We start from the raw sequence: 114,461 nt of genomic DNA, 5'->3' as shown, positions 1-114,461 counted from the left end.
CTCTCCACTATAATGTTGGGTTGCGAAAGCTTCCCGTTGGGGCTCCACCCAATAGGTCGTTACCAAAACCCGGCATTATTTTTTTCTCGGGGTGTAGCGTAGCCCGGTATCGCGCCTGGTTTGGGACCAGGAGGTCGTAGGTTCGAATCCTGCCACCCCGACATTTGATTGCCCCGGTTTCGACCCCGTAGCTCAGTTGGATAGAGCAACTACCTTCTAAGTAGTCGGTCTTTGGTTCGAATCCAAACGGGGCCACAAAAAAGCCTCTCACGGTAGCGTGAGAGGCTTTTTTGTGTTTATAGGGGTAGCAATATGCACGCATACTTCAGCAAGATGCTCTGCTTCGCCCCAGCATAGAAATAGTGGCGAAGCAGGATTTTCAGCGTCTCCGGGCCGATTTTCGGTGCGCCAGGGTAATAGGGCATGTAGAAAAAAATGTAGGGAACGAGGTTGTGCTTGCCTGCAATTACTGCCGCTTTTGTGCAGAAGTTTGAGCTGAGCATTTACCTTTAAGTTGCTAGCGGCGGAATGGCAAGGTATTGGCCCGCGTGCACCTAGGCTTTGGCTGTTATTTATCTCCTCACTTTCTCCCTCCGATTGTTCCATGAAAAAAACGCTACTCTTTTTGGGCTTGCTTTGGTTTGCCGGGCCGTCCTATGCGCAGGTCACGGGGCTTGGCCCGTGGGTGGAGGTCAATACCGTCAACTTTTCTACCAAGCCTCCCGGCTACGTTGTGCGCGACATAAAGACGGTAGCTCCCAACGTGGCTTGGGCGGTTACCGAAGAGGACTCGCAGACGGGCATCGCCAATACATTTATCAAAACCAAAAACGCGGCCGGCACCGAGTTTAGCTTCGGCAACCTCATGGCCGTCGGGGCTTCGGCAGGCTTTGAGGCCAGCAACATTTCCAGCGTCGACGCTGCCGGCCTGGTCGCAGTGGCCGCCACTTACCCATCCGAACCGGGCGAGGCGGGCGGCGAGCTGCTGCGCACCACCAATGGGGGTGCCACCTGGACCAGAGTGACCACGGCGGCGCAATTTGCCCCTGCCGCAAATGGGTTCTGCAACTGGGTACATATGTTCAACGCCACCGAGGGCGTGGCCCTGGGCGACCCCACCAACAACTCATTTGAAATCCTGCGCACCACCGACGGCGGTGTTACCTGGACGCGCCTCACCACCAATATTCCTGCTCCGTTGGCGGGCGAGTTTGGTTGGGCGCGCTCGTTCTTTGCCCGCGGCAACACCATCTGGGCGGGTACCGGGGCAAATTCTGCCAGCAAAGCCGTGCGGGTACTGAAATCAACCGATAAGGGCCTGACCTGGACGGCCAGCGCGCCTACGCCTTTGCTTGGTTACATCAACCGCCTGGCGTTTAAAGACGACCTGAACGGCATTGCCTACAACGTGCAGGTGAACGCGGCCCAAACGGCCATTGCGGCGGTCAACCTCATCCGAACCGCTGACGGTGGAGCCACCTGGGCTCCCATCACGCAGGTGAATTCAAACAAAGGCAGTTTTTTCTATCAGGACATTGATGCCGTGGATGGCCGGTACTACAGCGCGGGCACGCGCTTTCCTTCGGGAGCGCCGTTGCAGGCCGTGGACCTCGGCACTTCCTTCAGCATCGACGGTGTCAGCTGGACCCAAATCAGCTCTGACTTTGGCTTCACCGCCCTTGACGTTATTACTGGTTCCAGTTCGAGCGTGACGACTGGCTACGCGGGCTTTGTCACCGAATCCTCCGGAGCGGGGGGCATTTTTAAAGCTTCCAGTGTGATTGCTGCCACCCGCGACGCTGCTTTGCAGGGCGCGTTGCGCGCGTACCCCAACCCGAGCCACTCGGGCGTGTTTCGGGTAGAAACGGGGGCTTTCCTCAATGGCAGCGCCACCCTTACCGTAGTGGACGCGCTGGGGCGGCAGGTGCGCGCACAGGCGCTGACCCCGGCGGCTGTGGCATCGAAGGGCTTTAGCCTGGATTTGAGCAATGAGCCTCCGGGCATCTACACGCTGCAAATCAGCACGGCCACCGGCATTGCCACCCAGAAGCTGGTGACAGAGTAAGCGGCGTTGCGCAGTGGTGTAAAAAGGCCTTTCCCAGCTGGGGGAGGCCTTTTTTGCGCGCGCATTATTTGTGGCAGAGACCGAGGGTTTTGGGGTTTTGGCCGCCAGTGTAAAATAAAAAAATCCGAGGATTAAAACCGCAAAAATTCCTAAAAATGGGATTAAATAAGTACTTTTGATTGTTCAGTACCTAGCAACCCGAAGGGCTGTTTTACGACCTGATTTAATCCCGCCCACATGAGCGAAACGAAAGAGAAAATGGCGCAGTCGGATTATTCCGCCGACAGCATTCAAGTATTGGAAGGGTTGGAGGCTGTGCGCAAGCGGCCCAGCATGTACATCGGCGATACTGGCATGAAAGGCCTGCACCACTTGGTGTGGGAAGTAGTCGACAACTCGATTGACGAAGCCCTCGCCGGGCATTGCGACCTGATTAACGTTACCATCAACGAGAACAACTCCGTGACGGTGCGCGACAACGGCCGCGGCATTCCCGTGGACTGGCACGCCAAGGAAGGCCGCTCGGCCCTGGAAGTGGTGCTCACGGTGCTGCACGCCGGGGGCAAGTTCGACAAAGGCTCCTACAAAGTGTCCGGCGGCCTGCACGGCGTGGGCGTGAGCTGCGTGAACGCGCTGAGCACCGACCTGAAAGTGACCGTGCGCCGCAACGGCCACATGTACGAGCAGGAGTACAAAATCGGCTTCCCGCAGTACCCGGTGAAGGAAGTAGGCGACACCGAGGAGCACGGCACCGAAGTACAGTTCCTGCCCGATGCCAGCATCTTCACTGAAACCGAATACCGCTACGACACCGTGGCCGGCCGCCTGCGCGACCTGTCTTACCTGAACAAGGGCATCCGCATTACGCTTACCGACCGCCGCGAGACGCTGGAAGGCGGCGAGTTCCGTGGCGAAGAGTTTTATTCGACCGGCGGCCTGCGCGACTTCGTGCAGTACCTCGACGGCGAGCAGCGGCCTTCGCTGCTCTCGGAGCCCATTTACGTGGAGAGCGAGAAGGGCGGCACGCCCGTTGAAGTGGCCCTGCAGTACAATACCTCGTACCAGGAAAACGTCTATTCCTACGTCAATAACATCAACACCATTGAGGGTGGCACGCACGTAGCAGGCTTCCGCTCGGCGGTGACGCGGGTGCTCAAAACTTACGGCGATAAGAACAAGCTGTTCGAAAAAGCCAAGGTGGAAATCACCGGCGATGACTTCCGCGAAGGCCTCACGGCCGTGATTTCGGTGAAGGTGATGGAGCCGCAGTTTGAAGGCCAGACCAAAACCAAGCTGGGCAACTCTGAAGTGAGCGGCGCGGTGAACTCGGTGGTGGGTGAAATCCTCACGCAGTACCTGGACGAGAACCCCAACCAGGCCAACCGCATTATGGAGAAGGTGATTCTGGCCGCCAAGGCCCGCATTGCCGCCCGCAAGGCCAAAGACATGGTGCAGCGCAAAGGCGTGCTGAGCAGCAACAGCCTGCCGGGTAAGCTGGCTGACTGCTCGGAGTCGGACCCCGAAATCTGCGAGCTCTACCTCGTCGAAGGCGACTCGGCTGGTGGTACTGCCAAGCAGGGGCGTAACCGCGCGTTTCAGGCCATTCTGCCGCTACGCGGTAAAATCCTGAACGTGGAGAAAGCCCAGGAGCACCGCATTCTGGAGAACGAGGAAATCAAGAACATGATTACCGCGCTGGGCGTGAGCTTCAACGAGCGGAAGTCGCTGGCGTTCACCACCGACGATGACGGCACGGAATCGGGCCCGCTGAACTTCAGCAAGCTGCGCTACCACAAGGTCATCATCATGACCGACGCCGACATCGACGGCTCGCACATCCGGACCCTGATTCTGACTTTCTTCTTCCGCTACATGCGCGAGCTGGTGGATCGGGGCTTCATCTACATTGCCCTGCCGCCGCTCTACCTCGTGAAGCGCGGCAAAGAGGAGCGCTACTGCTGGACTGAGGAAGAGCGCCAGCAGGCCCAGGAAGACCTCGGCCGCGGCAAGCCCGAAACCGTGAACGTGCAGCGCTACAAAGGCTTGGGCGAGATGAACGCCGAGCAGCTCTGGACCACCACTATGCAGCCTATGACCCGCACCCTGAAGCGGGTAACGGTAGAGTCGGCCGCCGAGGCCGACCACCTGTTTTCGATGCTGATGGGCGATGAAGTAGCCCCGCGGCGCGACTTTATCGAACGCAACGCCAAGTACGCTAAGCTGGACGTGTAAGCATCCCGCTACTGCAAAGGCCCGCTGCAAAGCGGGCCTTTTCTTTTTACCCGTATTGTAACAACCGAATGTGGGAATGCACCTTGCCGCTTTGCTACAATTCGAATGTGTGCTTTCGCTGCCTATTGAGGACTAATGATTATAAACGAATATGGCAGATGTTAAGGCCCTGATTGACCCGCGGTTGCTGACGGAAATAGTAGCCATTGCCATTATTTCTACCTGAAATAGCCTGACGAGGGTCGTTTCCCCGTATTTTGCTCTGTCTTTCTATACCACTATGAAGCTCTTCAAATCTGCCGACCTTATTCGCAAAAGCAAGTACATCAGCCGTGACCTGAGCTGGTTGCGCTTCAACTACCGCGTGCTCGACCAGGTACAGGACACCAGCCGGGGCATCTTTGATAAGCTTAAATTCTTGGCTATCACCAGTTCTAACCTCGACGAATTCTTCATGATTCGGGTTGGGTCGCTGTATAATTACCTGGATTACGGCAAGGAGCGGATTGATTACTCGGGCCTGCGGGAGCTGCCGTTTCGGCGCAAGCTGCTGGACTTTGCTCACCGATTCGTGAACGACCAAAGCCTGACCTACCTCAATGAGCTGAAGCCCAACTTCGAAAAAAATGGCTTCAACATCCTGAAGATGTCGGACCTGACGGAACTGGAAGTGAAGAAGGCCGACGGCTATTTCAAAAACACGGTGTTTCCGCTGCTCACGCCGATGGTGTACGACGCCTACCACGGCTTCCCGCTGATGATGAACCAGATGCTCATCTTCGGCGTGGTCACGCGCATCGGCAACAGCCTGGGTTTGGATGCCGATTCCGATAAAGGGCAGGAGCGGCTCACCTTCGTGCAGATTCCCCAGAACCTGACCCGTTTTTTTGAGCTCACGCGCAAGGACAAGGTCATCTTCGTGCCCATCGAAGAAGTGGTGCGCGAGTTTCTGCCCCGGCTGTTTCGCAACGTCGAAATCGTGGCGGCCAACCTGTTCCGCATTACCCGCAACGGCGACTTTACGCTAGAAGAGTCGGACGACATCGACAACGACTTCATCAAGGAAATTCAGGTAGGCCTGAAAACCCGCAAGCGCGGCCGGGTAGTGCGTGTGGAGGTGGAGCCCAACGCCTCGCCGGTGCTCATGAACGTGCTGCGCGAGCGGTGGAACATCGACAACGGCAACGTATTTGTCATCAACTCGTTGATTGACCTGAAAGGGCTGTGGCAGATTGTGCGCCACCCCAATTTTCGGAGCCGGTCGGCCAAGCTGCCCGCCACGGTGGCCCCGCTGAGCCTGCCCGAAGGTGCCGACGAAAACCTGTTTGAGTACCTCAAGCACCACGACGTGCTGCTGCACCACCCCTACAACAGCATCGAGCCCATGGTGCGGCTGCTGGAGCAGGCCGCCGTGGACCCGCACGTGCTGGGCATCAAGCAAACCATCTACCGCCTGGCCGACGACTCCCGCGTGAGCGCCGCGCTGCTGAAAGCGGCCGAAAACGGCAAGCACGTCTCGGTGCTGTTTGAAGTGAAAGCGCGGTTTGACGAGGAGAAGAACATCCGCGAAGGGGCCCGGCTGGAAAAGGCCGGCTGTTTCGTAATTTACGGCGTGAGCAAGTACAAGACGCACACCAAGCTGCTCATGATTATCCGCAAGGAAGGGGAGAAGGTGACGCGCTACGTGCACATCGGCTCGGGCAACTACAACGAGCAGACCTCGCGCCTCTACACCGACGTGAGCCTGCTCACGACCAACGACGTGTACGGCCACGACGTGTCGGAATTCTTCAACGTCATCACCGGGCACTCGCAGCCCGACGACTACGAATACCTCATCACGGCGCCCAAGGACATGCGCCAGCAACTCATTCACCTCATCCGGGAGGAAGTGAAGCACGCCAAGAAAGGGCAGCAGAGCGGCATTGTGATGAAGATGAATTCGCTCGAAGACAAGGAGATTATCGACGAGTTTTACAAAGCGGCGAAGGCGGGTGTGCCTATTCGGTTCATCGTGCGCGGCATCTGCTGCCTGCGGCCGGGCCGGCCGGGCCTGAGCGAAAACATTGAAGTGCGTAGCATTGTGGGCGAGCATCTGGAGCACACGCGCCTATTCTATTTCCACCACGGCGGCGAGGCGCGGGTGTACGCCGGCTCGGCCGACATCATGGTGCGCTCCTTCGACCGGCGCATCGAAGCACTGTTTCTGATTGTTAATCCGCAGCTTAAACGGGAGGCCATCAATATTCTGATGATGAATATGATGGATAACCAAAACAGCTACGTGATGCGCGAAGACGGCGCCTACATCCGGCAGCATCCCGCGCCCGGCGAGCCAGTGGTAAACGTTCATCGGGACTTCTTCAAGCGCGACGAAGCGCAACTCGCAACTGCGTCGCCCGAGGGTATGCTGGCATTGCTCGACGTGCAGGCCCAGCGCCGCCTTGATGTGGCCACGGCCCTCGTTGCAGCCGAAGAAGCCGCGGTGCTCGCCGCCAGCGAGGAGGCTGAGGCCAGCGCCGATGATGCCTTCGGGGAGGGCGAGCCCGAGGACACTTGCGAAGACGATGCAACGCCGGTGGGCCATATCGACGAGGAAAGCGTGGGCGTGGACACCACACTGGCTTAACCCAACTTCGGGCCCCAACGGCGCACACTGCTTTAAGCTGAGTTTCCGTTTATAAAAAGAAGAGCCCGCTGTTAATGCAGCGGGCTCTTCTTGTATTTTCTGGTGGGAGTACTACTCCATCTCGGCGGGCTGGTTTTGGACGTCGGGCACGGGCAGGTGCGCCGGGTGCCCGGCTTCTGGGTTGGAGTTCAGCTCGTCGAAGAAGTCTTCGAAAAGGGACTGCAGCATGCCGTCTTTCAGGCCGATGTCGGGCACAATCATGCTGCTGATGCCGGCCCATTCCATGGCCGAGAGGTAGATGTGGCCGGCGGGCACGATGACATCGGCCCGGTCGGGGTTGAGCATGGCCACGTTTACGCGCTGCTCCATGGTTAGGCCCGAGAGGCGCGTGAGGATGCTGTCGATGCTGCGCTTGGTGATGGGCTTGTTGGGCGCGGCGGGCGAGAGGCTGTAGATTTTGTTGATGTTGCCGCCCGTGCCAATGGCGCGCGTGACGTGGTGCTTGCGGGCGTGCTCGCGCACCCAGGCTTCCATTCGGGCCCAGAGCTCGGCCTGGGCTTCGGTGTTGGCGTCGCCGCTTTCTTCCTGTTGCATGCGGCGTATGGACCCGATTTCGAACGACTGCGCGGCCACTTTGCGGCGGTCGTGGTAGATGTTGAATTCGGTGCTGCCCCCGCCCACGTCGATGTGCAGGTAGTGCTTGTTGTCTTCCAGCAGGTGCTCGATGACGCGGTTGATGTAGAAGGCTTCGTCCTGGCCGTCAATTACCTTGATTTCCATGCCCAACTCCTGCTGCACGCGGGCCGCAATGGCCGCGCCGTTGGATGCCGAACGCATGGCCGAGGTAGCGCATATCAGGTAGTGGCACACCTCGTGCACCTCCATGAGCAGCTTCAGCGAATGCAGGAACTTGACAAACTTCTCTTCTTTAGCCGGCGAAATCTGGCCGGAGGCGAACACGTCTTCGCCCAGGCGCATGGGGAAACGCACGTACTCCACGCGTTTCAGCCGGTAGCGTCCTTCGTAATAAAGCACTGCTGATATCTGGCACCGAACGGCATTGGACCCAATATCAATGGCGGCAATTTTGCGAAGGGGATAATTCATGGGCACGAAATTACAGTAGAATAGCTCGGGAAGTAGCTAAAAGGCCGTCGTACTGGGCGCAACATCGCTATCGCATTAGCAGGCTTCATTAAGTGAGTAGGCCGTCATGCTTCGACAAGCTCAGCATGACGTTTTAAGCTTAATGCGGTTGCTGCTGCCCGACTACTTATCAATGCGGAAGCCCAGGCCAAACTGAACCAAGTTATTCTCTTCGGACATCTGATAGGAGATGGTGAAGGCCAAGGTTTCGGCCACTGGCGCGATGTAAAAGCCACCGCCGTACCCGGAGTGCCAGCCACCGGGCGAATTGCTCTGGAAGTACACGCGGCCCTGGTCATAAAACCCAAACACGCCGTAGTAAAACGGCAGAAAACCATTTTTGACCTGGCCCAGCGCCAGACGCAGCTCGGAGTTGAAATATAAGCTGGCATCGCCGGAGAAGCGGTTGCGGTAGTAGCCGCGTAGCCCCTCGCGCAAGCCCAGCGAAGTGAATTTGTAGAACGGAATGTCGGCGTCGCGGCCGTAGTTTTTAGCGCCGCCGCCTTTCACTACAAGGGTAACGGGAAGGCCCAGCCGGGCCGTGCCGTAGTACTCGGCAAAGCCCTGCGTGAGCCCGAAAGTGCTTTCTGCGCCCGAGAGTTGGCGGTAGGTATCGTGCTGGGCCCGCAGGCGCACGCCACGCCGGGCAAAAGCCTGGCGGTCGCGCAGGTCCAGGTCGAACACAGCAGCGAGGCCCAGCAGGCGCTGGGTGCTGGAGTTGGGGCGAATGTCTGCTCCGCCGGGCGTGGTATCAAGGAGGCCGAGGTAGCTGGTGGGCGCAAAATCGGTGACGAGGTACTCATAAGTCGGGCCTACCCGCACCACGCTGCGCTGCAGGAACACCCGTTCCAGAAACGCATTGAAGGTGACGCCACGGTAGCGCGCGCGGTAAAACCGGTCATCGAACTGGTCCGCGTTGAAACTGGTGTTATTACCCAGGCCGAAGAAGTTGTAGTAGGGGAAGTAGTTGCCGTAGCTCACTTCCCCGCCGGCGTCAACCTTGCCGATGGCGTAGCGGTGGCGCGTGCTGGCCGTGAGCTGGCGCTGGCCGCCGGTGCTGCCCTCGGCCAGGAACGAATACATGTTTTTGAAGCCCGGCTTGCGGAAGCCCTGGCGCAGAAACGTGACGCCGGCGCTGGCCCGGAATCCGTCGTTGCCGTTGTAGCCGAGGCCAATGCTGGGCCGGTAGGAATTGTACTCAAACTGCTCCCGGTCGTAGTCGTTGACGCTGGGCCGGAGGCTGGTGTGGTTGTCGGATTCGGAGCCCAGCTGCAGGTCGGTGTCCGGCACGTCGTACACTTTGGTGAGGTTGCGCAGGCCGCTGGCAGTCGAGCTGTCGAGGATGCGGTCCTTGCCATCGCCGCCAATCACGCGCACCAGAATGCTATGGCTGCCACCCTCGCCCGTCACTGTGAAAATGTCCCGGCCATCGAGGCCGTAGAGGCACACTTCATCGGTTTCCCGGGGCTTAAAAGTGCGGTCAAACAAGGCCGGACCGTTGGGCGCCTCGCCCTCTTTTGCCCGGTCAAACATCTGCACGCGAACCTGGCCATCGGGCAGCCGGTTTACCAAAAACACCTCTCCTTTGTTGCTGCCCACTACGTCCACACGCTTAGCCAGCAGCAGGTAATAATCATCGAGTGCCTTGGGCAGGGTCTGAATGCGGGACTTCAATTTTCGATTGAGGTCGTTGCCCGATATAGCCTGAATTTCAGTGGGTAACTTGCCAACTGCTGCGTCGATGGCCGCGGGCGTGAGGCGTGACTGCAAGTATTTGCCCGCCTCCTGCCACTGCTCGCGGCTGAGGCTCTGCAGCAGGAAGCGGTCGAGGTGACGGGCGGGCCAGTTCAGGCTTTTCAGGTCGTTGAAATCCTCGCCAAAATCCTCGATGCTGGGCACGGCCCATTCACGGTTGGCCACGTAGGTGAGCAAGCCATTCCAAAGGGTGAAGCTCTGGTCGCGGTCGCGCGGGATGGGGCGGTACAGGGTGGTGCCGTTGGCCTGCTTATAGCCGGCCCATTTCCAGTTGTCCTCGTGCTTGCCAAAGTCGGCCACCAGCATGTCGAAGGCGCGGGCGCGGGCTAGGGCCGGCGCGTCGATGCGGTTGTCGTTGTCCTTGTACAGCTTCCGAAAAAAACTGAAGCTGCGGCTGATTTCATCGGCCCCGCCAAAGCCGGCCAAGTTGGGCTTGGGGTCTTTCGGGCTGTCTTCAAGGGTGCCGAGCAGGCCCGCGTATTGCTCGCGGTAGGGGCCCAGCTGCTGGTTGTCGGGCAGGCGAAACAGCCGCGGCCGGGCGTGCAGAATATCCGTCTGGTCGAGCAAAGAGCCCGTGACCAGCGCTGAGTAAGGGTGCGCCGTGGCCGTGATGTCGCGCAGGACGTCGGCCGCGAAAGAGCCGCGCAGCTCAGGCGGCAGAATTTTGGTCACGTCCTTGTCAACCGAGCGGAACACGTACGCGGAACTGTCGGCAGCGATGAGCTTGAGCGAAGTTGTTTGGCGCCCGCCGCCCTTACCGTAGGGGCGCAGGCCGCCTTTTTCGGTACTCAGGTTCAGAGTAGGTACTGCCACCGGCTGCAGCCAGGAGGACCGGTAGACATCGCCGATAAAAAAACGTTTGCTGCCGGTGCCCTTGTATTCGGGACCCGGCACCACCGTGGTCACGGCCTGAAATGGAGCGTCAGGCCGGGCCTCGCCCGCGGCCTGGGCGCTGCCGGGGCAGTCGGACAGGAAGGGGTTGAGCGGTTCATTGCCGGCAGTGCCTGGTTTGCCCGAAACGGGCCCGGCGCAGGCCGAGCGAAACAGCGCGGCTGCATAGGCTTTCCGAACGGGCTGGCCCTGGCCGCCGAAGGTGTAAAAATGCGTCGTGACCTTGCCATCAGCGAAGTATTCAATGGTAGAATACCCCTCTTCCTTCTGGCTGTAGAGGGCGCTGCCTTTGGGCCCCACGTGCTGGCTTCCGGCAAAGCTGCCGCTTATTAAGTGGTAGTTGCCCTGAAATGGCGTGAGCTGCAGGCTGAAGTCGTGGGCCGCGGCGTACACCACGCCGGGGTTGCTTTGCAGGGTGTTGAGCATCTCCCGGCGCAGCTCCTGGTAGCGCGGGTTGGCGAGGTCGCGGGGGGAACCCACGTTTTGGCGGTAGGCGGCGTAGATGGTGCCCAGCACCGGCGGGCTCAGGTGCCGCGACAGGGGCTGGCTGCCGCCGTACACGCCGTTGCTCAGCACGGGGTGGTGGCCCACCAACAGCACGTTTTTGCCCTTGGTATCGTCGATGATGTCCTGCAGCTGCTCGCGGAATTCTTCTTTGGTGAGGGTTTTGCAGTCAGTATCCGGCGCCTCGGGGCGGTCGAACGGGTGCGTGAACCACGGCGTGTTGATGGCCACCAAACGCACCAGTGGAGCCACGTCAACCACCTCCGGGCCGGGGCAGCCGTTGGTGGGCACAAAGGCGTTTTGGCCGGGCAACTGCTTCTCGATGTACTTCTCGAGACGCCGCACGGCTTTCAGGCCCGCCGGCCCGGAATTAGACCAGTCTTTATCGCCGGGCAAAAAATAAATCTTCCCCTGGGGCAGGCCCTTCACCAGCGCAACGAAGGCATCAGCGCGGCTGCGCTCAGTGGCAGCCAAGGCAGTATCGGTCTTGGCAGACAGGCCTTCATTGCCCACAATATCGCCCAGGTGCACTACGGTAAATGGCCCGGTTTGCTGCTCAAGCGTTTGCCGCAACAGCCGCAGCCGTTCGGTGGGAACGGGGCCCTGCGCGGTGTTGCCGAGGAGGAAAACGGTGTGGGCCGGGGAAGGTGTTTGCGCGTGGGCGCCACTTATTAGCATCAGGGCCGATGCTAGCAAGAGGGTAGTGGTGCGATGCATAAGGTCAGGTTATTCTCCCTCTTACGACCAATAGCGCAAAAAGTAACGGCAAACCTGCTCATCTACGGTTCGCTCCGCCCGCAAGCTCCACGCCTACTTTTCACTCCGCTGCCAGCTCCCGTAGCACCTTGGGCACGCCCGTGCTGGCGGGTTCGACCACGTAGCGCACACCGGCCCGGCCGGCGGCGGGCTGGTGCGGGTCGATGACGTAGACCGGGCAGCCGGCGGGGGCGTAGTGCAGCAGGCCGGCGGCGGGGTACACTTGCAGCGAGGTGCCCACTACCAGCAGTACATCGGCGGTGGCGGCCACTTCGGCGGCATCTTCAATGAGCGGCACCATCTCCCCAAACCAAACGATGTGGGGACGCAGCTGGCCGCCGTCGGGCGCGAGGTTGCCCACCTCAATATCGCCCGGGCAGTCGTACACCTCCGTCTCGCTTTTCACGGAGCGCATCCGGTTGAGCATGCCGTGCAGGTGTATCACCTCACTGGAACCGGCCCGCTCGTGCAGGTCGTCCACGTTTTGGGTGATGACGGTGACGCGCCAGCCGGGCACTTCCTCAAACCCTGCCAAGGCTAGGTGGGCCGCATTGGGCGCAACCTCGCGGGCCTGGCGGCGGCGCTGATTATAGAAATCCAGGACCAGCGCCGGGTTGCGGGCAAAGCCTTCGAGCGAGGCTACGTCTTCCACGCGGTGGTTTTCCCAGAGCCCGTTGCTGTCGCGGAAGGTGCGGATGCCGGACTCGGCCGAGACGCCGGCTCCGGTGAGAACAACGAGGTGTTTCATAGGGAACAAAGTTAGGGGTGCTGCGCTGCGCTCAGCATGACAAGGACAGCTGCTTAAAAACGAGCCAACTCTTGGCTCCCAAAATCCCATTCCGGCGTGCTCACCACTTCGGCTGCGGGTCCAGGGTAAACCAGGCGCCCAGTCGGGGCTTATCGAGGTTTTTAAGCACATGAATACTCTGCGCCGGCATGTAGCTCTGGGCCAACAGCAGCCACGGATGGCTGAGGCCTGTGGGCGGGCCGGGGGCCGGGTGTAGTGCTGCTTGCCTAGCCCACGAAAAACATAGCCAGAAGGAGGGAAGCACGCATCAGCAGCGACAGAGGGGCAAAAAAAAGCCCGCATTGTTGCGGGCTTTTGCATTTCAGTGCCTGGGCCATTCAACGGCGCCGGACGGTGTTTATTTTGCTTTGGCTGCTGCTTTCTTCGCCGCTGGCTTGGTGGCGCTTTTGGCAGCGGGTTTTTTCTTGGCCGCCGGTTTTTTGGCGGCTGGCTTTTTCTTGGCGGGGGTGTCGGTTTTGTCCTCCTTGGCAGCGGGCGCGGCTTTCTTGCCAAAGCGGCCGCCTTTGGCGGGTTTGTCGGGCGTGGCATCGGCCAGCTCCTGGCAGCGTTCCAGGGTCAGTTCGGTGGGCTCCTCGCCTTTGGGGATTTTCACGTTCTTCTTGCCCGCCACAATGTAGGGGCCGAAGCGGCCGTTCAGCACCTGAATGTCAGGGTTTTCGGGAAAAGACTTGATGAGGCGCTCGGCGTCGGTCTTGCGCTTGAGCTCAATTAGCGCCACCGCTTCTTCCGATGTGATGGTATGCGGGTCCTGCTCCTTGGTGAGGGAGAAAAACTTGCTGTCGTGCCGCACATAAGGGCCGAAGCGGCCGAGGTTAGCCGTCATATCCTTGCCCTCAAACTCGCCCACCGCGCGCGGCAGCTTAAACAAATCCAGGGCCTCTTCCAGGGTGATGCTTTCGATGAACTGGCCTTTGCGCAGGTTGGCGTAGGCGGGCTTGGTTTCGCCTTCGGTGTCCCCCAGGGCCACGTAGGGGCCGTAGCGGCCCAAGCGGGCGGTTATTTTCTCGCCCGTTTCGGGGTGCACGCCAATCTCGCGGGTGCTGCCCAGCGTGCTGCGCTCAATGTCCTGTCCGGCCTCAATGGTCGCGTGGAATTTGCCGTAGAAATCGGTCAGCATCTGCGTCCAGTCTTCCAGGCCGTTGGCAATCTGGTCGAACTCGTCTTCTACCTTAGCCGTGAAGTGGTAGTCCACAATCACGGGGAAGTGCTCCACCAAAAAGTCGTTCACCACCATGGCCGTATCCGTCGGAAACAGCTTGGCTTTTTCGGCGCCGTAATTTTCGGTTTTCACCTCGGTGTTCACCGCGGAGTCGTCCAGCGTCAGCACGTGGAACTTGCGTTCCTTGCCTTCGCGGGTGTCTTTTTCCACGTAGCCGCGCTTCTGCACCGTGCTGATGGTGGGGGCATAAGTCGAAGGCCGGCCGATGCCCATCTCCTCCAGTTTTTTTACCAGCGAGGCCTCGGTGTAGCGGGCTGGCGGCGACGAAAACCGCTCCGTGGCACTCAGGCGCAGCAGGGGCAGGGCCTGACCAACATTCAGCGGCGGCAGGCCGCGCGAGAAGCTCGACTCGCTATCCTTAGCCTCGTCATCGTCCTCATCGTCCTTGCTCTCAGCATACACTTTCAGGAAACCCTCAAAGGTAATGACCTCGCCGGTAGCCGTAAACGTGACGCCCGGCTGCGAACTGATGCCAATCACGGCCGTAGTGCGCTCAATCACTGCTTCCGCCATTTGCGAAGCCATGGCCCGCTTGCGAATCAGGTCGTACAAACGCTGTTCCGACGCGTCGGAACCGGCTTTCACCAAAGCAAAATCGGTGGGCCGAATGGCTTCGTGGGCCTCCTGGGCCGATGCCGATTTGGTTTTGAAGGTGCGCGTGTGATGGTACTCGGCGCCGTAGGCGGCCGTAATGGCATTTTGGGCGCCCGTCATGGCCTCGCCCGACAGGTTCACTGAGTCCGTCCGCATGTAGCTGATTTTACCAGCTTCGTACAGCTTCTGGGCCACGCTCATGGTTTGCGCTACCGAGAAGCCCAGCTTACGCGAAGCCTCCTGCTGCAGCGTAGACGTGGTAAACGGCGCGGCCGGGCTGCGCTTGCCGGGCTTTTTGTCGAGGCTCTCAATCTGATACGTGGCCCCGAGGCAGCGCTGCAAAAAAGCCTCCGCTTCATCCCGCACTTTGTAGCGGGTCGGCAGCTCGGCTTCCAGCACGGTACCGCGGCCGGCATCGAAGCGCGCCACAATGCGGTAGGCGCTGGCCGAAAGGTGGGAAGCCACTTCGCGCTCCCGCTCCACCACCAGGCGCACCGCCACCGACTGCACCCGGCCGGCCGACAGGCCCGGTTTTACTTTTTTCCACAACACCGGGCTCAGCTCAAAACCCACGAGGCGGTCGAGCACCCGGCGGGCCTGCTGGGCGTTCACCAAATCCTGGTTTACCGTGCGCGGCGCGGCAATGGCGGCCAGGATGGCATTTTTAGTGATTTCGCGGAATACGATGCGACGCGTCTTCGTTTCGGGCAGGTTCAGGGTTTCGGCCAGGTGCCAGCTGATGGCTTCGCCTTCGCGGTCATCGTCACTCGCCAGCCACACGGTTTCGGCCTCCTTCGAAAGTTTTTTTAGCTGCGCGATTAGCTCGCGTTTGTCGGGCGATACCACGTAGGTGGGTTTAAATCCATTGGCAATATCAATGGCGTTGTTGTCCTTCGGCAAGTCGCGAACGTGCCCGTAGCTGGAGCGCACCACGAAATCCTGTCCGAGGTAGCCTTCAATGGTTTTGGCCTTGGCCGGCGACTCGACGATAACTAAATTCTTGACCATGTGGGCGGGTAAGGGGGAACGGCAAACGAAAGAAGGCAGTGGGAAGTGAAACGGCCAGCCGTGAGGAAATGTTAAAATTGGCCGCAAAGATGTGCCAATTATTTCCAGTGGCGGCGCAACCAGCGTTTAGGCAGCTGCTCCGCGTCCTTCCGAACAGGGCAATGGCCTGGGCAAGTTCACTCCCTCATCCAATGGGTGTACCTTTGTTTATTAGGGGTTCCTCCCCGTACTTCGCCTTCGCATTGCCCTGTCCACTCATCCGTTTGATTCCTATAGTATATGGCTTCCCCCAAGACTCCGCAACCTAAGGCCCGCCGTTCGGCGGCGCCGGTTGCTACGGAAAACGTCACCGGTGGAATGCCGGATTTCGGCGCCATCTCCTCCTTGGATGTTATGCGTACCAACAACGACCTGACCCGCAAAAAAGGCGGCTCGCGTGGTTCCCTCGATACGCAGGACCCCGGTTACGTCAACGACCAGCTCAACCGGGTGCTGTACGCCCTCGACGCCTTCAAAAAAGGCGATGTATCGGTGCGCCTGACCAAGCAGAATGACGATATTTTTGCCGAAATCGCCGAAGCCTACAACTCCATGGTGGAGATGATAGGCGGGGTGGGCGGCGAAGTGTCGCGCATCTCGAAAGTGGCCGGCGTGGAAGGCAACCTGAAGGCGCGGGCATCGGCCGACGGCGCCGCGGGCTTCTGGCGCGACATGCTCAACAACATCAACGGCCTGGTGGACAGCATCGCCGTGCCGGTATTGGAAGTAGGCAAGGTATTGAAGAACATCAGCCGCGGCAATCTGGACGAAAGCTTCCAGATTCCGGTATCGGGCGACTTCAAGCTGATGGCCGAAACAATCAACAAAACGATTGACAACCTCAACATCTTCGCCAGCGAAGTAACCCGCGTGGCCCAGGAAGTGGGCACCGAGGGCAAACTGGGCGGCCAGGCCAGCGTGCCCAACGTGGGCGGTATCTGGAAAGACCTGACCGATAACGTGAACAACATGGCCTCGAACCTCACCGTGCAGGTGCGGGACATCGCCAACGTGGCCACGGCCGTAGCCAAAGGCGACCTGAGCCAGAAAATCACCGTCGATGTAAAAGGTGAATTCCTGCAGCTCAAGCAGAACCTGAACCAGATGGTGGACTCGCTCAACCTGTTTGCCGGCGAGGTAACCCGCGTGGCCCAGGAAGTAGGCACCGAAGGCAAGCTCGGCGGCCAAGCCAGCGTGCCTAACGTGGCTGGCGTGTGGAAGGAGCTAACCGACAACGTGAACAACATGGCCAGCAACCTGACTTCTCAGGTGCGGGACATTGCCAACGTAGCTACCGCTGTAGCCAAAGGCGACCTGAGCCAGAAAGTTACCGTTGATGTAAAAGGTGAGCTGCTCCAATTGAAGCAGAACCTGAACCAGATGGTGGACTCGCTCAACCTGTTTGCCGGCGAGGTAACCCGCGTGGCCCAGGAAGTGGGCACCGAAGGCCGCCTCGGCGGCCAGGCTTCGGTACCCAGCGTAGCCGGGGTGTGGAAAGACCTGACGGACAACGTAAACTACATGGCTTCGAACCTGACTTCTCAGATTCGGGACATTGCCAACGTGGCCACGGCCGTAGCCAAAGGCGACCTGACCCAGACGGTTACCGTTGATGTAAAGGGCGAATTCCTGCAGCTCAAGCAGAACATCAACCAGATGGTGGCCTCGCTCAACCTGTTTGCCGGCGAGGTGACCCGCGTGGCGCAGGAAGTGGGCACCGAGGGCAAGCTCGGCGGCCAGGCCAGCGTGCCCAACGTGGCCGGCGTGTGGAAAGCCCTCACGGATAACGTAAACGACATGGCGGCGGCCCTGACCTCGCAGGTACGAGACATTGCCAACGTGGCCACGGCCGTAGCCCGCGGCGACTTGAGCCAGAAGATGACGGTGAACGTGAAGGGTGAAATCCTGGAGTTGAAGAACATCCTCAACCAGATGGTGGACTCGCTCAACATCTTCGGCGACGAAGTAACCCGCGTGGCCCGCGAAGTAGGCACCGAGGGCAAGCTCGGCGGCCAGGCCGTGGTGCCCCGCGTAGGCGGCACCTGGAAAGAGCTGACGGACAACGTAAACACGATGGCCAGCAACCTGACGTCTCAGGTACGAGACATTGCCAACGTGGCCACGGCCGTATCGAAAGGCGACCTGAGCCAGAAGATTACGGTAGACGTGAAAGGCGAGCTGCTGGACCTGAAAGACAACCTCAACCAGATGGTGGACTCGCTCAACATCTTCGCCGGCGAAGTAACCCGCGTGGCCCGCGAAGTGGGCACCGAGGGAATCCTGGGCGGCCAGGCCAACGTGCCGCGCGTGAGCGGCACCTGGAAGGACCTCACCGACAACGTGAACACGATGGCCAGTAACCTGACCTCGCAAATGCGCGACATTGCCAACGTGGCAACCGCAGTTGCGAAAGGCGACCTGAGCCAGAAAATCACGGTGAACGTGCGCGGTGAGCTGCTGCAGCTGAAGGAAAACCTTAACGAAATGGTGGACTCGCTGAACATCTTCGGCGACGAGGTAACCCGGGTGGCCCGCGAAGTAGGCACCGAGGGCAAGCTCGGCGGCCAGGCCAAGGTGCCCAACGTGCGGGGAACGTGGAAGGACCTCACCGATAACGTGAACACCATGGCCAGCAACCTGACCAGTCAGGTGCGGGACATTGCCAACGTAGCAACGGCCGTATCGCGCGGCGACCTCAGCCAGAAGGTGTCGGTAAACGTCAACGGCGAGCTGCTCGACCTGAAAGACAACCTCAACCAGATGGTGGACTCGCTCAACATCTTCGCTGGCGAAGTAACCCGTGTGGCCCAGGAAGTGGGGACCGAGGGCAAGCTTGGGGGCCAGGCCAGCGTGCCCAACGTGGCCGGCGTGTGGAAAGACCTGACCGACAACGTGAACTACATGGCCAGCAACCTCACCACGCAGGTGCGGGGCCTGGTGAAAGTGGTAACCGCCGTATCAAAAGGCGACCTGACCCAGAAGCTGACCCTCGAAGCCAAAGGTGAAGTAGCCGAGCTGGCCGATACCATCAACAGCATGGTGGACGACCTGAACCGTCTGGCTTCCGAAGTAAGCCGTGTGGCCAAAGTGGCCGGGGTGGAGGGCAAGCTGACCGAACGCGCCACCGTGGGCGGCGTGTCGGGTTCCTGGAAAGAGCTGGTGGATACCCTCAACGGCCTCATTGAATCCATTGCCTCTCCGGTACTGGAAGTGAGCCGCGTGGTGCGGGCCATCTCGGAAGGCGACCTGACCCAGCGCGTGGAAGTGCCTACCACGGGCGACATCCTCGCCATGTCCAACGCCCTGAACCTGGCCGTAGAAAACCTCAACGAGCTGCTCGGCGAAATCAATGACTCCTCGCAGATTGTGGGTACTTCTTCGGAAGAAATGGCTGGCAAAGGCCAGGAGATGAGCCGCGTGACCGTGGACGTGGCCCTGGCCATGCAGCAAATGGCCGAAGGCGCCCAGAACCAAGCATTGAAAACCGACCAGGCCTTCAAGCTGATTGAGGAAATTATGCAGGCCACCAAGGAAACGGCCAACAAGGCTGACGTGGTGAACAAATCGGCCATCTTGGGTGAGCAGACCTCGCAGCTGGGCCTGAAAACGGTGGCCGAAGTGGTGAAAAACATGGAAGAAATATCCAGCGCTGCTTCCCAAACCTCGCGCACCATCGAAGTACTGAGCACGCGGTCGGGCGAAATCAGCAAGTCGCTGGGCGTAATTACCGACATTGCCTCGCAAACCAACCTGCTGGCCCTGAACGCCGCCATCGAAGCCGCCCGCGCCGGCGAAGCCGGCCGTGGCTTTGCCGTGGTAGCCGAGGAAATCCGCAAGCTGGCCGAAGGCTCCCGCAAATCGGCCAACGAAATTGCCACGCTGGTGGAGGACGTTCGGAAGGACACCACCTCGGCCGCCACCGCTATTTCGACCATGGAAAACCGGGTGCTGAAAGGCAAGAACGCCACGTTTGAAGCCAGCTCGGCCTTTAAGAACATTGCCACCAGCAGCGGCGAAACGCTGCGCACCTCGCGCGACATTCTCACGGCTACCGAGGTGCAGAAAGCCTCGATTGGCGACGTGGTGAAGTACGTGGAAGAAGTGGTAGCCATTGCCGAGCAAACAGCTACCGGCACCCAACAAGTAGCCGGCACTGCCAAACAGCTTTCCACGGCTATGCAGGAGCTCACCACCAGCTCGCAGCGCCTCACCGACATTGCCGACGACCTGCAGGCGGGCCTCGAAACCTTCCAGCTCAGCTCCTACGAGCCCGAGCCCGAACCGGAGCCGGTTCCCATGCGCCGCGGGGCCAGTGCCCGTGAGGCTTACCGGACCCGCGAGACGTACGCTCCAGCGCCGCAGCCGGGCATGACTGCCCGCCGGGGACAAGGCCACAACGAGCAGCAAGCGCCTGGCTACGCCGATAACAGCCGGCGCAGTGGCATGGCGCGGCGCACCAGCCGGGCCGAGGCCGCCGCCCCCGAGGCAGCTCCGGCCCACGCAAGGCCGGAACGCCGCACCCGCCCACAGCGCACCGAAGCCCAAGCGCCGGTACCTGCCGCCCGCCCGGCCACCAAGCCTGCGCCCAAAGCCGCAGCCACCAAAAACAGCAAAGCGCCCGCAAACGGCCAGGCCGAGAAACCCACCGCTCCCAAATCAAAAGCCAAAGCCAAGTAATTGATGGAATGAAGTAATGAGCAGCCGGCCATCCGGTTTTGCGTCCGGCCGGCTGTTCATTACATGTTTCTGATTACTGACCAACCACCCACCACATGGCCGAGATTGACCCCGCCTTTTCTTCCGCAAAACCCGAGCGCGCCAAAGCGGCCGAGTTGGTCCAGCTCATTGTGTTCCGGCTGGGCGACGAAGACTACGGCATTCGCATTGAGCAGGTGAAGGAAGTGACGGTGACGCCCGAAGTGGCGCGGATGCCGAAAACACCGCCCTTCATCAAAGGCATTGCCAACCTGCGCGGCGACATCATCGCCATCATCGACTTGGAGGAGCGGTTCAGGCTGCGCCCGGCGGCCGGCCCTTGCCCGAACGCAGCTACACGGTGGCGGTGGAAGCCGCTGACTACACGCTGGGCCTGATGGTGCGCGAAGTGCCCCGGCCCTTCACAATGCCGTTGAGCCAGATTGAGCCCGCCCCTGAGTTTGTGCAGGATTCCAGCACCCGCGACAAGTACCTTGAAGGCATTGCCAAGCTGCCTGAGGGCGGAATCATTATCGTGCTCGACATGCGCAAGCTGCTCACGCCAAGCGAAGTGATGCGGCTGCCGGGCAAAGTGGCATCTTCGTAGCCGCTGGCCCCGTACAAGCCGGGGCCGAGCCAGGGAGCCCGGCCACCCTTTCGAATTACAATCATGTCATCTATTACCATGAACAAGCGCATTCTCATCGTCGACGATTCATTCTACATGCGCACGATGCTCAAAAACATGCTCACCGATGCCGGCTACGAAGTAGTGGGCGAGGCTGCCAATGGCGCCCAGGCGCTGGAGATGGCTACTTCGACGGAGCCTGACCTGATTACCCTCGACGTCATTTTGCCCGATAACACCGGCTTGGACGTGCTCAAGAGCCTGCGCCAGATTCAGCCTTCAGCGAAGGTGGTGATGTGCAGCGCGGTGGGGCAGGAAGTCATTGTGAACGAAGCCATTGAAAACGGCGCTCTCGCTTACATCGTGAAGCCTTTCTCTGAGGAGAAGGTGCTGGAAATTGTAGGCGCGGCGTTGCAGAACGACGCGAGCGAGCAAACCGCGTAACGTGCGGCTGCTATCTATCCATGCACGGCCACAAGCCATCGGTAACGGTGGTGCGTGGCCGCGCGCGATAGATTTTCTACTTGCCACCGCCATGATGTCCGGCCAATGAAAACGCGCGACCAGGAATACCGGGAGCTGTTCATGGCTGAAGCCCTGGAGTATTATGACTCCATGAGTCGGCATCTGAGCGAGCTGGAACGCAACCCCAACGCCGGCCCCGCCCTTAACGAGCTGTTCCGGCTCATGCACAACCTTAAGGCCAATGCCCGGGCCATGGGCTTCACCGATTTGGGTGAGGTGGCCCACCATCTGGAAACCCTCTTTGGTCTCATTCGGGACAAAGAGAGGGAATTCAGTGGCCCATTGATTAAGGTGGTTTTTGCTGGGGTTGATGCGCTGGGCAACATGATTCGGGCAGTGGGGGCCAGCCAGCCGTTGCCGGATGCTACCGCCCTGCTCGACAACCTAGACCGCGTGGTCCGCGGCGAAGCCCCCATTCTGGACGAAGCCGAAGCGGGTGAAACCGAGGAGGAATCCAACCGCAAAATGGAGCTTTCGGACCTGGTGTACATCCAGGTCAAGAAGCTCGACAACCTGCTCAACCTCGTGGGGGAGCTGGTAATTGACCGCGACCGGATTATGACCCTGGCCCAGGAGCTCGACAATCCGGCGCTGCTGGCCACGGCCCAGCACCTGTTCCGCATCTCCGACGACCTGCAGTACAGCGTGATGGATGCCCGACTGGTGGGCGTGGGCGTGCTGCTCAATAAATTCCCCCGCGTGGTGCGCGACGTAGCCAGCGCCGAAGACAAGGAAGTAGAGCTGACCCTGAGCGGCCAGGACGTGCAGATTGACCGCAACATTCTGCAAATCATTACCGATGCCTTGCTGCACCTCGTGCGCAACGCCGTCAGCCACGGCCTCGAAACCACCGACAACCGCCTGAAAGCCGGCAAGTCCGCTGTCGGAAAACTCACGCTGTCGGCCATGACGGAGCGCGACGACGTGCTGCTGCAGGTGCGGGACGACGGCCGCGGTATTGACACCGAAGCCGTGCGCCGCAAAGCCGTGGAGCGCGGCCTGACCACGGCCAATGCCGCCGCCGGGTTGGATGAAGAAGCCGTGTGGGCTTTCCTGTTCGAGCCCGGCTTCTCCATGGCCCAAAAAGTGACCGATATTTCGGGGCGTGGCGTGGGACTTGACGTGGTCAAGCTTGCCCTGGATTCGTTGGGCGGTCAGCTACGGGTAGACTCCGAAATGGGCGTGGGTACCACATTTACGCTTGTTCTGCCCACCTCCATCGCCGTGAAGGGTGCCTTGCTGGTGGAAGTAGATGAGCGGCCCTATGCCATTCCACTCATGCACACCGACACCGTGCTGGCCCTGCAGCCCGGCCAGATTTCGGTGGTGGGGGGCGTGATGGTTACGCATCTACACGAACAAAGCGTACCGCTGGTACCGTTGCGCCAGCTTCTATACGACGAAGGCGAGGAGCCCTTGCCGTCGGCCAATAAAAGCGACATTGAGGGTACGCAGCACGTATTGGTGGTTAATTACAATAACCGCCGCCTGGGCCTGGTAGTTGACCGGTTCATGCGCCAACAGAACATCGTCATCAAGCCCCTCAGCAAGCCGCTGGACACCATTGACCTGTTCGGGGGCGTCACCCTGCTCGGCAGCGGGCAGGTCTGCCTGGTGCTGGACGTGCCCACGCTCACCCGTTTGTTTCTAGCCAGACGGCCCTAACTTTTCATTTCATTCATCTCAGTTCTCGCAGCTGCACTTCCCCTATTATCGACGTTATGGATTTATCGATGACCGACTTAGAGCGTGATATAATCCGCGAGATTTTGAACATTGGCCTGGCCCGCGCCGCCGATTCGTTCGCCGTAATTGCCCAGGAACGGGTTCTGTTGGAAGTGCCGAATATCGACTTGCTCGTAAGCGACGACATTCTGGCCCGCGTGCGCGAGTACCAGGCCAAGCACGTTCCGATTCAATCCGATATTCGGGGCGATTTCAATGGCACGACGCTGATGTTCTTTTCCGGCCAGCACATTCAGCGCCTGTCACGCGTGTGTTTGCGCATGCAAACCACCGAAACCCTGGAGGTAAATGAGCTGCAGGAATCCCTGCTGCTGGAAATCAGCAACATCATTACCGGTGCCTTGGTGACGCAGCTTGCCAATATTTTGAAGGCTAACATCTACGGCGCGCCCCCCTCAGCGCCCCATGGTGACATCTCCGAAATCATGAACGGGCTGATGCCCGAGCACCAGCTCCAGCCTCTCATCTTCTCAGTAATTACCCAGTTTTCCGATAAGGACAACATGGTGGAGCTGCCGCTGATGCTCTTTTTTGACCGCGAGACGTTCACGAAAATCCTCGAAATCATTCGCAGCTACGACTTTCTGGGAAGTCAAATGTCGGCCTAGGCTTTCATAACATTTCCCATGAGTAAGCTGGGTTCTAGCGCCATTTTTGCCGGCGCGCTTCTCCGGTGCCCTCGCTTTCTGCCCAACGCCGCCAGCGGATTTATTCCCCTTGGCGGCCTTGGTTTTTACACTCTTACTCCCAACGTAAACACCGATGTCTAACCACGAGGCCGCGCGGGCCAAAAAAATAGCTTCTTTCGACCCCAATGCGCCCGGCGATGCCGCCGGTGGCTTGTTTGGCCTGCCTTTTACGCCCGAGGAAGCCCAAGTGGTGGTGGTGCCCGTGCCGTGGGAAGTGACCGTGAGCTACCGTGCCGGCACCGCCCATGGCCCCGCCGCCATTCACGAGGCCTCGCTGCAGGTCGACTTGTACGACCCGGACCTGCCCGAAGCCTGGAAATTGGGTCTGGCCATGGAGGACGAAGACGAAACCATTGCGCAGGCCAGCCTTAAGCTCCGGCCGCAAGCCGCCGACTACATCACGTGGCTGGAAGAAGGCCAGCCCGAAGACGGCACCAGCACCCACAGCAGCGTGCCCGCCCAAGTCACAGCCGAAGGGGTGAAGATGGTGCAATGGCTGAAAGACAAAACCGGCGCCCTGCTCGACGAGGGCAAGGGCGTAGTTGTGCTCGGCGGCGACCACAGCACGCCCCTGGGTTACCTGCACGCGCTGGCCGAGCGCCATGAAGAATTTGCTATTCTGCAGTTCGACGCGCATTGCGACCTGCGCCCGGCCTACGAGGGCTTCAAGTACTCGCACGCCAGCATCATGCACAATGCCCTGGAGCTGCCGCAGGTGAAGAAGCTGGTGCAGGTGGGCATCCGCGACATGTGCCAGCAGGAGGCCGAATACATTGCCACTTCGAACGGCCGGGTGGCGCTGTTCAGCCAGCGCTTTCTGAGCGACGAAAAATTCGCTAAGAAATCCTGGAAAAAGGTTTGCGGCAAAATCATCGCCCAGCTGCCCCCCAAAGTGTACATCAGCTTTGATATCGACGGGCTGGACCCTAAACTGTGCCCCGGCACCGGCACGCCCGTGCCCGGCGGCCTGGAGTTTGAAGAAGCCACGTATCTGATTCGCTCCATTGTGCGGTCCGGCATCACCATCATCGGCTGCGACCTCAACGAGGTAGCGCCCGGCGACAGCGACTGGAATGGCATCGTAGGCGCCCGCCTGCTCTACCAACTTTGCAACTGGATGGCCGTATCCCAAGGCCGCCTCACCGCCAAGGGCATGGAGGTGGCTGATTAATTTTTTTTTATCACCTCAATTTTCTTTCGCATGCTCGGTTTTATCCTCAAATTCATCCTCACGGCCGTACTGGTATATGGCCTCAGTATGGTGCTGCCCGGCGTGGTGCTGACTGGTTTTGGGGGCGCGGCTATTTTGGTATTGGTGCTCGGCGTGCTGAACGCGGTAGTAAAGCCCGTTCTCAAAATTCTGGGCTTTCCCATCACGGTGCTCACCTTGGGCTTGTTCCTGCTGGTTATTAACGTCATCATCGTAAAGCTGGCTGACTTCCTGATGAGCAGCTTCGACGTAGACGGCCTGCTCAATGCGTTGCTGTTCAGCATTGCATTGTCTGTCGTGAATGCCGTAGTTGACCTAGTGGTGGATTAGCGCAACTTGCCTAATCAGCAATATAAAAGAGCCCCTGCTGGTAATTCAGCAGGGGCTCTTTCGCTTATTCGTGGCTTTTAGACTTCCGCTACCAGCACTCCCAATGTAGTGTCCTGCGACAAATGAGGTAGAACCCTGTTAGATTACGAGGCCGTTGCCTGCTGTCCAGATTTAACAGAAGGAAGCATAATGGCAGGCTTGAAAAGGATGAATCTACTGAATTCGTCGAATATCAGCTCCCAGCGCATTGAGCCGTTGGTCGATGAACTGGTAGCCGCGGTCAATCTGCTCCACGTTGAGGATGGTGCTGGTGCCCTCGGCCGAAAGGGCGGCGATGAGCAGGGCGACGCCGGCCCGGATGTCGGGCGAAGTCATGGTGATGCCGTTCAGGCGCTTGGTGTGGTCGAGGCCAATGACGGTGGCGCGGTGCGGGTCACAGAGAATAATCTGGGCGCCCATGTCGATGAGCTTGTCCACGAAGAACAGGCGGCTCTCGAACATTTTCTGATGAATGAGTACCGTGCCTTTAGCCTGGCAGGCCACCACCAACACGATGCTAAGCAAGTCGGGGGTGAAGCCGGGCCAGGTGTGGTCGCTCACCGTGAGAATGGAACCGTCCAGGTAGGTGGCAATTTCATAGTGCGGCTGAGCCGGAATGTGAATGTCGTCGCCCCGGAATTCGATTTTAATGCCCAGCTTGCGGAAGGTGTCCGGAATAAGGCCCAATTCGGAAATCTGGCAGTCTTTGATGGTGATTTCGGAGCCCGTCATGGCCGCGAGGCCAATGAAAGAGCCGATTTCTATCATGTCGGGGAGCATACGGTGTTCTGTGCCGCCCAGGCTTTGCACGCCCTCAATGGTGAGCAGGTTCGACCCGATGCCCTGAATATTGGCGCCCATGCGCACCAGCATGCGGCAAAGCTGCTGCAGGTAGGGCTCGCAGGCAGCGTTGTAGATGGTGGTGGTGCCTTCGGCCAGCACGGCGGCCATCAGGATGTTGGCCGTGCCGGTCACTGAGGCTTCGTCGAGCAGCATGTGCGTGCCCGTCAGTTTGCCTTCCACTTTAATGCGGTAGAAGTCCAGGCCTTCCAGCGTAAGCTTGCCGCCGAGCTTTTCCAGGCCCAAAAAGTGGGTGTCCATCGGCCGGCGGCCAATTTTATCGCCGCCCGGCTTGGGCAGTTGGCAGCGGCCGAAACGGCCCAACATAGGCCCCAGTATCATGACCGAACCCCGCAAAGAACCCGCCTGCGCCACAAAATTCGGCGTGTCCATGTAGTCGAGGTTCACGTTCTCGGCCTGGAAAATGTAGGTATCGGTGGCCAGCTTGCCCACTTTTACGCCCAAATCGCGCAACAGCTCAATGAGCTTGTTGACGTCGCGGATGTCGGGGATGTTGCTGATGGTAACCGGCTCCGACGTCAGCAATACCGCGCAGAGAATCTGGAGAGCTTCGTTTTTGGCGCCCTGGGGCGTGATTTCACCGTGCAGTGTTTTACCACCACGTACTTCAAATGCAGCCATATGATTTAAGCTTCAAGCTACAAGCTGCAAGCCGCAAGCCACCCTGTAAGGCTAGAAAAAAGCTTGCAGCTTGTAGCTGACAGCTTGCGGCTAAAATATTATTGAGGCGGCTGCTGGGGCTCCTGGCTGCGGCCTTTCTTGCGCTTCTTGCCGTTTTTATTGCCGAAGCCATTACCCCGGTTGTCGCGGTCGCGGCCTTCGCGGTTGTCGCGGCCCTCTCGCCGGTCGCGGCCTTCGCGCTGCTGGGGCTGAGGCACGATGAAGGCCTTGGTAGCGCCCGTGCCGGCCGGCATTTCAAACAAGTTATCGCTATCTACCACGGCCGGGTCGAGCTTGAGCTGACCGCCCGAGAGCTCGCTTAGATGTCGCAGAATGGTCACGTCCTTGGCGTTCTCCTTGTTGTGCTGGCGATAGAGGAACTTCATGGTCCGGCCAATTTGCACAGTGGCCTGCTCGCGCTCGGCTTCGTCTTCAAGGGTCACGGCTTTAGCGATAAGTGCCTCCACGGCAACGCCGTAGGCGCGCAGTTTCGGGCCCTGGCGGGGGTAGGGGACGCGGGCGGGCTTTTCGGTGCGCACGGTGAGGCTGCGGAGTGGCACTGGCGCCTCCAGGGTCACTTCTTCGCCGGCCAAGGCGTGCAGGTGGTTCCAGAGGCGGGTTTGCACCTCGGGCAGTTCGCGCAGCGCGGGCTGCAGGCGCAGCATCAACTGCACTATTTGCCCGGCCCGTTTGGTGCGCTCGGCCACGTCCTCAATGTCTTTGAGGCCCAGAATGAGCTGGTAAGTGCTGTGCCCGTATTCGCGCACCAGCAATTGCAGGTGGAAGGGGAGGGTGGTGAGGTCAGTCATAGAAAGCAATAAGAGAGGCCGCCGATGGCAAGGCTCAGGCCAAAGATAGGAGGACAAGCGCATGCCTGACCCGTGTCGGCGGCAGAAGATTAGTGCAGCCGCAGCTTGGCGAAACTCAGCAGCAGCACCTTTTCGCCCACTTCCTCAAACTGAATGGTGGCTTTGGTGGTACCCTGCTGGGTTTCGAGCGCACTCACCACCCCAAAGCCGAACTTGGCGTGCTCCACGCGCTGCCCGCTTTGCAGGTTCGACGTGTCGGAAGGGGTAAAGTCGGCCGGAGCTACGTAGTTGGTAGCTTGCACTTTGCGTGGCGCGGTGGGAATCAGGTTCGAGCGCCGCTCAAATACGTGCTGAAACGGCGACTCGCCCGCGCCCGGCCCGGCGGCAAACTTGAAGTTGACGAACTGTGGGTCGATTTCGTCAAGAAAGCGGCTTTTCTCGCAGCTGCGCAGGTTGCCCCACTGGTAGCGCGAGGTCGCGTAGCTCAGCGTGAGCTTTTTCTCAGCCCGCGTGATGGCCACGTAAAACAAGCGCCGCTCTTCCTCCAAATCGGCCCGCGAGGTAATCATCATCTGGCTGGGAAAGAGGTTCTCCTCCATGCCCACGATGTACACGTTGCGGAATTCCAGGCCCTTGGCCGAGTGAATGGTCATCAGCGTCACGGCTTCGCCTTCCTGCGCCGCGTCCTTCAGGTCGGAATCCGTAACCAGGGCAATGTCCTGCAGGAACGCGCCGAGGCTTTTGTCCTCACGCTCCGGGTCGTCCACGTATTCTTTAATGCCGTTGAGCAGCTCCTGCATGTTTTCATAACGGGAGAGGCCCTCAATGCTCTTATCGGCATATAGCTCCTCTAGCATGCCCGAGTTCTTGGCAATGAACTTGGCCGCTTCAAAGGCATCTTCCTTGGCCGCGACGGCAATGTAGCTCTTGATTTTTTCGGCAAATCCCACCACCGGGTTCGACACCCGCGCTGCCATAAACTGGTCGGCGTTGGCCACCACTTCCCACAGGGTGTGGTTCTGCTCGTCGGCGGTAGTAATTAGTTTGCTGATGGTGGTGTCGCCAATGCCGCGCTTCGGGTAATTAATTACCCGACGGATGGCTTGCTCGTCGTTTTGATTGACAGTGAGGCGCAGATAAGCCACCAAATCCTTGATTTCCTTGCGCTGATAAAAGCTCAGGCCTCCGACAATTTTGTATTTAATATTTAATTTCCGCAACGATTCTTCCATCGCGCGGCTCTGCGCGTTGGTGCGGTACAGAATGGCAAAATTATCGTACGACAAATGCCCGTTCATCTTGTCCTCGAAGATGGAAGCGGCCACCAATTTGCCCTCCTCGTTGTCGGAAGCAGCTTTCAGGACCTCAATCAGCGTGCCGTCTTCGTTCTCCGAAAATACGTCTTTGCGCAATTGCGCCTGGTTGTTTTTGATAACCGAATTCGCCGCCCAAACAATATTTTTCGTGGAACGGTAATTTTGCTCCAGTTTAAATACCTGCAATTCCGGGTAATCTTTCTCGAAATTGAGAATGTTGGTAATATCCGCGCCGCGGAAGGCGTAAATACTTTGCGCATCGTCGCCCACCACGCAGATATTTCGCTCTTTTGCGGCCAGTTTGCGGGTGATTAAATACTGCGAGTAGTTGGTGTCTTGGTACTCGTCCACCATCACAAACCGGAACATGTTCTGGTACTTGTTCAGTACGTCGACGTGGTCTTTAAACAGCACGTTGGTGTTGAAGAGCAGGTCGTCGAAATCCATTGCCCCGGCCTTGAAGCAGCGTTGCTGGTACTGCTGGTAGAGCACCCCGATTTTGGGCCGGAGCGCCGCCTCGTCGTCGGCCTTGATGGCCGCGTCGTTGAGGTACTGGTTCACCGAAATCAGCTTATTCTTGGCGGCCGAGATGCGGCCCAGCACCAAGCTGGATTTGTAGAGCTTATCGTCCAGTTCCAGCTCTTTCACAATCTGGCCCATCAGGGTTTTGCTGTCCTGAGAGTCGTAGATGGTAAAGCTGCGCGGGTAGCCAATCTTGTCGGCTTCGGAACGCAGGATTTTGGCAAACACCGAGTGAAAAGTGCCCATCCACAGGCTGCGGGCGGCGGGGCCCACCACCTTTTCCACGCGGGCACGCATTTCCTTGGCGGCCTTGTTGGTGAAGGTGAGGGCGAGGATGTTAAACGGGTCAACGCCCTTTTCGAGCAGGTTGGCGATGCGGTAAGTGAGTACCCGGGTTTTGCCCGAGCCGGCCCCGGCAATAATCATGCACGGGCCTTCGGTTTGCATAACCGCGGCCGCCTGCGAGCCATTCAGAAGGGATAAATAATCTAGAGCCATCAGCGAATTAAGCCGCCTTTTGGGCGGTTGACAAAGATACGGCCACCGGGTAGGGGGCGCAACGAATTTCTAGCCCCGTGGGCGGGGTTATCTTTGTTCTAATGATTATTATTCAAGAAACGGTCATCTCCGACGACATCGCCGACAACTTTTTTGTCTGCAACCTCGAAGCCTGCAAGGGCGCCTGCTGCGTGGAGGGCGACCTCGGCGCCCCCCTCGAAGAACCCGAGCTCAAGATTCTGGAGCAGGAATACGCCAACATCAAGCCCTTTCTTACCGATGCGGGCCGGGCAGCCATTGAGGCGCAGGGCCTCTATATTAAGGACTGGGAAGGTGACTTCAGCACCACCACCATTGAGGACAAGGAGTGCGCCTACGCACTCTACGACGAGCGCGGCATTCTGAAGTGTGGTATAGAGCAAGCCTACCTGGCCGGCGCTACCACGTTCAAAAAGCCCATTAGCTGCCATCTGTACCCCATTCGCATCACCAAATACGAGGGGTTTGATGCCCTGAACTACGACCGGTGGGGCATCTGTAACCCGGCTTGCTCGTTTGGTGGTTCGCTGGGGGTGAAGGTGTACCAATTTCTTAAGGACCCGCTCATCCGCAAGTACGGCGAGGGCTGGTACGGCGAGTTGGTGCGGGAAATTGAGAACCCGAGTCCAGGGAAGAAATAGAAGGAGATGTAGTAAATAGAACGTCATGCTGAGCTTGCCGAAGCATCTTTACCGCGCAACTAATTAATTTTAGTATGGCGGTAGAGATGCTTCGGCAAGCTCAGCATGGCGTTCTTCTTTGCTTTCAGGTATAAGCTTACGCCTCCTTCACCACAATCTTTTCAATTTCGTCGTTGGCCTGAATCTGGTCGATAACCTCCACGCCTTCTACAACTTTGCCGAATACGGTGTGCACACGGTCGAGGTGGGCGGTGTTCTGGCGGTCGTGCACCACGAAGAACTGAGAGCCACCGGTGTTTTTGCCGGCGTGGGCCATGCTCAGGGCGCCGCGCTCGTGGTACTGGTTGTTGCCGCTGGTTTCGCAGTCAATTTTGTAGCCGGGGCCGCCGGTGCCGGGCTGGCCCTTAGCGCCTTCACGGGTGTTGGGGCAGCCGCCCTGAATCACGAAATTGGGGATGACGCGGTGAAATTTCAGGCCGTCGTAGTAACCTTTTTCGGCCAGGTCAATAAAATTTTTAACGGTTTTCGGAGCGTCTTGCTCGTAAAATTCAACCTTCATAACACCTTTCTTGGTGTGGATTTCGGCAGTTTTCATGAATTCGCGGGTTTGGCGGAAGAAATAAATGGCAGGTCCCCAACGCGGGGCTCTAAGAACAACGAAGGTAGGAAATCGGTTGGGTCCGAAACATCCAAAGGGGTTTCGCATTTCGTAAGCTCGACGGTGAATCCCCATATTTGCAGATAACAATTTTCACAACACCCAATTCACCTCATTTTTCATGAAAAAGCAATTTGCCCCCCTGATGGCCGCTTTGGCCACTTCGCTCATGCTGGCTAGCTGCAGCACCGAAACCAAAACCGAAACCGACGTAGTGGCTACAACCGCTACTGACTCGGAGGCTACTATGGCCGGTGACTCGGCTCGTATGGCCAAGCCTGAGGGCGTAATGGTAGACGGTGTGGCTATGACAGCCGATAAGGACATCGTGGACAACGCCGCTGGTGCTTCGAGCGTGAGCACGCTGGTATCGGCCGTGAAAGCTGCTGGCTTGGTTGAAACCCTTAAAGGCGCTGGTCCTTTCACCGTGTTCGCCCCCACCAACGCTGCTTTCGACAAGCTGCCTAAGGGTGCCGTAGCCGGCCTGATGGAGCCCGCCAGCAAAGCCAAACTGGCCGGTGTGCTCACCTACCACGTTATCGCCGGCCGCCTGGTGGCCGCTGACCTGAAGGATGGTCAGGAGCTGACCACCGTGAACGGTGCGAAACTGAAAGTAACCGTAAAAGACGGCATGGTGATGGTTGGCAACGGCAAAGACGCCCCCGCTACCGTGCAAATCGCCGACGTTATCTCAAGCAATGGCGTGACCCACGTTATCGACACCGTGATTCTGCCCGCTGCTAAGTAAGGCAACTTAGTTCCTGCAAAAATCCCCGCTGGTGAGAACCAGCGGGGATTTTTTTTGGGCTTAGTGCCGGTTAATGCCGGTTGTCCTCGCCGGCCAGCATGCTCAGGTAGCTGTCGTAGCGGGGGAGGGCGATGCGGCCCTGGTCCACGGCCTCGCGCACCACGCAGCCGGGCTCGTGGGTGTGCTGGCAGTTGTGGTAGCGGCACTGGTTGAGCAGGGCGCGCATTTCGGGGAAATAGCCGGCCAGCTCCGCCGGGGGCATGTCCACAAGGCCCAGCTCTTTAATGCCTGGAGTGTCGATGATATGGGTGCCGGGGCGCACCTCCAGCATTTCGGCAAAAGTGGTGGTGTGCACGCCTTTGTCCGAAAACTCGCTGATTTCAGCCGTTTTCAGGTCCAGGTCGGGCACCAAGGCATTGATGAGCGTGCTTTTGCCCACGCCGGAGTGGCCGGCCAGCAGGCTCACTTTGCCATCCAGCAGGTGGTCGATTTCCGGGACGCCTTCGCCGGTAGTAGCCGCGCAGGTAAGGCTGGGGTAGCCCAGGCTGGCGTACATGCCCGCAATCTCGGCCTGGTACTCAAAACCCTCGGCGTCGTAGAGGTCGGTTTTGTTGAATAGCAGCGTGACGGGCACGTGGTAAGCCTCGGCCGTGACTAGGAACCGGTCGATAAAACCAAATGACGTGGCCGGCGACACCAGCGTGACGACGAGCAACGCCTGGTCCAGATTGGCGGCTACGATGTGCGAATGGCCGGTTTTGTGCACCGAGCGGCGAATGATGTAGTTGCGTCGCGTCACGATGTGCGAAATAACCGCTGCCCCTTCAGCCTGCGCTTCTACCGTGAATTCCACGTGGTCGCCCACGGCCAGGGGGTTGCTGACCTTCAGGCCTTTAATCTTGAATTTGCCCCGTAGGCGGCACCGGTACAGCTGGCCGGTTTCGAGGCCGCGCACGATGTACCAGGAGCCGGTGGACTTCACCACTGTGCCGTGCAGCAGGGGGTTGGGGGAAGCAGGAGCAGGGGGGAGGTCGGGGGTCATGAGGCGGTAAGGCCGGGCAGAGCGGCCATGATGGTGCGGGTGGCGCCGGCCTGGCCGTGCACGTAGTCAAGCATGGCGTCCTGGAGCCGCAGGCGGGCTTCCTCGTGGTGCCAGAGGTAGGTAAAAGTAGTTTCGAGCCCCGTCGCGTTTTCAACCGGAAACGCGCATTTGAGGACTACCAATTCCACGGCTTCTTGAAACTTGGCGTAGGTGGGGCCAAAAAACAGCGGCAGGCCGAACGCCGCGGCTTCCAGCGTGTTGTGCAGGCCCTTGCCAAACGCCCCGCCGATGTAGGCGTATTTACCGAAGCGGTAGAGCTGGCTGAGCAGCCCAATATTATCGAAAAGCAGGATGCGTGCCTGGCCCACGGTGGCCGCGTCGGCGTGCGAGTACCGCTGCACCAGGCCCGGAAAGGTGGCCTCAACCAGGCGTAGGTTGGTTTCGGTTATCTCGTGCGGTGCCACGAGCACCCGCAATTCGGGGCCATAGCGCCGGATGAGGGGCATCAGAACCGGCAAGTCTTCGGGCCAACTGCTGCCTACAACTAACACGGGCGCTCCATCGGCCACGAAGGCTTCCACTACGGTCAGCGAGCGGGGCGGGGCCGCCGCCGTAGCCACCACCGTATCGAACCGGGTATCGCCGGCCACGCTCACCTGGCTGATGCCCGCTGTCCGCAACAGCTGGGCCGACGCCTCGTTCTGAGTAAAAATGTGGGAAACCCGCTTCAGAATTCCCCGGAAAAACCCTCCCCAGGGTTTAAAGAAAATCTGGTCGGGGCGAAAAATGGCCGACACCACTATGGATGGAATGCCCCGCTGGTGCGCTTGGTACAGGAAATGGTACCAGAACTCATACTTTACAAACACCACGAGCCGGGGCCGGACGATGTCAAAAAAAGCCCTGGCGTTGTGCTCGGTATCGAGCGGCAGGTAGAAGATATAGTCGGCTCCGGGCCAGCTCTTCCGGATTTCGTAGCCTGATGGGGAGTAAAATGTGAGCACCAATTTGGTGCCGGGATGGGCACGGCGGTAAGCTTCGAGTAGGGGCCGGCCCTGCTCAAATTCGCCCAGTGAAGCGCAGTGAAACCAGACGCGGGGCGCCGGGTCTGGTCCAATGGTGTGGCGGATGTGGGCCAGCAGGTCCCGGCGTCCTGCCACCCAAGCAGCAGCCTTGGGCACAAAAGGTGCTACCAGGCGCAGCAGCAGGCCGTATAGACCCAGGGCGGTATTATAGAGAAACAGCAAGGCCCAAAATTACGCCACGCAACGCCAGCCCGCGCCAGCGAAGGACTTATAAGTTGCTGTCGTGGGAGTCGGCTTCCCAGTCCACGGGACATGCTTCCCCGTTTTTCTCGTAGTGCTGCAACGCATCCACCATGCGCAGGGCCTCGCTGATGCTGCGGCCCAAGGGCCGGTCGTTCACCAGCTGGTGCCGCACAATGCCGTCTTTATCGATGATAAAGAGGCCGCGATACGCCATGGGCGAACCGGTATAGGTCATCTCACCCTGCGCATTGTAGTCGTAGTGGCCGCCCAGCACGTCGTAGTTGGCCGCAATCGTTTTGGTGGCATCGGCCACCAGCGGGTACTTCACGCCGGCAATGCCGCCGGTGTCGCGCGACTTGAGCTGCCAGGCCAAATGGGCATACTGCGAATCGGTGGAGCAGCCAACCACGGCCACGCCCCGCCGCTCAAACTCCTCCAGGCGGTCCTGAAAGGCCAGAATCTCGGTGGGGCAGATGAGGCTGAAATCGGAGGGGTAGAAGTAGAACAGGACGTGTTTTTTGCCCAGATACCGGTCCAGCGAAAAATCCTCCTCGAAGGTGCCGTCAATAACGGCGGTGGCTTTGAAAGAAGGGGCGCGCTTGCCTACGAGAACTGCCATTTTAGAAGCGTTAGAGGGTTGATTGTTGCCTTGTACGGGACATGAGCCGGGCCGTTATGCTTTGCCCCACTCAACGAAGCATAACGGCCGGGCCGGGTTAGCGTCCTTTGAACTCCGGCTTGCGCTTTTCCACAAACGCCGCCATGCCTTCTTTCTGGTCTTCGGAGGCAAACGTGAGGTAGAAGTTCTTCCGCTCGAAATGCAGCCCCTCGTCCAGATGGGTTTCAAACGAGCGGTTTACCGATTCCTTGGCCAACCGGGCTGCCACCGGCGACATGGCCGCAATGCTGGCCGCCAGGCGGTAGGCTTCCTCCAGGTACTGGCCCACCGGCACCACGCGGTTTACCAACCCCACCCGGCGCGCTTCCTGCGCCGAGATGAACTCGCCGGTGAGCACCATTTCCATGGCCTTGGCCTTGCCCACGGCGCGCGTGAGGCGCTGCGTGCCCCCGGCGCCCGGCATGGTGCCGATGCGAATTTCGGGCTGCCCAAACTGCGCCGTTTCCGACGCCACCAGCATGTCGCAGGTCATGGCCAGCTCGCAGCCGCCGCCCAGCGCAAACCCCGACACGGCCCCGATGAGCGGCTTGCGGAACTTGCGAATTTGGTCCCAGGTGCTGAACTGGTCGGTGATAAGCATGTCGATGGCCGTTTTGCCGGCCATTTGCTTGATGTCGGCCCCAGCGGCAAAGGCGCGCTCGTTGCCCGTAATCACCACCACGCGCACGGCGTCGTCCTCGTCTAAGGCCTTAAGGGCATCGCGGATTTCCTGCATCAATTGCAGGTTTAGGGCGTTCAGCTCTTTGGGCCGGTTGAGCTGGATGAGGGCTACGGCCGGGCGGGCCTGGGGGGTAACGAGAATGAATTCCATGGGGGAGGTGTAGCGCGAACTCTCCGTTCGCGGGTGAATAAACAGGGATAGGCGCGAGGGTTTTAGGCCCCGCTACGCGGCGCACACAAACTGAAACGTGCTGCGCGTGCGCTGCTCCAGCAGCAGCCGCTTGCCTTCGGTGAGGCGCGCAATGCTGGCCGCATCGTAATTCTTGATGGTGAACAGCGTGAGGCCCGTGTTGTAATGCAGCGTAAATTGCTCGCGTAGCACGTCCAGCAGCTGGTGCACCCGCCGCTCCGAATAATCGACGCACACCGAGAAGCTGATGGCCGAGTTCTGCATCACGTTAATTTTGAGCTTGGCCTGCGCCAGCGCCGCGAAGATTACCGCCATGTTCTCCTCCGAGATAAACGAAAAATCCTTGCTGGCGAAGGACAGCAGCGTCTGGTCCGTCTTCCGAATAAAGGCCGGGGCCAGCGCCGGATGCTGGCAGTCGTGAATGAGCGTGCCCTCCGCCTCGGGGTCCAGAAATGACTTCACCCGCAGCGGAATGCCGCGGTCGGCCAGTGGCTTCAGCGTTTTCGGGTGAATGACCGATGCGCCGTAGTAGGCCATCTCAATGGTTTCGCGGTAGCTGATTTCCGGGTACCGCACGGTGTCCGCAAATATTTTGGGGTCGGCGTTGAGCAGGCCGGCCACGTCTTTCCAGATGGTCACGCTCTCGGCTCGCAGGCAATAGGCGAGGATGGCGGCCGTATAGTCGGAGCCCTCGCGGCCCAGGGTAGTGGTGAGGCCGACGGCGGTTCCGCCTAGGAAGCCTTCTGTTACGATGATTTTGGCATCAACTAACGCCTTATTCACAAATTCTTCCGTTTGTACTTCCGTTGCTGACCAGTTCACTTTGCCCTCGCGCCAGACTTCATCGGTTCGGAGCAGCAATTGCGCAGGGACGTGGCGCGTCGTAAATGATAAGAAGTACGTAAGCGCAGTGCTAGCCAAAAGGGTTGAAAACCTTTCACCATAAGACACTATTTGGTCGTAGCCTTGGTCGTAAGTTTCAGGCATGTGGACTAGTTGCATAAACTGCAGTTCCTCAGAAAGAGAGGCAGTAAGTTGCTGCAATTGACGCTGTAATTGTGAAAGACTTATAGTTGGAATTAAGTTAGCTAGCTCCACGCAAGCCTGCTCATGGTAGCCTTCTAGTGCTGACAGCTGCGCCGAGTAACCCTCGCCCAGATATGCCAAATCATAAATCTCCTCCAGCGCGTTGGTCGTTTTGCCCATCGCTGACACCACAATCACCAGCGGCCCTTGTGGGCCATGGTCCCGCACAATGCGGCAGAGGTTCAAAATGGCCGCTGCGTCCTTCACCGATGCCCCGCCGAACTTATACACCTGTATATTTTCCATCATCGGCAAAGGTAAGCGGGCCCTCAGGCTTCGCCGAAGGAGCTCCGAAAACTTGTTTTCAACCGCCTGCGCCTCCCTCGGCCGAACATTTGAAACCGTGGCGTGTTGGGCACGGCTCCATTCTGCCCGAAGGATTTCAGCCTTCCGCGAGTAGCTTTGTAGGGCATTCCTGCCCCTTCATATTCGATATTTCCATCCCCATGGACCATAATAAACTGGCCCTCCCCGTTGGCACTACCCTCGACCGCTTCATCATGCGCAAACAGGAGGATTTCCCCTACGCTACGGGAGAATTGTCGCAGCTGCTGCGTGACATTGCGCTGGCCGCCAAAATTGTAAACCGCGAAATCAACCGCTCCGGCCTCATCGACATCGCCGGCGCCTATGGTAGCCAGAACGTGCAGGGCGAAGACCAGCAGAAGCTCGACGTCATTGCCAACATCCGCTTCATCCGCGCCCTGCGCAACGGCGGCGAAGTATGCACCATCATCTCCGAGGAAGACGACGAGATGATTCAGACCGGCAACAACCAGGGCAAGTACGTGGTGGCCATCGACCCGCTCGACGGCTCTTCGAACATTGACGTGAACGTGAGCATCGGCACTATTTTCAGCATCTACCGCCGCGTGTCGCCCACCGGCCGCGAGGGCACCGCCGCCGACTGCCAGCAGCCCGGCACCCACCAAGTAGCCGCGGGCTACGTCATCTACGGCTCCAGCACCATGCTGGTGTATACCACCGGCAACGGCGTCAACGGCTTCACCTACGAGCATTCGCTGGGCGAATTCTTCCTCTCGCACCCCGACATCCAGACGCCCAAAACCGGCAACATCTACTCCATCAACGAAGGCAGCTCCGACTCGTTCTCGCCCGGCGTCGCGGCTTTCGTTAAACAGTGCAAAGACAACAGCTTCTCGGCCCGCTACATTGGCTCCTTGGTGGCTGATTTCCACCGCAACCTGCTCAAAGGTGGCATCTACATCTACCCCGCCACCGCCAAAAACCCCAAGGGCAAGCTGCGCCTCATGTACGAGTGCAACCCCTTGGCCTTCATTGTGGAGCAAGCCGGCGGCAAAAGCTCCAACGGCTACCAGCGCACCATGGAAATCGAGCCCAAAACGCCCCACGAGCGCTGCCCGGTGTTCATCGGCAGCCGCGAACTGGTGGAGCATGCCGAGGCTCATTTAGCCAAAGAGAAAAAGGCCGTCGCTTCCAAATAATATCCCTGACGCCCACAAAAAAGCGCCTCTAACTCAGAGGCGGCTTTTTTGTGGGCGTCAGAGTTTGCTACTCTGCGCTTTTGCGGCTTTTCTTGGCCGGTGCGGTATCGGTGCTTTCGGCAGCAGCATCGTCGGCTTTAGGCGCCTTGCGCTTTGCTTTAGGAGCTACTTCTTCGCTGGCTGGTGCTTCGGCTTCAGCTGCTGCTTCGGGTGCGGCGGCCGCTTCCTGATATGGTACATGCTTGCTCACAATACCAAACCAGGTGGTCAACTTCTTTATGTCGGACAGGTACACCCGGTCGCGGTCAAAGTCAGGAATTACGCTGGCCATGAAGTCGGTCAGCTCGGCTTCGCTCGACTTGGAGGTTACCGGCGAGGTGCCGCCGTGCTGCTGATGTATGCGCTCAAACACTTCCGAGAGGGGCACGGTCTGGTCGGGGTCCTGCGTATAAATGGAGATTTCCGACAGCAGCGACACTTTGTTGCGGGCTGGCGCCAGCGTGCGGGTTGCTCGCTCGTCCAGGCTCTCAACCAGGACGCCGTGGCGTGCGGCGCGCACTAAGCGGTACAGGCCGGGCATGCCGCTAATGGCGGCCAACTCTTGCAATTCGTAGGGCATCTTGTAAAAAATGAAATGGAGGATGAAGAACAAAGAAGGAGGAATGAAAAGCCTGGGTTGCCCCAATTCTTCATTCCTCCGCCCTCATTGCGCAGCCAAAAGTAAGCTATTCCCCGCCTTCGGTCGCGTTGGAGCCGGTCACGCCCAGCTTAAACACGATGGGCAGGCTGGTCAGAATAGGGTATTCAGGCTTTTTGAACTTGAGCAGGCGCACCACCCGCAAGGCTTCTTCGCCGGTGCCGCCGCCCACCTGCTTCACCAGCTTGATGCCCATCATGGTGCCATCCGGGTTGAGCGTGAAGCTCACAATGCACTGGCCCTGAATGCGGTTGCGTTTGGCTGTGAGCGGGTATTTCAACTCCTTGGCAATGAAGGCATACATGGCCTCTTGCCCGCCTTCGTAGTACTCGGCAATGGGAATCACCTTGCCCGCTGCGCCCAGGCCAGTGCCCTTCTCGGCTTGAGCCGGAGCCGCCGGAGCCGTTTGAGCCAACGCCGGAGCAGTGCCGGCCAGCAATAAACCGAGGGCCAGGCGCGAAATAGAAGATTTAGTAATCATAATGTACAAGAGATGAAAAACGAGAAGATGAAAAGGCCAGTGTGAGTAGTCCGTTCAGGGCAATTTAGGGACCAACTTTTAGGCGTTCTCCGTCTCCGGCGCCCATTGTTTGTTTATTTCGGAGATGAACGCCAGCACCTCATCGCGGCCCAGTCCGGTTTCGGCCGAAGTTTGGAAATACCGGGGCAGCTCGTCCCATATCTCGCTCATCTTCTTTAGGTAATCGGTTACCAGCGCCTTGGTTTGCGCGGTGGACTGCTTGTCCGTCTTCGTGAAAATCATGACAAATGGAATGCCTTCTTCGCCCAGTTTCTCCATAAATTCCAGGTCGGCCGCCTGTGGAGGGTGGCGCGAATCAATCAACACACACACACACATCAAATTGGCGCGGTTGCGTAAGTAGTAATTAATCATTTTGGCCCATTCAGCGCGGGAAGTTTTGCTCACTTTCGCGTAGCCATAGCCTGGCAAATCGACTAGATACCATTTGTCGTTGATGGAAAAATGGTTGATTAGCTGGGTCTTGCCGGGGGAGGAAGACGTCTTGGCCAGCCCGTTGCGGCCGGTCAACATATTGATTAGAGAGGATTTGCCCACGTTCGAACGGCCAATGAAGGCGTATTCGGGAACGGTAGGCGCCGGGCACAGGTCGGCCCGGGAATTGCTGGTCAGAAAGCGGGCATCATGGATAACCATTGAATTACGGGCAATAAATAAAAGCGAGAGAAAGCGCAAAATTACGCCGGAATGAACGGCTATTTCCTTGATGCTTCTATATTTGCGCGGCATATCTGCCAATCCGGCGAGGGATTAATGCCGTAATTGCACGCCATAGAAAAGCCGAGATTCTGCCGTAAACAGCATTTGGTGAGCAAAAACCTATCTTTGCCGGCCCGCACTTCCATATGAAGCAGCCGATTCTTTAAGCTCCAAACTGTAGCATACGGTTACCTTCTCTGCAAACAGGCATTAAAGCCTAACCCTACGGCCGTTTTTCAGTATAAGCCCCCAATGCCACCTGCTGTTCTACCCATCTGTAGCGCCTTCCTTTCGTAATATCCCTTCAGAATTACTTTTTTTCAAATCACTCCTCCAATGGACAACTTATCCAGAAGGTTACTACAAGCGTCGTGCGCTGTTGCCCTCACCGCCGCTATCGCCGCTCCGGCACAGGCGCAAAGCACGCGTAAGGACCTAAAGTCCGGCAACAAGTTCTTCGAGCAGGAAAACTACCGCGCTGCCCTTCCTTACTACGAGAAAGTGTTGGCCAAAGACCCGAACAACGCCAAAGCGTTGTTCAACGCCGGCATTGCCTATATGTCTTTCGACAAGGAAAAGGCCAGCGACTACATCTACAAAGCCCAAAAGCTAAAGCCAAAGGTGTCGAAAGACGTAGAGTACTGGCTTGGTCGCGTTGACCACCTCAATTACAACTTCGATGAAGCGGTAGTTCACTTCCAGGCTTACAACGCCACGCTGAAGAAAAACGACCAGCGCAAGGAAGAACTGGCGCAGCTCATTCAGCACAGCAAAAACGCCAAGGTGCAGTTCAACTCGCCGAAGGATATCTTCGTGAAGAACCTGGGCCCCACCATCAACACGCAGTTCTCGGAGCACAGTCCGGTGATTTCGTCCGATGACAAGACACTGCTTTTCACCTCGCGTGGCGAGAACGTGACCGGTGCCACTGGCAAACCCAGCGATTCGAAGAACAAGAGCATTGCCGCCGACGGCGAGTACTACGAAGATATTTTCGAAGCCAAGCGCGTGGACGATGAGAACTGGGAGAAGCCCCGCTCGCTGAGCGCGGCCCTCAACGGTAAAGGCCACGACGCCTCGACCCAGCTGTTCGACAACGACACCAAGCTGCTGATGTATCGCAACGATAACAACGGCGACATTTTCGTATCGGAGAAAGGCAGCACCGGCGAATGGACCGCTCCCAAGCCCTTGGGCAGCAACATCAACTCCAAGTCGTACGAAGGTGATGCTTACATCACCCCGGACGGATTGACTTTGTACTTTGCGACCGGCCGTTACTCGGAAGACGGCAGCCTCGACCTGTACGTTTCGACCCGCTCGAGCGTGAACGGCGAGTTTGGTCCTGCCAAGTCCATGGGCGGCGCCATCAACACGAAGTATGACGACGACAGCCCGTACCTGAGCAAAGACGGCAAAACGCTGTACTTCTCGTCGCGCGGCCACAACACCATGGGCGGCTACGACATCTTCAAGTCAGAGTACAACGCTGAAACCCGTCGTTGGGGCCAAGCCGAGAACATGGGTTACCCCATCAACACGCCCGATGATGACTCCTACTACCGTTTGAGCCCTGATGGCTCTTACGCTTACCTGAGCAGTTACCGCATCGGTGGCTACGGTGAGAAGGACATCTACACCATCAACTACATCAAAAACGCCATCATTCAGGGCAAGGTGTTCTCCTCGCGCGACAGCACGACGGTGATTCCCGGCGTGGAGCTGGTGTTCACCGGTGCCCAGGCCGACAAAACGGCCCTGAGCTTCCGTGACATCACCAAGCCCGACGGTGCTTACAAGGTGGCCGTGCTTTCGGGCCGTACCTACCAGGTAGCCGTGAGCAAGGACGGTCAGAACATTGAAACGCAGGAGTTTGCCGTGCCCGTGTCGACGAATGACTCGACGACCATTACGAAGAACTTCTACGTTAACTATATCGACACCACGTCGAACAACATGCTGGCGTCGAAGAACATTTACTTCGATACCGATAAGTACAAGCTGCGTCCGGAGTCGATTACCCGCCTGAACGAAATTAGCCAGATTCTGATGGCCAACACGGGCGTCAACATTTCGATTGAAGGCCACTGCGACTCGCGCAACACCGACGAGTACAACATGGTACTGGGCCAGAACCGTGCTGATGCTGCCTACAACTACCTTAAGAAGAAAGGTATATCTTCGACTCGCATGACTACCGTGAGCTACGGCGAGCGTCGTCCGGCCGCGCCGAACGATTCGCCTGAGAACATGCAGCTCAACCGCCGTGCGGAGTTCAAGACTCTGCTGCAGGAAGGCCAGACCATGCCCGCCACTGGCGGCATGATGGGCTCTGACACGGGTACCATGCCAGCCACCACCACCGGCAGCATGGGCTCCGGCACTGCTGTTCCCCTGACTCCAGGCAAGAGCAAGGTAAAAATGGCCGACGGCACCAAGGTGAAAACCAAGGTTGACGAGGACTCGGACAAAGCAAAAGTAAAGACCAAGAGCGCTGCCGGCGATACCAAAACCAAAACCAAAGACGGTGAAGTGGATGGCAAAGCCAAAGACGCTTCAGGCGAAAAAACCAAAATCAAAACCAAAAACGAGTAGTCGTTGAGGGTTTGTAAGTAGGGGAGCGGGCCGGGCAGTTTGTCCGGCCCGCTTTTTTTATGAGGCCCCACTGCCTGCTTTCTTCTTTTGTGGCGGGCTCAGCTAACAAACCTGGCCCGTTGGGCGTTGGGGGAAGACAATTTTCTCTCTTCTTTACCGTTCTTTGCGCCCGCTCATGGCCGTAGTACCCTACAAAGACAATTCCGCCGATAAGAAATCGCAGGTTGCCCAGATGTTTAACTCCATCGCGGGCAAGTACGATTTCCTCAACCACTTTCTCAGCGCGGGCACCGACATCTATTGGCGGCGCAAAGCGGTGGATGAGTTGAAAGAGTTGCGCCCGGCGCGTATCCTTGACATTGCCACCGGCACCGCCGATTTTGCCATTGAAACGTTGCGCACCGCTGCCACCGATGCCCACGTTACGGGCGTGGACATTTCGGAAGGCATGCTGGAAGTGGGCCGGCGCAAGCTGGCCGCAAAAGGCCTGGGCCACCGCATTCAGCTGGAACTGGGCGACTCCGAAAACCTGCCGTTCAAGGACGGCGAGTTCGACGCGGTGACTGCTTCTTTTGGCGTGCGCAATTTCGCGCACCTGGAGGCTGGCCTAGCCGAAATGCGCCGCGTGCTGCGGCCGGGCGGCAAGCTCGTTATTCTGGAATTCAGTAAGCCCACGGCGTTTCCGCTCAAGCAAGCCTATAATTTTTACTTCCGCCGGGTGCTGCCGGTTTTTGGCAAGTTGATTTCCAAAGACAATTCGGCCTATACCTACCTGCCCGCTTCGGTGCAGGCATTCCCCGACGGCTCCGACTTCTTGGCCATACTGGCCAAAGTCGGCTTTAAAGAACCTGCATGGCAACCACTTACTTTCGGCATCAGCTCGATTTACACCGCCCACAACTAAAGCGGCTCGGTCTCTTGGCGTTGCTGGTTTTGTTGCTGCCTGCCGCAGCTTCAGCCCAGCGCAAGTCCAGCTCCAAAGCCACCCGGGGCAAAGGCGGCTCGGTGAAGTCCATCACGGTAAAAAACCTGCCGGCCTACGACGACCGGTGGTTTCATCCGGGCATGTACGTGGCTTTCACCGGTTCGCGGTTCCTCATTGAGCAGTCGCAGTACTACATTAACAACCAGAACGTGACGGCCAACTCCGTAATAAGTCCCAGCCTCGGCGTGGGGTTTATTGGCGATGCGCGGCTGGGTGGGCCGGAGTCGCCGTTTGTGCTGCGATTGGCACCCGGCGTGAGCTTCCAGACGCGAAGCGTGGAATTCCGGCCGCGGGGTTATCCCAACGCCGATTCCATCGTGACCCAGGAAGTGACCTCCACGGTGTTACAATTCCCCCTGCTGGTGAAATACCAGTCGGACCGGCGCCGCAACAGCCGGGTGTACCTTATTGGCGGACTCAGCCCCAACCTGACGGCCAGCAATCGGCGCAGCGACCCCCTGAAAAACCAGCTCCGGGCCTTGGACAGCGACCTGACGCTGGAATATGGCGTGGGCCTCGACCTGTTCTACCCACTGTTTAAGCTGGCGCCCGAGCTGCGTTTTTCGCACGGGCTGCGCAACCTGCTGGTGGCCGATGACAACGTATTCAGCCGCAGTCTGCAGCGCATGACCACCAATTCGGTCACGCTCTACATCAACATTCAAAACTAGTTGTCAGTTGCTAGTTGGCAGTTGCCAGAACCCTCTGCATACCAGCTGATAAGAAGCAATAGACAACTAATTCATGCGGACAGCATTTATCACCGGCGCCTCGTCGGGCATTGGGCGGGCTACGGCGGTGGCGCTCGCGGCAGCAGGATTTCAGCTGGTGGTAACGGGGCGGCGGCGCGAGCGGCTCGAGGAGCTGGCCGCCCAGTTGGCGCCCACGCCGGTCCATATTTTGGTGTTTGACGTGCGCGACCGGGTGGCCGTGCAGGCAGCAGTGGCCACATTGCCTGCCGCCCTGCAGGCGCCGGACGTGCTGGTGAATAATGCCGGCGGGGCGCACGGCCTGGCTCCCATTCAGGCGGGCGACCCTGCCGACTGGGACCAGATGCTTGACGCCAACGTGCGTGGCCTGCTGAATATTACCCATGCTTTGCTGCCTGGAATGACGGCCCGGCAGAGTGGATTCATCCTCAATGTGGGCTCCGTGGCGGGCCAGGAGGCCTACGCCAACGGCAATGTGTATTGTGCCAGCAAGGCCGCCGTGGGCATGCTCACCAAAACCATGCGCCTGGACTTGTTGCCCACGGGGGTGCGTGTGGCCGAAGTGAATCCCGGAGCGGTGGAAACCGAGTTTTCGCAGGTGCGCTTTAAGGGCGACGAGGCGCGGGCGGCCAAGGTGTACGAAGGATTCGAGCCGCTCCTGCCCGAGGACATCGCCGACATCATCGTATTTATGGTGACCCGGCCCCCGCACGTGACCATTGCCGAGGTGCTGGTGCTGGCTGGTGCTCAGGGCGCGGCAACTACCATTGTGCGTAAGTAATTCTTTTGGAAACGGGCTTACCGTTGGGTGTAGGCTAGCTGCTCAAGTACGGCGCGGTTCAGCTCGTGCCTGCCGGCGAAGGTAATGAGCTGGGGCGATGCGCCTAATTCGACCAGGTACTCTTGCTGCCGGGTGGCCTGGGCAACGGAGATGTACTCGTCTTCGGTGCCTACAACGAGGGTGATTTTTGGGCCGGAAAGTAGCTGTTGGGCAAGGGCGGTAGCTATATCTTCGGGGAAGCTGCCTGCCCACAAAATGAGGTGATGGGGCCGCAGCGGCGTTCTGGTGAGCCAGCGGCTGACGGTGGCAGTGCCTTGCGAGAAACCCAGGACGGTGATGTGAACATCGGCAGGGCATTCGGCTAGCACATTTGCTGCCAGCTGATTGAGAAAGCCGATGTGGTCGTCGATTTCGTGCAGGCGGTCGTCGCGGGTCATCCAGCTGGCGCCCACGCGGCCGCCATTACCCTGGAGGTAGAAGCGTGAAAGCCCCTCGGGGGCAATGATGACGGTGTCGGGATTAGCAGCCGCTAAAAATGCGAAGTGGCGCGAGAAATACGCCGCCAATTGTCCATAGCCGTGGCACACAAACCACACCTGCCGGGTTTTGGCCGACAATGCTCCCTGTTGGTAGTACCGAGCAGTGCGCGTAACGGCGAGGTGATGTTCGGTCATGGGCAATGGTGGATGGCGCTGGCCGTTGAGGGAACAGGAACCTTAAATCATGGGCAGGTCATCGGCCGAAAAGTTGAACGGCATGATGTCCGCCAAGGATTTGAACCGATAGATGGTGCCCGCCCGGCTGGGCAGGAGCAGAGGGATGGGCTGGCCTTGGCGGGCTTCGTACTCCAACATTACCTGCCGGCAGGCGCCACAGGGCAGTGCCGGGCCAAAGTCGCCGCTGCTGGGGCGGGCGGCCACCGCCATCCCCACAATGGGGGCGTGGTCGGGTTGGCTGGCCGCGAGGCCAAACAGCGCGGTACGCTCTGCGCAAAGACCCGAGGGGTAGGCTGCATTTTCCTGATTGGTGCCCCGAAAGATGGTGCCGTCGGCCAGAAGTAGCGCGGCCCCCACATGGAATTTGGAATAGGGAGCGTAGGCCTGATTGGTGGCGTCGCGGGCGGCCTGCCAGAGGGCTTGCTCGGTGGGGAGTAAGTCGGTGGCAGTGTCCAGCTCTTCGTAGATGATGAGCTGCTGGCGAGAAATACGGGCCATGAAATGGGGCTAATGGGCGGCGAAGGTAACGACCGCAGGGTTAATGGGGGCTGAATGATTTCCATTGCTTCCTTTAATTCCGCATTCATCAAGAGGCAAAGCACTTCCGCTCTACTTTTGCCGCATGACTACCCGCTTGCTGTTGCTGGGCGCGGGCCGCTCGGCCTCGTCCCTTATTCAATACCTGCTGCGCCACGCGCCCACCGAAAACTGGTTTGTGACGGTGGCCGATGCCAACGCGGCCCACCTGGTACCCGTGCTGACCGCCCACACAGAATACGCCCGCGCGGTGCCCTTCGACTTGGAAAATGCAGCCCTGCTGGAAGAGCTGGTGGCCCAGGCCGACGTGGTGATTTCCATGCTGCCGGCCGCCCTGCACCCCGTGGTGGCCCGCGTGTGCGTACGGCACGGCCGGCACCTGGCCACAGCCAGCTACGTGAGCCCGGAAATGCGGGGAATGCACGAGGAAGCCGTAGCGGCCGGGGTGACCCTGCTCATGGAGTGCGGCCTCGACCCCGGGCTGGACCATATGTCGGCCATGCGGGCCATTGAGCACATCCGGGCCCGGGGCGGGCGCCTCACCTCGTTTAAGTCGTACTGCGGGGGGCTGCTGGCCCCAGCAGCCGAGGGCGACAATCCCTGGAAATACAAATTCACCTGGAACCCGCGCAACGTGGTGCTGGCCGGCCAAAGCACCGCCAAATTCCTCGAAAACGGCCTTCCGCGCTTTATTCCCTACCAGCAGCTTTTTTCCCGCACCGAAACGCTGATGGTGCCCGGCTACGGCGAGTTTGAGGGCTACGCCAACCGCGACTCGCTGAGCTACCGCGCCCCCTACGGCCTGGAGGATATTCCTACCATTTTGCGAGGCACACTGCGCCGGCCGGGCTATTGCGCCGCCTGGCAGGCTCTGGTACGATTGGGCCTCACCGACGATACCGTGAGCCTGGAAAACCCCAGTGCCATGACCTGGGCTGAGCTCATCGAGGCCTACCTGCCCGCCGCCCAACTGCCGCACCTCGACCTATCGGCGCGCCTGGCTGCCTACCTCGGCCTGGACCCTGCTGGCGAGGAAATGGGCCGGCTGAATTGGCTGGGCTTGTTCTCGGACCGGCCCGTGGGCCAGGCCCAGGCTACACCTGCTCAGCTACTGGAGCGTCTGCTCAGCGAGAAATGGCAGCTCCAGCCCCACGACCACGACCTGATTGTGATGCAGCACCAGTTCGAGTTCGAGCTGGATGGCCAAACGCGCTGGCTCACGTCGTCGCTGGCAGTGGAAGGCGACGACGCCTCCCACACTGGCATGGCCAAAACCGTAGGCTTGCCGCTGGGCATGGCCGTGCGCCGGCTGGCCCGGGGCGAGGTGGCCCAGCACGGCGTGCTGATTCCGGTGCACGCGGCCCTGTATGAGCCTATTCTGGACGAGCTGGCCCGGGACTACGGCATCACCTTCACGGAGGAGGAGCGGTAGCCGAGGCGTGCGCGCAATACCAAACAGGTCCATGGCGTTGAGCCGGTCTATGCCTGCACTGCGCGCCTACCTTTCTCTGCGCTGGCGGCTTCTGGGCCGGTTGCTGGTAGAGGTGGGCTGGCTGCGGCTGAGTATTCTTTTGCCGATGCTGGTGCTCTCGGTGGGGCGGGGAATGGTGGTAGCGGCGGGCCATCCGCAGGGAAAGTGGGCGGTGCCGGTGGGCGTGGCGCTGCTGCTGGCTTCGGCCCACCGGCAACGGGCCGATTTGCGATTTCTAACCATAAGCGCACCGGACTACCGCCGCTGGCTGGCGGTTGAATACCTACTGTGGGCGGTGCCGGCAGCGGTGGTGTTGGGGCTTTTTTCGGCCTGGGGAGCCGCGGGGCTTGGGTTGTTCCTGGCGTCTCTGGTGGCCTGGGTGCCGCCAGCGCGCGAGGCCCTTAGCACGCGGCACAAGGCCCGCAGTTTGCTCCGGAGCGAAGCGTTTGAGTGGGTAAGCGGCCTGCGCCCGTGGGGTGGGGTTTGGCTGCTGCTGCTGGGCATTGCCTTATGGCAGCATGCTACCCCGTTGGGGCCGGTGGTGGCGCTGGGCGTCTGGCTGGTGCTGATTACGGCCTGCTACGGGCAGCCCGAACCCATTACGATGCTGGTGCTGGCGGCCCGGGCGCCGGGGACGTTTCTGCGCCGCCGGCTGCTGCTGGGAACCGGCTACGCGGCCTTCAGCGCGGCCCCATTCTTGTGGCTGCTAGCCAGCGGGCCGGCGGGCGTGGGCGGCGCGCTGGCAGTGGCCACCGCGTGGCTGGGGCTGGTTGCGCTGCTGATTCTGACCAAATACGCCTTTTATTCCAATGCCGTGCACATCCGGTTCAGCCAGGCGCTGGTGGTGAGCGTGGCGTTGGCATTGCCGGGAAACCCGGTGTACCCGGTGCTGCTGCTGGTAGCCGTGGGCGGGTTGCTCTGGCAAAGCCAGCGGCGCCTGCGCCTGTTATTGGGCAGTGTAACTGAGCCGATGGATAAAGATTAATGCTTGAAATCAAAAACTTGCGCAAAGCCTACGGCCGCCACGTCGTGCTGCATGATGTGAGCCTGACGTTGCGCCCCGGCACCATCCATGGGTTGGTGGGCGCCAACGGGGCTGGCAAAACTACGCTGCTCAATTGCCTCTACGGTCTCGAAACGGAGATGGCAGGCACCGTGCAGAGTAGCACCGGGGGGGCCGTACGGGAAATCACGGGGCTGCTGCCCTACGAGCCGTATTTTTACCCGCGGCTCACGGGCCGGGAATACCTGGAGTTCTGTCTGCAGGCCCGGGGTCGCCCGCTGGTGGATTTCGCCGGTTGGAACCGCCTGCTTGAATTGCCCCTCGACCAATATGCCGATGAATACTCCGCCGGAATGCGCAAGAAACCGGCCCTGCTGGCGCAGCTGGCGCAGGATTTCAGCTATTTGATTCTGGATGAGCCCTTCAACGGCCTGGACCTGGAAGCCAACCTGCTGCTCAAGGAACTGCTGCGGCGCCTGCGGGACCGGGGCACCGGCATCCTACTAACCTCGCACCTCCTCGGCGCCCTCACCGAAACCGCCGATGAAATCACCGTGCTGTTTGCCGGCCGCGTGCAGCGCCACTACATAGCCAGCGAATTCGGAACGCTGGAGACGGATTTGCTCAACAGCCTGCACAGCGAAAAGCTGGGTCTGATGGACGGGCTGGTCTAGGCGACTGTAGCACATGCTTCAGCTTGTGCCCGTCAGAACCTCCCATTCGGACACAAGCTGAAGCATGTGCTGTAAGCCCTCAAAAAGTGAGGTAAAACCCCGCCAGTAGCGCCCGGAAGGCCTCGGTGTACCCCGGCCCCGTACCGGGGTGAATGAGCAGCTCCTGTTCCTGCAGCGCCACGTGTTCGCGCCCGTACTCGCTGATGTGCCGCGTGATGCGCCCGCCGGGTCGATGACGCACCAACAGGCATCTGGTGCGTGCCAACCCAGCCGCCAGGGCTGCTTGCGCAAAGCGCGCCATTTCCGGTGGCGGGAGCAACACCGTCAGGCGGCCTCCCGGCGCCAGGAACCGGGCGGAAAACCCCGCCAGCTCTTCAAACGAGAGCGACGCTTGACTTACGTGCCGGGCCGTATTGCGCGCCGCATCCGCAGAGGGCATGGATTCCTTGAAGAAGGGCGGGTTGCAAATGATATGGCTAAAGGGCGCCGGATACAGGGCCGCGTATTCGGCCAAACTGCAGGTATGAACCGCAATGCGGGCCGCCCACGGACTGGCCGCCACATTCGCAGCCGCCTGCGCCGCGGCGGCTTTGTCAATCTCAATGGCTGCTATCTCCACGGTGGGATGCCGCTGGGCTGCCATGAGCGCCAGCAGGCCGGTGCCGGTGCCGATATCCAGCAGGCACGTGGCCCCGGCCAGGTCGGCGGCCGCGCCCAGCAGGCAGGCGTCAGTGCTCACTTTCATGGCGCAGTCGCTCTGCTCGACGCGGAACTGCTGGAACTGGAAGTAGTCGTTGGGCACGGGCGCGGCTACAGCAGCGAGGCTTTGGCGGTAATGGCCTCGTAGCCCTCGTCTACCACTAGGCCTTTGCCCAGGGCACTTTGCACGGCCAGCACGTCGCAGCGCTCGTTTTCGGCGTGCCCGGCGTGGCCTTTTATCCAGTGGAAGCTGACTTTGCGCTGGCGGTAGATTTTCAGGAAACGGCGCCACAGGTCTTCGTTGGCCTTTTTGCCAAAGTCGGGCTTCTTTTCCCAGCCAAATACCCACTTTTTCTCCACGGCATCCACTACGTACTTGGAGTCGGAAACAACGCGGATGGGCAGCTCGGGCCGGTTTACGGCTTCGAGCCCCACAATGACGGCCAGCAGCTCCATGCGGTTGTTGGTAGTGCGCCGGAAGCCCTGAGTCAGCTCCTTCTCATGAGGTCCGAAGCGGAGAATGGCCCCGTAGCCGCCGGGGCCAGGGTTGCCGCGGGCCGAGCCGTCGGTGAATAAATGAATCATTGGTTTAGCTGTTAGCCATTAGCGAATAGCTGTTAGCTTTTGTGTGCAAGTCCTGTTCGTGTCAGCGGTTAGCTGTCAGCTAATGTTTAACAGCCAACCGCTGATAATCTATCCTGGGAATTCCTTAGCAAAAAACTGGACCAGGGCCTCAAAAGCGGCATCGGGCACGGCCGGGAAGTTGGCAATGCGGATGCTGGTGGCTTTAAGAGGGCCGTAACCACTGCCCAGGTGCAGGCCAGCTTCCAGGGCTTTGCGCTTGATTTCCTCCACGGTGCCGGCGTCGCCTTTCAGGCCAATGACGGTAGTGGAACGGGCCTCCGAGTTGCTGATGAGCAGCCGCAGGGGGGTGGCCTGCTCAAAGAAATCGTAGAGCTTCTGGGCACGGTCGGCCAGGTGCTGGTGCACGGTTTTGATGGGTTCGCGGTCGGCCAGGACGCGGCTCAGCAGATAGATGCCAAGCACGTTCGGGGTGTAGTTGGTTTGGAAGTTGAGCATCTGCGAGAGCATGGCCGGCAGGGCGTTGTAGTGCGCCCGGTCGTTCGCGGAGCGCGCCTGGGCCACCGCCCGCGGCGACAGAATCAGGATGCCCAACCCGGCGGGCAGGCCGAAGCACTTCTGCACCGAGGCAAACCAGATGTCGGCTTTGATGTATTTCAGGTTGAGCCCGCCCAGGCTGCTGGTGGCGTCCACGGCCAGCAGGGCGCTGCCCAGGCGGTTGTAGAGGTTCAGGATAAAACCCTCGCGGAGCTGGGTGGCAGTGCTGGTTTCGTTCTGGGTGATACACACCAGGTCGGTGTCCTCGCCCGAGAAGGGGAGGGCGGCGATGTCGGGAAGTTCGTCGAGGCCGAAGCGGATGCCGGTGCTGGCGGGCCGCAGGGCCTGGACGTACTTCAGCCACTTCTCCCCAAAATCCCCGTTGTAGAGGTGGAAGCTTTTGCGCGGCGTGAGGCTTTGGGCTAGGATTTCCCAGCACTCGGTGGCAGAGCCGGTGAACAGGACCGTGAAATCCTGCGGGACGTTGAGCTTGGTTTTGAGGTCGGTTACGGCCTGCCGCACCAGGCTCGTCACTTTTTCGCTCCGGTGCGGCGCCGAGAGCCAGCCTTCATCAAAAGCATCGGTCAGGTACTGGCGAACGGCGGGGTACACGGCCGAGGGGCCTGGGTTGAAGGTATACATAAGCGTAAAGGTCGGAATCAGACCCGAAATCCGACGCGCTTCGGCTGTTGATTTACGAACCACTGCAGGGCCAGGCGGTAGCTTTCGAGCCCAAACCCGCTGATGCTGCCCGCGCAGTGCCCCCCAAACAGGCTTTTCTGGCGGAATTTCTCGCGGGCCGCCAAGTTGCTCAGGTGCACTTCTACCACGGGCGTGGCAATGGCAGCCACGGCATCGGCCAGGGCCACGCTGGTGTGGGTGTAACCGCCGGCATTGAGCACAATGCCGTGGTGCGTGAACCCAATTTCGTGGAGCTTGTCGAGGATTTCGCCCTCGTGGTTGGACTGGAAGGTGGTGAGCGTGAGCGCGGGAAAGGCGGCTTTCAGCTCCGGAAAAAAATCGTCGAAGGAGCGGGTACCGTAAATGCCGGGCTCGCGTCGCCCCAGCAGGTTCAGGTTAGGGCCGTTGAGGATGAGAATGTTCATGGTGGTGGAAGTGTGAATCCACAAAAGAACGTCATGCTGAGCGGAGCCGAAGCATCTCGCTCGGGGAAGTAATCAAAACCGTTTGAAGGATTGAGTTACTACCACACGTGAGATGCCTCGGCTCCGCTCAGCATGCCGTTCTTTGAGGCGGCTTCATAACTCCCAATTCATAATTAACAATGACCTGGCCCCAGGCAATTAAACAATTCGACGGGTACCTGCGGCTCGAAAAGTCGCTTTCGCCAAACTCGGTGGAGGCGTATGTGCGCGATGTCACCAAGCTGCAGCAGTTTCTGGTGTTGGCGCAGGTGCACGCTGGGCCCACGCAAGTAAGCACGGCCGTGTTGCGGGACTTTCTGGCCACGCTGCAGGGGCTGGGGCTGGGCGCCACTTCCCAGGCGCGCACGCTGTCGGGGCTCAAGGCGTTCTACAACTTCCTCATCATGGAAGACCTGCTGAAGCTGGACCCCACTGATACCCTGGAAGCGCCCAAAACCGGCCGCCACCTGCCCGATACCCTCAGCTACCCCGAAGTGGAGCAGCTGCTGGCTGCCATTGACCTGAGCACCGACGAAGGCCTGCGGGCGCGGGCGCTGCTGGAGGTGCTGTACTCCTCCGGCCTGCGCGTGAGCGAGCTGTGCGACCTGCGCCTCTCCAACATTTACGCCGAGCAGGGTTTTGTGAAAGTGGTGGGCAAGGGCAACAAGGAGCGGCTGGTGCCCATTGGTCGGGAAGCCCTGAAGCACCTCAACTTTTACCTGAGCGGCGTGCGCGGGCACCTCGACATTAAGCCCGGCGCCGAAGACGTGGTGTTTCTGAGCCAGCGGGGGCGCCCGCTCTCGCGCATCACCGTGTTCACCACCCTCAAAAAGCTGGCCGAGCAGGCGGGCCTGCGCAAAACCATCAGCCCGCACACCTTGCGCCACTCGTTTGCCACCCACCTCATTGAGGGCGGGGCCGACTTGCGGGCCGTACAGGAGATGCTGGGCCATGCCAGCATCACCACCACCGAAATTTATACCCACCTCGACCGGGATTACCTGCGCCAGGTCATCACCGAGTTCCACCCGCGCAGCTAAGTGACGTTTGGGCCGGTTTGGGCCGCGTGCTGCTGCACTTCCCGTAGCCAGCGCTGCGCTTCGGCCACGGTGGAAAAAAGCTGCAACTCGAACCGGCGGCGAAGGGGTTGTGGTTGGCCGTCAGGGCCAGCTCGGCGTTAGCGTCGGCCTGTAGCACGTGGGCCACGCAGCGCAGGCCGAGGCGGGCGGCTTGCGGGGCCCACACCCGTTCCAGCCACTCCACCGAATCGAACCAGGGGCCGGCCACTTGGCTGTTGTCGTTGAGCAGGTAGGGCACGTGGCAAAGCTGCAGGATCCTCAACGCTTCCTGCGCGCCGCGCTCCGCGTCCTGGACGCCAACGAATCCTTTCCAGGTCACGAGTAGCCAATTGTTGGCTTCGTCAAAATTGTGGGAGCAAAACGTGCTGCCGTCCAGGCGGCGCAGTAAATGAGGGAGCATAGCGGGAGTAGAAAAAGCGGGCACAAGATAGAAGCACCGCGGTAAGCTACTGCTTTTTAATACGCCCTGCGCCTCGTGCCGCTCAGCCAGGCCGTGTGCGCAGTGCCGCGCCGCGCTAAAAACCGCCGTGAAATGCTTAGATTTGGCCTTTATGCTTCCGTAGAATGGCAGATAATCGTTATAAAAACCCCTCCTCCGGCACTCCTGCCAACCGGCCCGCCGACCCCCGCCAACCCCGGCGCAACGAGCCGCGCCCCAACAGCCCGGCCCCGGAACCAGCTCTGATGCGCCCCGAGCCCCGCGCTGCCGCCACCAACGTGCCCAAATCCGCCCGCGTAGCACCCGCCGTTCCTAAGCCGCCCCGCGCCCCGCGCGGACCCCTGCTGGGCGTGAGCAACGCGCTGGCACTGCTGCGTGACCGCCGCTTTCACCTTTTCATTGGGTTCGGGCTGCTCCTGGGCAGCTTGTACCTCACCATTGCGTTCACCTCCTACCTGTTCACGGGCCACGCCGACCAGAGCGTGGTAGCCGGCCTCAGCAGTATGCCGCTCAAGGAAGCTGGGCAGGAGTCGGGCAACTGGCTGGGTCTGCTGGGGGCCTGGGCCGCCCAGCTGTTCATTCATAAGCTGTTCGGCATCGCCTCGTTTGCGCTCATTCCCATCGTGTTCTTTCTCGGGTACAAGATTGTATTCCGAACCACCAAGGGCTCCGTTAGCTACGTGCTGGCGCTGGGCCTGTTCACCATGGCCTGGCTGAGCATTCTGCTGGGCTACGTGGTGGTATCGCTGGCCATGCCGGGTGCCGACCCGGCCCTGGCGCACCGGCTCGACTTTCTATGTGGCGGCGTGGGTTTTGAAGCCGCCTCCTGGCTTGACAGCCTCATTGGCTGGGGCACGGTGCTGCTGCTGGCATTTGCCTTGATATCGTTCGTGGTGTTCTTTTTCAATGTCACGAGCATCAACCTCGCTAGTTTCCGCCGCCTCGGCACCGAAGACGACCCCGAGGAAGACGCCGAGCTGGAAGCCGAACTCGCCGCCGAGCAGACCGCTGCCCTTGCGCCCGTAGCGGTTGCCACCCCATCCGCAAAAGCCAGTCCGGTAGGGCAGGCCACGGCGGCAAGCGCCAGCGGCACGGTTGCGGCAGGCGGGGCACAGGCCACCAAGCCCAGCCTGCAGCTTGATGAGGAAGAAGGCGACGAGGAAGAGTACGATTCCGCAGCGCCGGAATTTGAGCCCGCACCCCGCCTGAGTACGGGCGTGCCCCTGAGCGTGGCCGCATCGGCGGCGTCGCTGGCCCCCGTGGCCTCGGCAGTGGCGGCCGCGCCGTTGCTGGCCGCGGGGCCGGCTTTCTCCATCGAAATGCCCACGCCGGAAGCCGCGCCCAGCTTGCCGGTTTCTACCATTCCCACGCCGCTGTCGCTGGCCGATTTGGCCGATGGCGACTTGCCGGCCCCCGCTCCGCTGGTGGCCGCCTCGCCGGCGCCGCGCGCCCTCGAAATCACCGTGCCCGGGCGCGACGACCTGGACCCGAACGCCGGGGCGGCCATCGCGGCCGTGGCCGACGAGGACGCCGACGCCATGCCGCCGGGCAATTACGACCCTACACTAGAGCTCTCGCGTTTCCAGTTCCCGACCCTGGAGCTGCTCAACGACTACGGCCAGGCCAAGGCCCAGGTGACCAAGGAAGAACTCGAGGCCAACAAGGACCGCATCGTCGAGACGCTGGGCCACTACGGCATCGCCATCGCCAGCATCAAGGCCACCATCGGGCCCACGGTCACGCTCTACGAAATCGTGCCCGAGGCCGGGGTGCGCATCTCCAAAATCAAGGCCCTCGAGGACGACATCGCCCTGAGCCTGGCCGCGCTGGGCATCCGCATCATCGCGCCCATCCCGGGCAAGGGCACCATCGGTATCGAGGTGCCCAACGCCAAGAAGGAGATGGTGAGCATCCGCTCGGTGCTGGGCTCGGAGAAGTTCGCCCGCACGGAAATGGATTTGCCCATCGCCTTCGGGCGCACCATCACCAACGAGGTGTTCGTGGCCGACCTGGCCAAGATGCCCCACCTGCTCATGGCCGGCGCCACGGGCCAGGGCAAGTCGGTGGGCCTGAACGTGATACTGGCCTCGCTGCTCTACAAGCGCCACCCGGCCCAGCTCAAGTTCGTGCTCGTCGACCCCAAGAAGGTGGAGCTGAGCATCTTCAACAAGATTGAGCGCCACTACCTGGCCAAGCTGCCCGACACCGACGAGGCCATCATCACGGACACGAAGAAGGTGGTGAACACGCTCAATTCGCTTTGCATGGAGATGGACCGGCGCTACGACCTGCTCAAGGAAGCCGGCTGCCGCAACCTGAAGGAGTACAACGCCAAGTTCATCGAGCGGCGCCTCAACCCCAAAAAAGGCCACCGCTTCCTGCCCTTCATCGTGCTCGTCATCGACGAGCTGGCCGACCTGATGATGACGGCCGGCAAGGAGGTAGAAACCCCCATTGCCCGCCTGGCCCAGCTGGCCCGCGCCATTGGCATCCACCTCATTGTGGCCACCCAGCGCCCGTCGGTGAACGTGATTACCGGCATCATCAAGGCCAACTTCCCGTGCCGGATTTCCTTTAAAGTGACGAGCAAGATAGACTCGCGCACCATCCTGGATACCGGCGGCGCCGACCAGCTCATCGGCCAGGGCGACATGTTGTTCTCGGCGGGTTCCGACTTGATTCGGGTGCAGTGCGCCTTTATCGACACACCCGAGGTGGACCGCGTCTGCGACTTCATCGGCGGGCAGCAGGGCTACTCCGACGCCTATATGCTGCCCGAAGTGGCCGGCGCCGACGGTGACGCCGGCAGCGGCAACGAGGACATGGACCCCACCGAGCGCGACGCCATGTTCGAGGAAGCCGCCCGCTGCATCGTGCTGCACCAACAGGGCAGCACCAGCCTGCTCCAGCGCAAGCTCAAGCTGGGCTACAACCGGGCCGGCCGCCTCATCGACCAGCTCCAGCATGCCGGCATCGTGGGCCCGTTCGAGGGCAGCAAGGCGCGGGACGTGCTCATTCCCGACGAGTACCAGCTGGAGCAATTGCTGAGCACCATGAGCAAATAGGGCAGGGGCCTGCCGAATACTGTACCATTCGGCAGGCTCCTTGCTAACTATTTTTGCCTGTAATGGGGTGGAAGTAGCACTTTGGCCGGTCGTTTGTTATACCAAATCCGTATCAGGCCATCGAAGCGTAGTACTCCCGCTTCAGTTCTTACTCCTTAATAATGAAGAAATCATTCTCCCTGTTCTTGCTCGCGGCTTCGTTGACATTGCCCGCCGCTGCCCAGCAGGACCCCAAAGCAGGCAAAATTCTTGACCAAATGAGCGCCAAGTACCAGGCGCTTCAAGCATTTCAGGCCACCTTTACCCAGACGCTGGAAAACCCCAGCGCTAAAGTGAAACAGAACATCAACGGCGACATCACGGTGAGCGGCCAGAAATTTCGGCTCAAAATCAGCGGTCAGGAGGTCATCAACGATGGCAAAACCACTTGGACGTATTTGAAAAACGAGAACGAGGTGAACATCTCCGACTCCGACCCGGACTCGCAGGATATGTCGCCTTCCCAGATTTATACCATGTATAAAAAGGGGTACAAGTACTCCTATGTGCAGCAGGTGCAGGAGGGCGGCGAAGCCATTGACATAATCGAGCTTTCGCCCGAAAACCGCCAGAATGACGTGTTTAAGGTGCGGCTGAAAGTGCGCAAAAAGGACGCTTCAGTTAAGAGTTGGCAGATGTTCAAGAAGAACGGCAACCAGTACACCTTCCTCATCCGGAAGTTCCAGCCCAACCCGCCCGTCGATGCCAGCACCTTTGCTTTTGACAAGGCTAAGTACAAAGGTGTAAAGGTGGTAGACCTGCGCTAGTAGCCCGAAAATCTCAACTTTAGGGAACGGCCCGCTTCGAAAGAGGCGGGCCGTTTTACATTTGTCCTCATGCGCGAAGATTTCCTCCATTACGTCTGGCAGCACCAGTACTTCGATAAGGCTGACCTGCGCACGGCTGCTGGCGAGGAAATCCAGGTGCTGCGCCCCGGCCAGCGCAACGCCGACGCCGGGCCCGACTTCCTGAACGCCCGGCTGCGCGTGGGCGACGTGGAGTGGAACGGCGCCGTGGAAATCCACCTGCGCGCCTCCGACTGGGCCCGGCACAACCACCAAACCGACCTTAAGTACGACCAGGTAATCTTGCACGTGGTGGGCAGCCACGACGCGGACGTGGCCCGCACCAACGGCAGCCTGATTCCTGCCCTGGCCCTGCAGCCGCGCCTCCTGCCCGAGCTGCTGGCCCGCTACCAGGCCCTGGTAGATGCCCCCGCCGCCGCACCGTTGCCCTGCGCGTCCCTGCTCAGCCTGGTACCGGAAATTACCAAAACTATGATGACGGAGCGCGCCCTGCTGGAGCGCGTGGAAGGCAAGGCCGACGTCGTCGCGGCCCTGCACCAGCACTTGGGACAGGACTGGGAAGCCACAGCCTACCACGCGCTGATGGCCGCTTTTGGCTTCCAGAAAAACAGCGAACCGCTGGCGCGGCTGGCCAAGGCAGTGCCGCTGGCAGTGCTGCGGCGGCACCGACACCACCAGCGCCAGCTGGAGGCACTGCTCTTCGGGCAGGCTGGTTTTCTGGCTGATAATGAGGAGACCATCGCCGATGACTACATCCAGGACCTGAAGCGCGAATACGATTTTCTGTGCCACAAGTACGGCCTGGCCCCTACGGCCCTGCGGGTGCACGAGTGGAACTACCTGCGGCTGCGGCCGGCTAATTTCCCGCCGGTACGGCTGGGGCAATTGGTGGGGTTGCTGCACGCCCGGCCCGCTTTGTTTGATGCGCTGCTAACGGCGGCCAGCACCACCGCACTCACTGAGTTTTTTCAGGCGCCGGCGCCGCAATACTGGCGCACCCACTTTCGGCCCGGGCGGGCCGGCAAAGTGCCCGCCCTGGGCAAAACCAGCATAGCCTTGCTCATCACCAACGTGGTGGTGCCGCTGCGGGTGGCCTACGCCCGCCACGTGGGCCAGCCCGCGTTGGTTGAAAGCAGCCTGGCCTTGCTGAACGAGCTTCCGGCTGAGCACAACCAGTACACCGACGTGTACGAAACGCTGGGCTTCACGCACCGCACGGCCGCCGACTCGCAGGGCTTACTGGCGCTGCATAAAGGCTACTGCGTCCCGCGCCGCTGCTTGCACTGTGCCATTGGCAGCCGCCTGGTGCAACAACCCCGCGTGGCCTAATGAAAGTAGCCCTGGCCATTTTGCTGAATATCGGCCTGCTGGCCGTGCTGCTGCCGTGGCTGGGGCGGCAGTGGCGCTGGGCCGGCCCTACGTGGTGGCGCCTGGCGCTGGTGGCGGGCCTGGGCCTGCGACTAGGAGTGGGCCTGGCCCGCAACTGGGCGCTGAAGCTGGATGCAGAGTATATGAGTTCCCTGGCCCGTGACGTAACTACGCAAATCTGGACGGACCCTGCCGCTGCATTTCAAACCTTTATGCAAGCGGTGGTCATAATACCCTTTAAAAGCCAAAGCGGCGGTGTTCTTTACGATGCCGTGTTCCAGAGCACTTCTAACACGTGGATTCTTATTAAGATAATAGCGCTGCTTAATCTGGGCTCATTGGGTGTTGGCTGGATAAATAGTTTTTACATTAGCGTCTTTGCGTTTGTGGGTTGCTGGCAGCTGGTGCGCTGCCTGCGTACGGTGCTGCCGGGCACCCCCGCGGGGGCAGGGGCAGTGGCCTTTTTGCTGTGGCCCACGGCGTGGTTCTGGGCTACCGGTATCAGCAAAGAATCGATTTTGCTCGGGAGCGGGGCGTGGCTCACGGCCCGGGTGCTGGGCAGCCTGTACGGTCCGGCAGACGCTCGGCCGCGCCGGTGGTGGCAACCGGTGGGATGGTGGCTGGCCACGGCCGCTTTGGCATGGCTGCATTTTCACCTGCGGTATTTTTTCGCCCTGCCGCTGCTGGGCGTGCTGGGAGCGGTGGCATTGGCTCGCGGTATCGCTCTGCTGGGCTGGAGGCACACGCGTATGATTCAAGGGGGCGTTATCATCTCGGTGCTAGCGGCTGGCTTGTGGGTCCTGCCGCAGTTGAGCGTGGCTTTCAGCATTAATAAATTTACCTACCAAGTCATCCGGGTGTATTCCCATGAGGTAACGCAATCGGTGGGCAAGCCGCATGTTGAATACCCCAACCTGCGGCCCACCATCGAAAGCATTGCCGCGCACGCGCCCCTAGCGGCCGCAAACAGCCTGACCCGGCCGTGGCTGGGCGAATCCCGCCAGCCCTTGTACATTATCATGAGCTTAGAAAATGCGGGCTTAGTGATGCTTTTCGCACTGGCTCTGGTAGCTGCCTGGCGCAGGCGCAGCGGCCACCTCCCCTTTGAATTGGGCGTGGGATTGGTGGTGTTCTGCGTGATTTTGGCCGTGCTGATTGGGCTCACCACACCGAACTATGGCTCCCTGAGCCGCTACCGCAGCGGGCTGCTGCCGTTTCTCGTGTTCCTGTTGCTGCAGAACGATTATGCGGCCGCGCTGCTCCACCGGCTGGGGCTGCGGGCGGGACCACCGCCCGCAACTACTTCAGTTGAGGTCCTTGCCGGGCCGGCGGCGTAACTTTGTGGCCCGTTCACCTACTGCCCCGCCTGTTTTTGCCGGGGCCCGAACGCTAAACAGACCAAGCTCCTCATGGAAAATCCCGTTATCATTCTTGGTGCCCAAACCGTTGGCACCGCTGCCCTCGATGCCTTTCTCTCCAACGAAGTAGTGGTGTATTGCCTGCTCGACGACGACAAGGCCCTACAAGGCACCGAACTGCTCGATGTGCCCGTGATGGGCAACACCGACGACGGCGAGCTACTGAAGCTGCTGGGTAAGAAATGCGAGGTTTTCGTGGCTACCGACGACACCGCCAGCCGCCGCAGCCTCACCCAGATGCTGCGCACCGAGTACGAGGCCGTGCCCGTAAACGCCATTCATCACCGCGCCAGCGTGGCGCCGCACGCCACGCTGGGGCACGGCAACTACATTGGCCCCAACGCCGTGGTGGCGGCCACCGCCACCCTGGGCGACGGCTGCCTGTTGGGTGCCAACGCCGTGGTGGAGGCCCGCGCCACCGTGGGCGACTTCGCCCAACTCGGCAGCGGCGCCCTGATTGGGGCCGATGCCTCCGTGGGCGAACAAGCCTTCATAGGCGCCGGCGCGTGGTGGTTTCGGGCGTGAAGATTGGCGACAAAGCCCGCGTAGGCGCCGGCTCGGTGGTCGTGTCCGACGTGGCCAACGGCCAGACGGTATTCGGCAACCCAGCGGTGAAAGTGTAAGAAATGTTGAATGTTGAGGGTTGAGTTTTTAGTTAGATAATGCTCCTTAATCAGGCGTTGGAAACATTCAAAACTCAACTCTCAAAACTCAAAATTCCCAATGTATCAGGTTCTTCTTTACTACTGCTACACGCCCCTCGACAACCCTGAGCAGTTCCGGGATGAGCACCACCGCTTTTGCCTGGAGCTGGACTTGCGCGGGCGCATCATTGTGGCTGATGAGGGCTTGAACGGTACTGTGTCGGGCACGGCTGCAAGCTGCGCCCGCTACATGGCAGCGGTTAAAGCCGACCCGCGGTTTGCCGCGTTGGAGTTTAAGGTTGACGAGGTGCCGACGCACACCTTCCAGAAGCTGCACGTGCGTGTGAAGCCGGAAATTGTGCACAGCAGCCTGCGCCACGTGCGGCCCCACGAAAAGACCGGCCAGCACCTCTCGCCCGATGAATTCAAAGCCTTGAAGGACCGCGACGACGTGGTGGTGGTGGACGTGCGCTCGGACTACGAGTACAACCTCGGCCGTTTCAAAAACGCGGTGACGCTGGACATGGAGAACTTCCGCGACTTCCCGGAGCGGGTGGAGCAGCTGAAGCAGTTCAAGGACAAGAAAATACTGACCTACTGCACCGGTGGCGTCAAGTGCGAAAAAGCCAGCGCTTTCCTGCTCGAGCAGGGCTTCGAAAACGTGTACCAGCTCCACGGAGGCATCATCAAGTACGGCATTGAGGCGGGTGGCGAGGATTTTGATGGCCAGTGCTACGTGTTCGACAACCGCGTGACTGTGGACGTGAACCGCGTCAATCCCACGGTGATTTCGCGCTGCCAGCACTGCCAGGAGCCCAGCAACCGCCTCGTAAACTGCGCCAATCCTCATTGCAACGCTCACCTGCCGCTCTGCCAAGCCTGCGGCGAGCAGCTGCAGGGCGCCTGCTCCGCGGCCTGCGCCGCCCACCCCGACAAGCGCACCTACGACGGTACCGGCGCCTATCCCAAACTAAGCAACCACTACAACCCCGCCCAGGGCCTGGCCTCTTATGGTAGCGGCAAATGTTGAGGGATGAATGGTAAATGAAAATCATCCTGATTAACTCAACATTCATCCCTCAAAACTCAAAACTATCTGCATCATGATTCCTTCCTCCGAGCTCATCCTGAATCCCGACGGCACCATTTACCACCTCAATCTGCTGCCAGACCATATTTCCGACACCATTCTCACCGTGGGCGACCCCGCCCGCGTGGCGCAGGTGAGCCGGCATTTTGATTCGGTGGAGTTCGAAACCACGCACCGCGAGTTCGTGACGCACGTGGGCTACTACCGCGGCAAGCGCATCACCGTGCTGAGCACCGGCATGGGCACCGACAACATCGACATCGTGATGAACGAATTAGATGCCCTGGTCAACATCGATTTTATGTCGCGCACGGTGCGCCCCGTGGAAGAACGCATCAACCTGCGCATTGTCCGGCTGGGTACCAGCGGCAGCCTGCAGGCCGATGTGCCCATTGGGGCCATGCTGGCCACCGAGCACGCCGTGGGCCTCGACAGCCTCATGCAGTTTTACCCCCTGATGGAAACCGGCTTGGAGACAGAAATTGCCACCGAGCTACAGCAGGCGCTCGGGCTGCCGTACGCCCCCTACGTGGTGCGCGGCTCCGACCTGCTGCGCGAGCAAGTGGGCGCGGGCATGCTGATGGGCAACACCCTCACGTGCCCCGGTTTCTACGGCCCGCAGGGCCGCGTGCTGCGCCTCGACCTGCGCCAGCCCGACTACATCACCCGTCTGCAAAACTTCCGCCACGAGAGCGCCGAGGGTCAGTTCCGCCTCAGCAACTTTGAGATGGAAACGGCCGGCTACTACTCGCTGGGCCGCATGCTGGGCCACGAAGTGCTTTCCCTGAACGCCATTGTAGCGAACCGGGCTACGGGCGAATTTGCCGAAAACGCCGGAGCCGTGGTCGATGCTATGATTGAGCGCGCCCTGCAGCGCCTGTAGTCACAGGTTGCCACCCCGCCGCCGTGGTTGCAAAGGCTAAATGATGCCGCCGCCAATGAACAGGCGGAAGCAGGCAATCAGGATGGCAACGCCGTTGAGCGTCATCCCGGTCTTACGCTTGCCGAAAGCACCGATGATGAGGCCAATTATGGCAAAAACCAGGATAAACCAGTTGGCCCAGCCCAGAAACGGAAACAAAGCCAGTATTGCCAGCAGGAGGGCCACAATGCCCCAAAGCGTTGAAATAATATTCATTCAGGTAATCGAATTTAAACGGGCGGGGTAGCTACTCCCTAATAAAAATCGAAGCCCAGCACGGCCCGCATGGGGAGCGAGCCGCCTGATTTCAGGGTGAGGTGGTCCGCATCGGCGGCCCAAACGGTGGTCGCCACGCGTTTGGTTCCGCCGTCGGCGGTCTGGAAATAAATGTCCAGCTTGCCGTGGTAGGCGTTGCCGAGCGTGGCGGCCCGGTCGGCGTCGGCCCGGCGGCGCTGCTGCGCGGCTTCATCGGGCAGCACATCGTCGCGGCCGAAGAGCATTGCGGCAATATCTTCTTTTTCAACAATTTCGACGGTCGGCGAGGAGGGCAAAAAAGACATAGCGGAGGAGTTAAGCGAAAAGGCGGGCCTACCAGGAATGAGAACATTCCGGGCCTGTCCTATGAACGAAAATTAAGCGCGGCAGGCCGTGATTTTCCGCAAAATACTAGGGTAGTTCCGCCAGGAACTCCATAGTATCCACGCGGTCGGCGTACTCCTGCACCCCGGGCGATTGTGCCTGGCCGAACGGCAGGCTGCCGGCAAACCGGGCCCCAGCCGATACCACGCACTGCGTCTGGGCCGCGATGTCAGTGAGCTGGTCCACCAGGTCGATTTCGCTCGTGTACTCGGCGTAGTGCACCACCGAGATGGGCGACACCAGTGCCGGGCTGGCCCGCAAGAGCAGAAAGCCGCTGTCGAAGTGGGGCACGCGGTTTACCAGCAAAATGCTCTTGTTATAGTCGTAGTTGTTGTTGTATTTGTGGTGGTGGAGCACGCCTTCGTGGGGTTGCAGCGCATCCAGCAAGGGCACAAAGCTGTAGCCGGTGGGCACGAAGAGCTTGCTCACGTTGCGGCACCCCAGGCCGTAGTACTGGAAAATGTCGGACCCCAGGCGGGCCAGTTGCTCGTTGGTTTCCTGGCCCGTGAGCACGGCCACGCTGGTGCGGTTGCGCCGAATGAGGTGCGGCTTTTTGCCAAAGTAAAATTCGAAGTAGCGGGCCGTGTTGTCCGAGCCGGTGGCAATAAAAGCATCGGCCGCATTCAGCCGCGGCAGAACTTGGATGAAATCGGCGAAGCGGGGTTCCAGGCGGGTAAGTTCTTCAATGAGCCAGGTCATGAGCACCGTGTCGTCGGCGCTGAGCTTGGCCAGCAGCACGTGGCCGCTGAGCAGTACGCACAGCAGGTCGTGAAAGCCCACCATGGGAATGTTGCCGGCCATCACCACGCCAATCTGGTGCACGGTGGTGGGCTGGGGGGGGTAGCGTGCGGCCCACTGGCGCAGGGGCTCCTCGGCGAGCAGGTGGGCCAGGCCCCCCACAGCAGCCGTCACGCTGGATTCGTCGAACCAAGCATTTTGGTTGCGGGCGCGGGCGGCCAGCGTTGCGATTTCGTCGGGCAAAAGGCTGGCGAGGCGGTGGCCCAGGGCCACAAAAGCAGCCAAACGTTCGGAATGATTCATAGAGAAGAAAAGCAGGCCGGAAGACTGTAGTCCGGAAAAAGCAGGCACTTGCCCGGCAAAATTGGGCAAAACCATGCAAACCCCGCCGCTGTTGGCTAATTTTGTACCACCAAAGAACGGCGCTAGCCGGGCGTTCTGCGTAAAGCCGGCTAGTTCTCCTTTGGTTTCCCCTCACTCCCTGACCCCCGACGCCCCATGGCCATCATGATAACCGACGAGTGCATCAACTGTGGTGCCTGCGAGCCGGAATGCCCCAACAACGCTATTTACGAAGGCGGTGCGCAGTGGCGCTGGGCCGATGGCACCACCTTGAAAGAGGTGGTTGCTCCCGACGGCAGCACAGTGAACGGTACCACCGCGCAAACGCCAGTGTCGGACGAGTACTACTACATCGTGTCTGACAAGTGCACCGAGTGCGTGGGCTTCCACGAAGAACCCCAATGCGCCGCCGTGTGCCCCGTCGACTGCTGCGTAGACGACCCCGACTACCGCGAAACCCGCGAGCGGCTGCTCGAAAAGAAAGATTGGCTGCACATCGCCGCCTAAAAAATCAACGGCCAAAAAGAAGCCCTGTTGCAATTGCAGCAGGGCTTCTTTGCTTCTATACAGTCGCTCAACGGGCTAAGCAGGGCCTGCTTGTTGGTGCCAAGTGGGTGTTGCTTTATCATAGTTAGCAGCAAACAACCGGCAGGTTGCAACTCAAGTGCCGCAATTGAAATATTTGTCGTAGGCTGATTCCGGAATCAGGTTCAGGCGGCTCATCACCTTGATGGGCCACCGGCACAGCCGTAGCAGCCGGTAGCTGTTGGGGTAGTCGTGAAAGGTTTTGGGGGGCGTGGCCACAATGGCCTCAAACTCCGCCCGGGTCAGGCCGAGGCGCTTGATGCATAGCGCAATCACCGCCTCGTCTTCAATGGAATTGATTTGCAAAACGCGGTCCAGGGCCACTTCCCGGCTCATTTGCCCTGAGCGCACCAAGGCTGAGTAGTTGAACAGGCGCCGGTCGATGCCGAACTTGACGCGGTTGAGGTAGTAAATCAGGCTTTGGTAGAGGTCATCGAAATAGTGGGCGCCGGGATTTTTCCAGTCCAGCTCGCGGACCAGCAATTCGTCCACTTCGCTCCGCACGTAGTCGAGGTGATACAAGAGGGTAACGGTTTTGATGCGCCGAATGAAAGCGTAGTACACCATCTCCTTGATGCCCAGATTGAATCCGGGGTCGTTAGGTTGCCAGGGGCGCAGTGGTACGGTGCCAAACTGCTTGTGTACAGCGCGCAAGTATCTGCCGTCCAGAAAGTTCCAGCTGAGTGGTGCAATGCCCTCGGTGCGGAACGACTGCCCGATAACGAGGTGTTGCACGCCTTCCTTGGCCGCTACGCCGTAGAGCGCGGTGGCAATGCCGAGGTCGGTACCTTCTTCCATATCGGGCACCGAAGCCTTTAAGAAAGCAATTTTCAGGTCCTTCGACTCGCGCCAGTCTGAGGTGATGGTGCGCAGTTCCACGCCCAGGCGCTGGCACATACGCAGCATGTTTTCGCCGGCAACGGGGTTGCCAAAGCCGTCGTTGAAATGCACGGCCAGCGGGCGCAGTTTCAGTTGGGTTACGCAGTACCACAAGGTATAGGTGCTGTCGCGGCCGCCGCTCACGCCCAGCACGCAGTCGTAGCGCCGGCCCCGGCCGGCCTTGCGCATGTCACCGGCCAGGCGCTGCACGGTGCGCCGGCCGGCATTCCCCAGCGGGAAGGATGCTTCGAGCCGGTCGTGCAGGTCGCAGAAATTGCAGCTGCCCTCGGCATCGAAGACGATGCCCGGAGCGGTGGTGTCCATAATGCACCGCGTGCAACGCCTAAACCCCAGGGGCTGAGGCGTTGGGACAGGCTGTTCCGCCGTGAGTAGTTGTGTCTGCAAGTGAAAAGTTGAATAAAATAACAGCTAAACAGCTTTGTGCAACAGGAAACGGATGGGCGGTTGCGCGTCAGTTGTTGTGGCCCAATGGATTGCTGCATGCCAGCAATAGAAGTGGGCAATGGACGACTTATACGCGAAACGCGTGGCAGCAGATAGAGGAGCGAGGTATTGATAACTAAAGTGAAGGCAGCTTATCGAACAGATAGCCTTTCGCCTGGAGCATTTCGCCAATGGCCGTGCCGCGCTCGGGGCGGTGGGGGCGGGCCAAGTCGGCAACGATAAGCTGGCCCGCAAACTCATTAAAAGCACCCTGGGCCTGCACGCCATTGGCGTCGACGGCCAGCGAGCAGCCGATGCTCTTTTTGCCTTCGTAAGGGCCGCCCACGATGTAGCCGACGGAAGTGGTGCCCACCACCACCACGTTGTAGAGTTTGGCTAGAATGGAAAACGGCTTAATCCACTTTTCTTCGTAGGGGTCGTGCTCTTCGGTTACGGAATAGTCTACCGTCCACGACGAAGGCGCGAGGATAAACTCCGCGCCCATCCTGGCCAGCGTATGGCCAATGGAGAGACCATCAAGGTAGTTGTCGGCGCAGATATTTACGCCGATTTTGCCCAGGGGCGTATCCACCACATTCAGCGTCTGGCCCACGGCATAGTAGGGGAGCTCCACCGTCAGCAGGTTTATCTTGTGGTACTTAACGATGATGTGGCCCTGCGGGTCGATGAGAATGGCGGCGTTGTAGTTGTGGCCATCAGCCCCGCGCTCGGTGAGGCCCGCGCACACGTACAGGCGGTGCTGGCGCGCTGCCTGGCAGAGCTGGTCGCTGAAAACACCCGGAATCGGTTGGGCCTCCATCAGGGCGCTGGGGTGCGTCCAGGCAAAGTCAAGGGTTTCGGGCAGGAGCACGAGGTCGCACCGTTGGGCGGCGGCTTGTTCTATTTGCTCCACGGCGCGCGCCAGGTTTCGCACGGGCTCGCCGCCTTCCACCAGCAGCTGGCCCAGCCCGATGCGCATGGTGCCCAACTGAGCCGGCGCATCGGCGACACTTGGAACAGGCGCAGCAGATTTAAAAAAAGAAAAAAGCGAAGCCATCCAGGTTTGCAGCGAAATAAGCAGTTTGGGTATCAAATTACAATCTTTGGATTAAACCCAAAGCACCAATTCGTGTCGCTCAGCTAAAACAAAGGTAAATGCCACATATTCAGGTGATGTTAAACACAGATTAAATACTCTTGCTTGCCACGTTCGCGCAAGCTCACAACTGATTTCCCTCAATCAGCGCGGGCGAACAGGTTTTCTGGGCTTGGGCTGCATCGCAAGGCTGCCAATGGCTTTGGTGACTCTGAAGTCCATCCTTTTGGCGCTGCCACTGCTCGTCGGCTGGCGCATAGCCGCGTAAGTTCTCGCGCAGACTTCGGAGGCCACTTTTCTAATGCCTATTTTTGGGGCTTCTGATTCTAGCATCATTTTATGTCCCTCGCCACTACGTATTCGCCCACCGACGTTGAAGCCAAATGGTACCAGCGCTGGCAGGAGCAGGGCTTTTTCAAGGCCACCCCCAATCCCAAGAAAGTCCCCTACACTGTCGTCATTCCCCCGCCCAACGTGACCGGCGTGTTGCACATGGGGCACATGCTGAACAATACCATCCAGGACGTGCTGGTGCGCCGCGCCCGCATGCAGGGCAAGGAAGCCTGCTGGGTGCCCGGCACCGACCACGCCAGCATTGCCACCGAAGCCAAGGTAGTGGCCCAGCTCAAAGAGCAGGGCATCGCCAAAAGTGACCTCACCCGCGAGCAGTTTCTGTCTCATGCCTTTGAGTGGAAGGAGAAGTACGGCGGCATCATCCTGGAGCAGCTCAAAAAGCTGGGCGCCTCCTGCGACTGGGACCGCACCCGCTTCACCATGGAGCCCGACCTGACCGACGCCGTCCTACGCGTGTTCGTGGATTTGTACAACAAAAGCCTGATATACCGCGGCGTGCGCATGGTGAACTGGGACCCCGAAGGCCGCACCGCCATCTCCGACGAAGAGGTGATTGCCAAGGACGTGCAGGCGAAGATGTACTACCTGCGGTATGAGGTGGTAGCGGCAAGCAGCAAGCTTCAAGCTACAAGCTCTACTCAACAACAAAGCTTGCAGCCTGAATCTGAGAGCTTGTGGCTCACCGTAGCTACCTCCCGGCCCGAAACCATCATGGCCGACGTGGCCGTGGCCGTGAACCCCCACGACCCGCGCTACGCTCACTTGGCCGGCGCTACCGTGCGTATTCCGCTGCTAGGCCGCGAAATCCCGGTTATTTTTGATGAGTACGTATCGATGGATTTCGGCACGGGTGCGCTGAAAGTGACGCCCGCGCACGACCTTAACGACTACGAGCTGGGCGTGAAGCACAACCTGCCCGTTATCGACATTCTGGCCGACAACGGTACGCTCAACGAAAAGGCTGTGCTCTACGTGGGCCAGGAACGGTTTGCGGCCCGCAAGCAAATCGCCAAAGATTTGCAGGAAGCCGGCCTGCTCGAAAAAATCGAGGAGTACCCCAGCATTGTGCAGACGTCGGAACGCACCAAGGCCGTGATTGAGCCCAAGCTCAGCCTGCAGTGGTTTATGAAGATGGAGCACTTGGCCAAGCCCGCGCTGGACGTGGTGGAAAACGACACCGTGCGCCTGCACCCGCCCAAGTTCAAGAACATGTACCGGGCCTGGATGGAGAACGTGCGCGACTGGTGCATCTCGCGCCAGCTCTGGTGGGGCCAGCAAATTCCGGCCTATTACCTGCCCGATGGCACCTTCGTAGTAGCCCTCACCGCCGAAGCTGCCCTGGCCCAGGCCCGCACCCAGAGCGGCAACGCCGACCTGCAGCCCAGCGACCTGCGCCAGGATGAGGACGTGCTTGATACCTGGTTTTCGTCGTGGCTGTGGCCCATTTCGGTATTCGACGGCTTCAAGGACCCCGATAATGCCGACATCAACTATTTCTACCCTACCAACGACTTGGTGACGGGACCGGACATCCTCTTTTTCTGGGTGGCCCGCATGATTATGGCCGGCATCGAATTCCGTCAGGAGGTGCCGTTCAAAAACGTGTACCTCACCGGCATCGTGCGCGACGCGCAGGGCCGCAAGATGAGCAAGCAGCTCGGCAACTCGCCCGACCCGCTGGACCTTATCGCCCAGTACGGCGCCGACGGCGTGCGCACCGGCATGCTGTTTTCGGCCCCCGCCGGCAACGACCTGCTCTTCGACATGAAGCTGGTGGAACAGGGCCGTAATTTCTCCAATAAGCTCTGGAACGCCTTCCGGCTCGTGAAAGGGTGGGAGGTCGATGCCACGCTGCCTTTCGTGAATGAAAAGGCCGTATTCTGGTTTGAGGCCCGGCTGCAGGCCGCCATCATCGAGCTCGAAGACCACTTCGAGAAGTTCAGGATGAGCGACGCGCTGATGACGGTGTACAAGCTGGTCTGGGACGATTTCTGCGCCCTGTACCTGGAAATGGTGAAGCCCACCTACCAGCACCCCATCGACGCCGAAACCCTGCGCCACACCACGGCCTACCTCGAAACCCTGCTCAAGCTGCTGCACCCGTTCATGCCCTTCATCACCGAGGAGCTGTGGCACGAGCTGGCTGAGCGCGGCCCCCGCGAGTACGTGTGCGTGGCCCTGTGGCCCAAGGCCAGCGCCCCCGCCGCGCCCCCCCGCATCCTGGCCGATATGGAAAAAGCTCTATCCATCGTGGCCGGCATTCGGGCCGTGCGCAACCAGAAAAACATCGGCCCCAACAAGCCGCTGGCGCTGGTCGCCAAGACCGACGACGCGGCGCTGCTCACCGAGTTCGACGGCATTATCCGCAAGCTGGGCAGCATTTCGGAAGTGAGCTTCGCCGATGCCGGCCCCGCCGCCTCAGTAAGCTTCGTGCTGGGCGGGAGTGAGTTCTTCATTCCCCTCGAAGGCCACATCGACCTAGCTGCCGAGCGCACGCGCCTCGGAAAGGAGCTGGAATACGCCCAGGGCTTTCGCGAATCGGTGCAGCGCAAGCTGGGCAACGAGAAATTCGCCCAAAATGCCAAGCCCGACGTGCTGGAGCGCGAGCGCCAGAAGCTAGCCGATGCCGAAGTGAAAATCGTGGCCCTGGAAAAAGCCTTAGCAGCGCTCTAGGAAATATTTAGATGCAAAAAAGCCACTTCCCGTCATAGGAAGTGGCTTTTTGATTTTAGCTGCAGTCGTAAGCGAGGGCTTTATTTCGCGGCTCGCTAGCTGCTTTCTTCTGCAGCAGAGCCAATTGGTTTTGCAATTGAAAGGTGACCTTTTCACAATCCGAAAAACGCTGCTCGGACGTTTGCAATGCCTTTTGGGTGGCCGAAAGCTGCTGATACAAATAACCAATCAGCCCGAGGGCGAGTACCAGCGCACCAATAACAAAAACGTTTTTCATGGTTTTATTAAAAGAGAAAAGAACGTCATGCTGAGCTTGCCGAAGCATCTCTACCGCAATACTAAAACTGATTAGTTGCGCGGTAGAGATGCTTCGGCAAGCTCAGCATGACGTTCTGATAAATGGCTTATCCGAAATTAAATAGCCGTATTCGGGTCGAATTGTTCAAGGTAATCGGCCACTTTGCGCACAAACATGCCGCCCAGCGAGCCGTCTACCACGCGGTGGTCGTAGCTGTGGCTCAGGAACATGAACTGACGCACGCCAATCAGGTCGCCCTGCGGCGTCTCAATCACGGCGGGCTTCTTCTTGATGGCGCCCACGGCCATGATGGCCACCTGCGGCTGCATGATGATGGGCGTGCCCATCACGTTGCCAAAGGAGCCCACGTTGCTCAGCGTGTAGGTCCCGCCTTCAAGGTCGGCGGGGGTGAGCTTGTTGGCGCGGGCCCGGTTGGCCAGGTCGTTCATCTTCTTGCTCAGCCCGTTGAGGTTGAGCTGGTCGGCGTTGTGTATGACCGGCACAATCAGGTTGCCGCTGGGCAGGGCCACGGCCACGCCAATGTTGATGTCGCGCTTCTTGATGATGTAGTCCCCGTCAATCGACACGTTAATCAGCGGGTAGTCCTGAATGGCGCGGGCCACGGCCTGGATGAAGAGGGGCGTGAAGGTGAGGTTCTCGCCTTCGCGCTTTTTGTAGGCGTCCTTGTGCTTATTGCGCCAGTTCACGAGGTTGGTCACGTCGGCTTCCACAAAGCTGGTGACGTGGGGGGAAATGCGCTTGGAATCTACCATGCGCTGCGCAATCATCTTGCGCATGCGGTCCATCTCAATCAGCTCCTGGCCGCCGCTCACGCTGGGCACAGGCTTCACGCTGGCCGCTTGTGGGGCCGCCGCCTGGGGTTTTGGCGCGGGCGCTGCCGCAGGTGCTGCTGCCACTGCTGGCACGGCTGCCGCAGGGGCGGCGCTGTCCGTGAACGGCTGCTTGCCGCCAGCCACGTAGTCCAGAATGTCTTTCTTGGTCACGCGGCCTTCTTTGCCGGTGCCGGGCAGGTACTCCAGGTCCGTCATGCTCACGCCTTCTTCGCGGGCAATGCTGAGCACTAGCGGGGATAGAAAGCGACCGGGCTGGTGCTCGGCACCTCCTACCGTAGCAGCGGCTTCAGCCGGCACGTAGGGCACGGCGCTGCCGTTGCTGGAAGCGGCAGGAGCCGCCTGCGGGGCCGCGGGGGCGGCGTTTGGCGCGGGGGCACCAGCAGCAGCCGCATCGGTTTCCATGATGGCAATGGGCGCGCCCACAGCCACTACCTGGCCTTCCTGCACCAGAATTTCCGTCAGCACGCCCGCGTAGATGGCGGGAACTTCGGTATCAACTTTGTCAGTGGCTACTTCCAGCACTGATTCGTCCTGCTCAATGGTGTCGCCAACTTGCTTGAGCCATTTCAGGACGGTGCCTTCCATGATGCTTTCGCCCATTTTGGGCATCGTCATTTCCACTCGTGCCATATAGGAGGGGTATTTTGGGAGTTAAGGTGGGATGGGAATTTGGTGGCACAAAGGTAGCCAGAAAGCTGAACGCCCCCGGCGCAAAGCGGCGGGGGCGTTTCAATCAATATTTCGCGTTCAGAACGTCCTTCGCGGTGCGGTGGAAGTGCCTGCGTTTCAGCTTGCGACGAATGGCCGGTGGAATGGACCCACCAGCCTGGTAGTGCCGAATAATGGCAGCCTCATTCTCGACGTTGAACGCACTGGCTTTCAACATGCCCGCAACCATAAAAGCAGTATTGACCAACGCATCCGAACGCCTTTCCTGAGCTGTACGCTGGCGCTCGGGTTGCTGGCCATACAGTTGCTGGCCGTACAGCGCCTGGTCGGTGCTGGCATCTTCATTTTGCTGCATGCTTTCGCCGCTGCCGCGCTTTTGATGAAACAGCTTGCGCACGGCAAAAACGGTGTCGCGGCCTTGGCTGAACGCTGGCAGTGTGCCGCTCAACAGCAAGCAAAATAAAAGTAAAGTCTTCATGAGGCAGCCGATGGGTAGCGTGGGTATTGTAGTGAGTCCCAGAGCCTAATTTTAGCTGGGAAGTTGCACGTAGCAGGCCTTTTTATAGCTAAAAAAATGCCCCCTAAAGCTCCCATCATAGCCAGAATAGTACCTCAAGGGCGTGAAGCCGCCCCGCGCTATTCCACGGTGATAACCGGCAATCCTTCCTCCGTCAAATCGCCGCCCGTGGTCGCGGCCTCCTGCCGAAACTTCGAAAAGCAGATGGTGCGGTTCGACGCAAAGCGGTTGGTAGGGTCGTTGATGATGACAACGTGCTCAAACGTACCAAACTCCTTGCCTTCGTACATCAGGCTTTGCTTGACGCCCAAATCGGGCTTGTTAACCACGTTTACGTAAATGGAGCGGCCCACCGCTTTCGGCCCCGGCTTGGCGTAAAGCACCGTGGTTTCGATGCTGCCGTCGCAGCTGTCGGCGCAACTGCCCAGCAGCATGGAGATGCTAAGGATAAGGGTGAATCGAATTGATTTTCTCATTGCCAGGATGAAAAAGTGTAAACAACTGCGCCTAACCATAAGTGGCTAGGCGCAGCTGTCAAATCAATAATTAAATCTTAAATCGTCGAGAAGTCAAACGACTGCTCCAGGAATGCCGTCGTAAAATTACCCTCGTTGAACTGGGCGTTATCCATTAGGGCGAGGTGGAAGGGGATGGTCGTTTTCACGCCTTCTACCACAAACTCGCTCAGGGCGCGCTTCATTTTCACAATGCACTCCTCCCGGGTCTGGGCCACGGTGATGAGTTTGGCAATCATCGAGTCGTAGTTTGGCGGGATGGTATAGCCCGCGTACACGTGCGTATCCACGCGCACGCCGTGGCCGCCGGGAATGTGCAGGGTAGTGATTTTGCCGGGCGCCGGGCGGAAGTTGTTGCGCGGGTCCTCGGCGTTGATGCGGCACTCCATGGCATGCATCTTCGGAAAGTAGTTTTTGCCCGAAATCGGAATGCCCGCCGCCACCTTGATTTGCTCCTTGATGAGGTCGTAGTTGATGATTTCCTCCGTCACCGGATGCTCCACCTGAATGCGGGTGTTCATCTCCATGAAGTAGAAGTCCCGGTTGGCATCCACCAGAAACTCAATGGTGCCCACGCCTTCGTAGCCAATGGCCGAAGCGCCCGCAATGGCCGCCTTGCCCATTTTCTCCCGTAGCGCGTCCGTCATGAAAGGGGAGGGTGCCTCTTCCACCAGCTTCTGGTGGCGCCGCTGAATGCTGCAGTCGCGCTCCGAGAGGTGGCACACGTGGCCGAACTGGTCGCCCACAATCTGCACCTCAATGTGCCGGGGCTCCACCACAAACTTCTCCAGGTACATGCCGTCGTTGCCGAAGGCCGCCTTCGACTCCGTCCGGGCATCGTCCCAGGCCTTCTGAAACTCGTCGTCGGAGTGGATGATGCGCATGCCGCGCCCGCCGCCGCCGGCCGTAGCCTTAATAATAACGGGGTATTTGATTTTATTGGCAATTTTCTTGCCCTGCTCCACCGATTCCAGCAGGCCTACCGAACCGGGGATGCACGGCACGCCGGCCTTAATCATCGTGGCTTTGGCCGTGGCCTTGTCGCCCATCTGGTTTATCATCTCGGGCGAGGCCCCGATAAACTTGATGCCGTTTTCGGCGCAGATGCGCGAGAATTCCGCGTTTTCCGACAGGAAGCCGTAGCCGGGGTGAATGGCGTCGGCGTTGGTGATTTCAGCGGCCGAAATCAGGTTCGGCATGCTCAGGTAAGACTGGGCCGAAGCGGGCGGGCCAATGCAGACGGCTTCATCGGCAAATTTCACGTGCAGGCTTTCCTTGTCGGCAGTCGAGTACACGGCCACCGTTTTGATGCCCATTTCCTTGCAGGTGCGGATGATGCGCAGGGCAATTTCGCCCCGGTTGGCGATGAGTATTTTCTTGAACACGGTATGTTGAGTTATGAGTTAAAAATTATGAGTTATGAAATATGAAAATGAGCCACTAAAGAACTCATCATTCATACTTCATAACTCATAATTCAAACGAGCTATTCAATCAAAAACAACGGCTGGTCGTACTCCACGGGAGTCGCGTTTTCCACCATTGCCTTCACAATGCGGCCGCTTTCTTCGGCTTCAATCTCATTAAACAGCTTCATTGCTTCGATGATGCAGATAACCTGGCCTTTCTCCACCATGTCGCCCACCTGCACGAAGGCCGGCGAATCGGGACCGCTGCTGCGGTAGAACGTGCCAATCATCGGGGCTTTGAGGGGACGGTGGCTGGCACTCGCTTCGGCAGCAGGGGCCGCGGCTGCGGGAGCAGCCACTGGCGCGGGAGCCGCGGCGGCGGCCGGAGCAGGCGCGTGTGCAACCGGCGCCGCCGCGCTCATCACATGCTTGGTAGTGGGGTCGCGCTGCACCGAAATCTTAAACTCTTCGGTTTCAATATTGACCTTGTTGAGGCCCGACTTGGCGATAAAATCGAGCAACTCCTGTAATTCTTTGGCTTTCATGGCAGCGTCCTTTTTGGGCGAATTTGACATTTGATTAGCTGCTAGCTTTTAGCTGCTAGCTGTCAGCTTTTTTTGGAACATCAGCTAATAGATAAAGCTATCGGCTAACAGCTTATTGAAGGCTACTTCACGCGCTCAACGTAGCTGTAGTCGCTGGTCTTGATGCGAATTTTGGTATCCGTATCAATGAACAGCGGCACCTGAATGCGGGCGCCGGTTTCCACCGTGGCCGGCTTCAGCGTGTTGGTGGCAGTATCACCACGCAGGCCGGGCTCGGTGTAAGTCACCATCAGGTCAACGGTGGTGGGCAGCTCAGCCGTCAGCGGCATCTCGGTTTCGGCGTGCATAAGGATGGTTACCTCCTGGCCTTCCTTCATCAGGTCGGCAAAAGGCAGCATGGCTTCGGGAATTACCACCTGCTCGAAGGTCGCGTTGTCCATGAAGTTGTAGCCGTAGTCATCCTTGTACAGGAACTGGTGCGGCCGCTGCTCCACGCGGGCCGTTTCCACCTTCACGCCAGCGTTAAACGTGTTGTCGATGGTGCGGCCGGTTTTGATGTTGCGCATCTTGGTGCGCACAAACGCGGGGCCTTTGCCGGGCTTTACGTGCTGAAACTCGGTAATGACGTGCAGCTCGTTGTTGTAGTTCAGAACGAGGCCGTTGCGGAAGTCGGCGGTACTTGCCATTTGGTTGAATTATGAATTATGAATTAAAAATTATGAATTGTAAAACTGAATTATGAACCGCCAGAACAGCAATTCATAATTCATGATTTAGAACTCATAATTTAAGAATCGTAGGCCCATTTCAGGTAAATAGAACCCCACGTGAAGCCGCCTCCGAAAGCGGCCAGCACCAAGTTGTCGCCGCGGTGCAGCTGGCTTTCGTAGTCGGCCAGGCACAGCGGAATGGTGGCGTTGGTGGTGTTGCCGTAGCGGTCAATGTTGAGCATCACCTTCTCGGGGCCCACGCCCATGCGGTTGGCGGTGGCGTCGATAATGCGCTTATTGGCTTGGTGCGGCACCAGCCACGCCACGTCGTCGTTGCTGAGGTGGTTGCGTTCCATGACCTGGGCGGCCACGTCGGCCATGCTCTTCACGGCAAACTTGAACACCGTGGCGCCTTCCTGGAAAATGTAGTGCTCCTTGTTGTCCACGGTGGCGTGCGACGGCGGGCGGCGGCTGCCCCCGGCTTTCTGGTGCAGGTAGGCCTCGCCGCTGCCATCGGTGCGCAGCACGTGGTCGAGCATGCCGTAGCCTTCGGTGTTGGGCTCCAGCAGCACGGCCGCTGCGCCATCGCCGAAGAGGATGCAATTGGCGCGGTCGGTATAGTCCACAATGGACGACATCTTGTCGGCGCCCACCACAATCACCTTCTTGTAGGTACCGGCCTCAATAAATTGGGCCGCCGTTACCAGCGAAAACAGGAAGCTGGAGCACGCCGCGTTCAAATCGTAGCTGAATGCCTTGGTGATGCCCACGCCGTTGGAAATGATGTTGGCCGTGGCCGGAAACAGCACGTCGGGCGTGGTAGTGGCACAAATAACCAGTTCGATGTCCTCCGGGTTGGTTCCGGTCTTGTCCAAAAGCTGTTGCACCGCTTTGATGCCCATGACGGAAGCGCCCTGGTTTTCTCCCTTCAAAATGCGCCGCTCCTTGATGCCGGTCCGGGACAAAATCCACTCATCTGTGGTTTCTACCAGTTTTTCAAGCTCGGCATTGGTAAGCACATAGTCGGGCACGTAGGCACCCACGCCGGTGATGGCAGCAGTAATCTTCATATGGGCAAAAGTAGGCGGGGCAAGCGAGAAATGGGCAAAGCAGAATAAAAAAGCGCAACCAACGCGCCCGTTATGCCCAAAGGAGAGAAAAGGAGAATGAGGAAAAAAAATCCGGCCGAAGCCGGACGTTTTTCTCAGCTCAAGTCAGGAGTTACGACTTAAAAGTAGCTTTTATTTGGTCGACAATCCCGGATTCGGCCATGCTGCAGCCCTGCACCAGCATGTTGCAAATGGCCAGCGGCGTGCTCCGGCCGTGGCCGATAATGGCGTTGTCGTTGATGCCCAGAATAGGGGAGCCGCCCACGGCCTCGTAGTTGAACTTGTCAAAAAACGGGTCGTGGATGTTTTTCTCGTCCAGTATCTCGTAAATAGACTCCGCCATTTTCAACAGGATGTTGCCCGTAAAGCCGTCAACTACCACCACGTCGGCCTTTTCGTTGAACATGTCCCGGCCTTCAAGATTGCCCACAAAGTGAATGCGCGGGTTGTCCTTCAGCAGCTGGTGCGCGGCTTGGGTGTTGGGGGTGCCCTTGGCTTCTTCTTCGCCCAGGTTTACCAGGCCCACCTTTGGCCGGTCAATACCCAGCACGTACTGGGCATAGAGCGAGCCCAACTCACCGAACTGCTCCAGCATCTCGGGCTTGCATTCGGCGTTGGCGCCCACGTCGAGTAGGATGCCCATTTTATCTTTTTTCTTGGGAACGAAGTTGGCAATGGCGGGGCGGATGACGCCGGGCACGGCCTTCACCGTAAACATAGCGCCTACGAGCATAGCCCCGGTATTGCCAGCCGAGCAAAAGGCCTCTACTTCGCCCGCCAGAAGCAATTTATAACCAATGGCGATGCTGGAATCCTGCTTTTGCTGGAAGGCTTTGGCGGGATGCTCAGCCATGTCGATGACCTGGGAGGCGGGCACAAATTCGAGGGCGGCTCCTGCGGGGCCGGCGGCTTCGAGAAGGGGCCGCACGGCATCTTCCTGGCCAATGAGGACGATGGTGGCCCGGCCGGCGAGGAGTTCGGCGGCCATCACGGCACCCGCCACGGCGGCTTGGGGGGCGAAGTCGCCGCCCATTGCGTCGAGGGCTATTTTCATGTAAAAGGTGTTTGGGGAGGTCAGGAGAAGGGTGGTAACCAAAAGTCCGGCCTCGCTGGCTTACAAAAGCGCGAAGCCGGACCGTAAGGTACCGCGAATTAACAACCTGACGCGCTATTCGTCGTCGCCGGTAGCGTCGGCGGCGGGCGCAGAGCTCACCTTCGAGTAGTTTTTGATGGCCAGCTGGCCGTTGTGGTACAGGTCGCCATCTACTACGTAGGCCTTGTGGCGCAGGTGCAGCTCGCCCGTGTTGGGGCACAAGGTCACAGCCTTAGGAGTCAGCTTGTAGTGGGTGCGACGCTTGTCGCGAACGGCGGAAGAGGTGCGGCGCTTAGGATGAGCCATGGTATTGTTACGTTATGAGTGTTGAGTTATAAATGTTGAGTGGGGGAGCGACTCGGGGCGCTGACGGATTAGTTGAGGTTGCGCAGCGCGGCCCAACGCGGGTCGGCCGGCTCGTCGTCATCGGGCGCATCATCGGCAGGACGGGTGCTGAAGATGAGCTTGGTGGGAGCATCGGGGTTGTCGTCGGCTTCGTTCTGGAAGCGCGGGTGCAGCTTCTTCATGGGCAGCGCCAGACCAATGTAGTCGTAGAGGTGCTGCGCCAGGGGCAGGGACTGAGTTTCGGGCGTGATTTGCAGCACGTTGTCGTCCAGCTCCTTGCTTTCATCGCCGAAGCGTACTAGTAGCTGCTCCTCAATGTCCATTGGCTGGTCGAACTCGTCCAGGCTGCGGTCGCAGGTCAGGCGCACGGTGCCGCTGATGTGGAAGTTTAGGGTCATTACTCGCTCAGTTTTAATGAGCTCCACATCGGCGTGCAGGTCGCCTTGCTCCACCAGGGGCTGGTCGAATAAGGCAAAAAAGTCGGGACCCAACTCGTACTCAAAATGGTGCGTTTTCAGCGCCAGCTGGGCTAGGTTGATGTCGTATTGGCTTTCTTTTTTCACGGTGGGCTGGATAGCAGGGGGCAAAAGTAGTGAAAATTCGGCTTTTTGCCAAAAGAATGGCCCAACTTTCTCGGCGGCTTCAGCCAGAAACGGCGGGTTGTCGCACTGAGCGTCAGCCATTCTCCGGCAAATAGTGCGGACCTCTATACGTTGCGCACCCGGCACTGGTGCCCGCAACTACCCGGCGGCTCCTACCGTGCCGAGCGCGGCTGGGCATCTTCCCACCGCTGCTTCCACACCTCGCAGGCCAGGTAAACCGCTGCCCGAAAGGAAGATTCGTTGGCCTTAAACTGCCCCGCCAGGCCGTAGGCCGTTCCGTGGTCGGGAGAAGTGCGCACCACCGGCAGGCCGGCCGTAAAGTTAACGCCCTGCTCAAACGCCATCAGCTTGAAGGGAATCAGGCCTTGGTCGTGGTAGAGCGCCAGGGTGGCGTCGAACTGCCGGAATTGCTGGGTGCCGAAGTAGCCATCGGCCGGGAAAGGGCCCATTACCAAGTGGCCGTCGTGCGCAAACTGTTGGATTACGGGCGACACGATGTCTCCTTCCTCCTTGCCCAGCAGGCCGTTCTCGCCCGCGTGGGGGTTGAGGCCCAGTACCGCGATGCGCGGCTTCAGAATGCCGAAATCCTGCTTCAAGGATTTCAGAAGCAGCGTGATTTTTGTGCGCAGCAGCTCGGCGGTGAGGCGGGCGGGCACGTCTTTAAGTGGCATGTGGCCGGTGACGGTGGCAATGCGCAGGCCGCTTTCGTCCACTAGAAACATGAGGCTTTCGGGCGCTCCAAAGTAGCTGGTAAGGAATTCGGTGTGGCCGGGGAAGCGGAAATCATCGGCCTGGGTATTGTCCTTACTAATAGGCGCGGTGACGAGGGCGTCGAGCTTGCCGGCTTTGAGGTCGCGGCTGGCGGCCAGCAGGCTTTCGCGCGCGGCCTGGCCCGTGGCGGCCGAAGGCTGCCCGGGAGCCAGCACAAAGTCCTCGTCCCAGCACGTCACCGCATTGAGGCGGCCGGGCGCAATGTCCGCCGCGTCGCGCAGCTGGCGGAACATGAGGGGCTCGGCATCGGGCGTCACGGGGAAATCATCAAACAGCGCCGTGGCCGTGCCGTAAATAACCGGGGTGCAGATTTTCAGGAGCCGCTCGTCGAGCAGCGTCTTGTAAATGACTTCGGGGCCGATACCGGCGAGGTCGCCCACGGAAAAACCGAGGCGGGGAAGGTTTTGGGGCATTTTTTCTGTCATCCTGAGCGCAGCGAAGGACCTTATCACGTCCGCATCGCAGGGGTTAGTAAATCTGACAAAAGCAGCCGTGATAAGTTGCTTCCTTCGCCAGCATGACAACCATCTTTAGCTCAGTTGCTTGGTCAGGAACTCATACAGCAGGCGCACGCCCATGCCGGTGCCGCCTTTGCCGCGGTAGTTCTCGGGAGCGGTAAGGAAGGCGGGGCCGGCAATATCCAGGTGAATCCAGGGGTAGCCTTCGGCGAAGCGCTCCAGGAACTTGGCGGCGGAAATCTGGCCGGCTTCGCCTTTGCCCAGGTTGCTGAGGTCGGCAATGTCGGATTTGATGTGGTCGGCGTACTCGTCCCAGAGCGGGAATTCCACGAGGCGCTCGTGCACGCGGTAGCCCGCAGCAGAAAGCTCCGCCAGCGTGGCCGGGGCAGCCGTGCCCATTACGGCGGTGGCTTCGGTGCCGAGGGCCCGCACGGCAGCGCCGGTGAGGGTGGCCAAGTCGATGACCAGTTCAGGATTGTATTTTTTGGCGAAGCTCAGGGCATCGGCGAGGAGCAGGCGACCTTCGGCGTCGGTATTTTTCACTTCCACGGTGAGGCCGCTGTGCATGGTGATGACGTCGCCGGGCGCGTAGGCGAGGCCGCCGGGGCGGTTGTCGGTGGCCGGCACCAGACCGATGACGTGCAGCGGCACGTTGTTTTTGGCCAGGGCGTAGAGCGTGCCAGCCACGGCGGCACCGCCGGCCATGTCGCACTTCATCATGTCCATGCTATTGGGCGTGGGCTTGAGGCTGAGGCCGCCGGTGTCGAACACCACGCCTTTGCCCACCAGCACGTAAGGCTTGGCGTTTTGGGCGCCTTCGGGCTTCCATTCCAGGATGCTGAAAGTGGGCGGCTCGGGCGAGCCCAGGTTTACGGCCAGCAGGCCGCCCATGCGCAAGGCTTCTATTTTGGGCAGGTCGAGGATGTCGGTGGTGAAGCCGGCTTCGTCGCCCGCCGCGGCAATGCTCTCGGCCAGTTGCAGGGCGTTGAGCTTGTTGAGCGGGGCGTTGACCAAGTTGCGGGCTAGGAATACGCCTTGCAGCAGGCCGTCGAGCTCAGTGAGCGCCGCGGGCGTGGCCGCGTCCCCGACGATAGAAATTTTAGTGAGGGAGGCGGGCTTCCGCGACTTCTCATCGGTTTTGTAGCCTTCAAACTGGTAGGCCGTCAGGGCCAGGCCCTCGGCGAGGAGCAGGGCCGCGTCCTGGGTTTCGCTTAGGTTGTGAATGAAGACTTCGGCCGTCTTTTCCTTTTTCAATTGGCCGTGCAGGGCGTGGCCGCTGCGGCGCAGGGCCTCGGCTACCTGCTCGGGCGTGGGCTTTTTGGCCAGCACCACGAAGTAGTGCTGGTGGCTGAAATGGTTGAGGTGAACGAGCTTCTGGTCATCGGCGAGCGCGGCGGATACGTACGTCTGGGCTTCGGCCGAGAGGTCGCCGGCAGCGCCGGTGGGCAGGGCAGTGGTGCCATTCGCCAAAATGAAAACCTGGGTAGACTGGGCCGGCGCGGCGGCTACGTGGGCAAGGGCTAGGGACATGAGCAAAAATGAAGGCCGTAGATTTGAGTCCGCAAGGTACTGTTTAGGCAGCAAGCTTTTTTCGACGGAATTTTAAACCGTCAGGCTGAGCTTGCCGAAGCAGCGCTGCCGCTTCGTTGTGGTGGCATGAATTACTTGCGTGGTAGCGCTGCTTCGGCAAGCTCAGCCTGACGTACTGTTATTTCCTAACGCCTCCCTATCGTGAACACCGTTCGCCCCAAAAAACACCTCGGCCAGCATTTTCTGGCCGACCCCAACATTGCCCGCAACATCGTGGGCGCGTTGCAATTGCCGGACGGCGTGCAGCAGGTGCTCGAAATCGGCCCCGGCATGGGCGTGCTCACCCAGTACCTGCTGCAAAACCCGGCCTACCAAACCAGCGTGGTGGAGATTGACACCGAGTCGGTGGCCTACCTGAAGGTGCATTACCCGGCGCTGGCCGACCGCATCTACGCCACCGACTTCCTGAAGCAAAGCCTGAGCACGATGTTTCCGGAGCAGCCGCTGGCAATCATCGGCAACTTTCCCTACAACATCAGCAGCCAGATTTTCTTCGCCGTGCTCAACAACCGCCAGCAGGTGCGCGAGGTGGTGGGCATGATTCAAAAGGAAGTGGCCCAGCGCCTGGCTGAGCCGCCCGGCTCCAAAACCTACGGCATCCTGAGCGTGCTGCTCCAGGCCTATTATAAGATTGACTACCTCTTCACGGTGCCGCCGCACGTTTTTGTGCCGCCGCCCAAGGTGGAGTCGGCCGTGGTGCGCCTCACCCGCAACGAGACGGAGCGGCTGGACTGCGACGAAAAACTGTTTTTTCGGGTGGTGAAGCAGGCGTTTCAAACGCGCCGCAAGACGCTGCGCAACGCGCTCAAGCCCTTCGGCCTGCCACCCGAAGCCACTACGGATGCCATTTTTGACAAGCGGGCCGAGCAGTTGGGCGTGGCCGAATTTGTGGGTCTGACCCAGCGCATTGGGCAGCACAATGCTGGCGCTAGCGCCGCCCTGCCCGATTTGGACCTCAACGACCTTGCGGAGTAAGGCCCGATAACAGTTGCTATGAAGCCAGTGGAAATTCCTGACAAGCTTAGTCACTCATCTGCCGCCGAACCCCACCGAAGCGTGTGCCTGGTAATAGACGAAATGCACCCTTCGCTGCCGGAAATGCTTCGGGCCATTGGGGTTGAAATCCACTACCAGCCCACGCTAATCGCCGCCGAAGTGCCCGCTGCCCTGGCCGCATTTCCTTACGATGGCCTGATGGTGCGCAGCAAGTTGCGCGTGACGGCCGGCCTGTTGGCCCACGGCCCGCACCTGCGCTACGTGGCCCGGGCCGGTGCGGGGGTTGATAACATCGACGAAGCGGCGATGGCGGCGGCCAGTGTCACGCTGCTCAATGCGCCGGAGGGCAACCGCGACGCCGTAGGCGAACACGCCCTGGGCATGCTGCTGGCGCTGTTCCGCAACATTGCGCGGGCCGACCACGAGGTGCGCCGGGGTCAGTGGCACCGCGAGGCCAACCGGGGCGAAGAAATCGGGGGCAAAACCATTGGGCTGCTGGGCTACGGGCACATGGGACGGGCGTTTGCGCGCCGGCTCAGCGGCTTCGGCTGCACCGTGCTGGCCCACGACACGGACCCGAAATGCGCGGCCGACGACCATGCCACGCTGGTGAGCCTGGCGGAGCTACAGACTCGGGCCGAGGTGCTGAGCGTGCACATTCCGTACTCCGTGGCCAACCATCATTACGTGAATGCGGGCCTGCTCCAAGGGTTTTGGGCGCCGCTGTGGGTGCTTAATACCGCCCGTGGGGAGGTGCTGGACCACGCCGCATTGGTAAGTGGCCTGCAGGCCGGCACGGTGCGCGGCGCGGCGCTCGACGTGCTCGACAACGAACGGCTGGGTGCGCTCACCCCGGAGCAGCAGCAGCGGTTCGACTTTCTGGCCCAGGCGCCCAACGTCGTGCTCACGCCCCACGTGGGCGGCTGGACCCACCAGAGCTACGCCCGCATCAACGAGGTGCTGGCCCAAAAGATTGAGGCTTTCCTGCGCGCCGGGAAACCGGAGTTGGCGGGGAGCTAGCCGGTTTTGCGTATCTTTGCAAGGAACCTAAAGAGGGAGAACGGTTGGCAGTGCCAGCCGTTCTCCTTGCTTTTTAGCCAAACCGTCAGCATCTACATCTTATGGCCAGCACCATCAATTACTACACTCCCGAGGGCCTGCAAAAACTGAAGGATGACCTCCAGGACCTCAAAGTACGGGGCCGGGCCAAGGCCGCTGAAGACCTGCGCGAAGCCCGCGACAAAGGCGACCTGAGCGAGAACGCCGAATACGACGCCGCCAAGGACGCCCAGGGCCTGCTCGAACTCAAAATCTCCAAGCTCGAAGAAGTGGTGGGCAACGCCCGCGTCCTCGATGAAACCAACATGGACTTCAGCAAGGTGCTCATCATGAGCAAGGTGAAGCTGAAGAACCTGAAAAATAACACGGTGCTCGACTATACGCTGGTGGCCGAAGAAGAGGCCGACTTGGCTGCCGGTAAAATTTCGGTGAAGTCGCCTATCGGCAAGGGCCTGCTGGGCAAGTCGGCCGGCGACATGGCCGAAATCACCGTGCCAGCCGGTAAGCTGCAGTTTGAAATCCTGGAAATCAGCCGGTAGTGTTGTGCGGTAAGCTGTAGCTTGCCGTTATATACTTACCCCAGAAGAAAGGCGCGCCACATGGTGCGCCTTTTTTTCTCTTTCTTTGCCCAGCCGGCACGTAGCACGGCAAGCTAAAGCTTACCTCACGACCCATGCCTTCCATCTTCTCCCGCATCGTTTCCGGCGAGCTGCCGGCCTACAAAGTAGCCGAAGACGGCCGCCACCTGGCTTTCCTCGACATCACGCCGCTGGTGGAAGGGCACGTATTGGTGATTCCCAAGAAGGAAACCGACTATATTTTTGACCTGCCCACCGACGAGCTAGCGGCGTTGCACGCGTTTTCGCAGCGCGTGGCCAAAGCCGTGAAGGTGGCCGTGCCGTGCAAGCGCGTGGGCCTGGCCATAATTGGGCTAGAAGTACCGCACGCGCACATTCACCTCGTTCCGATGACCAAAGTGTCGGACATGAATTTTGCCAACCCCAAAATCAAAGTGGCCGAAGCCCGAATGCAAGAGCTGGCCGCCGCCATTGCCGCCAAAGTAGAGGGCGGCAGTGGCCTGAGCGAAGCTAAAGCAGGAGCAGACGGCGCGACAAGCGCCGCCGTGCCGCCGCCGCTGGAAGCCGCAGTGAAAGGGCTGCACTTTATGAGCGAATCGGAGGCGCCACTGGAAGCCGTGGCATACGCCGCACCGGGTGGCGACCTCAGCAACGCCGCGCTGCTGAAGCTGCTGGACGAGCCCACCGATGCCAAGGTAGAGACGCTGGAGCTAACCCAGTTCCTGCGCAACCACACCGCCGACGATGGCGTGCTGGGCGACGTGGAATTGGCAAACCGCTTCAAGGCCCTGCAAATGTTTATGAAGCAGGACATGGACGGCGTGCAGGTATACCGCGTGGGCAGCGAGCCGAAAATCCACGCCTACGCCCTGGGCCGAATGATGGATGGCACATTGGCCGGCTTCAAAACCGTGCTCACGGAAACCTAGACCCGCTGACTGGGCCGGTTTCAACCCGGCCCAGTCAGTGAGCTTGGTGAGCATAGAGCGCGTCTGCGTGACATCAGGAGTTTGTTACCGCGCCTGGCCGCTGTCCACCAGTTTTTGCAGGCGGGCTTGCGCATCGCGGGGTAGGGCGCTGAGCAAATCCAGTCCGGTGGCGGCTTCTATTTTGTCGACGGAAGTTAGGTACGGGCGCCAGCCCGGGTTGATGGCGTTGTCGTTGGGCGTGTCGATGGCCAGCACGCGCACGTTGGGGTCGGTGCTGATGCGCTGGAGGTCGTTCTGGCCTTCGGGCAGGATAACCAGGACTTTCCAGATGCGGGCGGGGACGGTGACGCGGCCCTGGTCCAGGGTTTGGGCGAAGCCGTTGGCGCCGGTGCCACCGCGGCCGTAGCTGCCCATGATGATGTAGATTTCCTGGCCGCGCTGCACTTGGGCGCGGCCGTATTCTTCGAGCTGGGCCCAGGCCTGCTGGTTGTTGCGCGGGGCCTGGGGCACCATGTTGGTCATGAGAAAGGTGGCCGAATTGGCGTCGAGGTCGGCGGTGCGGTCGCCGCTGGGGCAGTTGTGGCCTTTGTCGAACCCGGAGCGGCTGTAGCTGCCGGCCGTAACCTGGTAGAACTGCCGGGGCAGGGCTGGGTCGGGGCGGAAGTTGTTCTGGCGGGGCGCTTTGCCGATGTCGGCCCGGCCCAGGTGCCAGCTGACCCAGGTGGGGATGCCGCGCCCGGCGTGGTACCCAAGGGTAAATTCGGGGTGGACCACCAGGTAGTTGGAGGCGTTGGCGGGGTCGGAGGTGGCGCCGCTGGGGTTGCCTAGCGCGAGGTTCTCCCCAGAAGTGCTGGACGCTTGGGTTCCAGCAGGGGCCGGGCCGGGGCTGGGCGGCGTGGAGGGGCGCGGGGCCCCGGTGCCGGGCTGCGGAGTGTCGCGGTTCTCGAAATAGCCGCCGCTGACGCCCGTGCCAGTGGCTACGGCGGAGCCGGAGGCGGTTTCGAGCGTGATGTCGTCGATGTTGAGGCGGGCGTTCTGGCCGCTGGTTTTGCGGATTTCGAGCCGGATGGGCTGGTTGGCGATGCCCTCAAAGACGTGCGGCACCAGCCGGGAGCCGCGCGTTTCGATGCGCTGGCCGGTTTGCGCGTAGCTGCGGCCGCCGTCGCGGCTCAGCCACAGCTCCCAAGTGCTGGGGTCGTCCTGGCCGTAGGCCGCCGCGCTAATGGTGATGCGCCGCACGCCGGCCGGCACGTCAAACTTCATGGCAATGCGGCCCAGGTTGTGCAGGCGGGCGGCGCGCTCGCCTTTTTTGTGGTCCTGCGGACTATTGCCAATCAAGGCCTCAGCAAAACTCCAGGTACCGGTGGCCAGGAGCTCGTCGGCTTCGGCGTAAGCGCCCTTGCTGCCGGTTTCGAACGTTTCAGGGAAGGAGAAGGCCCCCTGTGCGGGCTGCTGCTGGGGAAGCGCCTGGATGGTGGCGTTTTCGGCAGTTTGCTGCGAGCACGCTAACAGGCCAAATGCGATGAGGAGCAGTGAGGGACGATACATGGGGCGAAGATATGCTGCCAGCCAGCGCTCTGGTTTGCGCTGCCATGCACGTTCTGTCATGCTGAGCGGAGCAAAGCATCCTCTCACGGCCCAACGAGCTGTTCACCGGTGAGGGGATGCTTCGCTCCACTCAGCACGACAGGCGGTTGTTCTGCGCCGGACCAGCACATGCTGCCTATGAGCTACACGACAGCGTAGCGCAGCCGGGCATGTCCCAGGCCCAATCGGGCCGTTTGGCGGCCAGCTCCTCGTGTTCTGGCTGCTCGTCAAAAGGCTTTTTCAATACCTCAAGCAGCGTTTGCAGGTACGTGAGGTCGCCTTTTTCGGCGGCTTCAATGGCCTTTTGTGCAATGTAGTTCCGCAGCACATACTTGGGATTGGCGGCCAGCATGCTGGTTTTGATGGCTTCCGGGGTACTGGTTTCCTGGCTCAGGCGGGGCAGGTAGCGGCGCAGCCAGTCAAGCAGCGGCGTGTGGGTCGGGTTGGGCAGCGGGGTGTAAGCGGCCGCCGCCAGCAGCTCCTGAAGCCGGTCGTGCTCCTGCTTGGGCGCAGCAAGTAGCGTCGGCGCTGTGTGCGAGAGCTGGCGGAAGAACATGGTCATGTCCACTTCAGAAGTGGCCAACGCCTCCAGTAGGCTTTCCGTCAACTTGCTATCGGCTTCAGCGCTGCTGGGGGTGAGGCCCAGTTTGTTCAGTAGTATTTCCTGGCGGGTACGCTCAAACGTGGCCTTATACAAGTCCAGACCGGGGCGCAGCTGCTCAATATTTGGGACCAGCAGCGCGAGGGCCTCGGCCAGGCGGGCGAGGTTCCAGAGGGCTACCTGCGGCTGCTGGCCGAAGGCGTAGCGCCGGTGGCCGAAGTCGGTGGTGTTGGGCGTCCAGGCGAGGTCGTAGGGCTCTAGCCAGCCGTAGGGACCGTAGTCAATGGTGAGGCCCAGAATGGACATGTTGTCGGTGTTCATCACGCCGTGCACAAAGCCCACGCTCATCCAGTGGGCCACCATGAGGGCGGTGCGGCGGCAGATTTCCTCGTACCACTTCACGTAGACTTCGGCCGAAGGAGTACCCAACTCAGGGTAAAAATGGGTGATGACGTAGTCGGCCAGTGCGCGCAGGTTATCCAGCTCACCGGCCGCGGCCATCATCTGGAAATTGCCGAAGCGGACGAACGTGGGCGCCACGCGGCACACAATGGCGCCGGGTTCGGCCCGGGGGTTGCCGTCGTAAAACATGTCGCGCACCACTACATCGCCGGTGCCGGCCAGGCTCAGGGCCCGGGTGGTGGGCACGCCCAGGTAGTGCATGGCCTCGCTGCACAAAAACTCCCGAATGGAGGAGCGCAGCACGGCCCGGCCATCGGCGCGGCGGGAGTAGGGCGTGGGGCCGGCCCCCTTCAGCTGCAGCTCCCAGCTGCTGCCATCGGTGGCCGGGAGCTCGCCCAGCGAAATGGCCCGCCCATCGCCCAGCTGCCCGGCCCAGTTGCCGAACTGGTGGCCGGCGTAGCGCGCCGCAAACGGTTTCATACTGCCGGTGACCAGGTTGCCGGCCAGCGCGTCCACGGTGGGGCCGCGCTCGGCGGGCTGGGCCAGGCCCAGGAACTCGCCCAGGTCCGCGGACCAGGCCAGTAGGTGCGGGTCGGCCACGGGCGTGGGGTTGATGCGGGAATAGGTGCAGCCGGGTACCTGGCGGGGGCGGGCGTCGGGCGCAATTTCACCACGCAACTCGTCGACAAGGGTGTTGGTAAATTGGGCTTCGTGGAGATGTTGGGAAGGCATGGATTTTTAGGAAGCGGGGGTTTGGGAGAAAACGCTATCGGAGGAGGGAGGTTCGGCGCGGGCTGGCGCGCATTACAGACGCGCGCTAGCTCATCAATGCATAACAGCAGTTTAAGTTCTGCGTCTTGAAATTCAATAGCTCGAAACCTATGTGTGGCGTCTCCGCATAACTTGGAGAAGTCGTCCGGGCACGGGTCAGCCACGCGAACTACAACGTTCGCGCTACTGCGCTACTTTCCGCGCCGCCCTTTGGGCTTTGCTTTCTCCGGCGGTAGCTCCGCCGGGGGCAGCAGGTCCGCCAGGCGCAGCGCGTCGCGCAGGCCGTGCAAGGTGCGGAATTCCTCGCGCAACTCACCGGCCAGGCGCAGCACGGGTTCGGTGAGGCGGGGGGCGGCGTGGCGCGTGGTGGCCAGCCAACTGGCCAGGCGCTGGTAGAGAACGTGGCCGCGCTTGGCGTTGGCGCGGCCGGCCAGGTAGGCGGGCAGGCGGGTTTCCAGCTCCAGCATCAGCGGCAGGGGATTGAGGGCAGCGAGGCGGGCTAAGGCGCGTTCCATCTCATCGGGGCGGCTCACGTTCAGCCATTCCAGCCCCAGTACGAATTTGCGCAGGGAGTTGGTGTCGGCTTGCTGGGCCAGCAGGTCGGCGGCAAAGGCTACGCCGTGGTGGCTGGCGCGGGCGCGGTCCACGGCGGCCTGCACAAAGCCCGCCACTTCAGCCGCGCTCAGCAGCGGGCCCAGCAGGGCGAAGTCGGGGAGGCTGTGGTTGGCCAGGGCGCGGTGGCGCAGGGCGGCGCGGTAGAGGGCAGGGGCGGTTTCGGGGGTAAAGATGTCGAGCACGAAGCCGCCGAAGCGGTCGGGCCAGGTGGCAAATGCTTTTTCGGCAGTGCGCAGTCGGGCAGCACCTTCGCCTTTGCTGTGGTAGAAATACAGGAGCTGCTGGGCGACGGTGGCATCGGTGGGGAGCAGGGTTGCGGCGGCGGCGGCCCAAGCAGCCTCGTCGGGGAGGGTGCGGGCGGTTTGCAGGGTCAGGCGGGTGCGGGCTTCGGGGCTGAGCTTGGCGTTTTGGAGGGCATCGGCGAGCTGGGGGGCGGCGCTGGCATCGGCGGCGAAGGCCAGCAGCAGGGGCAGCCAGCTTCCCTCAAAATTAGTCCACTGGCCGGGCGGGCTGGCCAGGTACTCGCCCAGCCAGCGCAGGGCGGCGGCAAGCTCGGTGGGTGGCAGCACGGCGGCCAGCAGCACCTGGGGCCAGCCGGCGGCTTGCAGGTCCGTTTCCCAGCGTTCGAGCACGTCGGTGCCGTAGTCGCCGAAGATGCCAAAGTCATCAAGCGCCGGCTCTTCGACCTGAAAAATAGCCAGGCTGGCCGTGGCCCAGTAGCGCAGCGCCAGCACGAGCTGCCCGGCGCGGGCCAGGCCCAGTAGCTCCCGCACGAAGAGTTCCAGCTCGGTACTGATTTCCTCCAGCCCGGCGGTGTAGAGGCTGTCGCTCTCGTCGTAGGCATCGTATGCCTGGCTTTGCTCCCAGAAATCCTCATCAAACACCAAAGCGCTGAGCGTGTCGGTGAGGCGTTCGGCCAGGGTGTCGAGCAGGTCGGCGGCGGTAGTGACGGCGGGCGCGGCGGTCGGAACCGAGGCCGCGCCAAAAGCCAGAAACTGCCGGGCCAAATCGTCGCTTTTGGCCAAGGCCTGGTGCAGAAAACGCAGCTTGTCGGCTTCGGGGCGGTCGGCCCACGCGGCGGCCAGAGCCGGCGCGTGGGCATTGGCGGCGGCGGTTTCGGCGGCAGCGGCGGCGGGCAGGGAGGCACCGTACTTATCCAGAATGGCCAGCCCCAGCGCCACGCAGTGCTTGCAGATGCCCTCGAAATCATACGGGCAGTCGCAGCTGAATTCCACGTCGCCGCTGGCCAGCCAGGCCATCGTGTTGTAGGAGTAGGTGCCTTTCACGCGGGCCAGAAAGCGCGTGGGGCCGGGGCGTTCCAGCTTTTTCACCGCTCCGGCCTCGTACAGGTCCTGGCCCCGGTCAAACACTTTATCGGAAGCGAGGCGGCGCAGGGTCTGGCGGGTGAACATGGGCTGTGGAATAGTTGCTGGCTGGTAGATGATGGTTGTTGGTTTTCGGTGCGCAATGAATCGATTAACTACCAACCGACAACTAACAATCAGTGACTTAGGTACCGCAAGCTGCTATAGCACCACGGCCCCGTTGGCTTTAAGTACCTGATGTAAAAACAGCACCTGATAGGGCAGCGCGTTTTGCCAGTAGTCCCAGGTGTGGGTACCGGGGCGCTCGGTGTAGTCGTGCGGGGTGTGGTTATAGAGCAGCCGGCGATGCACTTCGCGGTTGATTTCGAGGAGGCCATCGTCTACGCCGCAGTCAATGATGAGGGGCAGGCCGTTGCAATGCATCAGGTCCACCAGGTTCACCACCGAATTGGCCGTGAAGCGTTCGGGATTGGCGGTTTCGGAGCCGAGAACGGGCGCCCAGAGCTGGGCGCGCTGGGCCGCGGCTTCGGGCGTAAGGTTGCGGTTTTTGGACTGCAAATCCAGGGCGCCGCTCATGCTGCCCGCGGCGCTGTACAAGTCGGGTTGGCGGGCCGAGAGGTAGAGCGCGCCGTGCCCGCCCATCGAGAGGCCCGTGATAACGCGGCCTTTGCGGTCGCGGACGGTGCGGTACGTCTGGTCGATTTTAGGAATCACCTCCCTGGTCAGGTAGGTTTCGAATTGGCTGCCGGGGTTCACGGGACTGTCGAGGTAGAAGGCGAAGGTTTCGCCCTCGGGCAGCACGATAATCAGGTTGTACTGGTCGGCCAGGCGGTGCACCAGCTGTTTATCGGGTGTGTTTTTCAGCCAATCGGAAAAGTGGCCGTAGGCGCCGTGCAGAAGGTAGAGCACGGGGTAGCTGGCCTTTTTGTTTTTGGCGTAGGAAGCGGGCAAAACCACGGCGGCCCGGTAGGTCTTGTTCATGGCCGCGCTGGGGATGGCCAGGGTATCTACTTTGACGGCCGACGCAGTGAGGGCTGTGGCGAGGAGAAAGAGGCTGAGGATGAGACGCATGAGCGGAGTTTTGGGGTTTTGAACAAGCGTCAACCTCACCCCCTAACCCCCTCTCCAAAAAAGAGGGGCACCGGACGAAAAAGTAGTCGCACAACAAAAACAATGATAGCAAAACCTCCCGTTAGCAGCCGAACCGGTGCCCCCTCTCTTTTGGAGAGGGGGTCAGGGGGTGAGATGAGCCGGCGGCATTATTGAATAAACACCGGCCGAATCAAATTCTCGAACGTGAAAATCTCGTCCCACTTTTCCTGCGTCAGGAGCCCGCGCTCCTTCACGGCGATGTCGTGCACGGTTTTGCCGGTGGCCAGGGCTTCCTTCGCAATGCCGGCCGCTGCCTCGTAGCCGATAACGGGGTTGAGCTGGGTGACGATGCCGATGCTGTTGCGCACCAGTTGCTCGGCGTGGGCCACGTTGGCGGTGATGCCCACCACGCATTTGTCGCGCAGGGTGCGGCAGGCGTTTGTCATGTAGCTGATGCTGGTGAATAGGGCGAAGCTGATAACCGGCTCCATCACGTTGAGCTGCAGCTGGCCGGCTTCGGCGGCCATGGTCACCGTGAGGTCGGCTCCGATGACGTAGAAGGCCGTCTGGTTCACTACTTCCGGAATCACGGGGTTCACCTTGCCGGGCATGATGCTGGAGCCGGGCTGCAGGGCGGGCAGGTTGATTTCGTTGATGCCGGTGCGCGGGCCAGAGGAGAGCAGGCGCAGGTCGTTGCAGATTTTGGAGAGCTTCACGGCCGTGCGCTTGAGCACGCCGGAAAGCTGCACGTAAGCGCCGGTGTCGTAGGTGGCTTCGAAGAGGTCGCCAGCCAGCACCAGGTTCAGGCCCGTGATGGTGCGCAGGTGCTCGGTCACGAGTTCGGGGTAGCCGGCGGGCGAGTTCACGCGCGAGCCGATGGCAGTAGCCCCCATGTTGATTTCGTTGATGAGGCGCCGCGAGTCATCGATGCGCAGCAGCTCCTCGCGCAGGTTAGTGGCGAAGGCCCGGAACTCGTCGCCCATGCTCATGGGCACGGCGTCCTGGAGCTGGGTGCGGCCCATTTTAAGCACGTTGCGAAATTCTTCGCCCTTGGCCGCGAAGGCATCGGCCAGCAGGCCCAGGGTTTCGCGGTAGCCCACCAGCTTGTTGTTGAGGGCAATGCGGAAGGCCGTGGGGTAGGCGTCGTTGGTGCTTTGCGAGCAGTTGACGTGGTTGTTGGGGTGGCAGAAATCGTACTCGCCCTTCTGGTGGCCCATTATTTCGAGCGCCACGTTGGCAATGACTTCGTTGGCGTTCATGTTCACCGACGTGCCGGCGCCGCCCTGAATCATGTCGGTCAGGAACTGGTCATTGAACTCCCCGGCGGCCACCCGGTCGCAGGCGGCGGCAATGGCCTCGGCGATGGGCGCGGGTAGTACGCCCAGCTCCTTATTGGCCAGGGCAGCGCCTTTTTTCACGTACGCCAGCGCCTGCACAAACAGCGGCTCCGTGTTGATGGGAATGCCGGTGATGGAGAAGTTCTCGAGGGCGCGCAGCGTCTGGATGCCGTAATAGGCCGAGTCCGGCAGCTGGCGTTCGCCTAAAAAATCGTGTTCGGTGCGGGAAGGGTTCATGGAATGGGAGTGGGTGGGAGGACGGGGCTTGTAGGGGTGAGGCGGCGACGGCCGCCAAGAAACAAACCTACTGCCGAGTGCCGCAACGTATCGCATTTGCGCTGTTCCTTTACGGCACCTGCCTGCTGGGCAAGGCCCCCGTAACGCCGCTATTTCCCTTCTCCCCCCGATGAAATTTACTTACCTGCCCTTGCTGGCGCTGGCCGTGGCCGGCTGCTCGCCGGCCACCAAATCCGGTGCCGACGCCTCTGCGGGCGCCGATGTCCGGTTCGACGCGTTCAAAGGCAGCTTTATTGAAGCGCTGTGGAAGCAAAACCCGGAGTACGCCTCCAGCCAGGGCTACCACAAATACGACTCGCTGCTGGTGATTCCCAACGCCGCCCAGCGCCAGAGCGACGCCGCTTTTGCGCAGAAATACCTGGCCGCCATGGGCGCCTTTTCCCTCGACAGCCTTTCGCCCAACAACCAGATTGACCTGCGCCTGCTGCGCAACGAGCTGCGCGCCAGCCGTTGGTACGCCGACACGCTCAAAAACTGGCAGTGGAACCCCGCCAGCTACAACTTGGGCGCCTCGGTGGGCGACCTGCTCAACGGCCGCTACTACCCGCTGGACCGCCGCCTGCGCAACATCTCCGACAAAATCAGCCACGCGGCCGACTACTACGCGGCCGCCAAAGCCAACCTGAGCACGCCCACCCGCGAGCACACAGAGCTGGCCATCAAGCAAAACGCTGGCGGGCTGGCCGTGTTCGGCGCCGCCCTGGCCGATTCGGTGCGCAAGTCCGGGCTGAGCGAGGCGGAGAAAAAGACGTTTGCTGACCGCGTGGCCGCTACCCGCGCCGCCGTGCAAGGCTACATGGACCACCTGAAAACCACCGTGCTGCCGACCGGCAAGTTCCGCTCGTTCCGCATCGGCAAAACGCTCTACGACCAGAAATTTGCTTACGACATTCAGTCGCACTTCACGGCTACCGAGATATACGAGCAGGCCCTAACGCACAAAACCGAGCTGCTGCACGACATGGGCCGCCGCGCTGCCCGCCTCTACCCTAAGTATTTCCCGGAGCAGGCCGCGCCCAAAGACACCCTGGCCCTGATTACGGCCGTTATCAACCAACTCACCCTGAAACACGCCCCGCGCGAAGGCTTCGTGGATGCCGTGAAGCGCCAGATTCCCACGCTGGTGGCCTTTGTTAACGATAAAAAGCTGCTCACCCAAGACCCCAGCAAGCCGCTGGTGGTGCGCGAAACCCCGCTCTATATGCGCGGCAGCGGCGCGGGTGCCAGCGTATCATCGCCCGGCCCCTACGACACCGGCGCCAACACCTACTACAACGTGGAGCCCATCCCGGCGGAGTGGACGCCGGCCCAGGCCGAAAGCTACCTGCGCGAATACAACGATTACACCCTTCAGATTCTAAATATTCACGAGGCCATTCCGGGCCACTACACCCAGCTGGTGTACGCCAACCGCTCGCCCTCGCTGGTGAAAAGCATTTTCGGCAACGGCGCCATGATTGAGGGCTGGGCCGTGTACGCTGAGCGCATGATGCTGGAAAACGGCTACGGCAGCAACTCCGACGAAATGTGGCTGCTCTGGGACAAGTGGAACATGCGCGTGACCCTCAACACGGTCATTGACCACATGATACAGGTGGACAACGCCCCCGAAAACGACGTGGTGACGTTGCTGCGCCGCGACGGTTTTCAGGAAGAAGCCGAAGCGCGGGGGAAGTGGCTGCGCGCCACCCTCAGTCAGGTGCAGCTCAGCAGCTACTTCACCGGCTACACCGAAATCTACGCTCTGCGAGAAGAGCTGAAGAAAAACCAGGGCAAGGAATTTGACCTGAAAACCTTCCACGAAAAGTTTCTCAGCTATGGCAGCGCCCCGGTGAAATACATCCGGGAATTGATGCTGGCGAAGTAGGAGGTGAGGGTTAACTAAGCGCGAAAATTCAATGCCGCACGTCATGCTGAGCGCAGTCGAAGCATCTTTACCGCTATAGTAAACCTGATTACTTGCGCTGTAGAGATGCTTCGACTGCGCTCAGCATGACGTTCTTTTTGTTTCGGTTACTTCTGTTTGACTCCTTAGAAAAAGCTCAAAATACCAAACCGTAACAATCTGCCGAAGCAGTTTCCCCTCAAAACACTTCCTTTGTTCTTCCTGCTCTCTAAAGTCCTTGACTTCGTTTTATTGCCTACGGTGTGGCTGCTGGTGCTGCTGGTAGCCGCCCTGGTTGCTCGGCAGCCGCGCCGGAAGCGGCAGTGGCTAGTGGCCGCGCTGGCTGTTTTTGTGCTCAGCACCAACACCGCGTTGGTAAACGAAGGTATTCTGGCCTGGGAGCGCCCACCCGTGCCCTTGTCCGCATTGCCCGCGCAGGCCGACGCCGCCGTGCTGCTCACGGGCATCACCGGCGTCAACAAATCGCCGCACGACCGGGTGTATCTGGGCCAGGGCGCCGACCGCCTCACCCACGCCCTGTGGCTGTACCGCGCCGGCCGCGTCCGGCGCATCATCATCTCCGGCGGCTCGGGCGCAATCCTCCGCAAAGCCCATACCGAAGCCGACGACCTGGCCACGTTGCTCCGCCTGGCCGGCGTGCCGGCCCGCGACCTGCTCATAGAGGAACAGAGCCGCAATACCCACGAAAACGCGCTCCACACCAAGGCGCTTCTGGCGAAACACCCCGATGTAAAGTCGCTGGTGCTGGTTACGTCCGCGTTTCATCAACGGCGGGCCATGGGCTGTTTTGAGAAAGTAGGGTTGCGTCCCGTTGCCTTTCCCGCCGGCTACCGCAGCAGCGACCGGCTCGCAACCCCCGACTACTGGCTGCTGCCCAGTCCCGGCGCAATGCAGGAATTGGGCGTGCTGGTGCACGAAATAGCAGGGTGGCTGACGTACCGGCTTCTGGGCTATCTGTAGCAGTTGCCGGGCTACTCCGTTTTCGCTGCCGGAGCAGCTCCTTCACCAATCCAGATGGATTTCTGGTTCACAAATTCGCGGATGCCCAGGTAGGAAAGCTCCCGTCCGTAACCGGACTTTTTCACGCCGCCGAAGGGTAATTCCGGCATCGATTTTACCAGGCCGTTGACGAAGACGGCGCCGCTCTCGATTTGCCGGGCCATGGCTTCGCCTTTTTTGGGGTCGGAAGTCCACACGCCCGCGCCCAGGCCAAAGCGCGAGTCGTTGGCCAACCGCACGGCGTCGGCCGCGTTTTTGGCTTCCAGCACCAAGGCCACGGGCCCGAAAAGCTCCTCGGCGTAGGCCCGCTGGCCGGGCTTGATGTTCGACAAAATAACGGGCCGGAACAGGGCGGTGCCGGGCTTGGCCTGGCCGCCAAACAGCTCCACTTTCGCGCCGGCGGCCACCGAGTCTTCCACTTGCTGGGTGAGTTCGTCGGCCAGGTCGGGGCGGGCCATGGGGCCGTATTGCGTGGCGTCGTCCAGGGGGTCGCCGGGGCGCATGGCCAGCAGGTGGGTTTTTAGCTGATTAATAAACTCTTTAATGACCGGCTTCTCCACAATGAAACGCTTGGCGGCAATGCAGCTCTGGCCACTGTTCAGCATGCGGGACTGGGCGGCCGTTTTAGCGGCCAGGGCCACGTTGGCATCGGCCAGCACAATAAAGGCATCGGAACCGCCCAACTCCAGCACGGTCTTTTTAATCTGAGCGCCGGCAATGGCTGCCACCGAGGCGCCCGCGCCCTCGCTGCCCGTGAGCGTCACGGCCCGCACCCGGTCGTCGGTCAGCAGCTTTTCCACCAAATCAGACCCAATGAGCAGGGTGCGAAAACACGTCGCGGGCAGTCCCGCGTCGTGGAAAATTTTCTCCAGCGCCAGCGCGCACTGCGGCACATTCGACGCGTGCTTGAGCAGGCCCACGTTGCCCGCCATCAGGGCCGGGGCAGCAAAGCGCACCACCTGCCACAGCGGGAAGTTCCAGGGCATCACGGCCAGCACCACGCCCAGCGGCTGGTAGCTAATGAAGCTGCGGCTGGCGTCGGTTTTCACCACTTCATCGGCCAGGAAGCCCTCGGCGTGGGTGGCGTAGTACTCGCAGCAGGCGGCGCATTTCAGCACCTCGGCGCGGCCGTCGGTCACGGGCTTGCCCATTTCCAGGGCCATGAGGCGGGCCAACTCGTCCTGACGCTCGCGCAGCAGGCTCGCCGCCCGCCGCATAATGCCGGCGCGGTGGGCAAAGGAGGTAGCTGGCCACGTCGCAACTTCGCGATGCACCTGGCCGAGGATTCGTTCGGTTTTGGCCCAGCTGAAGGACTTGAAGCGACGGAGCACGCGGCCGGTGTGGGGGTTGTATGATTCGATGGGCATGGGAATGAAGAAAATAGCGTGCCCAAGTGGGGCATGGGGCGTTTGAAAGGGAATAAAATGGCAGGCCCTGCCCAGGTAACGAGGCGGCCAGAGTTGCTCCCTTGCTGCAAGGTTCAACTTATGGCGGCGTAGTTCCGTTACGCAATGCCTTACCACATGGTGGCAATTAGGTGCCAGCGCGTATTTTCGTGCACTTACGATAGCACCGGCTTAGGTCCTGTTTCTCACTTTCTGTCACTCCCGTGTCCGATACTTCCCTTATTTCCCTACCACCCGCTGCCGAGGCGGAACTCGTCCGGCGCCTTCAGGCGCGCGACGAATCGGCCATGACGCTGTTCTACGAGCGGTATTCATCGGCGCTCTACGGTGTCATCTTCCGCATCGTGAAGGCCGAAGACGAAGCCGAAGACGTGCTGCAGGAAGCCTTGGTCAAAATCTGGCACGCCTTTGCCAGCTACGACCCGGGCAAGGGGCGGCTCTTCACGTGGGTGCTCAACATTTGCCGAAATCTTAGCATCGATAAAATCCGTTCGCGGCAGCACCGCGTAGGTGCTCGTACTCAGGGACTGGAGGATAGTCTGACGGCGCAGCGTCAAGCCGCGCCCACGACCTTCCGCCCGGAGCACATTGGCCTGCAGGAAATTACCCAAAAGCTAATTCCTGAACAGCGTCTGATTATCGACCTGCTCTATTTCGAGGGCTTCACCCAGAGTGAGGTGGCCGAGGAGCTAAACATCCCTCTGGGAACGGTGAAAACCCGGGCCCGCACCGCCATCAAAGTCCTAAGCAAACTTATTCGCTGAATCAAGTGGAAAATATCCAAGAATATATAGAATCCGGTATCCTGGAGCAATACGCTCTCGGAGAACTGTCTTCGGCCGAACAAGCTGCTGTAGAGAACAACGCCGCCAGCCATCCCGAAATCCGAGAGGAACTGCAACAGGTGCAGGCCGCATTAGGTTTTTACGCCGAAGCCCACGCCATTACGCCGCCAGCCGGCATGCGCGAACGAGTACTTGGCAACGTATTGGCCCAGATAGCTACCCCCACCAGCACCCTGCGGGCCGATGTGGACGCCGTGGCGCAAGCCAGCACAGCCACCAGTCAGCCCACGCACGTAGCAACTCAGCCCATGGCTGCTGCCTCCGGCGAAGCCGTGGTACGACCCATGGCGTCGGCGCCCGCAGCCCAGCCGGCCAGCCGCTCGGTGTGGGCCATGGCGGCTTCGGTGGCGCTCATCATGAGCCTCGCTGCCAACGCCCTGTTCTACTCGCGTTGGGTAGAAGCCAGCGACGAAGTAGTGGCCCTGCAAAGCTCCCAGGCCCGTTTCGCCACCACGCAGAACGTGGTGCAGAAGCAGCTCGGCGCCTTACGCGAAGACAACCAGGTCCTGCGCAGCGACGAATTCCGCGCCGTGGCCCTGGCTGGTACCAAAACGTCTCCCTCGGCCCGGGCCAAGGTCCTGTATAACCCCACTACCCGTAAGGTATACGTGGACGTGCGCAGCCTGCCCGCGCTGCCCGCCGGCAAGCAATACCAGCTGTGGGCCCTTGACAACGGCAAACCGGTAGATGCCGGCGTGCTGCTGGCTTCCACGGCCACCGGCGAAGGCATCCAGCAGATGAAAGACATTGCCAGTGCCCAGGCCTTCGCGATGACGGTGGAGCCCATGGGCGGCAGCGTCAGCCCCACGCTGACCACCATGACGGTGGTGGGTACTATTTAAAACAGGACCAGACCAAAAGGCAACTAGTTGGTCTGGAAGGTTATTAAAGACGAATTACCGCTTGCGCGCCCCCCGGCCTGCAAGCGGTAATTTTGTTTCTAGTGCCTATTTGACCCTTTGCACGGTTCCATTGTTACGCTAGTGGAGCGGTGTTTGAATTGGAGGATTGGTGCGAACAGCTACTCCTTCCTACATTACAGATAGCCCTCCAGATACAATAAAACCGGCTGTTTTTGGATAAATACGAGGATTTAATCCACCCGAATTAACCAAGCTTTGCAATTCGCAGTGGCTTTATCATTACTCACATCATGGCCTTAAAACGCGTCTTCCTGGCCTATATCGGCATCTGCATAGGTTCGCTGACAGCCTGTGGCCAAACCGAGCCCGGCAAAGCGGCCGGCCCCAGCCCCAACTACGACCGGCTCCTGCGGACCCTGTACCGCAACACCGTACCCACGGTAATGCCGGCTGCTTTGGCTAAGGAATTGCGCCAGCCGGGCCAGGTGCTGCTCCTCGATTCGCGCACGCCGGTGGAGTTCAAGGTGAGCCACTTGCGCGGGGCCCGCTTCGTGCATTTCGATTCGATAGCGAACGAGAAATTCGAAGGCATCGACCGCCGCCGACCCGTGGTGGTGTACTGCTCCGTGGGCTACCGCAGCGAGCGACTGGGCGAAAGACTGCACGCCTTGGGCTTCAAACAGGTGCGCAACCTCTACGGCGGGTTGTTTGAATGGGTGAACGAGGGCTATCCGGTGTATAATGCGCAGGGCCCAACCAAAAACATCCATCCGTATTCGGTGCTGTGGAGCCCCTGGCTGCAGCAGGGGAACAAGGTCTACAAATAACCTTTGCAGTTCTTCGAGAGGCGGGTTGGAGGCGAAGTTAAGAGCGTAAAAAAAGGAAGGGCCAAAAACCGGAGCGCTTCCTTTTTTCGTAAGCAGGCCTGCTGTCGGCTCCGTGGTTGCGGGAGCTGGCGGCGGGCTTTTGCGCGTTCACCTTCTGTTTTTTATGCCTCCGATACCCGTTCGATACAGATTGTTGGTGTTGGGGCTGAGCCTGTGGCTGGCCGGTTGTGACGCGCGCAGCGAGCAGAAACCGGAAAGACACACTCCCGCCGCCGACCGTGCCTTGCAGTCGGTGCTGCCACATTTCAACCAACAATGGGGCCTGCAAAAACTGTGGGAAGACGGCCTGGCCGAGGTAGCTACCTACGAAGCGGAACGCACGGTTTATCAGAAAAAACGGACGTTTGAACTCACGCAGATTACGGTCAAGGAAGAGTTTAACCCACAGTTCAACGTGAAGACCGATGACTACCAGCGGGAAGGCCTGTTTTCGGTAATGAAAATCAACCAGTTCTGCAATATTCCGACCGACCAATACCCGTACCACTACCTGACCTCTTTGTTCTTCCGCTTGGAGCAGCCGGTGTCGCTGTTCAAAACCATGACTTCGTCGCAGGAATGGTGCGGTACTACCTTCAAAACCATTGTTGACGACGGCGTCAACTTCGAACAAGCCTACAATTCGTACTGGGACAACCAGGGCGTGGGCAGCCGTTCTCTGCGCCGCGATGTGCTGCTGGAAGACGCTCTTCCCTACACGCTCCGTAGCCTGTGGTTCGAGCAACTGCCCACTATCGAATTAGTGGTGCTTGACTTGCAGCAAACCAATAAAGTGACGCCCGTGAAATACTACCAGGCCCGGCTTACCACCGCCGAAGCCCGCGCTGGAGATGTTGCCGAATCCGCCTGGCGGGTGGCTTTGCTGCTGGAAGCGGGCAAGGAAAACGTGTATTGGTTTGCCAAAAAATACCCCAACATCCTGCTGCGTCAAACCACCTGGGACGGCCGTAGCCTGCGCCTGAAATCGGCCCGGCGCTACGCCTACTGGCCGCGCTAGGCAGACGCCGGCAACGCGGAAATTTGCTCCGGCTTGCCGCGAAACAACTCAAGCCCCAGCACCCCGAAAGCCACCGCGTATTCCAGCGCCACCAGGCCCAGCTGCTCCTCGTATTGGCTGCTGGTGTACGCCGAGTAGGACAGGATGGCCAGGCCGCCCCATACCAGCGGATATCGAAAACGGGCAAACACACTCAGGGCAATGAGCTGGGTGAGGTACCACGGATGCACCGTGGTGGCGCACGCATAATAGGCCGTGAGCATGAGCAACAGGGTTTGGGGGAGGGCCGCGAGGGTATGCCGACGCTCGCGCCACGCCAGCAGCAGGCCCGTGAAGCCGCTTGCCAGGGCCAGCGCCGGCCCAATGATGGCAATCTGATTGTAGCCCGTGAGCCAGTACCCAACGGCCCGCAGTAGGTAATACAGGCTGGCGTTGAACTCGAAATTGCGGAAATACAACCGCAGGCTGCGGCTGATATTAACCACCAGCTCTACGGACACGAAGGGGCTGAAAAGCAGCGCTAGCGTGCCCACGCTAAGAACTGCGTAAACTGCGGCCACGCGCCACCCCAGCCGGCGCACCAGCAGTGGCAGCGCCAGCAGCGGCAGCAGCTTGGTAGCTACCCCCAGCCCTAGCGCCACCGCCGAAGCCACCCCACGGTGCCGGTTCAGCAGCCACAGGGCCAGCAGCACGAAAAATACCATGATGCCTTCAAAATGCAGGTTGCCGGTTAGTTCAACCACCACCAGCGGGTGCAGTAGGTAGCGCAGGGCCCGTTCCCGCGGCATGCCCCAGGCCGCCAGTAGTGCCAGTAGCAGGCCGGCCGCAATGGCCTCGGCCGCCATAATAAGTACGCGCAATGCGCACACAAAACCCATTTGGGAAGTGGGGAACAGCCACGCGGCGGCCCCAAAAATGTACTGGCAAACCGGGGGGTACAGGGAGTAGTAATGCGGGGAGTTCAGCTGCCGGTATAGCTGCTGCAGCTCCGGGAGGGCCTGGCTGCGGGTGGCGGCATCGGGGATGGCGGTACGGGCCCCGTCGGCGATGATTTCATCGGGCCGAAACCGGAACGGATTGGCGCCGTGGGCCACCAGCATGCCATCCCAGCGGAACCGGTAGACATCGTCGGACAGCGCTGGCAGGGCCGGCAGCCACAGCAGCCGAAACACCAGCGCCGCCCCCACGCCCCAGCGCCAGCCCAGCCCGCTGCGCAGGAGCCACGCATAGGCCAGCATGGCCCCCGCAAACAAGCCCGCCAGCTGCATAAAATGGGTGCGCGGCGTGGCATAAGCCAGCGCCACGTAGGCCCCGGCGGAAAGCAGCAGCGCCGCAACTTGCGAAACGGAAGGAAACGTGACTCGCACAGAACAAACGAAAGTGGGGCGGCCCTAGCGAGCGTGGCGCACCGAGTAGTAGCACACGGCACCAAAGCCTACCGTGCTGAAACAAAAGATGAAACGCAAGTACAGGCCATGCCGGGCCACTAGGATAAGGGGCAGTACGGCCATCAACAGGAACATAAACAGGCCAGCGTAACAACCTAAAATTATCAGGATAAGCGAGGCTCCCGGCCACGCGGGCCTACCAGTACCGGAAAATGGTCCACAAAATCTTGTAGCCGGCCCCCAGTGTGCCCCGTACCGTGCCCGATACCTTGCTGGTGCCGATGCGCTTGCGGTAGCGCACGGGCACTTCCACGGTGCGCAGCCCTGGCGGGCGGCTTTTACCTGCATTTCTACGGTCCAGCCGTAGGTTTTGTCTTCCATGTGCAGGCTGAGCAGGGCAGGGGCGAGGATGGCCCGAAAGGGGCCCAAATCGGTGACCGTGCCGCCGTAGCGCAGGCGCAGCAGCCGTGACGCCAGCCAGTTGCCGAAGCGCTGCTGGGGCAGCAGCGACCCGCGCTCCCGCACCCCCAATGCCCGCGAGCCAATCACCATATCGGCGGCGCCGCTCAATAGCGGCGCCAGCAGCTCGGGCATTTGTTCGGGGTAATCGGAGTGGTCCCCATCGAGAAATACGACGATGTCGGGCTGCTCGGATTGGGGTTTGCCAAAGGCGTAGGCTATGCCCGCCAGGCAAGCGTAGCCGTAGCCGGGGCGGGCCTCGCGCAGCACCGTAGCGCCCGCCGTGCGGGCGGCGGCGCTGGTGCCGTCGGTCGAATTATTATCAACCACAATGACTTCCTCAACGAGGCCGGCCGGTATTTCAGCCAGTACCAGGCCAATAGCATTGGCCTCGTTGTGGGCCGGGATGATGACGTTGATGCGGGGCTGGGACATGAAATTGAAACGCGGAACCGAACCGCAACTACTCAGGAAACCGGACAGCACACGCCTACCGCAGCACAAAGATGCCGCTGCCGCCGTAAAGCAGCGCAGTGCCGCTATCTTGCGGCTGACATTCACGTGCTCTATTATGCTTCAAGTAGGCCAGCCAGCCCCCGATTTTTCGTTGAAAACCACCACCGGAACCACGTTTCGCCTGCGCGACCTGCGCGGCCGACACGTGGTGCTGTATTTCTACCCTAAGGACGACACGCCCGGCTGCACCACCCAGGCCTGCACTTTCCGCGACCAGTACGAGGACTTTAAAGACTTGGGGGCCGAGGTAGTGGGCGTGAGTTCCGACAGCGAGAAGTCGCACCAGAAGTTTACGGCCAAGCACAACCTGCCTTTTGAGCTGCTGGCCGACGAAAACGGTACGGTGCGCAAACTATACGAGGTGCCCCGCGCCATGCTAGGTCTGCTGCCCGGCCGCGTCACGTTTGTGATTGACAAAGACGGCGTAATTCAGTACATCTTCAACTCTCTGACCGGCGCCACCGACCACGTGAGCAAGACCAAGGAGGTGCTGCGGGGCCTGCCTGCGTAAGTCCTGTGAGCTGGGTACGACAGCTTGGTGAACCTGTTAAAGCCGAGATAACAAGATTACTGGAGCTGAAAGCAATGAGAAAATACGTGGTTTTAGCTGCCCTGGTGTTGGGCATGCCCGCATGCGGCCTCTTAGGCAACGAGTGTGGCCGGGCCAACCCCGCCACCTACTACGACGTGCAGGGAATTGAAGCTTTCGTAACCCGTCAGCCAATGGACCAACCGTGGGCCACGGTGGCGCCAAGTGGCATCGTGGCTAGCCGGGAGCTCCGGCTGCGCGTTGGGCTGAAAGAGCGGCATTATTCCGTGGTCCCGGTCCAGGGATTTATGTCAGTCGCCTATGCCTGCTCCCCCGTGCCGGCCGGCAGCCTGGGCTCCGCCGAGCGCATGGATAGCCTCAGTATCACGAGCCTCTACAATTACGATGCGCTGCATCCGGCCGGCACGCCGCTCACCGACTTGCTGGGCGTAGACGGGCGGCCTCAATTTCCGGCACCGTCGCGGCGAAACCCGCTGGAGCCCTTCCGATATGCGGAAATCAGCCTGCTGTCTCCTCCCGTCACGACGGGGCCACAGCAATTTCGCGTATATTACCGCCAGACAAACGGGGAAGTTTACACCACCCAAACCGCGGCTGTTACAGTGGTGCGATAGGTAGGAGCAGGCCCCGTTGCATTGGTTGTAAATTCCGGGATATCAAGTTTTCTCGGGAATCAGCAGCTCTTGAGTTTTCAACCAATTAATGCTTAGCCAGTACTTGCCCATTTGTCCTCGATTGTCCATGTCGGCCATGCCCAACTCGCTTGTAGTAACCTCCGAATCAACGCTCATCCACTGGATTACGAATGATTGCAGTACCACTAGATGCTGAAAATGAGGATTTTGAAATACAAATTCCCAAGTGCTGTAGTACCGTAGCATGGCCACAAGCTCCGTATCAGCTTGGTCGTTGCGTAGCAAATGGTCCAGGTGGGTAAGTACAGCGAGTTCAGCTAGCTCGTCAATATCAGATATGCCGCTGAGGAAAGACGGCTCCGTCAGGCAATACCATTGAATAAACAACGCCCTTTTTACCGCTTCTTGGCTTTGGTCATTATTAAGGAGCTGCGCATAGGCTTGATGAATTGATGAGTATTCATCGTATATCCCTTGGGTTTGGAGTTGTGCGAATATGAATTCTATTGACCCCCTCGCGCCTACAACAATGCGCATAGTTTCTTCTTCCCGAGCAGCAAGCGTGGCAAGAACAGTGGTTGAGCCCATTATTTTAGGAAAGTATCCGCAACGAATCGGCGTGAATCAGTTGCGAGCCCTGGTAGCGGCCTTCTTTAGGGCCGTTCTCCAGGTTGAGCACGCCGCGGGGGCAGGCGGTGCTGCACATGCCGCAGCCCACGCAAGACGCCCGGATAATGGGCTCGCCGCGCTGGGCGTACTGCTGCACGTCGATGCCCATCTCGCATACGTTGGAGCAGTTGCCGCACGAAATGCACTGGCCGCCGTTGGTGCTGATGCGGAAGCGGGAAAAATGTTTCTGGAGCAGGCCCAGGTACGCGGCCATAGGGCAGCCAAACCGGCACCACACCCGGCTGCCCATCAGCGGATAGAAACCCACCCCAATCACGCCCGAGAACACCGAGCCAATGGCGAAGCCGTACCACTGGGCCGCCACCGTGCCGGCCTCACCCAGCAGGGTGCTGCCCGTGGCAAAATGCACCCACAGCAACACCGTGATGAGAACGATGAGGACCAAAATAGTATAAATCAACCGAACTTCCCAGCGCCAGGCGGTGCGGCTTTTGTCGGAAAGGTGGCGGTAGGGGTCGCCGGCGGTTTCGGCCAGGCCGCCACAACCGCACACCCAGGAGCAGTACCAGCGTTTGCCAAAAAAGTAGGTGAGCACCGGGGTTGCTACAAAGGACATCACCGCCCCCCAAAACACCATGAACACCCCCAGGCCACCGTTTTGCACCAGCGAAGTGACCGTGCCGGGAAACAGATAATCCTGCTTCAGCGGCCAGAAATATGAGAAGTAAAACTCCGGTTGCTGGAAAAACTGCAGCAGGCCCGGAATGATGTAGGCAAACCCCAGCTGAAAAAACATCACCGACGCCGTGCGAATCACCTGGTAGCGGGAATGGCGGTACTTCCAGACGGCGCGGCCGCCCATGAGCAGGATGGCCAGCGTGTAGAAGGTGCCGTAGAGAAACCACTGGTCGGCGGGCCGGGCGCGCAGCCACTGGCTGAAACCGTCCAGGGCGTGCACGAGGTTGTTGAGCGGCCCGAAATTACCCTGGCCGTCGTTGCCGCTGTACCAGTACAGCACCACGTAAAAACCGGTAAGCACCAGGCCCGTTACCCACGCCACCGCGCCGCGACCGGTGCTGGCGCGCAGCCACAGGTTGTTCTGCTGTACCCCGGCCGGTGGCCGCCGTATTTCACCCAGCTCCAGGCCAGCGTGCCGCCGCTGACCAGGGCCAGCGCCGCGTAAAACCACGTGTGTTGGCGGCCAGGGTCGCCGTCGGCCAGGGCGAGCACTAGGGCCAACAGGCCCGACGCCACAACGGCTAAGCTCAACTTTTCGGCCGGGGAGGAAGATGGCAGCGGGGGGGAGTTAAGTGTTGGCGACATTTTGGTTGGTCAGGCGGCTGGCAGTTGGCAATGGGGGAAAAAGGGCTGTGCCCGGCACAAGCAGCGCACCCGGGGCAGGGCAAAATCGATGAAAACGGAGCCAGCAGCTCCGCGGTCCGCTCCGGGTACAGGATGGCTTAGTGGTGGTGATGATGGCCCTCGTTGGGCTTGCCAAACAGGTTGATGAGCGTGCCCACAGCGTAGAACGCCACCCAACACACGTATAGCCAGTTGAAGCCCGCGGGCATGGGGCGGCTCACAAAATAGAACAGGATGAGGTGGGCGCCGGCGCTCATCAGCAGGCCCGTGAGGGCGATGAACTGGAAGCTGTTGAGGGCCGAAGGCCGGTATAATTTGGAGTAGTCCACAGAAGGATTAAATAAGAAGTTAAAGTAGAAGATGCGTTAGCTAAAAGACTGACTTACCAGCCAATGCCGTAGTCTTCGCCGTGATTGCTGGAGCCGCCCCAGAGGCTGCCGTGTTTCCAGTCAAAGTAAATGGCGTTGATGGGCCCGCTGGTGCGGTCTTCAAAGCTTAAGGTGTAGCCCATCTTTTTCAGGTCGTCCCGCACCTGGTCTGGCGTGCTTTTATTGAGCAGAATGTGGCCGGGCTTGGGTTTGCGGTCGTCGGTTTTGGAGCCGCCCAGTGAGAGCCACAGCTGGTTGGTGTTGAAGTTGGCGGCCTCGGAAGCCTGTTGCACCGTCATGCCAAATTCTACTACGTTCAGGAAAAACTGTAGCAGGTTCTGGTCCTGGGTGTCGCCGCCCTGCACGGCAAAGGACAGAAAAGGCTTGCCGTCTTTGAGCGCCATGGAGGGCGTCAGGGTCACGCGGGGCCGGCTGCCGGGCGCTACCACGTTAAACGGGTTGAGGGTGGGGTCCAACACAAAGCTTTGCATGCGCTGGCTCATGCCCACGCCGGTGTTGCCCGCCACGCAGGCCGGCAGCCACCCGCCGCTGGGAGTGATGGAGACCACCCAGCCTTCTTTGTCGGCCGCCTCAATGGTGGTGGTGCCCATCCACAGGCGCTCCTGGTACTCGGCGGCCGGGGAGGTGTTGCTGCCCAGGTCGTGGGTGGGGGCAAAGTTTCGTTTGGTGGTATCCATTTCGTAGCCTCGGGCTTTCAGCAAGTCCAGATACGGGTTTTTCTTCCCTTCAAACGGATAAGGGTCGCCGGGGCCAATGCGGGGGGCATTTTTCTGGTACTGAATAAGGCGCGCCCGTTGCTTGGCGTAAGCCTTGCTCAACAGGCCTTTCATGGGTTCTTCGGGGCCGGCATGCGAATCGCCGTAATAAAAATCTCGGTCTGCAAACGAGAGGTTCATGGCCTGGTACACCGTATGAATGTACTTGGTGCTGTTGTAGCCCATGGCCTTCAGGTCGAAGTTTTCCAGAATGTTGAGCCCCTGCAGCAGGACGGGTCCCTGGGTCCATTGCTGCATTTTGTACACGTCTACGCCTTTGTAGTTCACCATCAATGGCGCTTCTTCCAGGGGCTTCCAGCGGGCCAGGTCCTGCATCGTTATCAGCCCGCCTTGTTCGGTCGAACCGCGCACAAACTCCTGGGCAATGTCGCCAGTATAGAACCGGTCGTATGCCGCCATAATGGCCTGTTTGCGGGTTTTGCCTTTTTTGAGGGCCGCTTTTTCCGCGTCAACTAGCTTGGTTAGCGTTTTCAACAGGTCTTTCTGCACAAATATTTCGCCGGCTTCGGGCGCTTCCCGCGTCTGGCCGGGGTGGGTCAGAAACAGTTTTTTGCTGTAAGGCCACTGTTTTAGCAAGTCTTTATTTTTCTCAATGCTATTGGCCGTCTGGGCTTCCATGGGGTAGCCGGCGGCCATTTCCAGGGCCGGGGCCAGCACCTGCTCCAGGCTGAGGGTGCCGTAGTTGGCCAGCATGTGCATGAGTCCGCCGGGGGTACCGGGTGTGGTAGCAGCCAGCGGGCCGTTCTCAGGGGGGAAGTTGTACCCTTTGTTTTTGAAAAACTCGGGCGTAGCGCCGGTAGGGGCCACGCCCATGGCGTTGATGGCAATTACCTTCTTGGTCTTGGGATTGTAAATGAGGGCCTGGGTTTCGCCGCCCCAGCTCAGCACGTCCCACATGGTGCAGGTAGCGGCCAGCATGGCGCAGGCCGCGTCCACCGCGTTGCCCCCTTTTTGAAACGTCATGGCCCCGGCCGTGGCCGCCAGGGGTTTGCCGGTTATCGCCATCCAGTGCTTGCCGTGCAGAGGCGGCTTCTGGGTCTGTTGAGCTGCGCCGGGCAATGAAAAGACCAGCTGGGCCAGAACGATATACAGAAGTTTCATGACGTGGAAGCTTGTGAAGTTGTGGATGGGGTATTCAGGACCTCGGTTGGGGAGCTTGAGAATGGCATTGCCCACACCAGGGCAATGCCTCTAAACAAACAACTGACGGGCAACTGCCACTGGGCGGGTGGTTCGCCCTGCAAAAACTCTAAAAAAATCACGGCTAAACAGCTGTAAATAAAAAAAACTTCTAGCGGTTCATTGAAAACAAACCCTTGCGTCTCTTCAACAGCACGGGCTGCGTGGGGAACTGAATATTGTAGGCGGCCATCATGGCCTGCTCGTGCTGCGTAAAGAATTCGGGGTCAAAGTTGGCCCGGCCGAACTCGGCCATCACCGTGGCAATGGGCGCCTGCTGCGCAATCCACTGCTCGCACACGGCGTGGCGCAGGCGCAGGCCCAGGGCGTTGAAGCCCAGCACGGCGTGCGGAGCCTCGGTGCGGTAGTACACGCGCAACGCCACCCGCGCCGACGGATGTTCCCAGTAGAAGCTTTCCACGCCTGCTTCGGCCCCCGCTGGCGCCTGGCCATAGGTCTGGTATTCGAGGTTGAAAAACTTGGCCGAGTTGAACCAGATGCCGCGCCGGTAGGGCGTGTCCTGCCCGCAAATGGTGTGGGCTACGGTTTCGCCCTGCATGCGGCCGGTGTACCAGAGCTGCTCCACGGATACCTGCCCAGCGGCGGGCTGGCGGTGCTGGGCGCAGTCGCCGGCGGCGTACACCTGCGGCGCGCTGGTGCGTAGGAATTCATCGACTAATATACCCCGGTCGGTTTCAATGTCCGATGTTTTGGCCAGCCCGAGGTTGGGCGTGACGCCAATGGCGAAGCCCACCCACTGGCAGGCAATTTCTTCGCCAGCGGTGGTCACCACGGCCCGCACGCGGCCCTGGGCATCGCCCAGAATCTCGCGCAGCTCGGTGCGGTAGCGCACCGGCACGTGGTTTTCAGCAAACTGCCGGTCTACCAGGTTGCCCTCTTCGGGGGGCAGCACCGCCGACCAGTATGACGCCTCGCGCACCAGCACCACGGGCTCGATGCCGCGGGTGTGCAGCATTTCGGCCAGCTCTACCCCAATGAGGCCTCCGCCCACCACCACGCCTCGGCTGATGCCGTGGGTGTCGCGGGTGATGGCCGCCAGGTCGTTCAAATTATACAGCCCCTGCACGCCGGCTAGGTCCTGGCCGGGCCAGCCGAAACGCTTGCTCTCGGAGCCGGTGGCCAGCAGGAGGTGGGTGTAGGAGAGGGTGTTGCCGTTGTCGAGCGTGACGTGCCGGCCCGCCAGGTCGAGGTTCGTGGCCGTGGCGTGCACCAACTCAAGGCGGTTTTCGGTCCAGAACCAGTCCTCATAGGGCTTGATGTCCTGCGGCCGTAGGTGGCCCATGTACACGTACATCAGCGCCGTGCGCGAGTAGTGGTGCGTGCTTTCCGACGACACGAGCGTAATGCGCGCCTCCGGACGCAGGCGCCGCACGGTGAGCGCACACGTCACACCCGTGATGCCGTTGCCAATGATAACCAGATGCATAACCACGGGCAGCAAGGTGAAAGTGAGAGCTAATAGCCAAATGTAGGCGGTGCGGCCGCATATTCCACTGCCGGAACGCGCCCGATTCGCGGCCCCGCCACGGGCTTGTTGGTGCCCGAACGCCGCGGCTGCGGTCTTGTTTCAATGCCTTTGGCTCATTCGCCGGGCTTCGCGAAGGGGTGGAAAGGCAACGTCCGGCGTCTCGCTATTGAGCGGTCAGAAGCACGCCCTCGCACGATTTCGTGCAATGATTGAGACGCCTGCTGTCGCACCACTACAGGTGATTCCTGTCAGTGAAAAATTGCGGGGTCAGGGGGTGAAAACTATCCGATGGTAGAGGGAATAATGGGGCCATCAGTACAGCATAGCCGGCTGGAAAGGCGCTGTTTTGCCCGTAAAAACGCAGACTATTTTTGGGAATAAAAGTGCCCTAAAACGGTAAAGCAGAACAATTGCGGGCTTCTCTAAATCAGCTTCATTCCCTGAATGGGAATCTTGAAAATGTCAAAATCCAACGGGGGTTCAACTCAGTAGTTTCGACATCAACAACTCTTTCAACCTACCTATTATGAACAATCTTTTCTCTCTGTTAAAAAATTGGGCTACGCTTCTCACCCTTGTGATGGTCTGTTTTTCGACGCCACCCGCGGCCGCGCAGGAGGCGCCAACCGCGGCTAGCATCACGGCCAAAACCACCGCCTTCCTGCAAAAATTTGTGAACAAGGAAGGCAAAGTGAATTATGCGGGCATCAAACGTAACCCCGCGCAGCTGCAAGAGCTGCAGCAGGCCATTGCCGTATTTGATGTGGCCAAGGCCGAGATGGCGGACCAGTACGCCTTTTACCTCAACGCCTACAATGTGCTGGTGATAGGCGAAATCGTCGCGCATTACCCGCTGCAATCGGTGCAGGATATGCCCGGCTTCTTCAATAAAACCCGGCTGGAAGTGGGCGGCGAGCGGCTTACCCTCGACCAGATTGAAACCGATAAGCTACGTAAAATCTACGCCGACCCGCGCCTGCACTTTGCGCTGGTGTGCGGCACCAACAGCTGCCCGCGCCTGAGCCGCGCAGCCTACGTGGGCAAGAACCTGTTTACGCAGCTCAACGACCAAGCGAAATTCGCCTTGCTCGACCCCGCCTACGTGAAAGTGGACGAGGGCCGGCAACTGGTGAAACTGCCCGAAATTTTCAAGTGGTACGAAGCCGATTTCAGCACCACCAACAAGACCGGCGTGATGTACGTCAACCACTTCCGCAAGGACGCCCGCGTGCCCACCTGGTACGCCGTGGACTACTACCCCTACAACTGGGGCCTGAACGACCAGAAGTAGCGCGCTGCTGAAGGGCGTGAACTAGCCGGGCCGTAGCCCGAAGCGGGGATTTGCGTCCCCACGCCGGTACCACACCGCCGGGCCGTAACAGAATGCACCGGGATGCGTAAGCCTAAAGAGTAAAAAAGAACTTCCTCAACCTCTTTTCCCTGACTTATGATACCTGATAATATTTCCGGCAACGGCACCGATACCGACGAAGGCGAACACGCCGACATCACGGAGAACAAGAACTTTACTAAAAACGAAGAGCTGGAAAAGCAGAAAGAATACAAGCAGGACCAGAGCAACAACAAATCGAGCAACGACCCCTCGGCGGCCCGCAACACCGGCGCCAACGGCTACACGGAGCGCAGCAACCAGAAAGACCAGCTCGAAAACCTGCACATCGGCGGGTCGGAAACCAGCCCTCAGGGCGGCAACGACCATACCGGTGCCGGCGAGCAGGCGCAAGGCCCTGGCTTTGAGGTGGAGGGCAGCTACGAGCTGGACCACAAGCTGCGTACCCGCGAGCAGCCCTTTGGCGCTCCCGCTCCCACCGGCCCGGCCACGCCCGCCGGCCAAAGCGAAAGCATCAGCGACAACTAAGCCCGCCGGCCACCGCCGGACGAGCTATAAACCCCCGAGCGGGGCCGGTGCGCAAGCGCCGGCCCCGCTTTTTTGTGGCAGCCACGCGGCCCGCATTTGCCTTCGTTCCCGAAGCGCAATTTGCAAATTGACCCGTGCAAACGCCAACAGGGAATTGGATAGAACCAATGAGCGGGCACCAGGAAAATATTTTGTTACTCTTGAGGATAACGCGCTAAAATGTTAACTTGCGTGTCATATGCGGGCTGATGAGTTTAATTACCCGCTGATTATAGCTTGCTTTTAACCCCCTTTTAAATTTCATTTTGAAACTATGAACCCAGAAAATCTACCCAAAACGGAAGAGGAGGTATACAACCCGAACCTGGACGCCCAGGACGAGGACGTAGTGTCCGGCAGCAACAGCAAGCTCTTGTATGTGCTGGCGGCCCTGGTGCTGGCGCTGGTAGTGGGCTACGTGGCCCTGCCCAAAGGCGGCGGCGACGGCCTTGCTTCCGTCACGCCCTCCTTCATGCTCGACGACGCCGCTGTGACGGCTACCGCTCCCACCGCGGCCGACAGCGTTGCCGCCGGCCTGAAAGCCGCCACT

98 protein-coding genes, 3 tRNA genes and 2 pseudogenes (2 of these 103 only partly in view) are annotated in these 114,461 nt (G+C 60.1%); 48 read left to right on the top strand and 55 right to left on the bottom strand.

The features are described from left to right. From BEN47_RS05100 to ppk1, 6 genes are all read left to right on the top strand, one after another. Positions 1 to 7, top strand: a tRNA-Ser gene (locus BEN47_RS05100); it begins 81 nt to the left of the window's first position. Positions 8 to 87: 80 nt separating this feature from the next. Further along, positions 88 to 161 (top strand) — tRNA-Pro (locus BEN47_RS05095). Between the two features lie 20 nt (positions 162 to 181). Next, a tRNA-Arg gene (locus tag BEN47_RS05090) sits at positions 182 to 255 on the top strand. A gap of 349 nt (positions 256 to 604) precedes the next feature. Beyond that, on the top strand, positions 605 to 2,065 hold the full coding sequence (locus BEN47_RS05080; protein WP_070725738.1) for a T9SS type A sorting domain-containing protein: 1,461 nt from the start codon (positions 605 to 607) through the stop codon (positions 2,063 to 2,065). Positions 2,066 to 2,302: 237 nt separating this feature from the next. Next, a complete protein-coding gene (gyrB, locus tag BEN47_RS05075) occupies positions 2,303 to 4,297 on the top strand; it encodes a DNA topoisomerase (ATP-hydrolyzing) subunit B (RefSeq protein ID WP_070725735.1) in 1,995 nt (664 codons plus the stop codon). 280 nt (positions 4,298 to 4,577) lie between these two features. Further along, on the top strand, positions 4,578 to 6,926 hold the full coding sequence (gene ppk1, locus BEN47_RS05070; protein ID WP_083322130.1) for a polyphosphate kinase 1: 2,349 nt from the start codon (positions 4,578 to 4,580) through the stop codon (positions 6,924 to 6,926). Between the two features lie 111 nt (positions 6,927 to 7,037). On the opposite strand, the gene BEN47_RS05065 is transcribed toward ppk1, so the two are convergent. From BEN47_RS05065 to topA, 5 genes are all read right to left on the bottom strand, one after another. Then, positions 7,038 to 8,033, bottom strand: coding sequence for a Ppx/GppA phosphatase family protein (locus tag BEN47_RS05065; RefSeq protein ID WP_070725733.1), 996 nt, complete (start codon positions 8,031 to 8,033; stop codon positions 7,038 to 7,040). Positions 8,034 to 8,195: 162 nt separating this feature from the next. Further along, the gene (locus BEN47_RS05060) at positions 8,196 to 11,939 is read right to left on the bottom strand and encodes a BamA/TamA family outer membrane protein (protein WP_125921504.1); all 3,744 of its coding nucleotides are present in this window, start codon (positions 11,937 to 11,939) and stop codon (positions 8,196 to 8,198) included. A 100-nt stretch (positions 11,940 to 12,039) separates the two neighbouring features. Continuing rightward, complete coding sequence (locus BEN47_RS05055; protein WP_070725728.1) at positions 12,040 to 12,726, bottom strand: SIR2 family NAD-dependent protein deacylase; 687 nt, start codon at positions 12,724 to 12,726, stop codon at positions 12,040 to 12,042. A 100-nt stretch (positions 12,727 to 12,826) separates the two neighbouring features. Further along, complete coding sequence (locus BEN47_RS22820; RefSeq protein WP_369073809.1) at positions 12,827 to 13,030, bottom strand: DUF4846 domain-containing protein; 204 nt, start codon at positions 13,028 to 13,030, stop codon at positions 12,827 to 12,829. Positions 13,031 to 13,123: 93 nt separating this feature from the next. Continuing rightward, entirely contained in the window at positions 13,124 to 15,607 is a 2,484-nt protein-coding gene (gene topA, locus BEN47_RS05050; protein WP_070725727.1) for a type I DNA topoisomerase, read from the bottom strand. A 393-nt stretch (positions 15,608 to 16,000) separates the two neighbouring features. On the opposite strand from topA, the gene BEN47_RS05045 reads away from it, so the two are divergent. The 7 genes and pseudogenes from BEN47_RS05045 to BEN47_RS05010 all read left to right on the top strand — a co-directional run bounded on the left by BEN47_RS05045 (position 16,001) and on the right by BEN47_RS05010 (position 25,469). Continuing rightward, positions 16,001 to 20,323 (top strand): methyl-accepting chemotaxis protein, encoded by a 4,323-nt coding sequence (locus BEN47_RS05045; protein WP_239691502.1) that lies wholly within the window; start codon positions 16,001 to 16,003, stop codon positions 20,321 to 20,323. Positions 20,324 to 20,418: 95 nt separating this feature from the next. Next, a pseudogene (locus BEN47_RS22815) lies at positions 20,419 to 20,948 on the top strand (chemotaxis protein CheW). Between the two features lie 63 nt (positions 20,949 to 21,011). Beyond that, positions 21,012 to 21,413: a response regulator gene (locus tag BEN47_RS05030; protein ID WP_239691501.1), complete on the top strand. Its 402-nt coding sequence runs from the start codon at positions 21,012 to 21,014 to the stop codon at positions 21,411 to 21,413. Between the two features lie 105 nt (positions 21,414 to 21,518). Then, a complete protein-coding gene (locus BEN47_RS05025) occupies positions 21,519 to 23,159 on the top strand; it encodes a chemotaxis protein CheA (RefSeq protein WP_070725717.1) in 1,641 nt (546 codons plus the stop codon). 56 nt (positions 23,160 to 23,215) lie between these two features. Continuing rightward, complete coding sequence (locus BEN47_RS05020) at positions 23,216 to 23,848, top strand: chemotaxis protein CheC (protein ID WP_239691500.1); 633 nt, start codon at positions 23,216 to 23,218, stop codon at positions 23,846 to 23,848. A gap of 154 nt (positions 23,849 to 24,002) precedes the next feature. Further along, complete coding sequence (locus tag BEN47_RS05015; protein ID WP_070725713.1) at positions 24,003 to 25,100, top strand: agmatinase family protein; 1,098 nt, start codon at positions 24,003 to 24,005, stop codon at positions 25,098 to 25,100. A gap of 30 nt (positions 25,101 to 25,130) precedes the next feature. After that, positions 25,131 to 25,469, top strand: a complete 339-nt coding sequence (locus BEN47_RS05010; protein WP_070725711.1) for a phage holin family protein — start codon at positions 25,131 to 25,133, stop codon at positions 25,467 to 25,469. Between the two features lie 213 nt (positions 25,470 to 25,682). Here the strand turns inward: BEN47_RS05010 and murA are convergent, their stop codons facing one another. The 3 genes from murA to BEN47_RS04995 form a co-directional block, all read right to left on the bottom strand. Beyond that, a complete protein-coding gene (gene murA, locus BEN47_RS05005; protein WP_070725709.1) occupies positions 25,683 to 26,990 on the bottom strand; it encodes a UDP-N-acetylglucosamine 1-carboxyvinyltransferase in 1,308 nt (435 codons plus the stop codon). 98 nt (positions 26,991 to 27,088) lie between these two features. Beyond that, the gene (locus tag BEN47_RS05000; protein ID WP_070725708.1) at positions 27,089 to 27,838 is read right to left on the bottom strand and encodes a DUF4290 domain-containing protein; all 750 of its coding nucleotides are present in this window, start codon (positions 27,836 to 27,838) and stop codon (positions 27,089 to 27,091) included. 89 nt (positions 27,839 to 27,927) lie between these two features. Then, complete coding sequence (locus BEN47_RS04995; RefSeq protein ID WP_070725706.1) at positions 27,928 to 30,174, bottom strand: ATP-dependent helicase; 2,247 nt, start codon at positions 30,172 to 30,174, stop codon at positions 27,928 to 27,930. 101 nt (positions 30,175 to 30,275) lie between these two features. Here BEN47_RS04995 and BEN47_RS04990 point away from each other — a divergent pair, with 101 nt between their 5' ends. Continuing rightward, positions 30,276 to 30,854, top strand: a complete 579-nt coding sequence (locus tag BEN47_RS04990; RefSeq protein WP_070725704.1) for a DUF3109 family protein — start codon at positions 30,276 to 30,278, stop codon at positions 30,852 to 30,854. Between the two features lie 136 nt (positions 30,855 to 30,990). Here the strand turns inward: BEN47_RS04990 and BEN47_RS04985 are convergent, their stop codons facing one another. After that, positions 30,991 to 31,449 (bottom strand): peptidylprolyl isomerase, encoded by a 459-nt coding sequence (locus tag BEN47_RS04985; protein WP_035567467.1) that lies wholly within the window; start codon positions 31,447 to 31,449, stop codon positions 30,991 to 30,993. A 184-nt stretch (positions 31,450 to 31,633) separates the two neighbouring features. Between BEN47_RS04985 and BEN47_RS04980 the strand changes: the two genes are divergently transcribed. Next, on the top strand, positions 31,634 to 32,260 hold the full coding sequence (locus BEN47_RS04980) for a fasciclin domain-containing protein (protein ID WP_070725699.1): 627 nt from the start codon (positions 31,634 to 31,636) through the stop codon (positions 32,258 to 32,260). Positions 32,261 to 32,330: 70 nt separating this feature from the next. On the opposite strand, the gene rsgA is transcribed toward BEN47_RS04980, so the two are convergent. The 5 genes from rsgA to BEN47_RS04955 all read right to left on the bottom strand — a co-directional run bounded on the left by rsgA (position 32,331) and on the right by BEN47_RS04955 (position 37,431). Then, positions 32,331 to 33,302 carry a ribosome small subunit-dependent GTPase A gene (rsgA, locus tag BEN47_RS04975; RefSeq protein ID WP_193427131.1) on the bottom strand — a complete coding sequence of 324 codons (972 nt, stop codon included), beginning with the start codon at positions 33,300 to 33,302 and terminating at the stop codon, positions 32,331 to 32,333. After that, positions 33,299 to 34,549: a 3-deoxy-D-manno-octulosonic acid transferase gene (locus BEN47_RS04970; protein ID WP_070725697.1), complete on the bottom strand. Its 1,251-nt coding sequence runs from the start codon at positions 34,547 to 34,549 to the stop codon at positions 33,299 to 33,301. Before BEN47_RS04970 ends, rsgA begins: the two co-directional genes overlap by 4 nt. 46 nt (positions 34,550 to 34,595) lie before the next feature. Continuing rightward, positions 34,596 to 35,189, bottom strand: a complete 594-nt coding sequence (locus BEN47_RS04965; RefSeq protein WP_070725695.1) for a peroxiredoxin — start codon at positions 35,187 to 35,189, stop codon at positions 34,596 to 34,598. 97 nt (positions 35,190 to 35,286) lie between these two features. Then, a complete protein-coding gene (locus tag BEN47_RS04960) occupies positions 35,287 to 36,060 on the bottom strand; it encodes an enoyl-CoA hydratase-related protein (protein ID WP_070725694.1) in 774 nt (257 codons plus the stop codon). 72 nt (positions 36,061 to 36,132) lie between these two features. Continuing rightward, positions 36,133 to 37,431 (bottom strand): aspartate kinase, encoded by a 1,299-nt coding sequence (locus BEN47_RS04955; protein ID WP_083322136.1) that lies wholly within the window; start codon positions 37,429 to 37,431, stop codon positions 36,133 to 36,135. Positions 37,432 to 37,631: 200 nt separating this feature from the next. Between BEN47_RS04955 and fbp the strand changes: the two genes are divergently transcribed. Further along, on the top strand, positions 37,632 to 38,651 hold the full coding sequence (gene fbp, locus BEN47_RS04950) for a class 1 fructose-bisphosphatase (protein ID WP_070725692.1): 1,020 nt from the start codon (positions 37,632 to 37,634) through the stop codon (positions 38,649 to 38,651). 67 nt (positions 38,652 to 38,718) lie between these two features. Here fbp and BEN47_RS04945 read toward each other — a convergent pair whose 3' ends face one another. The 3 genes from BEN47_RS04945 to yihA form a co-directional block, all read right to left on the bottom strand. Further along, entirely contained in the window at positions 38,719 to 39,303 is a 585-nt protein-coding gene (locus tag BEN47_RS04945; protein WP_239691499.1) for a DUF5606 family protein, read from the bottom strand. 73 nt (positions 39,304 to 39,376) lie between these two features. Next, complete coding sequence (locus BEN47_RS04940; RefSeq protein WP_193427130.1) at positions 39,377 to 39,829, bottom strand: energy transducer TonB; 453 nt, start codon at positions 39,827 to 39,829, stop codon at positions 39,377 to 39,379. Positions 39,830 to 39,907: 78 nt separating this feature from the next. After that, the gene (gene yihA, locus BEN47_RS04935) at positions 39,908 to 40,525 is read right to left on the bottom strand and encodes a ribosome biogenesis GTP-binding protein YihA/YsxC (protein WP_070725690.1); all 618 of its coding nucleotides are present in this window, start codon (positions 40,523 to 40,525) and stop codon (positions 39,908 to 39,910) included. A 399-nt stretch (positions 40,526 to 40,924) separates the two neighbouring features. On the opposite strand from yihA, the gene BEN47_RS04930 reads away from it, so the two are divergent. From BEN47_RS04930 to BEN47_RS04915, 4 genes are all read left to right on the top strand, one after another. Then, a complete protein-coding gene (locus tag BEN47_RS04930) occupies positions 40,925 to 43,183 on the top strand; it encodes an OmpA family protein (RefSeq protein ID WP_193427129.1) in 2,259 nt (752 codons plus the stop codon). Between the two features lie 175 nt (positions 43,184 to 43,358). Continuing rightward, the gene (gene ubiE / locus BEN47_RS04925; RefSeq protein WP_070725689.1) at positions 43,359 to 44,087 is read left to right on the top strand and encodes a bifunctional demethylmenaquinone methyltransferase/2-methoxy-6-polyprenyl-1,4-benzoquinol methylase UbiE; all 729 of its coding nucleotides are present in this window, start codon (positions 43,359 to 43,361) and stop codon (positions 44,085 to 44,087) included. Positions 44,088 to 44,116: 29 nt separating this feature from the next. Beyond that, on the top strand, positions 44,117 to 44,839 hold the full coding sequence (gene porT / locus BEN47_RS04920; protein WP_158010855.1) for a type IX secretion/gliding motility protein PorT/SprT: 723 nt from the start codon (positions 44,117 to 44,119) through the stop codon (positions 44,837 to 44,839). Positions 44,840 to 44,912: 73 nt separating this feature from the next. Then, positions 44,913 to 45,659, top strand: a complete 747-nt coding sequence (locus tag BEN47_RS04915) for an SDR family NAD(P)-dependent oxidoreductase (protein WP_070725684.1) — start codon at positions 44,913 to 44,915, stop codon at positions 45,657 to 45,659. A gap of 17 nt (positions 45,660 to 45,676) precedes the next feature. Here the strand turns inward: BEN47_RS04915 and BEN47_RS04910 are convergent, their stop codons facing one another. Together BEN47_RS04910 and cdd are read right to left on the bottom strand one after the other, a co-directional pair. Next, positions 45,677 to 46,333 carry an alpha/beta hydrolase gene (locus BEN47_RS04910; RefSeq protein WP_070725682.1) on the bottom strand — a complete coding sequence of 219 codons (657 nt, stop codon included), beginning with the start codon at positions 46,331 to 46,333 and terminating at the stop codon, positions 45,677 to 45,679. A gap of 42 nt (positions 46,334 to 46,375) precedes the next feature. Next, on the bottom strand, positions 46,376 to 46,873 hold the full coding sequence (cdd, locus tag BEN47_RS04905; protein ID WP_070725680.1) for a cytidine deaminase: 498 nt from the start codon (positions 46,871 to 46,873) through the stop codon (positions 46,376 to 46,378). Between the two features lie 124 nt (positions 46,874 to 46,997). Here cdd and BEN47_RS04900 point away from each other — a divergent pair, with 124 nt between their 5' ends. Genes BEN47_RS04900 through BEN47_RS04890 form a run of 3 tightly spaced genes read left to right on the top strand, consistent with a single transcriptional unit; the run spans position 46,998 to position 50,060 of the window. Then, positions 46,998 to 48,344 carry a saccharopine dehydrogenase family protein gene (locus BEN47_RS04900; protein WP_070725678.1) on the top strand — a complete coding sequence of 449 codons (1,347 nt, stop codon included), beginning with the start codon at positions 46,998 to 47,000 and terminating at the stop codon, positions 48,342 to 48,344. Between the two features lie 49 nt (positions 48,345 to 48,393). Beyond that, entirely contained in the window at positions 48,394 to 49,368 is a 975-nt protein-coding gene (locus BEN47_RS04895) for a hypothetical protein (RefSeq protein ID WP_125921502.1), read from the top strand. After that, positions 49,368 to 50,060, top strand: a complete 693-nt coding sequence (locus BEN47_RS04890; protein ID WP_070725675.1) for an ATP-binding cassette domain-containing protein — start codon at positions 49,368 to 49,370, stop codon at positions 50,058 to 50,060. The genes BEN47_RS04895 and BEN47_RS04890 overlap by 1 nt, the downstream gene beginning before the upstream one ends. 79 nt (positions 50,061 to 50,139) lie before the next feature. Here the strand turns inward: BEN47_RS04890 and BEN47_RS04885 are convergent, their stop codons facing one another. From BEN47_RS04885 to aroQ, 4 genes are all read right to left on the bottom strand, one after another. Beyond that, positions 50,140 to 50,862: a tRNA1(Val) (adenine(37)-N6)-methyltransferase gene (locus BEN47_RS04885; RefSeq protein WP_070725673.1), complete on the bottom strand. Its 723-nt coding sequence runs from the start codon at positions 50,860 to 50,862 to the stop codon at positions 50,140 to 50,142. A gap of 8 nt (positions 50,863 to 50,870) precedes the next feature. After that, a complete protein-coding gene (rnhA, locus tag BEN47_RS04880; RefSeq protein ID WP_070725671.1) occupies positions 50,871 to 51,344 on the bottom strand; it encodes a ribonuclease HI in 474 nt (157 codons plus the stop codon). A gap of 108 nt (positions 51,345 to 51,452) precedes the next feature. After that, positions 51,453 to 52,520, bottom strand: a complete 1,068-nt coding sequence (locus BEN47_RS04875) for an aminotransferase class V-fold PLP-dependent enzyme (RefSeq protein ID WP_070725669.1) — start codon at positions 52,518 to 52,520, stop codon at positions 51,453 to 51,455. 17 nt (positions 52,521 to 52,537) lie between these two features. After that, a complete protein-coding gene (aroQ, locus tag BEN47_RS04870; RefSeq protein WP_070725667.1) occupies positions 52,538 to 52,984 on the bottom strand; it encodes a type II 3-dehydroquinate dehydratase in 447 nt (148 codons plus the stop codon). A 179-nt stretch (positions 52,985 to 53,163) separates the two neighbouring features. Between aroQ and xerD the strand changes: the two genes are divergently transcribed. Next, the gene (xerD, locus tag BEN47_RS04865) at positions 53,164 to 54,063 is read left to right on the top strand and encodes a site-specific tyrosine recombinase XerD (RefSeq protein WP_070725666.1); all 900 of its coding nucleotides are present in this window, start codon (positions 53,164 to 53,166) and stop codon (positions 54,061 to 54,063) included. Here xerD and BEN47_RS04860 read toward each other — a convergent pair. After that, positions 54,038 to 54,502, bottom strand: a complete 465-nt coding sequence (locus tag BEN47_RS04860) for a hypothetical protein (RefSeq protein WP_070725664.1) — start codon at positions 54,500 to 54,502, stop codon at positions 54,038 to 54,040. The two genes, xerD and BEN47_RS04860, sit on opposite strands and share 26 nt — an antisense overlap. A gap of 164 nt (positions 54,503 to 54,666) precedes the next feature. Here BEN47_RS04860 and BEN47_RS20100 point away from each other — a divergent pair, with 164 nt between their 5' ends. The 7 genes from BEN47_RS20100 to BEN47_RS04825 all read left to right on the top strand — a co-directional run bounded on the left by BEN47_RS20100 (position 54,667) and on the right by BEN47_RS04825 (position 63,854). Further along, positions 54,667 to 57,606: an FtsK/SpoIIIE family DNA translocase gene (locus tag BEN47_RS20100; protein ID WP_083322126.1), complete on the top strand. Its 2,940-nt coding sequence runs from the start codon at positions 54,667 to 54,669 to the stop codon at positions 57,604 to 57,606. Positions 57,607 to 57,767: 161 nt separating this feature from the next. After that, positions 57,768 to 58,412: an outer membrane lipoprotein periplasmic chaperone LolA1 gene (lolA1, locus tag BEN47_RS04850; RefSeq protein WP_070725662.1), complete on the top strand. Its 645-nt coding sequence runs from the start codon at positions 57,768 to 57,770 to the stop codon at positions 58,410 to 58,412. Between the two features lie 69 nt (positions 58,413 to 58,481). After that, complete coding sequence (locus tag BEN47_RS04845) at positions 58,482 to 59,780, top strand: DUF2851 family protein (protein ID WP_070725659.1); 1,299 nt, start codon at positions 58,482 to 58,484, stop codon at positions 59,778 to 59,780. Beyond that, positions 59,780 to 61,156, top strand: a complete 1,377-nt coding sequence (locus BEN47_RS04840) for a hypothetical protein (RefSeq protein WP_070725658.1) — start codon at positions 59,780 to 59,782, stop codon at positions 61,154 to 61,156. Before BEN47_RS04845 ends, BEN47_RS04840 begins: the two co-directional genes overlap by 1 nt. Positions 61,157 to 61,228: 72 nt before the next feature. Then, positions 61,229 to 61,762, top strand: a complete 534-nt coding sequence (locus tag BEN47_RS04835) for an LbetaH domain-containing protein (RefSeq protein WP_317039457.1) — start codon at positions 61,229 to 61,231, stop codon at positions 61,760 to 61,762. 198 nt (positions 61,763 to 61,960) lie between these two features. After that, the gene (gene trhO / locus BEN47_RS04830; protein ID WP_070725655.1) at positions 61,961 to 62,911 is read left to right on the top strand and encodes an oxygen-dependent tRNA uridine(34) hydroxylase TrhO; all 951 of its coding nucleotides are present in this window, start codon (positions 61,961 to 61,963) and stop codon (positions 62,909 to 62,911) included. A gap of 73 nt (positions 62,912 to 62,984) precedes the next feature. Further along, a complete protein-coding gene (locus BEN47_RS04825; RefSeq protein WP_070725653.1) occupies positions 62,985 to 63,854 on the top strand; it encodes a nucleoside phosphorylase in 870 nt (289 codons plus the stop codon). A gap of 36 nt (positions 63,855 to 63,890) precedes the next feature. Here BEN47_RS04825 and BEN47_RS04820 read toward each other — a convergent pair whose 3' ends face one another. The 3 genes from BEN47_RS04820 to BEN47_RS04810 form a co-directional block, all read right to left on the bottom strand. After that, positions 63,891 to 64,109 (bottom strand): hypothetical protein, encoded by a 219-nt coding sequence (locus tag BEN47_RS04820; RefSeq protein WP_070725652.1) that lies wholly within the window; start codon positions 64,107 to 64,109, stop codon positions 63,891 to 63,893. Between the two features lie 38 nt (positions 64,110 to 64,147). Then, positions 64,148 to 64,453, bottom strand: a complete 306-nt coding sequence (locus BEN47_RS04815) for a hypothetical protein (RefSeq protein ID WP_070725651.1) — start codon at positions 64,451 to 64,453, stop codon at positions 64,148 to 64,150. 106 nt (positions 64,454 to 64,559) lie between these two features. Then, positions 64,560 to 65,573, bottom strand: a complete 1,014-nt coding sequence (locus BEN47_RS04810; RefSeq protein WP_070725650.1) for an acyl-CoA reductase — start codon at positions 65,571 to 65,573, stop codon at positions 64,560 to 64,562. Positions 65,574 to 65,768: 195 nt separating this feature from the next. On the opposite strand from BEN47_RS04810, the gene BEN47_RS04805 reads away from it, so the two are divergent. After that, positions 65,769 to 66,119 carry a 4Fe-4S dicluster domain-containing protein gene (locus tag BEN47_RS04805; RefSeq protein ID WP_070725649.1) on the top strand — a complete coding sequence of 117 codons (351 nt, stop codon included), beginning with the start codon at positions 65,769 to 65,771 and terminating at the stop codon, positions 66,117 to 66,119. A 153-nt stretch (positions 66,120 to 66,272) separates the two neighbouring features. On the opposite strand, the gene BEN47_RS04800 is transcribed toward BEN47_RS04805, so the two are convergent. Further along, positions 66,273 to 67,481 (bottom strand): N-acetyl sugar amidotransferase, encoded by a 1,209-nt coding sequence (locus BEN47_RS04800; RefSeq protein WP_262490378.1) that lies wholly within the window; start codon positions 67,479 to 67,481, stop codon positions 66,273 to 66,275. Positions 67,482 to 67,656: 175 nt separating this feature from the next. Further along, positions 67,657 to 68,577, bottom strand: coding sequence for a carbon-nitrogen hydrolase family protein (locus BEN47_RS04795; RefSeq protein ID WP_204378279.1), 921 nt, complete (start codon positions 68,575 to 68,577; stop codon positions 67,657 to 67,659). Between the two features lie 378 nt (positions 68,578 to 68,955). Between BEN47_RS04795 and BEN47_RS04790 the strand changes: the two genes are divergently transcribed. Continuing rightward, on the top strand, positions 68,956 to 71,643 hold the full coding sequence (locus tag BEN47_RS04790) for a valine--tRNA ligase (RefSeq protein WP_070725645.1): 2,688 nt from the start codon (positions 68,956 to 68,958) through the stop codon (positions 71,641 to 71,643). A gap of 55 nt (positions 71,644 to 71,698) precedes the next feature. Here the strand turns inward: BEN47_RS04790 and BEN47_RS04785 are convergent, their stop codons facing one another. From BEN47_RS04785 to BEN47_RS04725, 13 genes are all read right to left on the bottom strand, one after another. Beyond that, positions 71,699 to 71,920, bottom strand: coding sequence for a hypothetical protein (locus BEN47_RS04785; RefSeq protein WP_070725644.1), 222 nt, complete (start codon positions 71,918 to 71,920; stop codon positions 71,699 to 71,701). 137 nt (positions 71,921 to 72,057) lie between these two features. Continuing rightward, positions 72,058 to 73,425 (bottom strand): dihydrolipoamide acetyltransferase family protein, encoded by a 1,368-nt coding sequence (locus BEN47_RS04780; RefSeq protein ID WP_070725641.1) that lies wholly within the window; start codon positions 73,423 to 73,425, stop codon positions 72,058 to 72,060. 103 nt (positions 73,426 to 73,528) lie between these two features. Beyond that, the gene (locus BEN47_RS04775; RefSeq protein ID WP_125921501.1) at positions 73,529 to 73,942 is read right to left on the bottom strand and encodes a hypothetical protein; all 414 of its coding nucleotides are present in this window, start codon (positions 73,940 to 73,942) and stop codon (positions 73,529 to 73,531) included. Positions 73,943 to 74,100: 158 nt separating this feature from the next. Then, positions 74,101 to 74,457, bottom strand: a complete 357-nt coding sequence (locus BEN47_RS04770) for a hypothetical protein (RefSeq protein ID WP_125921500.1) — start codon at positions 74,455 to 74,457, stop codon at positions 74,101 to 74,103. A 77-nt stretch (positions 74,458 to 74,534) separates the two neighbouring features. Further along, positions 74,535 to 75,881: an acetyl-CoA carboxylase biotin carboxylase subunit gene (accC, locus tag BEN47_RS04765; protein ID WP_070725635.1), complete on the bottom strand. Its 1,347-nt coding sequence runs from the start codon at positions 75,879 to 75,881 to the stop codon at positions 74,535 to 74,537. A gap of 101 nt (positions 75,882 to 75,982) precedes the next feature. Next, positions 75,983 to 76,450, bottom strand: a complete 468-nt coding sequence (accB, locus tag BEN47_RS04760) for an acetyl-CoA carboxylase biotin carboxyl carrier protein (RefSeq protein WP_070725873.1) — start codon at positions 76,448 to 76,450, stop codon at positions 75,983 to 75,985. A gap of 122 nt (positions 76,451 to 76,572) precedes the next feature. Then, complete coding sequence (gene efp, locus BEN47_RS04755) at positions 76,573 to 77,136, bottom strand: elongation factor P (RefSeq protein WP_070725634.1); 564 nt, start codon at positions 77,134 to 77,136, stop codon at positions 76,573 to 76,575. Between the two features lie 101 nt (positions 77,137 to 77,237). Further along, positions 77,238 to 78,230: a beta-ketoacyl-ACP synthase III gene (locus BEN47_RS04750; protein WP_070725632.1), complete on the bottom strand. Its 993-nt coding sequence runs from the start codon at positions 78,228 to 78,230 to the stop codon at positions 77,238 to 77,240. Between the two features lie 151 nt (positions 78,231 to 78,381). Then, a complete protein-coding gene (plsX, locus tag BEN47_RS04745; RefSeq protein ID WP_070725629.1) occupies positions 78,382 to 79,323 on the bottom strand; it encodes a phosphate acyltransferase PlsX in 942 nt (313 codons plus the stop codon). Between the two features lie 114 nt (positions 79,324 to 79,437). Then, positions 79,438 to 79,668 (bottom strand): 50S ribosomal protein L32, encoded by a 231-nt coding sequence (rpmF, locus tag BEN47_RS04740; protein ID WP_070725628.1) that lies wholly within the window; start codon positions 79,666 to 79,668, stop codon positions 79,438 to 79,440. 68 nt (positions 79,669 to 79,736) lie between these two features. After that, on the bottom strand, positions 79,737 to 80,294 hold the full coding sequence (locus BEN47_RS04735) for a YceD family protein (RefSeq protein WP_239691498.1): 558 nt from the start codon (positions 80,292 to 80,294) through the stop codon (positions 79,737 to 79,739). A 167-nt stretch (positions 80,295 to 80,461) separates the two neighbouring features. Continuing rightward, positions 80,462 to 81,493 carry a 4-hydroxythreonine-4-phosphate dehydrogenase PdxA gene (gene pdxA / locus BEN47_RS04730; RefSeq protein ID WP_239691497.1) on the bottom strand — a complete coding sequence of 344 codons (1,032 nt, stop codon included), beginning with the start codon at positions 81,491 to 81,493 and terminating at the stop codon, positions 80,462 to 80,464. A gap of 117 nt (positions 81,494 to 81,610) precedes the next feature. Continuing rightward, positions 81,611 to 83,068, bottom strand: coding sequence for a leucyl aminopeptidase family protein (locus BEN47_RS04725; RefSeq protein WP_070725623.1), 1,458 nt, complete (start codon positions 83,066 to 83,068; stop codon positions 81,611 to 81,613). 201 nt (positions 83,069 to 83,269) lie between these two features. Here BEN47_RS04725 and rsmA point away from each other — a divergent pair, with 201 nt between their 5' ends. The 4 genes from rsmA to BEN47_RS22600 all read left to right on the top strand — a co-directional run bounded on the left by rsmA (position 83,270) and on the right by BEN47_RS22600 (position 86,690). After that, a complete protein-coding gene (gene rsmA / locus BEN47_RS04720) occupies positions 83,270 to 84,103 on the top strand; it encodes a 16S rRNA (adenine(1518)-N(6)/adenine(1519)-N(6))-dimethyltransferase RsmA (protein WP_070725620.1) in 834 nt (277 codons plus the stop codon). A gap of 18 nt (positions 84,104 to 84,121) precedes the next feature. Then, positions 84,122 to 85,144 (top strand): NAD(P)-dependent oxidoreductase, encoded by a 1,023-nt coding sequence (locus BEN47_RS04715; RefSeq protein WP_083322124.1) that lies wholly within the window; start codon positions 84,122 to 84,124, stop codon positions 85,142 to 85,144. 101 nt (positions 85,145 to 85,245) lie between these two features. Next, the gene (gene greA, locus BEN47_RS04710; protein WP_070725618.1) at positions 85,246 to 85,722 is read left to right on the top strand and encodes a transcription elongation factor GreA; all 477 of its coding nucleotides are present in this window, start codon (positions 85,246 to 85,248) and stop codon (positions 85,720 to 85,722) included. Positions 85,723 to 85,856: 134 nt separating this feature from the next. After that, on the top strand, positions 85,857 to 86,690 hold the full coding sequence (locus BEN47_RS22600) for a nuclease A inhibitor family protein (protein WP_070725617.1): 834 nt from the start codon (positions 85,857 to 85,859) through the stop codon (positions 86,688 to 86,690). An 84-nt stretch (positions 86,691 to 86,774) separates the two neighbouring features. Here the strand turns inward: BEN47_RS22600 and BEN47_RS04700 are convergent, their stop codons facing one another. The 5 genes from BEN47_RS04700 to aspA form a co-directional block, all read right to left on the bottom strand. Beyond that, positions 86,775 to 88,238, bottom strand: a complete 1,464-nt coding sequence (locus tag BEN47_RS04700) for a DNA/RNA non-specific endonuclease (protein ID WP_070725615.1) — start codon at positions 88,236 to 88,238, stop codon at positions 86,775 to 86,777. A 175-nt stretch (positions 88,239 to 88,413) separates the two neighbouring features. Continuing rightward, a complete protein-coding gene (locus BEN47_RS04695; protein ID WP_070725614.1) occupies positions 88,414 to 90,012 on the bottom strand; it encodes a protein adenylyltransferase SelO in 1,599 nt (532 codons plus the stop codon). A gap of 230 nt (positions 90,013 to 90,242) precedes the next feature. Beyond that, on the bottom strand, positions 90,243 to 92,078 hold the full coding sequence (locus tag BEN47_RS04690; protein WP_070725612.1) for an SWIM zinc finger family protein: 1,836 nt from the start codon (positions 92,076 to 92,078) through the stop codon (positions 90,243 to 90,245). Positions 92,079 to 92,192: 114 nt separating this feature from the next. Further along, a complete protein-coding gene (locus BEN47_RS04685) occupies positions 92,193 to 93,062 on the bottom strand; it encodes an alpha/beta hydrolase (RefSeq protein WP_070725867.1) in 870 nt (289 codons plus the stop codon). Positions 93,063 to 93,250: 188 nt separating this feature from the next. Next, entirely contained in the window at positions 93,251 to 94,657 is a 1,407-nt protein-coding gene (gene aspA / locus BEN47_RS04680; protein ID WP_070725610.1) for an aspartate ammonia-lyase, read from the bottom strand. Positions 94,658 to 94,826: 169 nt separating this feature from the next. On the opposite strand from aspA, the gene BEN47_RS04675 reads away from it, so the two are divergent. Together BEN47_RS04675 and BEN47_RS04670 are read left to right on the top strand one after the other, a co-directional pair. Further along, positions 94,827 to 96,584: a DUF885 domain-containing protein gene (locus tag BEN47_RS04675; RefSeq protein WP_070725608.1), complete on the top strand. Its 1,758-nt coding sequence runs from the start codon at positions 94,827 to 94,829 to the stop codon at positions 96,582 to 96,584. 231 nt (positions 96,585 to 96,815) lie between these two features. Continuing rightward, positions 96,816 to 97,583 carry a YdcF family protein gene (locus tag BEN47_RS04670; RefSeq protein WP_070725606.1) on the top strand — a complete coding sequence of 256 codons (768 nt, stop codon included), beginning with the start codon at positions 96,816 to 96,818 and terminating at the stop codon, positions 97,581 to 97,583. Between the two features lie 11 nt (positions 97,584 to 97,594). Here BEN47_RS04670 and BEN47_RS04665 read toward each other — a convergent pair whose 3' ends face one another. Continuing rightward, on the bottom strand, positions 97,595 to 98,989 hold the full coding sequence (locus BEN47_RS04665; protein ID WP_070725605.1) for an NAD-dependent succinate-semialdehyde dehydrogenase: 1,395 nt from the start codon (positions 98,987 to 98,989) through the stop codon (positions 97,595 to 97,597). A 242-nt stretch (positions 98,990 to 99,231) separates the two neighbouring features. Here BEN47_RS04665 and BEN47_RS04660 point away from each other — a divergent pair, with 242 nt between their 5' ends. From BEN47_RS04660 to BEN47_RS04645, 4 genes are all read left to right on the top strand, one after another. Continuing rightward, a complete protein-coding gene (locus tag BEN47_RS04660; protein ID WP_070725603.1) occupies positions 99,232 to 99,792 on the top strand; it encodes an RNA polymerase sigma factor in 561 nt (186 codons plus the stop codon). Between the two features lie 5 nt (positions 99,793 to 99,797). Continuing rightward, entirely contained in the window at positions 99,798 to 100,715 is a 918-nt protein-coding gene (locus BEN47_RS04655) for an anti-sigma factor (RefSeq protein WP_070725601.1), read from the top strand. Positions 100,716 to 101,026: 311 nt separating this feature from the next. Then, positions 101,027 to 101,563 carry a rhodanese-like domain-containing protein gene (locus BEN47_RS04650; RefSeq protein ID WP_083322118.1) on the top strand — a complete coding sequence of 179 codons (537 nt, stop codon included), beginning with the start codon at positions 101,027 to 101,029 and terminating at the stop codon, positions 101,561 to 101,563. Between the two features lie 163 nt (positions 101,564 to 101,726). Further along, the gene (locus BEN47_RS04645; RefSeq protein ID WP_094123002.1) at positions 101,727 to 102,620 is read left to right on the top strand and encodes a hypothetical protein; all 894 of its coding nucleotides are present in this window, start codon (positions 101,727 to 101,729) and stop codon (positions 102,618 to 102,620) included. Here the strand turns inward: BEN47_RS04645 and BEN47_RS04640 are convergent. Both BEN47_RS04640 and BEN47_RS04635 read right to left on the bottom strand, forming a co-directional pair. Next, complete coding sequence (locus BEN47_RS04640) at positions 102,617 to 103,987, bottom strand: MptA/MptB family glycosyltransferase (RefSeq protein WP_070725596.1); 1,371 nt, start codon at positions 103,985 to 103,987, stop codon at positions 102,617 to 102,619. The genes BEN47_RS04645 and BEN47_RS04640 overlap by 4 nt on opposite strands. 217 nt (positions 103,988 to 104,204) lie before the next feature. After that, positions 104,205 to 104,902, bottom strand: a pseudogene (locus BEN47_RS04635) (glycosyltransferase family 2 protein). A 136-nt stretch (positions 104,903 to 105,038) separates the two neighbouring features. On the opposite strand from BEN47_RS04635, the gene BEN47_RS04630 reads away from it, so the two are divergent. Then, on the top strand, positions 105,039 to 105,494 hold the full coding sequence (locus tag BEN47_RS04630) for a peroxiredoxin (RefSeq protein ID WP_204378278.1): 456 nt from the start codon (positions 105,039 to 105,041) through the stop codon (positions 105,492 to 105,494). Positions 105,495 to 105,607: 113 nt separating this feature from the next. Then, positions 105,608 to 106,147: a hypothetical protein gene (locus BEN47_RS04625; protein ID WP_158010853.1), complete on the top strand. Its 540-nt coding sequence runs from the start codon at positions 105,608 to 105,610 to the stop codon at positions 106,145 to 106,147. A 42-nt stretch (positions 106,148 to 106,189) separates the two neighbouring features. Here BEN47_RS04625 and BEN47_RS04620 read toward each other — a convergent pair whose 3' ends face one another. From BEN47_RS04620 to BEN47_RS04600, 5 genes are all read right to left on the bottom strand, one after another. Beyond that, the gene (locus BEN47_RS04620) at positions 106,190 to 106,756 is read right to left on the bottom strand and encodes a hypothetical protein (protein WP_070725592.1); all 567 of its coding nucleotides are present in this window, start codon (positions 106,754 to 106,756) and stop codon (positions 106,190 to 106,192) included. A 4-nt stretch (positions 106,757 to 106,760) separates the two neighbouring features. Further along, positions 106,761 to 107,987, bottom strand: a complete 1,227-nt coding sequence (locus BEN47_RS04615; RefSeq protein ID WP_070725590.1) for a 4Fe-4S binding protein — start codon at positions 107,985 to 107,987, stop codon at positions 106,761 to 106,763. A 271-nt stretch (positions 107,988 to 108,258) separates the two neighbouring features. Continuing rightward, positions 108,259 to 108,489 carry a hypothetical protein gene (locus BEN47_RS04610; RefSeq protein WP_070725588.1) on the bottom strand — a complete coding sequence of 77 codons (231 nt, stop codon included), beginning with the start codon at positions 108,487 to 108,489 and terminating at the stop codon, positions 108,259 to 108,261. Positions 108,490 to 108,542: 53 nt separating this feature from the next. Then, positions 108,543 to 110,426: a gamma-glutamyltransferase family protein gene (locus BEN47_RS04605; protein ID WP_070725860.1), complete on the bottom strand. Its 1,884-nt coding sequence runs from the start codon at positions 110,424 to 110,426 to the stop codon at positions 108,543 to 108,545. A 190-nt stretch (positions 110,427 to 110,616) separates the two neighbouring features. Then, the gene (locus BEN47_RS04600) at positions 110,617 to 111,951 is read right to left on the bottom strand and encodes an NAD(P)/FAD-dependent oxidoreductase (protein WP_070725858.1); all 1,335 of its coding nucleotides are present in this window, start codon (positions 111,949 to 111,951) and stop codon (positions 110,617 to 110,619) included. A 622-nt stretch (positions 111,952 to 112,573) separates the two neighbouring features. Between BEN47_RS04600 and BEN47_RS04595 the strand changes: the two genes are divergently transcribed. From BEN47_RS04595 to BEN47_RS04585, 3 genes are all read left to right on the top strand, one after another. Continuing rightward, the gene (locus BEN47_RS04595) at positions 112,574 to 113,284 is read left to right on the top strand and encodes a DUF547 domain-containing protein (RefSeq protein ID WP_158010851.1); all 711 of its coding nucleotides are present in this window, start codon (positions 112,574 to 112,576) and stop codon (positions 113,282 to 113,284) included. Between the two features lie 156 nt (positions 113,285 to 113,440). Further along, positions 113,441 to 113,872 carry a hypothetical protein gene (locus BEN47_RS04590; protein WP_070725584.1) on the top strand — a complete coding sequence of 144 codons (432 nt, stop codon included), beginning with the start codon at positions 113,441 to 113,443 and terminating at the stop codon, positions 113,870 to 113,872. A 313-nt stretch (positions 113,873 to 114,185) separates the two neighbouring features. Then, positions 114,186 to 114,461 carry the start of a carboxypeptidase-like regulatory domain-containing protein gene (locus tag BEN47_RS04585; protein ID WP_070725582.1) on the top strand. Its footprint extends 450 nt past the window's final position, so the window shows 276 of its 726 coding nt (coding positions 1-276); it begins with the start codon at positions 114,186 to 114,188; its stop codon lies off the right edge, out of view.

It is taken from the genome of Hymenobacter lapidarius (assembly GCF_001816145.1).
GTDB lineage: Bacteria > Bacteroidota > Bacteroidia > Cytophagales > Hymenobacteraceae > Hymenobacter > Hymenobacter lapidarius.
The sequence above is the reverse complement of the archived record's forward strand: the minus strand, read 5'-3'. Positions and strand labels throughout refer to the sequence as shown.

Excerpts from the sequence above, each read along its gene's own strand:
- topA (WP_070725727.1), bottom strand. The coding sequence starts at position 15,607 with ATGGTCAAGAATTTAGTTATCGTCGAGTCGCCGGCCAAGGCCAAAACC.
- gyrB (WP_070725735.1), top strand. The coding sequence starts at position 2,303 with ATGAGCGAAACGAAAGAGAAAATGGCGCAGTCGGATTATTCCGCCGAC.
- BEN47_RS04770 (WP_125921500.1), bottom strand. The coding sequence starts at position 74,457 with ATGAGAAAATCAATTCGATTCACCCTTATCCTTAGCATCTCCATGCTG.
- BEN47_RS04960 (WP_070725694.1), bottom strand. The coding sequence starts at position 36,060 with ATGGAATTCATTCTCGTTACCCCCCAGGCCCGCCCGGCCGTAGCCCTC.
- BEN47_RS04695 (WP_070725614.1), bottom strand. The coding sequence starts at position 90,012 with ATGCCTTCCCAACATCTCCACGAAGCCCAATTTACCAACACCCTTGTC.
- plsX (WP_070725629.1), bottom strand. The coding sequence starts at position 79,323 with ATGAAAATAGCCCTCGACGCAATGGGCGGCGACTTCGCCCCCCAAGCC.
- rpmF (WP_070725628.1), bottom strand. The coding sequence starts at position 79,668 with ATGGCTCATCCTAAGCGCCGCACCTCTTCCGCCGTTCGCGACAAGCGT.
- pdxA (WP_239691497.1), bottom strand. The coding sequence starts at position 81,493 with ATGCCCCAAAACCTTCCCCGCCTCGGTTTTTCCGTGGGCGACCTCGCC.
- BEN47_RS04630 (WP_204378278.1), top strand. The coding sequence starts at position 105,039 with ATGCTTCAAGTAGGCCAGCCAGCCCCCGATTTTTCGTTGAAAACCACC.
- xerD (WP_070725666.1), top strand. The coding sequence starts at position 53,164 with ATGACCTGGCCCCAGGCAATTAAACAATTCGACGGGTACCTGCGGCTC.
- BEN47_RS04820 (WP_070725652.1), bottom strand. The coding sequence starts at position 64,109 with ATGAATATTATTTCAACGCTTTGGGGCATTGTGGCCCTCCTGCTGGCA.
- BEN47_RS04875 (WP_070725669.1), bottom strand. The coding sequence starts at position 52,520 with ATGTATACCTTCAACCCAGGCCCCTCGGCCGTGTACCCCGCCGTTCGC.
- BEN47_RS20100 (WP_083322126.1), top strand. The coding sequence starts at position 54,667 with ATGGCAGATAATCGTTATAAAAACCCCTCCTCCGGCACTCCTGCCAAC.
- BEN47_RS04780 (WP_070725641.1), bottom strand. The coding sequence starts at position 73,425 with ATGGCACGAGTGGAAATGACGATGCCCAAAATGGGCGAAAGCATCATG.
- BEN47_RS04930 (WP_193427129.1), top strand. The coding sequence starts at position 40,925 with ATGGACAACTTATCCAGAAGGTTACTACAAGCGTCGTGCGCTGTTGCC.
- BEN47_RS05080 (WP_070725738.1), top strand. The coding sequence starts at position 605 with ATGAAAAAAACGCTACTCTTTTTGGGCTTGCTTTGGTTTGCCGGGCCG.
- ppk1 (WP_083322130.1), top strand. The coding sequence starts at position 4,578 with ATGAAGCTCTTCAAATCTGCCGACCTTATTCGCAAAAGCAAGTACATC.
- BEN47_RS04685 (WP_070725867.1), bottom strand. The coding sequence starts at position 93,062 with ATGCGTCTCATCCTCAGCCTCTTTCTCCTCGCCACAGCCCTCACTGCG.
- accB (WP_070725873.1), bottom strand. The coding sequence starts at position 76,450 with ATGAAAGCCAAAGAATTACAGGAGTTGCTCGATTTTATCGCCAAGTCG.
- BEN47_RS04595 (WP_158010851.1), top strand. The coding sequence starts at position 112,574 with ATGGTCTGTTTTTCGACGCCACCCGCGGCCGCGCAGGAGGCGCCAACC.
- BEN47_RS04590 (WP_070725584.1), top strand. The coding sequence starts at position 113,441 with ATGATACCTGATAATATTTCCGGCAACGGCACCGATACCGACGAAGGC.
- BEN47_RS04600 (WP_070725858.1), bottom strand. The coding sequence starts at position 111,951 with ATGCATCTGGTTATCATTGGCAACGGCATCACGGGTGTGACGTGTGCG.
- BEN47_RS04750 (WP_070725632.1), bottom strand. The coding sequence starts at position 78,230 with ATGAAGATTACTGCTGCCATCACCGGCGTGGGTGCCTACGTGCCCGAC.
- BEN47_RS04835 (WP_317039457.1), top strand. The coding sequence starts at position 61,229 with ATGGAAAATCCCGTTATCATTCTTGGTGCCCAAACCGTTGGCACCGCT.
- cdd (WP_070725680.1), bottom strand. The coding sequence starts at position 46,873 with ATGGCCCGTATTTCTCGCCAGCAGCTCATCATCTACGAAGAGCTGGAC.
- BEN47_RS04665 (WP_070725605.1), bottom strand. The coding sequence starts at position 98,989 with ATGCCCATCGAATCATACAACCCCCACACCGGCCGCGTGCTCCGTCGC.
- BEN47_RS05045 (WP_239691502.1), top strand. The coding sequence starts at position 16,001 with ATGCGTACCAACAACGACCTGACCCGCAAAAAAGGCGGCTCGCGTGGT.
- murA (WP_070725709.1), bottom strand. The coding sequence starts at position 26,990 with ATGGCTGCATTTGAAGTACGTGGTGGTAAAACACTGCACGGTGAAATC.
- BEN47_RS04625 (WP_158010853.1), top strand. The coding sequence starts at position 105,608 with ATGCCCGCATGCGGCCTCTTAGGCAACGAGTGTGGCCGGGCCAACCCC.
- BEN47_RS22600 (WP_070725617.1), top strand. The coding sequence starts at position 85,857 with ATGCCTTCCATCTTCTCCCGCATCGTTTCCGGCGAGCTGCCGGCCTAC.
- BEN47_RS04840 (WP_070725658.1), top strand. The coding sequence starts at position 59,780 with ATGAAAGTAGCCCTGGCCATTTTGCTGAATATCGGCCTGCTGGCCGTG.
- BEN47_RS04675 (WP_070725608.1), top strand. The coding sequence starts at position 94,827 with ATGAAATTTACTTACCTGCCCTTGCTGGCGCTGGCCGTGGCCGGCTGC.
- BEN47_RS04890 (WP_070725675.1), top strand. The coding sequence starts at position 49,368 with ATGCTTGAAATCAAAAACTTGCGCAAAGCCTACGGCCGCCACGTCGTG.
- efp (WP_070725634.1), bottom strand. The coding sequence starts at position 77,136 with ATGGCAAGTACCGCCGACTTCCGCAACGGCCTCGTTCTGAACTACAAC.
- BEN47_RS04715 (WP_083322124.1), top strand. The coding sequence starts at position 84,122 with ATGAAGCCAGTGGAAATTCCTGACAAGCTTAGTCACTCATCTGCCGCC.
- ubiE (WP_070725689.1), top strand. The coding sequence starts at position 43,359 with ATGGCCGTAGTACCCTACAAAGACAATTCCGCCGATAAGAAATCGCAG.
- BEN47_RS04815 (WP_070725651.1), bottom strand. The coding sequence starts at position 64,453 with ATGTCTTTTTTGCCCTCCTCGCCGACCGTCGAAATTGTTGAAAAAGAA.
- BEN47_RS04690 (WP_070725612.1), bottom strand. The coding sequence starts at position 92,078 with ATGTTCACCCGCCAGACCCTGCGCCGCCTCGCTTCCGATAAAGTGTTT.
- BEN47_RS04810 (WP_070725650.1), bottom strand. The coding sequence starts at position 65,573 with ATGAATCATTCCGAACGTTTGGCTGCTTTTGTGGCCCTGGGCCACCGC.
- BEN47_RS05000 (WP_070725708.1), bottom strand. The coding sequence starts at position 27,838 with ATGACTGACCTCACCACCCTCCCCTTCCACCTGCAATTGCTGGTGCGC.
- aroQ (WP_070725667.1), bottom strand. The coding sequence starts at position 52,984 with ATGAACATTCTCATCCTCAACGGCCCTAACCTGAACCTGCTGGGGCGA.
- BEN47_RS04940 (WP_193427130.1), bottom strand. The coding sequence starts at position 39,829 with ATGATTACTAAATCTTCTATTTCGCGCCTGGCCCTCGGTTTATTGCTG.
- fbp (WP_070725692.1), top strand. The coding sequence starts at position 37,632 with ATGGACCATAATAAACTGGCCCTCCCCGTTGGCACTACCCTCGACCGC.
- BEN47_RS04650 (WP_083322118.1), top strand. The coding sequence starts at position 101,027 with ATGGCCTTAAAACGCGTCTTCCTGGCCTATATCGGCATCTGCATAGGT.
- BEN47_RS04980 (WP_070725699.1), top strand. The coding sequence starts at position 31,634 with ATGAAAAAGCAATTTGCCCCCCTGATGGCCGCTTTGGCCACTTCGCTC.
- BEN47_RS04805 (WP_070725649.1), top strand. The coding sequence starts at position 65,769 with ATGGCCATCATGATAACCGACGAGTGCATCAACTGTGGTGCCTGCGAG.
- lolA1 (WP_070725662.1), top strand. The coding sequence starts at position 57,768 with ATGAAGAAATCATTCTCCCTGTTCTTGCTCGCGGCTTCGTTGACATTG.
- BEN47_RS04955 (WP_083322136.1), bottom strand. The coding sequence starts at position 37,431 with ATGGAAAATATACAGGTGTATAAGTTCGGCGGGGCATCGGTGAAGGAC.
- BEN47_RS05015 (WP_070725713.1), top strand. The coding sequence starts at position 24,003 with ATGTCTAACCACGAGGCCGCGCGGGCCAAAAAAATAGCTTCTTTCGAC.
- BEN47_RS04620 (WP_070725592.1), bottom strand. The coding sequence starts at position 106,756 with ATGGGCTCAACCACTGTTCTTGCCACGCTTGCTGCTCGGGAAGAAGAA.
- BEN47_RS05060 (WP_125921504.1), bottom strand. The coding sequence starts at position 11,939 with ATGCATCGCACCACTACCCTCTTGCTAGCATCGGCCCTGATGCTAATA.
- BEN47_RS05020 (WP_239691500.1), top strand. The coding sequence starts at position 23,216 with ATGGATTTATCGATGACCGACTTAGAGCGTGATATAATCCGCGAGATT.
- BEN47_RS04825 (WP_070725653.1), top strand. The coding sequence starts at position 62,985 with ATGATTCCTTCCTCCGAGCTCATCCTGAATCCCGACGGCACCATTTAC.
- BEN47_RS04605 (WP_070725860.1), bottom strand. The coding sequence starts at position 110,426 with ATGAAACTTCTGTATATCGTTCTGGCCCAGCTGGTCTTTTCATTGCCC.
- rnhA (WP_070725671.1), bottom strand. The coding sequence starts at position 51,344 with ATGATTCATTTATTCACCGACGGCTCGGCCCGCGGCAACCCTGGCCCC.
- BEN47_RS05030 (WP_239691501.1), top strand. The coding sequence starts at position 21,012 with ATGTCATCTATTACCATGAACAAGCGCATTCTCATCGTCGACGATTCA.
- trhO (WP_070725655.1), top strand. The coding sequence starts at position 61,961 with ATGTATCAGGTTCTTCTTTACTACTGCTACACGCCCCTCGACAACCCT.
- BEN47_RS04900 (WP_070725678.1), top strand. The coding sequence starts at position 46,998 with ATGACTACCCGCTTGCTGTTGCTGGGCGCGGGCCGCTCGGCCTCGTCC.
- greA (WP_070725618.1), top strand. The coding sequence starts at position 85,246 with ATGGCCAGCACCATCAATTACTACACTCCCGAGGGCCTGCAAAAACTG.
- BEN47_RS04785 (WP_070725644.1), bottom strand. The coding sequence starts at position 71,920 with ATGAAAAACGTTTTTGTTATTGGTGCGCTGGTACTCGCCCTCGGGCTG.
- BEN47_RS05055 (WP_070725728.1), bottom strand. The coding sequence starts at position 12,726 with ATGAAACACCTCGTTGTTCTCACCGGAGCCGGCGTCTCGGCCGAGTCC.
- BEN47_RS04995 (WP_070725706.1), bottom strand. The coding sequence starts at position 30,174 with ATGGCTCTAGATTATTTATCCCTTCTGAATGGCTCGCAGGCGGCCGCG.
- BEN47_RS04775 (WP_125921501.1), bottom strand. The coding sequence starts at position 73,942 with ATGAAGACTTTACTTTTATTTTGCTTGCTGTTGAGCGGCACACTGCCA.
- BEN47_RS04700 (WP_070725615.1), bottom strand. The coding sequence starts at position 88,238 with ATGTATCGTCCCTCACTGCTCCTCATCGCATTTGGCCTGTTAGCGTGC.
- BEN47_RS04795 (WP_204378279.1), bottom strand. The coding sequence starts at position 68,577 with ATGGCTTCGCTTTTTTCTTTTTTTAAATCTGCTGCGCCTGTTCCAAGT.
- BEN47_RS05065 (WP_070725733.1), bottom strand. The coding sequence starts at position 8,033 with ATGAATTATCCCCTTCGCAAAATTGCCGCCATTGATATTGGGTCCAAT.
- BEN47_RS04645 (WP_094123002.1), top strand. The coding sequence starts at position 101,727 with ATGCCTCCGATACCCGTTCGATACAGATTGTTGGTGTTGGGGCTGAGC.
- BEN47_RS04725 (WP_070725623.1), bottom strand. The coding sequence starts at position 83,068 with ATGTCCCTAGCCCTTGCCCACGTAGCCGCCGCGCCGGCCCAGTCTACC.
- BEN47_RS04990 (WP_070725704.1), top strand. The coding sequence starts at position 30,276 with ATGATTATTATTCAAGAAACGGTCATCTCCGACGACATCGCCGACAAC.
- BEN47_RS04790 (WP_070725645.1), top strand. The coding sequence starts at position 68,956 with ATGTCCCTCGCCACTACGTATTCGCCCACCGACGTTGAAGCCAAATGG.
- aspA (WP_070725610.1), bottom strand. The coding sequence starts at position 94,657 with ATGAACCCTTCCCGCACCGAACACGATTTTTTAGGCGAACGCCAGCTG.
- yihA (WP_070725690.1), bottom strand. The coding sequence starts at position 40,525 with ATGGTTATCCATGATGCCCGCTTTCTGACCAGCAATTCCCGGGCCGAC.
- BEN47_RS04845 (WP_070725659.1), top strand. The coding sequence starts at position 58,482 with ATGCGCGAAGATTTCCTCCATTACGTCTGGCAGCACCAGTACTTCGAT.
- BEN47_RS04915 (WP_070725684.1), top strand. The coding sequence starts at position 44,913 with ATGCGGACAGCATTTATCACCGGCGCCTCGTCGGGCATTGGGCGGGCT.
- BEN47_RS04985 (WP_035567467.1), bottom strand. The coding sequence starts at position 31,449 with ATGAAAACTGCCGAAATCCACACCAAGAAAGGTGTTATGAAGGTTGAA.
- BEN47_RS04965 (WP_070725695.1), bottom strand. The coding sequence starts at position 35,189 with ATGGCAGTTCTCGTAGGCAAGCGCGCCCCTTCTTTCAAAGCCACCGCC.
- rsgA (WP_193427131.1), bottom strand. The coding sequence starts at position 33,302 with ATGACCCCCGACCTCCCCCCTGCTCCTGCTTCCCCCAACCCCCTGCTG.
- BEN47_RS04895 (WP_125921502.1), top strand. The coding sequence starts at position 48,394 with ATGCCTGCACTGCGCGCCTACCTTTCTCTGCGCTGGCGGCTTCTGGGC.
- BEN47_RS04860 (WP_070725664.1), bottom strand. The coding sequence starts at position 54,502 with ATGCTCCCTCATTTACTGCGCCGCCTGGACGGCAGCACGTTTTGCTCC.
- BEN47_RS04910 (WP_070725682.1), bottom strand. The coding sequence starts at position 46,333 with ATGACCGAACATCACCTCGCCGTTACGCGCACTGCTCGGTACTACCAA.
- BEN47_RS05025 (WP_070725717.1), top strand. The coding sequence starts at position 21,519 with ATGAAAACGCGCGACCAGGAATACCGGGAGCTGTTCATGGCTGAAGCC.
- BEN47_RS05010 (WP_070725711.1), top strand. The coding sequence starts at position 25,131 with ATGCTCGGTTTTATCCTCAAATTCATCCTCACGGCCGTACTGGTATAT.